At 71.7% G+C, this 107,905-nt stretch carries 111 protein-coding genes, 1 pseudogene and 1 riboswitch (1 of these 113 cut by a window edge); of the genes and pseudogenes, 53 read left to right on the top strand and 59 right to left on the bottom strand.

What is annotated here, in order from left to right; genetic code table 11:
* Positions 1-126 precede the first annotated feature (126 nt).
* Positions 127-993, top strand: a complete 867-nt coding sequence (locus EIM48_RS08725) for a GIY-YIG nuclease family protein (RefSeq protein ID WP_232210979.1) — start codon at positions 127-129, stop codon at positions 991-993.
* 73 nt (positions 994-1,066) lie between these two features.
* On the top strand, positions 1,067-1,624 hold the full coding sequence (locus EIM48_RS08730; protein ID WP_125109003.1) for a DUF2058 domain-containing protein: 558 nt from the start codon (positions 1,067-1,069) through the stop codon (positions 1,622-1,624).
* A gap of 230 nt (positions 1,625-1,854) precedes the next feature.
* On the opposite strand, the gene EIM48_RS08735 is transcribed toward EIM48_RS08730, so the two are convergent.
* Positions 1,855-2,811: a cation transporter gene (locus tag EIM48_RS08735; protein ID WP_125111475.1), complete on the bottom strand. Its 957-nt coding sequence runs from the start codon at positions 2,809-2,811 to the stop codon at positions 1,855-1,857.
* A complete protein-coding gene (locus tag EIM48_RS08740; RefSeq protein ID WP_233581661.1) occupies positions 2,808-3,281 on the bottom strand; it encodes an ABC transporter substrate-binding protein in 474 nt (157 codons plus the stop codon). The genes EIM48_RS08735 and EIM48_RS08740 overlap by 4 nt, the downstream gene beginning before the upstream one ends.
* A gap of 346 nt (positions 3,282-3,627) precedes the next feature.
* Between EIM48_RS08740 and EIM48_RS08745 the strand changes: the two genes are divergently transcribed.
* The 3 genes from EIM48_RS08745 (at position 3,628) to EIM48_RS08755 (ending at position 4,984) form a co-directional block, all read left to right on the top strand.
* Positions 3,628-3,936 (top strand): hypothetical protein, encoded by a 309-nt coding sequence (locus tag EIM48_RS08745; protein ID WP_019397196.1) that lies wholly within the window; start codon positions 3,628-3,630, stop codon positions 3,934-3,936.
* Between the two features lie 125 nt (positions 3,937-4,061).
* Complete coding sequence (locus EIM48_RS08750) at positions 4,062-4,391, top strand: thioredoxin family protein (RefSeq protein WP_026010205.1); 330 nt, start codon at positions 4,062-4,064, stop codon at positions 4,389-4,391.
* 8 nt (positions 4,392-4,399) lie between these two features.
* Positions 4,400-4,984: a sulfur transferase domain-containing protein gene (locus tag EIM48_RS08755; protein ID WP_125109005.1), complete on the top strand. Its 585-nt coding sequence runs from the start codon at positions 4,400-4,402 to the stop codon at positions 4,982-4,984.
* 6 nt (positions 4,985-4,990) lie between these two features.
* On the opposite strand, the gene EIM48_RS08760 is transcribed toward EIM48_RS08755, so the two are convergent.
* Positions 4,991-5,752 (bottom strand): spermine synthase, encoded by a 762-nt coding sequence (locus EIM48_RS08760; RefSeq protein WP_028914894.1) that lies wholly within the window; start codon positions 5,750-5,752, stop codon positions 4,991-4,993.
* A gap of 391 nt (positions 5,753-6,143) precedes the next feature.
* Here EIM48_RS08760 and mgtE point away from each other — a divergent pair, with 391 nt between their 5' ends.
* The 4 genes from mgtE (at position 6,144) to EIM48_RS08780 (ending at position 11,375) form a co-directional block, all read left to right on the top strand.
* Positions 6,144-7,517 (top strand): magnesium transporter, encoded by a 1,374-nt coding sequence (gene mgtE / locus EIM48_RS08765; protein ID WP_125111476.1) that lies wholly within the window; start codon positions 6,144-6,146, stop codon positions 7,515-7,517.
* A 205-nt stretch (positions 7,518-7,722) separates the two neighbouring features.
* Positions 7,723-9,069: an MATE family efflux transporter gene (locus EIM48_RS08770; RefSeq protein ID WP_125111477.1), complete on the top strand. Its 1,347-nt coding sequence runs from the start codon at positions 7,723-7,725 to the stop codon at positions 9,067-9,069.
* Between the two features lie 558 nt (positions 9,070-9,627).
* On the top strand, positions 9,628-9,861 hold the full coding sequence (locus tag EIM48_RS08775; protein ID WP_028914891.1) for a hypothetical protein: 234 nt from the start codon (positions 9,628-9,630) through the stop codon (positions 9,859-9,861).
* Positions 9,861-11,375: an MFS transporter gene (locus tag EIM48_RS08780; protein ID WP_255416933.1), complete on the top strand. Its 1,515-nt coding sequence runs from the start codon at positions 9,861-9,863 to the stop codon at positions 11,373-11,375. The genes EIM48_RS08775 and EIM48_RS08780 overlap by 1 nt, the downstream gene beginning before the upstream one ends.
* A 67-nt stretch (positions 11,376-11,442) precedes the next feature.
* Here EIM48_RS08780 and EIM48_RS15570 read toward each other — a convergent pair whose 3' ends face one another.
* Together EIM48_RS15570 and EIM48_RS15575 are read right to left on the bottom strand one after the other, a co-directional pair.
* The gene (locus tag EIM48_RS15570) at positions 11,443-11,832 is read right to left on the bottom strand and encodes a hypothetical protein (RefSeq protein WP_233581662.1); all 390 of its coding nucleotides are present in this window, start codon (positions 11,830-11,832) and stop codon (positions 11,443-11,445) included.
* Positions 11,781-12,326: an MBL fold metallo-hydrolase gene (locus EIM48_RS15575; RefSeq protein WP_233581663.1), complete on the bottom strand. Its 546-nt coding sequence runs from the start codon at positions 12,324-12,326 to the stop codon at positions 11,781-11,783. Before EIM48_RS15575 ends, EIM48_RS15570 begins: the two co-directional genes overlap by 52 nt.
* Positions 12,327-12,504: 178 nt before the next feature.
* Between EIM48_RS15575 and EIM48_RS15425 the strand changes: the two genes are divergently transcribed.
* A complete protein-coding gene (locus tag EIM48_RS15425) occupies positions 12,505-12,813 on the top strand; it encodes a hypothetical protein (protein WP_199728406.1) in 309 nt (102 codons plus the stop codon).
* Between the two features lie 396 nt (positions 12,814-13,209).
* Here EIM48_RS15425 and EIM48_RS08795 read toward each other — a convergent pair whose 3' ends face one another.
* The gene (locus tag EIM48_RS08795; protein WP_125111478.1) at positions 13,210-13,836 is read right to left on the bottom strand and encodes a DUF4142 domain-containing protein; all 627 of its coding nucleotides are present in this window, start codon (positions 13,834-13,836) and stop codon (positions 13,210-13,212) included.
* Positions 13,837-13,943: 107 nt separating this feature from the next.
* Positions 13,944-14,447: a ferritin-like domain-containing protein gene (locus EIM48_RS08800; RefSeq protein WP_019398622.1), complete on the bottom strand. Its 504-nt coding sequence runs from the start codon at positions 14,445-14,447 to the stop codon at positions 13,944-13,946.
* A 251-nt stretch (positions 14,448-14,698) separates the two neighbouring features.
* Between EIM48_RS08800 and EIM48_RS08805 the strand changes: the two genes are divergently transcribed.
* Entirely contained in the window at positions 14,699-15,217 is a 519-nt protein-coding gene (locus EIM48_RS08805) for a hypothetical protein (RefSeq protein ID WP_232207909.1), read from the top strand.
* Between the two features lie 88 nt (positions 15,218-15,305).
* On the opposite strand, the gene EIM48_RS15310 is transcribed toward EIM48_RS08805, so the two are convergent.
* Positions 15,306-15,464 (bottom strand): hypothetical protein, encoded by a 159-nt coding sequence (locus tag EIM48_RS15310; protein WP_156810452.1) that lies wholly within the window; start codon positions 15,462-15,464, stop codon positions 15,306-15,308.
* Positions 15,465-15,738: 274 nt separating this feature from the next.
* On the opposite strand from EIM48_RS15310, the gene lexA reads away from it, so the two are divergent.
* The 7 genes from lexA (at position 15,739) to EIM48_RS15315 (ending at position 23,851) form a co-directional block, all read left to right on the top strand.
* The gene (lexA, locus tag EIM48_RS08810; RefSeq protein WP_037034608.1) at positions 15,739-16,377 is read left to right on the top strand and encodes a transcriptional repressor LexA; all 639 of its coding nucleotides are present in this window, start codon (positions 15,739-15,741) and stop codon (positions 16,375-16,377) included.
* A gap of 1 nt (position 16,378) precedes the next feature.
* Positions 16,379-16,987, top strand: a complete 609-nt coding sequence (gene imuA / locus EIM48_RS08815) for a translesion DNA synthesis-associated protein ImuA (protein WP_019398626.1) — start codon at positions 16,379-16,381, stop codon at positions 16,985-16,987.
* Positions 16,988-17,068: 81 nt separating this feature from the next.
* Complete coding sequence (locus EIM48_RS08820) at positions 17,069-18,490, top strand: DNA polymerase Y family protein (protein ID WP_125111479.1); 1,422 nt, start codon at positions 17,069-17,071, stop codon at positions 18,488-18,490.
* Positions 18,487-21,768, top strand: a complete 3,282-nt coding sequence (locus EIM48_RS08825) for an error-prone DNA polymerase (protein WP_199728407.1) — start codon at positions 18,487-18,489, stop codon at positions 21,766-21,768. The genes EIM48_RS08820 and EIM48_RS08825 overlap by 4 nt, the downstream gene beginning before the upstream one ends.
* A gap of 28 nt (positions 21,769-21,796) precedes the next feature.
* Positions 21,797-22,441 (top strand): alpha-ketoglutarate-dependent dioxygenase AlkB, encoded by a 645-nt coding sequence (locus EIM48_RS08830; RefSeq protein WP_125111480.1) that lies wholly within the window; start codon positions 21,797-21,799, stop codon positions 22,439-22,441.
* A gap of 86 nt (positions 22,442-22,527) precedes the next feature.
* A complete protein-coding gene (locus tag EIM48_RS08835) occupies positions 22,528-23,064 on the top strand; it encodes a GIY-YIG nuclease family protein (RefSeq protein WP_233581673.1) in 537 nt (178 codons plus the stop codon).
* A 151-nt stretch (positions 23,065-23,215) separates the two neighbouring features.
* Positions 23,216-23,851 carry a hypothetical protein gene (locus EIM48_RS15315; protein ID WP_158675200.1) on the top strand — a complete coding sequence of 212 codons (636 nt, stop codon included), beginning with the start codon at positions 23,216-23,218 and terminating at the stop codon, positions 23,849-23,851.
* A gap of 236 nt (positions 23,852-24,087) precedes the next feature.
* Here the strand turns inward: EIM48_RS15315 and EIM48_RS08845 are convergent, their stop codons facing one another.
* The 3 genes from EIM48_RS08845 to gcvP form a co-directional block, all read right to left on the bottom strand.
* A complete protein-coding gene (locus EIM48_RS08845) occupies positions 24,088-24,642 on the bottom strand; it encodes an outer membrane beta-barrel protein (RefSeq protein WP_125111483.1) in 555 nt (184 codons plus the stop codon).
* 245 nt (positions 24,643-24,887) lie between these two features.
* The gene (locus tag EIM48_RS15320; protein WP_158675201.1) at positions 24,888-25,103 is read right to left on the bottom strand and encodes a hypothetical protein; all 216 of its coding nucleotides are present in this window, start codon (positions 25,101-25,103) and stop codon (positions 24,888-24,890) included.
* Between the two features lie 95 nt (positions 25,104-25,198).
* Positions 25,199-28,063, bottom strand: a complete 2,865-nt coding sequence (gene gcvP / locus EIM48_RS08855; protein ID WP_125111484.1) for an aminomethyl-transferring glycine dehydrogenase — start codon at positions 28,061-28,063, stop codon at positions 25,199-25,201.
* A gap of 50 nt (positions 28,064-28,113) precedes the next feature.
* Positions 28,114-28,235: riboswitch (glycine riboswitch) on the bottom strand.
* A 252-nt stretch (positions 28,236-28,487) separates the two neighbouring features.
* Here gcvP and EIM48_RS08860 point away from each other — a divergent pair.
* Genes EIM48_RS08860 through EIM48_RS08870 form a run of 3 tightly spaced genes read left to right on the top strand, consistent with a single transcriptional unit; the run spans position 28,488 to position 31,100 of the window.
* A complete protein-coding gene (locus EIM48_RS08860) occupies positions 28,488-29,375 on the top strand; it encodes a hypothetical protein (protein ID WP_125111485.1) in 888 nt (295 codons plus the stop codon).
* Positions 29,372-30,622, top strand: coding sequence for a multidrug effflux MFS transporter (locus EIM48_RS08865; RefSeq protein ID WP_019399441.1), 1,251 nt, complete (start codon positions 29,372-29,374; stop codon positions 30,620-30,622). The genes EIM48_RS08860 and EIM48_RS08865 overlap by 4 nt, the downstream gene beginning before the upstream one ends.
* Before the next feature lie 28 nt (positions 30,623-30,650).
* Positions 30,651-31,100, top strand: coding sequence for a hypothetical protein (locus EIM48_RS08870; RefSeq protein ID WP_125077228.1), 450 nt, complete (start codon positions 30,651-30,653; stop codon positions 31,098-31,100).
* Positions 31,101-31,171: 71 nt separating this feature from the next.
* On the opposite strand, the gene EIM48_RS08875 is transcribed toward EIM48_RS08870, so the two are convergent.
* From EIM48_RS08875 to EIM48_RS08890, 4 genes are all read right to left on the bottom strand, one after another.
* Entirely contained in the window at positions 31,172-33,172 is a 2,001-nt protein-coding gene (locus EIM48_RS08875) for a M2 family metallopeptidase (RefSeq protein ID WP_125111486.1), read from the bottom strand.
* Between the two features lie 183 nt (positions 33,173-33,355).
* The gene (locus EIM48_RS08880) at positions 33,356-35,017 is read right to left on the bottom strand and encodes a phosphoethanolamine--lipid A transferase (RefSeq protein WP_125077227.1); all 1,662 of its coding nucleotides are present in this window, start codon (positions 35,015-35,017) and stop codon (positions 33,356-33,358) included.
* Positions 35,014-35,772 carry a phosphatase PAP2 family protein gene (locus tag EIM48_RS08885; RefSeq protein ID WP_125077226.1) on the bottom strand — a complete coding sequence of 253 codons (759 nt, stop codon included), beginning with the start codon at positions 35,770-35,772 and terminating at the stop codon, positions 35,014-35,016. Before EIM48_RS08885 ends, EIM48_RS08880 begins: the two co-directional genes overlap by 4 nt.
* Positions 35,773-35,892: 120 nt before the next feature.
* The gene (locus tag EIM48_RS08890; RefSeq protein ID WP_125111487.1) at positions 35,893-37,614 is read right to left on the bottom strand and encodes a glycosyltransferase family 39 protein; all 1,722 of its coding nucleotides are present in this window, start codon (positions 37,612-37,614) and stop codon (positions 35,893-35,895) included.
* 133 nt (positions 37,615-37,747) lie between these two features.
* Here EIM48_RS08890 and EIM48_RS08895 point away from each other — a divergent pair, with 133 nt between their 5' ends.
* Both EIM48_RS08895 and EIM48_RS08900 read left to right on the top strand, forming a co-directional pair.
* Entirely contained in the window at positions 37,748-38,449 is a 702-nt protein-coding gene (locus tag EIM48_RS08895) for a response regulator transcription factor (RefSeq protein ID WP_125111488.1), read from the top strand.
* A 90-nt stretch (positions 38,450-38,539) separates the two neighbouring features.
* The gene (locus EIM48_RS08900; protein ID WP_125077223.1) at positions 38,540-39,850 is read left to right on the top strand and encodes a HAMP domain-containing sensor histidine kinase; all 1,311 of its coding nucleotides are present in this window, start codon (positions 38,540-38,542) and stop codon (positions 39,848-39,850) included.
* Positions 39,851-39,935: 85 nt separating this feature from the next.
* Here EIM48_RS08900 and EIM48_RS08905 read toward each other — a convergent pair whose 3' ends face one another.
* The 5 genes from EIM48_RS08905 to EIM48_RS08925 form a co-directional block, all read right to left on the bottom strand.
* Positions 39,936-40,409, bottom strand: a complete 474-nt coding sequence (locus tag EIM48_RS08905; protein ID WP_125111489.1) for a hypothetical protein — start codon at positions 40,407-40,409, stop codon at positions 39,936-39,938.
* Between the two features lie 47 nt (positions 40,410-40,456).
* Positions 40,457-40,714, bottom strand: coding sequence for a cell division topological specificity factor MinE (minE, locus tag EIM48_RS08910; RefSeq protein ID WP_019399450.1), 258 nt, complete (start codon positions 40,712-40,714; stop codon positions 40,457-40,459).
* Positions 40,715-40,716: 2 nt separating this feature from the next.
* Positions 40,717-41,526, bottom strand: a complete 810-nt coding sequence (minD, locus tag EIM48_RS08915) for a septum site-determining protein MinD (RefSeq protein WP_028914878.1) — start codon at positions 41,524-41,526, stop codon at positions 40,717-40,719.
* 71 nt (positions 41,527-41,597) lie between these two features.
* Positions 41,598-42,362, bottom strand: a complete 765-nt coding sequence (gene minC / locus EIM48_RS08920) for a septum site-determining protein MinC (RefSeq protein WP_199728408.1) — start codon at positions 42,360-42,362, stop codon at positions 41,598-41,600.
* A gap of 7 nt (positions 42,363-42,369) precedes the next feature.
* Positions 42,370-42,963: a GNAT family N-acetyltransferase gene (locus EIM48_RS08925; RefSeq protein WP_019399453.1), complete on the bottom strand. Its 594-nt coding sequence runs from the start codon at positions 42,961-42,963 to the stop codon at positions 42,370-42,372.
* Between the two features lie 136 nt (positions 42,964-43,099).
* On the opposite strand from EIM48_RS08925, the gene EIM48_RS08930 reads away from it, so the two are divergent.
* From EIM48_RS08930 to EIM48_RS08950, 5 genes are all read left to right on the top strand, one after another.
* Positions 43,100-44,299, top strand: a complete 1,200-nt coding sequence (locus EIM48_RS08930) for a sensor histidine kinase (RefSeq protein WP_125111491.1) — start codon at positions 43,100-43,102, stop codon at positions 44,297-44,299.
* On the top strand, positions 44,296-44,937 hold the full coding sequence (locus tag EIM48_RS08935; RefSeq protein ID WP_125111492.1) for a response regulator transcription factor: 642 nt from the start codon (positions 44,296-44,298) through the stop codon (positions 44,935-44,937). The genes EIM48_RS08930 and EIM48_RS08935 overlap by 4 nt, the downstream gene beginning before the upstream one ends.
* Before the next feature lie 334 nt (positions 44,938-45,271).
* Entirely contained in the window at positions 45,272-46,441 is a 1,170-nt protein-coding gene (locus EIM48_RS08940; RefSeq protein ID WP_125111493.1) for a polyketide cyclase, read from the top strand.
* Positions 46,442-46,521: 80 nt separating this feature from the next.
* Complete coding sequence (locus EIM48_RS08945) at positions 46,522-46,893, top strand: DUF423 domain-containing protein (protein ID WP_051403659.1); 372 nt, start codon at positions 46,522-46,524, stop codon at positions 46,891-46,893.
* Positions 46,894-46,897: 4 nt separating this feature from the next.
* A complete protein-coding gene (locus tag EIM48_RS08950; RefSeq protein WP_125111494.1) occupies positions 46,898-47,578 on the top strand; it encodes a DNA-3-methyladenine glycosylase in 681 nt (226 codons plus the stop codon).
* Positions 47,579-47,582: 4 nt separating this feature from the next.
* On the opposite strand, the gene EIM48_RS08955 is transcribed toward EIM48_RS08950, so the two are convergent.
* From EIM48_RS08955 to EIM48_RS08985, 7 genes are all read right to left on the bottom strand, one after another.
* Positions 47,583-48,122 carry a cytochrome b/b6 domain-containing protein gene (locus tag EIM48_RS08955; RefSeq protein ID WP_125111495.1) on the bottom strand — a complete coding sequence of 180 codons (540 nt, stop codon included), beginning with the start codon at positions 48,120-48,122 and terminating at the stop codon, positions 47,583-47,585.
* 85 nt (positions 48,123-48,207) lie between these two features.
* Positions 48,208-49,029, bottom strand: a complete 822-nt coding sequence (locus EIM48_RS08960) for a M15 family metallopeptidase (protein WP_125111496.1) — start codon at positions 49,027-49,029, stop codon at positions 48,208-48,210.
* A 49-nt stretch (positions 49,030-49,078) separates the two neighbouring features.
* Positions 49,079-49,651 carry a hypothetical protein gene (locus EIM48_RS08965; RefSeq protein WP_125111497.1) on the bottom strand — a complete coding sequence of 191 codons (573 nt, stop codon included), beginning with the start codon at positions 49,649-49,651 and terminating at the stop codon, positions 49,079-49,081.
* A gap of 240 nt (positions 49,652-49,891) precedes the next feature.
* Positions 49,892-50,077 (bottom strand): DUF4177 domain-containing protein, encoded by a 186-nt coding sequence (locus EIM48_RS08970; RefSeq protein WP_019399463.1) that lies wholly within the window; start codon positions 50,075-50,077, stop codon positions 49,892-49,894.
* Positions 50,074-50,262 (bottom strand): Arc family DNA-binding protein, encoded by a 189-nt coding sequence (locus EIM48_RS08975; protein ID WP_125077217.1) that lies wholly within the window; start codon positions 50,260-50,262, stop codon positions 50,074-50,076. The genes EIM48_RS08970 and EIM48_RS08975 overlap by 4 nt, the downstream gene beginning before the upstream one ends.
* On the bottom strand, positions 50,259-50,534 hold the full coding sequence (locus EIM48_RS08980; protein ID WP_019399465.1) for a hypothetical protein: 276 nt from the start codon (positions 50,532-50,534) through the stop codon (positions 50,259-50,261). The genes EIM48_RS08975 and EIM48_RS08980 overlap by 4 nt, the downstream gene beginning before the upstream one ends.
* A gap of 10 nt (positions 50,535-50,544) precedes the next feature.
* Positions 50,545-51,420 carry an SPFH domain-containing protein gene (locus tag EIM48_RS08985; protein WP_019399466.1) on the bottom strand — a complete coding sequence of 292 codons (876 nt, stop codon included), beginning with the start codon at positions 51,418-51,420 and terminating at the stop codon, positions 50,545-50,547.
* A gap of 128 nt (positions 51,421-51,548) precedes the next feature.
* Between EIM48_RS08985 and purT the strand changes: the two genes are divergently transcribed.
* On the top strand, positions 51,549-52,733 hold the full coding sequence (purT, locus tag EIM48_RS08990; RefSeq protein ID WP_125111498.1) for a formate-dependent phosphoribosylglycinamide formyltransferase: 1,185 nt from the start codon (positions 51,549-51,551) through the stop codon (positions 52,731-52,733).
* A gap of 15 nt (positions 52,734-52,748) precedes the next feature.
* Here purT and EIM48_RS08995 read toward each other — a convergent pair whose 3' ends face one another.
* From EIM48_RS08995 to EIM48_RS09025, 7 genes are read right to left on the bottom strand one after another with little or no spacing between them, the layout of a single operon-like run.
* Positions 52,749-53,399, bottom strand: a complete 651-nt coding sequence (locus tag EIM48_RS08995) for a hypothetical protein (protein WP_125111499.1) — start codon at positions 53,397-53,399, stop codon at positions 52,749-52,751.
* Entirely contained in the window at positions 53,396-54,019 is a 624-nt protein-coding gene (locus EIM48_RS09000; protein WP_125111500.1) for a hypothetical protein, read from the bottom strand. Before EIM48_RS09000 ends, EIM48_RS08995 begins: the two co-directional genes overlap by 4 nt.
* Positions 54,020-54,021: 2 nt before the next feature.
* Entirely contained in the window at positions 54,022-54,774 is a 753-nt protein-coding gene (locus tag EIM48_RS09005) for a PhnD/SsuA/transferrin family substrate-binding protein (RefSeq protein ID WP_019399470.1), read from the bottom strand.
* Complete coding sequence (locus EIM48_RS09010) at positions 54,771-55,274, bottom strand: PAS domain-containing protein (protein ID WP_028914874.1); 504 nt, start codon at positions 55,272-55,274, stop codon at positions 54,771-54,773. The genes EIM48_RS09005 and EIM48_RS09010 overlap by 4 nt, the downstream gene beginning before the upstream one ends.
* Before the next feature lie 11 nt (positions 55,275-55,285).
* Positions 55,286-55,675 carry a roadblock/LC7 domain-containing protein gene (locus EIM48_RS09015; RefSeq protein ID WP_125111501.1) on the bottom strand — a complete coding sequence of 130 codons (390 nt, stop codon included), beginning with the start codon at positions 55,673-55,675 and terminating at the stop codon, positions 55,286-55,288.
* 46 nt (positions 55,676-55,721) lie between these two features.
* Positions 55,722-56,936 carry an endonuclease/exonuclease/phosphatase family protein gene (locus EIM48_RS09020; protein WP_019399473.1) on the bottom strand — a complete coding sequence of 405 codons (1,215 nt, stop codon included), beginning with the start codon at positions 56,934-56,936 and terminating at the stop codon, positions 55,722-55,724.
* 28 nt (positions 56,937-56,964) lie between these two features.
* Entirely contained in the window at positions 56,965-57,741 is a 777-nt protein-coding gene (locus EIM48_RS09025; RefSeq protein WP_019399474.1) for an arginyltransferase, read from the bottom strand.
* A 137-nt stretch (positions 57,742-57,878) separates the two neighbouring features.
* Here EIM48_RS09025 and EIM48_RS09030 point away from each other — a divergent pair, with 137 nt between their 5' ends.
* On the top strand, positions 57,879-58,451 hold the full coding sequence (locus tag EIM48_RS09030; RefSeq protein WP_019399475.1) for an EF-hand domain-containing protein: 573 nt from the start codon (positions 57,879-57,881) through the stop codon (positions 58,449-58,451).
* Between the two features lie 14 nt (positions 58,452-58,465).
* Here the strand turns inward: EIM48_RS09030 and EIM48_RS09035 are convergent, their stop codons facing one another.
* The 3 genes from EIM48_RS09035 to EIM48_RS09045 all read right to left on the bottom strand — a co-directional run bounded on the left by EIM48_RS09035 (position 58,466) and on the right by EIM48_RS09045 (position 60,584).
* Entirely contained in the window at positions 58,466-59,008 is a 543-nt protein-coding gene (locus EIM48_RS09035) for a hypothetical protein (RefSeq protein WP_125076108.1), read from the bottom strand.
* Between the two features lie 4 nt (positions 59,009-59,012).
* Positions 59,013-59,924: an acyl-CoA thioesterase II gene (tesB, locus tag EIM48_RS09040; protein ID WP_037034513.1), complete on the bottom strand. Its 912-nt coding sequence runs from the start codon at positions 59,922-59,924 to the stop codon at positions 59,013-59,015.
* Positions 59,925-59,999: 75 nt separating this feature from the next.
* Positions 60,000-60,584, bottom strand: a complete 585-nt coding sequence (locus EIM48_RS09045; protein ID WP_125076109.1) for an N-acetylmuramoyl-L-alanine amidase — start codon at positions 60,582-60,584, stop codon at positions 60,000-60,002.
* Positions 60,585-60,608: 24 nt separating this feature from the next.
* Between EIM48_RS09045 and EIM48_RS09050 the strand changes: the two genes are divergently transcribed.
* From EIM48_RS09050 to rlmKL, 4 genes are all read left to right on the top strand, one after another.
* On the top strand, positions 60,609-61,127 hold the full coding sequence (locus EIM48_RS09050; protein ID WP_125109019.1) for an MOSC domain-containing protein: 519 nt from the start codon (positions 60,609-60,611) through the stop codon (positions 61,125-61,127).
* Positions 61,124-61,654, top strand: a complete 531-nt coding sequence (locus EIM48_RS09055) for an alpha/beta hydrolase (protein ID WP_019399480.1) — start codon at positions 61,124-61,126, stop codon at positions 61,652-61,654. The genes EIM48_RS09050 and EIM48_RS09055 overlap by 4 nt, the downstream gene beginning before the upstream one ends.
* A gap of 194 nt (positions 61,655-61,848) precedes the next feature.
* Positions 61,849-63,459 (top strand): ATP-binding cassette domain-containing protein, encoded by a 1,611-nt coding sequence (locus tag EIM48_RS09060; RefSeq protein ID WP_125111502.1) that lies wholly within the window; start codon positions 61,849-61,851, stop codon positions 63,457-63,459.
* Between the two features lie 118 nt (positions 63,460-63,577).
* The gene (gene rlmKL, locus EIM48_RS09065; RefSeq protein WP_125111503.1) at positions 63,578-65,803 is read left to right on the top strand and encodes a bifunctional 23S rRNA (guanine(2069)-N(7))-methyltransferase RlmK/23S rRNA (guanine(2445)-N(2))-methyltransferase RlmL; all 2,226 of its coding nucleotides are present in this window, start codon (positions 63,578-63,580) and stop codon (positions 65,801-65,803) included.
* A gap of 57 nt (positions 65,804-65,860) precedes the next feature.
* On the opposite strand, the gene EIM48_RS15710 is transcribed toward rlmKL, so the two are convergent.
* From EIM48_RS15710 to EIM48_RS09095, 6 genes are all read right to left on the bottom strand, one after another.
* Positions 65,861-66,706 carry a chemotaxis protein CheX gene (locus tag EIM48_RS15710; RefSeq protein ID WP_125076113.1) on the bottom strand — a complete coding sequence of 282 codons (846 nt, stop codon included), beginning with the start codon at positions 66,704-66,706 and terminating at the stop codon, positions 65,861-65,863.
* A gap of 29 nt (positions 66,707-66,735) precedes the next feature.
* Positions 66,736-67,107: a response regulator gene (locus EIM48_RS09075; RefSeq protein WP_019397859.1), complete on the bottom strand. Its 372-nt coding sequence runs from the start codon at positions 67,105-67,107 to the stop codon at positions 66,736-66,738.
* 192 nt (positions 67,108-67,299) lie between these two features.
* Positions 67,300-68,544, bottom strand: coding sequence for a DUF445 family protein (locus tag EIM48_RS09080; protein WP_125111504.1), 1,245 nt, complete (start codon positions 68,542-68,544; stop codon positions 67,300-67,302).
* A 184-nt stretch (positions 68,545-68,728) separates the two neighbouring features.
* Positions 68,729-70,219 (bottom strand): CoA-acylating methylmalonate-semialdehyde dehydrogenase, encoded by a 1,491-nt coding sequence (locus EIM48_RS09085; RefSeq protein WP_125111505.1) that lies wholly within the window; start codon positions 70,217-70,219, stop codon positions 68,729-68,731.
* A gap of 31 nt (positions 70,220-70,250) precedes the next feature.
* Positions 70,251-71,369, bottom strand: a complete 1,119-nt coding sequence (ald, locus tag EIM48_RS09090; protein ID WP_125111506.1) for an alanine dehydrogenase — start codon at positions 71,367-71,369, stop codon at positions 70,251-70,253.
* Between the two features lie 33 nt (positions 71,370-71,402).
* Entirely contained in the window at positions 71,403-72,698 is a 1,296-nt protein-coding gene (locus EIM48_RS09095) for an aspartate aminotransferase family protein (RefSeq protein ID WP_125111571.1), read from the bottom strand.
* A 233-nt stretch (positions 72,699-72,931) separates the two neighbouring features.
* On the opposite strand from EIM48_RS09095, the gene EIM48_RS09100 reads away from it, so the two are divergent.
* From EIM48_RS09100 to EIM48_RS09120, 5 genes are all read left to right on the top strand, one after another.
* Positions 72,932-73,480, top strand: coding sequence for a cupin domain-containing protein (locus EIM48_RS09100; protein ID WP_019397864.1), 549 nt, complete (start codon positions 72,932-72,934; stop codon positions 73,478-73,480).
* Between the two features lie 350 nt (positions 73,481-73,830).
* Entirely contained in the window at positions 73,831-75,333 is a 1,503-nt protein-coding gene (locus EIM48_RS09105) for an aldehyde dehydrogenase (RefSeq protein WP_028914862.1), read from the top strand.
* A 456-nt stretch (positions 75,334-75,789) separates the two neighbouring features.
* Positions 75,790-77,046, top strand: coding sequence for a GGDEF and EAL domain-containing protein (locus tag EIM48_RS09110; RefSeq protein WP_158675202.1), 1,257 nt, complete (start codon positions 75,790-75,792; stop codon positions 77,044-77,046).
* Positions 77,047-77,076: 30 nt separating this feature from the next.
* A complete protein-coding gene (locus tag EIM48_RS09115; RefSeq protein ID WP_255416934.1) occupies positions 77,077-77,985 on the top strand; it encodes a GGDEF domain-containing protein in 909 nt (302 codons plus the stop codon).
* 97 nt (positions 77,986-78,082) lie between these two features.
* Positions 78,083-78,652: a dihydrofolate reductase family protein gene (locus EIM48_RS09120; RefSeq protein WP_019397868.1), complete on the top strand. Its 570-nt coding sequence runs from the start codon at positions 78,083-78,085 to the stop codon at positions 78,650-78,652.
* 218 nt (positions 78,653-78,870) lie between these two features.
* Here EIM48_RS09120 and EIM48_RS09125 read toward each other — a convergent pair whose 3' ends face one another.
* Positions 78,871-79,299, bottom strand: a complete 429-nt coding sequence (locus tag EIM48_RS09125) for an organic hydroperoxide resistance protein (protein ID WP_125111509.1) — start codon at positions 79,297-79,299, stop codon at positions 78,871-78,873.
* A gap of 299 nt (positions 79,300-79,598) precedes the next feature.
* Between EIM48_RS09125 and EIM48_RS09130 the strand changes: the two genes are divergently transcribed.
* On the top strand, positions 79,599-79,811 hold the full coding sequence (locus EIM48_RS09130; protein WP_019397870.1) for a hypothetical protein: 213 nt from the start codon (positions 79,599-79,601) through the stop codon (positions 79,809-79,811).
* A 108-nt stretch (positions 79,812-79,919) separates the two neighbouring features.
* Here EIM48_RS09130 and EIM48_RS09135 read toward each other — a convergent pair whose 3' ends face one another.
* Positions 79,920-80,714, bottom strand: a complete 795-nt coding sequence (locus tag EIM48_RS09135; protein ID WP_233581665.1) for an OBAP family protein — start codon at positions 80,712-80,714, stop codon at positions 79,920-79,922.
* 221 nt (positions 80,715-80,935) lie between these two features.
* Here EIM48_RS09135 and EIM48_RS09140 point away from each other — a divergent pair, with 221 nt between their 5' ends.
* From EIM48_RS09140 to EIM48_RS15755, 5 genes and pseudogenes are all read left to right on the top strand, one after another.
* Positions 80,936-81,205, top strand: a complete 270-nt coding sequence (locus EIM48_RS09140) for a hypothetical protein (RefSeq protein ID WP_125111510.1) — start codon at positions 80,936-80,938, stop codon at positions 81,203-81,205.
* A 78-nt stretch (positions 81,206-81,283) separates the two neighbouring features.
* A complete protein-coding gene (locus EIM48_RS09145) occupies positions 81,284-81,784 on the top strand; it encodes a lipocalin family protein (protein WP_019397873.1) in 501 nt (166 codons plus the stop codon).
* A gap of 272 nt (positions 81,785-82,056) precedes the next feature.
* Complete coding sequence (gene dapA, locus EIM48_RS09150; protein ID WP_125111511.1) at positions 82,057-82,959, top strand: 4-hydroxy-tetrahydrodipicolinate synthase; 903 nt, start codon at positions 82,057-82,059, stop codon at positions 82,957-82,959.
* 61 nt (positions 82,960-83,020) lie between these two features.
* A pseudogene (locus EIM48_RS15750) lies at positions 83,021-83,263 on the top strand (DUF72 domain-containing protein); the annotation flags it as partial.
* Between the two features lie 52 nt (positions 83,264-83,315).
* On the top strand, positions 83,316-83,783 hold the full coding sequence (locus tag EIM48_RS15755; protein WP_343202907.1) for a DUF72 domain-containing protein: 468 nt from the start codon (positions 83,316-83,318) through the stop codon (positions 83,781-83,783).
* A gap of 264 nt (positions 83,784-84,047) precedes the next feature.
* Here EIM48_RS15755 and EIM48_RS09160 read toward each other — a convergent pair whose 3' ends face one another.
* Positions 84,048-84,662: a M23 family metallopeptidase gene (locus EIM48_RS09160; protein ID WP_125111512.1), complete on the bottom strand. Its 615-nt coding sequence runs from the start codon at positions 84,660-84,662 to the stop codon at positions 84,048-84,050.
* A 152-nt stretch (positions 84,663-84,814) separates the two neighbouring features.
* Here EIM48_RS09160 and xth point away from each other — a divergent pair, with 152 nt between their 5' ends.
* Both xth and EIM48_RS09170 read left to right on the top strand, forming a co-directional pair.
* Positions 84,815-85,618 carry an exodeoxyribonuclease III gene (gene xth, locus EIM48_RS09165; protein ID WP_125109029.1) on the top strand — a complete coding sequence of 268 codons (804 nt, stop codon included), beginning with the start codon at positions 84,815-84,817 and terminating at the stop codon, positions 85,616-85,618.
* A gap of 102 nt (positions 85,619-85,720) precedes the next feature.
* A complete protein-coding gene (locus EIM48_RS09170; protein ID WP_125111513.1) occupies positions 85,721-87,907 on the top strand; it encodes a hypothetical protein in 2,187 nt (728 codons plus the stop codon).
* A 1-nt stretch (position 87,908) separates the two neighbouring features.
* Here EIM48_RS09170 and EIM48_RS09175 read toward each other — a convergent pair whose 3' ends face one another.
* The 3 genes from EIM48_RS09175 to EIM48_RS09185 form a co-directional block, all read right to left on the bottom strand.
* The gene (locus tag EIM48_RS09175; RefSeq protein WP_019397879.1) at positions 87,909-88,574 is read right to left on the bottom strand and encodes an HAD hydrolase-like protein; all 666 of its coding nucleotides are present in this window, start codon (positions 88,572-88,574) and stop codon (positions 87,909-87,911) included.
* A 66-nt stretch (positions 88,575-88,640) separates the two neighbouring features.
* Positions 88,641-88,907 (bottom strand): hypothetical protein, encoded by a 267-nt coding sequence (locus EIM48_RS09180; protein ID WP_026010367.1) that lies wholly within the window; start codon positions 88,905-88,907, stop codon positions 88,641-88,643.
* 96 nt (positions 88,908-89,003) lie between these two features.
* The gene (locus EIM48_RS09185; protein WP_019397881.1) at positions 89,004-89,234 is read right to left on the bottom strand and encodes a DUF6522 family protein; all 231 of its coding nucleotides are present in this window, start codon (positions 89,232-89,234) and stop codon (positions 89,004-89,006) included.
* Positions 89,235-89,427: 193 nt separating this feature from the next.
* On the opposite strand from EIM48_RS09185, the gene EIM48_RS09190 reads away from it, so the two are divergent.
* The gene (locus EIM48_RS09190) at positions 89,428-90,504 is read left to right on the top strand and encodes an MFS transporter (protein ID WP_050992137.1); all 1,077 of its coding nucleotides are present in this window, start codon (positions 89,428-89,430) and stop codon (positions 90,502-90,504) included.
* Here the strand turns inward: EIM48_RS09190 and EIM48_RS09195 are convergent.
* From EIM48_RS09195 to EIM48_RS09205, 3 genes are all read right to left on the bottom strand, one after another.
* Positions 90,501-90,782, bottom strand: coding sequence for a hypothetical protein (locus EIM48_RS09195; protein WP_019397883.1), 282 nt, complete (start codon positions 90,780-90,782; stop codon positions 90,501-90,503). The two genes, EIM48_RS09190 and EIM48_RS09195, sit on opposite strands and share 4 nt — an antisense overlap.
* Positions 90,783-90,908: 126 nt before the next feature.
* Entirely contained in the window at positions 90,909-91,412 is a 504-nt protein-coding gene (locus EIM48_RS09200; protein WP_019397884.1) for a hypothetical protein, read from the bottom strand.
* A 191-nt stretch (positions 91,413-91,603) separates the two neighbouring features.
* Entirely contained in the window at positions 91,604-91,891 is a 288-nt protein-coding gene (locus EIM48_RS09205; RefSeq protein WP_125111514.1) for a DUF3247 family protein, read from the bottom strand.
* A 128-nt stretch (positions 91,892-92,019) separates the two neighbouring features.
* Between EIM48_RS09205 and EIM48_RS09210 the strand changes: the two genes are divergently transcribed.
* Positions 92,020-93,114: an aldo/keto reductase gene (locus EIM48_RS09210; protein ID WP_125076124.1), complete on the top strand. Its 1,095-nt coding sequence runs from the start codon at positions 92,020-92,022 to the stop codon at positions 93,112-93,114.
* A 48-nt stretch (positions 93,115-93,162) separates the two neighbouring features.
* Here EIM48_RS09210 and EIM48_RS09215 read toward each other — a convergent pair whose 3' ends face one another.
* Together EIM48_RS09215 and EIM48_RS09220 are read right to left on the bottom strand one after the other, a co-directional pair.
* Positions 93,163-96,327: an efflux RND transporter permease subunit gene (locus EIM48_RS09215; protein WP_125076125.1), complete on the bottom strand. Its 3,165-nt coding sequence runs from the start codon at positions 96,325-96,327 to the stop codon at positions 93,163-93,165.
* A gap of 79 nt (positions 96,328-96,406) precedes the next feature.
* Positions 96,407-97,603: an efflux RND transporter periplasmic adaptor subunit gene (locus EIM48_RS09220; protein ID WP_125111515.1), complete on the bottom strand. Its 1,197-nt coding sequence runs from the start codon at positions 97,601-97,603 to the stop codon at positions 96,407-96,409.
* Between the two features lie 232 nt (positions 97,604-97,835).
* On the opposite strand from EIM48_RS09220, the gene EIM48_RS09225 reads away from it, so the two are divergent.
* Positions 97,836-99,098, top strand: coding sequence for an MFS transporter (locus EIM48_RS09225; protein ID WP_125076127.1), 1,263 nt, complete (start codon positions 97,836-97,838; stop codon positions 99,096-99,098).
* 36 nt (positions 99,099-99,134) lie between these two features.
* On the opposite strand, the gene EIM48_RS09230 is transcribed toward EIM48_RS09225, so the two are convergent.
* The 5 genes from EIM48_RS09230 to EIM48_RS09250 form a co-directional block, all read right to left on the bottom strand.
* Entirely contained in the window at positions 99,135-99,626 is a 492-nt protein-coding gene (locus tag EIM48_RS09230; protein ID WP_019399667.1) for a bacteriohemerythrin, read from the bottom strand.
* Between the two features lie 70 nt (positions 99,627-99,696).
* A complete protein-coding gene (locus EIM48_RS09235; protein WP_125076128.1) occupies positions 99,697-100,158 on the bottom strand; it encodes a bacteriohemerythrin in 462 nt (153 codons plus the stop codon).
* 94 nt (positions 100,159-100,252) lie between these two features.
* On the bottom strand, positions 100,253-101,542 hold the full coding sequence (locus EIM48_RS09240) for a diguanylate cyclase (protein ID WP_125076129.1): 1,290 nt from the start codon (positions 101,540-101,542) through the stop codon (positions 100,253-100,255).
* A 90-nt stretch (positions 101,543-101,632) separates the two neighbouring features.
* Positions 101,633-102,910: an FAD-binding oxidoreductase gene (locus tag EIM48_RS09245; protein WP_125076130.1), complete on the bottom strand. Its 1,278-nt coding sequence runs from the start codon at positions 102,908-102,910 to the stop codon at positions 101,633-101,635.
* A 24-nt stretch (positions 102,911-102,934) separates the two neighbouring features.
* On the bottom strand, positions 102,935-104,317 hold the full coding sequence (locus EIM48_RS09250) for a glutamine synthetase family protein (RefSeq protein ID WP_125111516.1): 1,383 nt from the start codon (positions 104,315-104,317) through the stop codon (positions 102,935-102,937).
* Between the two features lie 168 nt (positions 104,318-104,485).
* Here EIM48_RS09250 and EIM48_RS09255 point away from each other — a divergent pair, with 168 nt between their 5' ends.
* The 3 genes in view from EIM48_RS09255 to EIM48_RS09265 are tightly spaced (at most 55 nt apart) and all read left to right on the top strand, a layout consistent with a single transcriptional unit that may run on beyond the window.
* Entirely contained in the window at positions 104,486-105,274 is a 789-nt protein-coding gene (locus EIM48_RS09255) for a gamma-glutamyl-gamma-aminobutyrate hydrolase family protein (RefSeq protein WP_028914844.1), read from the top strand.
* A complete protein-coding gene (locus tag EIM48_RS09260; RefSeq protein ID WP_125076132.1) occupies positions 105,271-106,662 on the top strand; it encodes a glutamine synthetase family protein in 1,392 nt (463 codons plus the stop codon). Before EIM48_RS09255 ends, EIM48_RS09260 begins: the two co-directional genes overlap by 4 nt.
* Before the next feature lie 55 nt (positions 106,663-106,717).
* Positions 106,718-107,905, top strand: partial view of an aspartate aminotransferase family protein gene (locus EIM48_RS09265; RefSeq protein WP_125111517.1) — the 5' portion only. It continues 177 nt past the right edge of the window; the window shows 1,188 of its 1,365 coding nt (coding positions 1-1,188); its start codon is at positions 106,718-106,720; its stop codon lies beyond the right edge, outside the window.

Raw genomic sequence — 107,905 nt, forward strand, 5'->3', positions numbered from 1 at the left:
TTCGGGTGGCCTTCTTTGGCTGCTCCGGATACCTGTTGACGACTTGCTGGCTCCCGAAGAATGCTGCCGGCCAATCGCAGCACACGGGGGCAGGGGATGAGCATGGAATTGACGGGGACGGGTGGCTTGATCGATCTCAACGATCTGCTCGGGAAGGCAGGCATCGATCCGGAAGCCACCCTGGTGATGCGGCACCGGCCCGCGGAGAAGACGCTCCGCGAAGTGCTCCCATGGTTGGCCGCCGATCGCCACGACCTCTACAACGCCTACCAGAGCCAGCACGGCCCGCGGGTGGAGGCCGCCTTGCAGCGGGCCACTTACCTGGTTTCCCTGATAGGGCATGAGGCCGGTGCTGCGCTTTTTGTGGGGATCTATCGCGTGGCTGGGGCGCAGGTCGTCAGCCGGGAGGCCCTGGAGGCCACGCCGCACATGCAGGAGCTTTTTGCGCTCGGATGCGCTGTGCCGGGGCGGGAATCGTTGGTGCGCTTCGACTTGCAGCTGGAGCCGGTGCTTGCGGCGTGGAAGGGCCGGCTGGTGCTGACCTGGCCTGGTATCGAGCGTTCCTGGTGGCGCTGGGCGGATCGCAACGTCATCCCGGTTCGGGCGATCCACGAGGAAAGCATGCTGGTCCGCAAGGTGCCGGACTGGCAGCAGCTGGTGCTGCGCTGGGAGGAGCTGGCGGTACTGCCGACGAGCTGGAAGGCGGCGCTGTGCCAGTGGCGCGGCATCTACTACATCTTCGACCGTCAATCCGGAAAGGGTTACGTCGGATCGGCCTACGGCGCGGACAATATCCTCGGCCGCTGGCAGGGATACGCGAAGGACGGACACGGCGGCAACAAGCTCCTGCGCGGATGCCGCAAGGAGAACCTGGAGTTCTCGATCCTGCAGCGCGTCGGACCGGATATGCCTGCGGCCGAGGTGATCGAGATCGAAGGCCACTGGAAGCAGCGCCTGCATACCCGCGCGCCCTACGGTTTGAACGACAACTGATCCTTGCTGCCTGCGGCAGCGCGGCCTCGGGGCGGGTATCCTGATCCGCCTTTCAGAACACGCGGTGCCCGCCATGGCCAAGGCCATCAACCCCCTCCAGGAACAGCTGCTCAAGGCCGGGCTGGTCAAGAAGTCCAAGGTGGCGCAGGTGGCGCGCGAGCAGGCCAAGGCGCGCAATGCCAAGGGCGGCGGGGCCGGCCCCAGCGAGATCGAGCTGGAGGCGCAGCGTGCGCGGGCCGAGAAGGCCGAGCGCGACCGCGCGCTGGAGGCCGAGCGCAAGCTGCAGGCGCAGCAGAAGGAAATGCTGGCGCAGGCGCGGCAGATCATCCGCGAGCGCAAGGTGCCGCGCAGCGGCGAGTCGGAGTACCGCTTCACCGCCGACGGCGCGATCCGCACCCTGCTGATCGACGCCGACCAGCGCCGCAAGCTCGCCGCCGGCGCGCTGGTGATCGTGGCCTCCGGCGACAGCTACGACCTGCTGCCGCGGGTGGCCGCCGACCAGGTGCTGGCGCGCGCGCCACAGCTGGTGGTGCTTGACCACGGCCAGGCCGAGGCCGACGCCGAGACGCCGACCAGCGAGGACGACGCCTATTACGCCCAGTTCAAGGTGCCGGACGACCTGATCTGGTAAGCCCAAAACCGGGGTCAGAGTGCGATTTCACGCTGTGCCTTTCGGGATGGCGGTTGAGCTGTCAGCCCGGCGGTGAAAACCGGGGTCAGAGTGCATTTTCTCATCTGGTAGTCCGGGATGAGACGGCCAGGTCTGAGTGAGCCGCTTTCGCCACGGCAGGGGGATTAGAGAGAGGACCGGTATAGAGGCTTGGCTGGCCTCGCTGCGAAATTGCACTCTGACCCCGGTTTTCAGCTGTGGCTCCGGGTGCCACGCAGGGCCACGTCCACCGCGTCGACCCGCCAGTTCATCGACCGTGCGAGCTGCCTGATCTCTTCGGCCTGCGCAGCGCTGAGGCTGGCGTTGTCCAGCAACACGATGCCGGAAAGATGGAAACCTTCCTCGTGCAGGCGCACGGCGCAGCCATGCACCCAGGGCAGGTCGGCGACGGCACGGGCCAGCTGGCCGGGCAGGGGATCGGGATCGCTGCGGTCGAGCTTCTGCGGGCGGGCGTCGTGCAGGTCGCGCACCGCGGCCCGCAGGTTGCTGGCACCGTCGTGCAGCACGCTGCCGGCGATGAACAGCGCCGCGGCCGCGTCGGCCCACCACCAGCCCATGCCGATCCCGGCCACGCCGGCGATGCCGGCCAGGCCGGTCATCCAGTCGGCCTTGCCCACGTCGGCGTCGGTGTGCAGCGGCTTTAGGCTCAGCTGTTCGGCCAGCTCCATCTTCTTGCGGCCCAGGATCACCGGCGGCACCACCGAGACCACCATGGCGCCCATCATGATCCAGCCCTGCCACACCACGTGGCCGCCAAACACCATCGTGCCCACCAACGGGCGGGTGGCGGTGAGCAGGGTATGCAGGCCGTCGTAGACCAGGGCCAGGCCCACGCCGGTCAGCGCCACGGACGAGATCAGGAAGTTGATGTCGAACGCGCGCTCGCGGCCGGTGATGTATTCGGCGTCCACGCCCTTGCGGCGGAAGCGGCTGGCCACGAGGAAGGCCACCGGCGGCACCAGGCTGAGGATGTCCTCGACCAGCGCGGTCTTCATCGCCTGCGAGCCGCCCATCACGAAGTACATCATGGTCGCGACCAGGCCCATTACCAGCAGCGTCCACCAGCACAGGTGCTCGGCGCGGCGCAGGGCCCGGCGCTGTTCGCCGGGGAGCTCGCGCGCCGGCGGGCGCGGGGCGATGGGGTTCATTGCGCGCCCTCCTGGTCCACCAGGTACTGGTCGAAGGACAGGTGCCAGGCCGGCTGCCCGGGCGGCAGGGCGACGCGGCGCTCGGGCATGGGACCGTCGACCCCGGCGCGCAGGCCCAGCGGGCGCGACCAGCCGACCTTGGGCTGCCACGGCGAGTCGGGGTGGTAGCCGCCGATCACCGCATGCAGGCGCGCGTGTTCCAGCTCGCCCAGCAGCGCGTCGTGGCCGCCGGGCTTCCATTCCACGCGGTAGCCATGCGCGGCGGCGAAGCGCTGCACCAGTTCCGCTTCCGGGCCGGAAACGCTGCCGTCGGGCGCGATCCGTACCCACGGCGGATCGTCGCTGGCGCCTACGCGCATGGCGTCCTGCGCGGCCTGCCGGCTGAGATCGTCGGCATCGCGCGGGTACGGGCCGCAGCCGGCCAGAGCGGCCAGCGCCACCACGCATGCCAGGGCAGGGATGCGATGCATGGACGCTCTTATGGGCGCTGCGGGGTGAACGCGATGTCAGGTCGGCGGAGTCTGGGGCTTGCCGGTGTTGGCGTCCCGGATGCGGCCTTCGGCCGCGCGCACCCGCGTCCTCCAGGCGCACGACGCCCGTGCCGTCGGCACGGCCCCGCCACCTTGAAGGCGACGCTCTTGCAGGGCCCGGAAGCGAAGCGCACCCGGCTTCCCCCCTCCCCGTGGTCCTGGAACGCCACCGGGCCCCGGCTCACCCCGGGGCGACATTGAGGGATGGTGCGCGGGCCGACGGGCACTGGATCACATGCCGGCAACACCCGCGGTGGGAGCCTGCGGCCAAAGCCAGGCCCCATCCATGCACCTGATCCAGCTGTTCCTGCCGCTGCGCGACAACGATGGCCAGGCGTTCCCGCGGGCCCTGTATGACGAGGTCCGCGCAGCGCTGGCCGAGCGCTTCGGCGGGGTGACCGCGTTCGTGCGTTCGCCGGCGGTCGGGCTGTGGGAGGACGACGAGGGCGACGTGCAGCGTGACGACGTGGTGCTGCTGGAGGTGATGGCCGACCACGTGGACCACGGCTGGTGGGTGTCCTACCGCAAGGGCCTGGAGCGCCGCTTCCGCCAGGACGAGGTGCTGGTGCGGGCGACGCGGGTGGAGCGGCTGTAGGCGTCATCGGAGTGCAGCCGGGACGCGCCTGGCAATGCCGCGACCAGGGAGGCTGTATCGGAGCACGGGTGTGCTACGCCTATCCGGGCTACGCTTTGCAACCTGCGCACGAGCTGGAGCTGTTGATGGCCTATACCAACCACTACCTGGAAGCCGAGCCTTCCCGCGCCGAGGTGGACGCGCGCGAGGGCCCGCTGTTGCTCGAGTTCGGTGCGCCGTGGTGCCCGCACTGCCAGGGGGCGCAGCCGGCGATCGAGGCGCTGGCCTCCGAGCATCCGCAGCTGCAGCACCTGAAGATCGAGGACGGCCGCGGCAAGCCGCTGGGACGCTCGTTCAAGGTGAAGCTGTGGCCGACCCTGGTGCTGCTGCTCGATGGCCAGGAACTGGCGCGGGTGGTACGGCCCGTGGCCGGCGAGGACCTGCAGCCGCTGCGCGCGGCGCTGGTGGGCGGCTGAGCGGGGGCATGGCGATGGACGCGATGAAGTACGCGCGGGTGGCGCTGCTGGCGCTTGCGCAGGCGGGCGCGGCGCTGGCCGGCGACGGGAAGGACGCCGCGCCAGCGCAAGCGGCCGCGGTGCTGGAGCGGTTCCGCACGCCCGCCGAGGGGATCCGTTCCGGCGGCCGCATCCAGGCCGCCGACCTGCCGGCCTTGCAGGCAGCCGGCATCGTGCGGGTGATCGACCTCACGCCCGATGCCGAGACACCCGATTTCGACGAGGCCGCCGCGGTGCGCGCGGCCGGACTGCACTACGCCAACCTGCCGATCGCCGGGCCGCAGGACATCGACCGCGAGGCGGTGCTGGCCTTCGACGCGCTGCTGGCCGGAAGCGGGGGGCCGACCCTGGTGCATTGCGCCAGCGGCAACCGCGTGGGGGCCCTGGCGGCCCTGCGCGCGGCCTGGCTGCACGGTGCCGACGAGGAGGCCGCGATCGACGAGGGCCGGCGCTGGGGCCTCACCGGGCTGGAACCGGTGGTACGCCAACGCCTGCGCCAGGCGCGCTGCATTGCCGATGCCGCCGATGTGGCGGCCTGCGCGGACGGCGGCTGAGCCGGCTCAGCGCCTGCGCGCGCTGAGGAAGGTCCACAGGTCCTGGTAGGACGGGACCAGCACGTCCTGCTCGCAGCGCCCGGCGAAGTGCGCGTCCACCGCCTGGCGGATCAGCGGCAGCACCTCGCGGCGCAGGGCGCGGTCGGCGGCATCGTCGCGGCCATGGCCGCAGCACTGCATGCTCAGCACGCCGCCGGGGCGCAGGGCGCGCGCGATGTGGCCGATGATGCCGGTGATGAATTCGGCGCGGGACTGGCCCTCGCGCACCGGGTCCATGGTCAGGTCGTAGACCACGGCATCCAGGTCGCGTGCCTGCGCGATCCAGGCGAAGGCATCGCCGGTGACGATGCGCGCGTGCGGGCTGTCGAAGGCGTCGCCGCACAGCGCCGGCAGGTGCTGGCGGCAGAGCTCCATGACCCGCGGGTCGATCTCGACCATGGTCAGCTCGGACGGCAGCGCGTCCAGCGGTTCGAGGGTGCGGATCAGCTCGGCAAGCACGCCACCGTCGCCGCCGCCGAGGATGGCGACGCGTTCCAGGCGCGGATGGGCCAGCAGCGGGCTGGTCATGGCGACGCCGTAGGCGACGTCGGATTCGGAGATCTGGAGGTCGCCGTCGAGGAAGAGCTGGCCCCCGAAGCGCGGGTGGCGGGTGACGACGACGTGCTGCAGACCGGTGTGCTCGTCGGCGAGCAGGTGGTTGGAAGCGGCCGGTGCAACCGGCGGGAGATGCAGGCGGAGACCGGCGCGGTGGCCGTTGGATGGAATCAATCCGGGTTCCTCCTGTTGCGGTGGATGGACCCCCATGCTGGTCAATCCGGGCGGAGGGTTCAAGTTCCGCTCCATCGCGGCCGCATCGCGCGGGGCGGGGCGGTAACCACGATGGCGGGACGATCCGTCGCATCCGTGGCCCGTTGACCACATCCGATGCACGGGAGCAGACTGCGCGCCGCCGGTGGCGGCACGCCGCCGGTGCGTCGTTCCGCGACGCTTTCGCGCAGGCGCCGCACGTGGCATGCAGGCGCCTTTCGGAGTCCAGATACCAATGTCCAGCGACAGTCATCCCGGCCCCGGGCCGCTGACGGTGCTGGCGACCGCCTGAGCGATCGGGACTGGTTCGCCGCCGCTGCCGCCGGCCCGTGGCCGAAACGAGGCGAACCCGATGAAGAACCCGATCCTGCTGCGGCAGCCCGGCGCGGCGGCCGTCACCCTCGCTGCACCCCTGGCCGCGCTCGACACCGCCGATGCGGTGGAGCATCTCAACAGCATGGACCGCGACGATGCGGCGGCGGTGCTCGCGGCGCTGCCGGTGCCACGCGCGGTGGAACTCCTGGAGCAGCCCGAGCTGCGCGACGCCAGCGTGCTGGTGGCGCGGCAGGACTTGGCGCTGGCGGCCGGCTGGCTCGGGCAGATGGCCCATGATCGCGCCACCGACATCTTCCAGGGCCTGGACGCGAAGCACCGCGACCAGCTGCTGTGGCGGCTGGATCCGGACACCCGCGATGCGATCCGCAAGCTGCTGCGCTACCCGCCCAACACCGCCGGTGCGCTGATGACCACCGAGTTCGCGGCAGTGCCGGCGGACTGGACCGTCGGCCGCACCCTGCAATACGTGCGCGAGGTCGAGCGCAGCCGCGAGACCGTCTACGCCATCTACCTGCTCGATCCGCGGGAACAGACCCTGGTGCAGGTGGTGACCATGCGCCGCCTGATCACCGGCGAGCCGGACGCGCCGATCCTGCAGGTGGCCCAGGCCACGCCGCCGGTCGCGGTGGACGCGCAGATGGACCAGGAGGAGGTGGCGCGCCTGATCCGGCGCCACGACCTGCTGGCGATCCCGGTGGTGGACGCGCGCGGGCACGTGCTGGGCATCGTCACCGTGGACGACGTGCTCGATGCGCTGATCGCCGAGTCCACCGAGGACGTGCACAAGTTCGGCGGCATGGAGGCGCTGGACAAGCCGTACATGCGCATTGGCTTCGGCGAGATGATCCGCAAGCGCGCCGGCTGGCTGGGCGTGCTGTTCCTGGGCGAGATGCTGACCGCCAGCGCGATGCAGCACTTCGAGGACCAGCTGGCGCGGGCGGTGGTGCTGACCCTGTTCATCCCGCTGATCATGAGCTCCGGCGGCAACTCCGGCTCGCAGGCCACCTCGCTGCTGATCCGCGCGCTGGCGTTGCGCGAATTGCGCCTGGGCGACTGGTGGAAGGTGGCCCTGCGCGAGATCCCCACCGGCGCGGTACTGGGCGCCATCCTCGGCCTGCTGGCGATCGTGCGCATTGCCGTGTGGCAGTACGCCGGGCTGTACGACTACGGCCCGCACTGGGGGATGGTGGCGCTGACCATCGCCGCGGCGCTGGTCGGGATCGTGGGCTTCGGCTCGCTGTCCGGCTCGATGCTGCCGTTCGTGCTGCAGCGCCTGGGCTTCGACCCGGCCAGCGCCTCTGCGCCGTTCGTGGCCACGCTGGTCGACGTCACCGGGCTGGTGATCTATTTCAGCATCGCCGCGCTGATCCTGGGCGGCACGCTGCTGTAGCCGGCTGTCCGGAGCCCGTGCCCCGCGTAGCCCCGGCAAGGCCGCATCCACGCCCCCGCGCGCTGGAAGCCGCGCCATTGCAGCCGTCGATGGCCCGGCTTCCTGCCGCCTTGCTTGCCACCCGGAGCCACCGGATCCCGACCCAAGGACGGGACGACGCTGGGGACGCGTCCGGGCTGCGCCCGCCATCCGGCATCATTCGCGCATGTCCGCATCCGAAGCTTCCGGCTCCACGCCGCTGACCCGCGCCGCCATCGCCCGCAAGGCCTGGCCGATCATCCTGGCCAATGCCTCGGTGCCCCTGCTGGGGCTGGTCGATACCGCGGTGATCGGCCGCTACGGCAGCACCGCCGACCTTGGCGCCCTGGCGCTGGGCGCGCTGCTTTTCAACTTCGTCTACTGGAGCTTCGGCTTCCTGCGCATGGCCACCACCGGCTTCGTGGCCCAGGCCGCCGGCGCCGGCGACGAGGCCGAGGTGCGCGCGGCGCTGGCGCGGCCGCTGCTGCTGGGCGCGGGCCTGGGCGTGGCCATCTGGTTGCTGCAGTGGCCGCTGGTGGCGGGCTACTTCGCGTTGATGGATGCGAGCGCGGCGGTCGCGGGTACCGGCGCGGACTACTTCGCCGCGCGGGTATGGGGCGCGCCGGCGGCGCTGGCGCTGTATGCGTTGTGCGGCGCGCTGGTGGGGCTCGGACGCAGCCGCACGCTGCTGGCGGTGCAGCTGCTGCTCAATGGGCTAAACGCCGCATTGGACGTCTACCTGGCCGGCGTGCTCGACCTCGGCGCACGCGGCATCGGTTACGGCACGGCCATCGCCGAGTGGACCACCTGCCTGGTCGCCGCGGTGGTGGTGTGGCGGATGCTGCGGGCCCGCCATCGCGACGGCGAGCCGTTCCTGCCCTGGGCACGCATCGGCGACCGCGCACGGCTGCGGCGGACGCTGGCGGCCAACGGCGACATCATGGTCCGCACCCTGTGCCTGCTGGCCGGCTTCGGCTGGTTCGCGCGCCAGGGCGCGGCGCTGGGCGATGCGACCCTGGCGGCCAACCACCTGCTGTTGCAGCTGGTGTCGTTCAGCGCGTTCTTCCTCGATGGCTTCGCCTACGTGGCCGAAGCGCAGGTGGGGCATGCGGTGGGCGCGCGCGATCGGGCCCGCTTCCGGCGGGCGGTGCGGTTGAGCAGCGAGCTGGCGGTGGCGACGGCGGCAATGCTGGCCGCGATCCTGTGGCTCGGGGGTGGGGCGATGGTGCGGCTGCTGACCACGCTGCCGGACGTGGCGGCGGTGGCGCTGGCACATCTGCCGTGGGTGGCGCTGTACGTACTGCTATCGGTGGCGGCGTTCCAGCTGGATGGGGTGTTCATCGGCGCCACGCGTACCCGGCAGATGCGCAATGCCGCGCTGCTGTCGGTGGCGGTGTTCCTGCTGGCGGCGTGGCCGGCGGCAGCATGGTGGGGTAACCACGGGCTGTGGGCGGCGTTCGTGGTGTTCGTCGTCGCGCGGGCGCTGGCGTTGGTTCCGTATTACCGGGGGCTCGATTCGGAATTGGGCGCGTAGCCCGGATAAGGCCGCAGGCCGCATCCGGGTTTCCGCCACGGCGCGCGATCTTCGGCGATGGCGATCCCGGGTGCGCTTCGCTTACCCGGGCTACAAGTGCGCTGCCACCGTCGCTCGGCGAAGCCTGTAGCCCGGATAAGGCCGCAGGCCGCATCCGGGGCCGTCGCATTGGTATAGCTGCGGTAGCGGATGGCAATCCCCGGGTGCGCTTCGCTTACCCGGGCTACAAGCGTGCGTCGTTCTCGTGAGTGCGACCGGGTACGCCATCTTCGCGATGGATACAGCCTTGGTAACCGGCCCTCTCCCCCGTCCCCCTTCCCCAGTGGGAGAAGGGACGGGGCTGGGTTTGATCCGCGCCCATGGGCGCGGGTGTTTGAGGGGACTGCCAGACCGGCTCGCCGACGCCATCAGCGGCGTTCTTCGCGCCGGTGCCGGGCCAACATGCCCTCTCACCCGGTGGGGAGAGGGCGCCAGGCAGCGGCATCATCGAATGGTGATTGCACTGCGCGCCGCTCACGCGCCTGGCCGTAGCCTCGTTGCCACACACGAGGACAGACCATGAGCACGAACAACCACCAGGATCCGGCGAAGGATCCGAACGAATCCAACGACGGCGCGCAGTCCAACCGCACCACGCCGCCGGATGCGGGGCAGGGCGAGTCGCTGCCGGAGGCCCCGGCCAGCGATCCGCAGGCAGGCATCGACCGCGAGGTCGGCGACCTGGAGGACCCGGACGCGGAGGACGACGGCGCGCTGCCGGGCCGCGCCGGTGGAGGACTGGCCGGCGGCTGATCAAGCCCCTCCCCGCAGGGCCGGCCGCGTGCCATTCACGTGGCGCCGGCCACAATGACGGGCCGCTCCGATCCCGCAGGCCCGTGAGTCCGCAGCGCCGCCTACCGCTTATCGTCGCCACCGCCCTGTTCATCGAGAACATGGATTCGACGGCGATCTCCACTTCGCTGCCGCAGATCGCGGCCGACGTGGGCACCGAGCCGGTGGCGCTGAAGCTGGCCCTGACCACCTACATGCTGGCGCTGGCCGTGTTCATCCCGGTCAGCGGCTGGGTCGCCGACCGCTTCGGCGCGCGCCGCATCTTCGTCGGTGCGATCGCCGTGTTCCTGGTCGGCTCGCTGTGCTGCGCCGCCAGCGACGGGCTCGGCAGCCTGGTGGCGGGCCGCTTCGTGCAGGGCGTGGGCGGGGCGATGATGGTGCCGGTGGGCCGCCTGGTCCTGCTGCGCAGCATCGAGAAGGCCGAGCTGGTGCGCGCGCTGAGCTGGCTGACGGTGCCGGCGATGCTGGGCCCGATCCTCGGCCCGGTGCTGGGCGGCGCGATCACCACCTATGCGCACTGGCGCTTCATCTTCCTCATCAACCTGCCGATGGGCCTGCTGGGCATGTGGCTGGCGTGGCGCTTCGTGCCGGACCTGCGCCAGCCGGTGGCGAAGATGGACTGGCGCGGCTTCGTGCTGTCGGCCAGTGGCCTGGGCCTGGCGATGTTCGGCCTGTCGGCGATCGGCCGCGGGTTGATGCCGGGCGCGGCGACGTCGCTGGTGATCGTGGTCGGCTTCGCCCTGGTGTTCGCCTACGTGCGGCATGCGCGCACCCACCCGCATCCGCTGCTGTGCCTGGACCTGCTGCGCTATCCGACCTACCGCGCCGGCGTGCTGGGCGGCTCGCTGTTCCGCATCGGCATCGGCGCCACGCCGTTCCTGCTGCCGCTGATGCTGCAGCTGGGCTTTGGCCTGGATCCGCTGCAGTCGGGCATGATCACCTTCACTTCCACCGCCGGGGCGATGTTCATGAAGGTGGTGGCGCCGCGCATCCTGCACCAGTTCGGATTCCGCCCGGTGCTGGTGTGGAACGGCCTGCTGGCCTCGGCGCTGCTGGCCGGCTTCGGCCTGTTCCGCGCCGATACGCCGTACTGGCTGATGGTCTCGGTGCTGCTGGCCAGTGGCTGCTTCCGCTCGCTGCAGTTCACCAGCATCAATGCCATCGCCTATGCCGAGATCGGCCAGGAGCGCATGAGCCAGGCCAGCAGCCTGGCCGCGGTGGCGCAGCAGGTATCGTTGGCGCTGGGCGTGACCATCGGCGGCTATGCGCTAAGCGTGGCCGGACGGGCCACCGGCGGCGGCGATGGCGATCCGCTGGCCTTCCTGTTCGCCTTCCTCACCGTGGGCGTGATCTCGGCGATCTCGGTGTTCGAGATGCGCAAGCTGGCGCCCGATGCGGGCGCCGAAATGGCGGGCCGCGCCGAGGCCGGCCACGAGGTTACCGAGCCGAAGGTAGAGGCGCGGCCGCAGGCCTAGTCCATCCACGCAAGGCCACGTGCGCGCCGTGCCCGGCCGCGGCTCCAGGCCTGCCCGGGGACATGCATCAGCCTGCCACCTCGACCGGGCCGGTACCGGCGCCGACCCGCGGATCGCCCAGGCGGCGGCCGGCCAGCGCCTCGAACTGGATCGGGTCGTGCGAGCAGAACAGGGTGAGCTGCGGCTCGCGCAGCGCCAGTTCGCGCAGGCGTTCGCGGCTGTGCAGGCGTGCCCGCCGGTCCTTCTCCATCATCCACTGGTAGAAGCGCAGGCCCGGCGTGCAGCGGGGCTCGGCGTGCATCTCGCGGGCGTCGAAGTAGGCGTCGCCGGCCAGCAGCAGCCAGTCGTGGTCGCCGCGGATGGCCACGCCCGCATGGCCGTGGGTATGGCCGGGCAGGTGCACCATCAGGATCTCCGGTGGCAGGCCGCGCAGCGCGGACACGGCCTCCAGTCCCATCCACGCCTCGGTGCGCGCATCGTCATAGGCGAGCCAGCGCCCGCGCGAGCCCCACACTGCTGCGGGCGGAAGCGCTGCCGGTCCAGCCAGGTGCGCTGGCGCGCGGCGGCTTCCTCCTCGATCGCGCGCAGGTGCACGGTGGCGTTGGGGAAGTCGTCCAGGCCGCCGGCATGGTCGAAGTCCAGGTGGGTAAGCACGATGTCGGTGACGTCCGCGGGGGCGTAGCCGAGCGCCTGGAGCTGGCGTGCCGCGGTCATTTCCGCGCGCAGGTCGGGGGCGAGCAGGCCCAGGAAGAACGCGCTGAGGCGGTCGCGGGGATGCGCTACGTCGCGCAGGCCCAGCCCGGTGTCCACCAGGACCAGGCGGTTGCCGGCTTCCACCAGCAGGCAATGGCAGGCCAGGGAAGCGCGGGTGAACACGCCGCGGGTGCGGCCGTCCATCAGGTGTCCGCCCAGCGGACAGGTGGAGATGCAATTGAGGTGGTGGACCTTCATGGCGACTCCGCTTGGCGTTGCAGGCTGGAAGCGTGCAACGCCGACGTGGTGGCCGTTGCGATCCGCGCCGGGGAGATGGCTGCACCAACTGCATTTGCGCATGGCCTGGCGTGATCCCGGGATCACGCGCGGGTGGTTGCCACCCGCGCAAAAGGAAAGGGCCCCGCTTGGGGGCCCCTTGGCACTGGAGAGCCGGCCGGGATCAGCGCTGCTGGCCGCGGTGCTGCTGGTCCTGCTGGTTCTGGCGACCCTGCTGGTCGTGCTGCTGCTGTTGCTGCTGGTTCTGCCGACCCCGCTGCTGGTCGTCCTGCTGCTGCTGGTTCTGGCGCTCCTGCTGGTCCTGCTGCTGTTGCTGGCCCTGCTGGTCCTGGCGGCGCTGCTGGTCCTGCTGGTTCTGGTTCTGCTGGTTGGCCATTTTTGCGCTTCCTTCTTCGAGGCCATGGCGGAGTGCCACGGTCCGACGACAGTGTCCGCATGCATGCGTTAGCAAGGCGCCCAGTGCGCGGTGAACGCTGCTTTACGAAATCCCCGATCGATCGCGCCGGAAGCTTGCAAAACAGCAGGTTGCGCGCACTGGCGCGGAGTTGCGCGTTATTGCCGTGCGTTATCGGCTTATGCGTTGGAATGTGGCTGGTGTATCCGCGTGCAGGGGGATGAACCGGACAGCGTTGCCGGTGCGTGCGCGGGTGGTTCGGGGATTCCCGGCCGACCACGCACCGGCGGTGTTGCTTGTCGCGCGCTTGGGGCGGGAGGGCCACGGGCGCTGGGGTGTCGACGGTGGTGTCGACGGACCCGGAAGCGGCCATCAGCCTGGTCCGACCACGCAAAAAAAAAGCCGCGGCGCCAGGCGCCGCGGCGTGGTTTGCGAAACGGCGGGTGCTTCTTACTGGCCTGCCGTGCCCGATTGAAGGGCGCGGGCCTGCTCCAGGTGCTGGGCCACGTGGTCGCGGGTAAGGCTCAGGTGCTGGCGCACCTCCTCGCGCTCGGCGGCCGGGATCAGCTTCTGGTCCAGGGCCTCCAGCGCTTCGGTGTGGCCCTTCACCATCGCGTCGACGTAGGCCTTGCGGTAAGCCTCGCCGTCGAGGTCGTCGAGCGTGTCGCGTTCCTGTTCGCCCTTCTGGCGCTGGGCCTGGGCATCCTGCGACTGCTCGTCCGGGCCCAGGGCGCTGGTCTGGGTGCGGTTCTGGGTGTGCTGGTCGATCATCAGCCGCGCATAGTCGGCGGTGGCGCCGGTCACGCCCTTGGCCAGGGCCTGTTCGCCGGCGGCGATCTCGTGCTCGTTGATGGCGTTGAGCACCCCCAGCGCGCTGGCCTCGGCGGGGCTGGTGGCCTGGTCGTCGCCCATGGCCGGGTCGACGGTCGCGCCCGGCGGCTGCGCCGCCGGATCGGCGGCCGAGGTGTCCGGCACGCCCGGGTCCATCTCACCGTCGCGGTTGCGGTCGCCGCAGGCGGCGAGGCCGGCGATGGCGAGTGCGAGCAGGGCGGGGGTGGCGATGCGTTTGATGTTCATGCGGTCTCCGTTGCGGGGGAGGAGGGGCCGGACGCCGGCCGGGAGAGTGGCCGGCGTCCGGCTGACCACGGCGAAAGGAGCATCGCAGGCGCCGTGGCCGGGGACGGTCAGGCGGCGCGCTGCTGCGCCGCGGCCTGGTTGCCGCCCTGCTCGGCCAGCAGGGTCAGCTTCTCGTCGGTGGCCTTTTCTTCCTCGAGGGTCTCGAGGATCAGCGGCAGGGCTTCCTTGTAGCCGAGCTGCTTGGCCAGCGCGGCAAGGGTGCCGTAGGCGGCGATCTCGTAGTGCTCGACCTTTTGCGCGCCGCCGATCAGGGCTGCGTCGCGCAGCGGGCCGGCCTCGATCGAATCGATGACTTCCTTGCCTTCCTCGACCAGGCCTTCCATCGCCGCGCACTTGATGCGCTTGAGGCGGATGTCCAGCAGTTCGACGATCTGGTCGATGCGCTCGATCTGGCCCTGGGTTTCCTCCAGGTGCAGGCGGAAGCCTTCGGCCAGTTCCGGGTTGTCGGCGGCGCGCGCCAGGCGCGGCAGGGCCTTGGTCAGCTGCTTCTCGGCGCTGTAGATGTCCGACAGCTCGTGGATGAAAAGCTCTTCGATGTTTTTCACCGCCATGACGGATGCTCCTTCGTCTGCGGCCGGATGGGATGGGTGGAATGGGTGCACGCCGGCGATGCGCAACGTGGACCATGGTGGACGGGTGGGCATTGGCTGCAGGTCCAATGCCGGTGAAATCGATGTTCAGCAGGCGTGGCGTGCGTTTCATCGCGCTTGCACGCCTCCTTCATCGCGCCATGCGCGGCGCCGCGGTTCCATGGGACATGCGGCATCGGCCGCGTCGCCCAACGAGGAGGATCCACATGCGCATGCCTGTTTCCCCAGGGCCGTGGGCCATCGGCCTGCTGGCCGCGATCTCGCTGGCGGCCTGCGGCTACCAGGCCGCGGCACCGGAGGAGAACGGTGCCAACACCACCGGCGAACGCGGCGCCGGCGCGGCGCTCGAGCGCGATCCGGCGCCGGACGCTTCGCCCTCGCCGGAGGGCAGCGGCCGGGTGGTGCAGCTGGCGATCGAACAGGAGCCGGCGCCGCACCTGGTCGATGCCAGCGGTGCCTCGCTGTACTACCTGGAAGGCAACGTCGACGGCACCAAGTGCGACCAGGCCTGCGAGGGCGTGTGGCCGCCGGTGCTCGGCCAGGGCCAGCTGCAGGCGACCGACGGCGCCGGGGCCGGCACCACGGTGGGCAGCCTGCAGCGGGCCGACGGGGTTCAGGTCACCTGGCGCGGCCAGCCGCTGTACCGCTATGCCGGCGACCAGGGTGCGCAGCGCTCGGCCGGCGATGGCGTGGTCGACGAATGGGGCCACTGGCAGCTGGCCCGGCCCTGACCACGGCGGCCGGCGGGCGGGGCCTGCCGGCCGCGAGCGGGCAAGAAAAAAGCCGGCACAGGGCCGGCTTCGTGGAAAGCGCGCTGGGCTAGCCGAGGGGGAGGTGGGCCGGCTCGCCATCGCGGCGGGGGAGTGCCGGCAGCGGCGAGGGGTCGGGTACGTACTGCTGCAGCAGTTCCGGCAGATGGCGTTCGAGCCGGTCCAGGTCGAGTGCGTCAGCGTGTTCCGAAGCAAGCATCTGGGACATCTCCTTTCCGGCGGCCTTGCGGCACGCCGCTCCTGCCGTGTCGCGTCGGGGGAAGGTCCGGACATCGCCGGGAGCGCCCGCTAGCGTCCTTGCCGGCGGGCGGTGTCCGGCGAGTGGACACGCGTCCGAATCTGCCTGCCCAAATGTTCAGATCGTGTGGAAAAACAGGGGGTTGGACATGACAAATGCGTAAATTGTGCTGCGCTGCACAAAAGTTCCGGGCCTCTTGGCGGCTCTCACCCCCTGAGACGCGGAAGGTGTACAAATGTACACCATGAGCCAGAACGACTTTCCCTCCCTGCCACCCCAGCGCGCCGCCGTGCTGGACTTCCTGCGTCGCGAACTGGCCGCGGGGCGGGCGCCCAGCCTGGCGGAGATCGCCGATGAGTTCGGCTTTTCCTCGCGCAATGCCGCGCAGAAGCATGTCCAGGCGCTGGTCGCCGATGGCCTGCTGGAGCAGGTACCGGGCCGCAAGCGCGGGCTGCGGCTGCCCGGCGGCGGGGCGGACCTGCTGCCGCTGCCGGTGCTGGGCCGGGTGGCGGCCGGCCTGCCGATCAGCGCCGAGGGCGTGGCCCGGCTGGGCCCGGTGGGCGAGGGCGGGGAGGCGCTGTGGCTGGACCGGCGCCTGTTCTCGCCGCGGCCGGACTACCTGCTGCGGGTGCAGGGCGATTCGATGATCGAGGACGGGATCCTCGACGGTGACCTGGTCGGCGTGCACCGCACCCCCGAGGCCCGCGACGGCCAGACCGTGGTGGCACGGGTGGATGGCGAGCTGACCATCAAGCGCCTGCAGCGCGGGGCGGACCGGATCCGCCTGCTGCCGCGCAATCCGGCCCATGCCCCGATCGAGGTGCATCCGGGCCAGGACTTCGCCATCGAAGGTGTGTACTGCGGCCTGGTGCGAAGGGGTTGAGATGGCCCAGGTCGTTGCCATCGACAGCCTGCTGGCCGCGCGCACGCTGTGGCATGCCGGGCGCAGCGCCCGGCTTCCGGCCGACGGCGAGCCGAGTGGGCACGCGGCGCTGGACGCGCGCCTGCCGCATGGCGGCTGGCCGCGGCGCGCGCTGACCGAGCTGCTGCTGCCGGCCAACGGCGTGGGCGAACTGGCGCTGCTGCTGCCGACCATCGCGCGCATGACTGCCGCCGGCGGCACCGTTGTGCTGGTCGCGCCACCGTTCATTCCCTATGCCCCGGCCTGGCAGGCCGCCGGCGTGGACCTGGCCGGGCTGCACGTGGTCGATGCCTCCCCGCGTGATGCGCTGTGGGCGCAGGAGCAGTGCCTGCGCAGCGGCGCCTGCGCAGCGGTACTGGGCTGGCCGCCGGGTGGCGACGACCGTGCCCTGCGCCGGTTGCAGGTGGCTGCCGACAGTGGTGACTGCTGCGGCTTCGTCCTGCGCGACCGCCGCCATGCCGCCAATGCCTCGCCCGCGGCGCTGCGGCTGCTGCTGGAGGATGGCGGCTGGCGGGTACTCAAGTGCCGGGGCGGGCAGCCGCCCTCGGGGCTGGTGCAGCTGGCGCACTGACATGTCCTTGCATGTCGTCCAACTGCCGTGGAATCCGGCCGGCCTTCCCGTCCCCGGGTGCCGGCACGGGGAGGGCGGCTGATGCTCTGGGCCTGCATCCTGCTGCCGCAGCTGGCGCTGGACGCGGTGCTGCGCCGCCATCCCGAACCGGAGGCGCCGCTGGCCCTGGTCGGCGGTCCGGCGCAGCTGCGCAGCCTGCATGCGGTCAACGCCGCCGCGGCGGCAGCGGGGCTGGTGCCGGGCATGCGCCTGGCCGCCGCGCACGCGCTGCTGCCGCAGTTCGCGATGGTCGATTACGACCCCGCGGCCGAGGCGCGCGTGCACCGCTTCCTCGCCGCCTGGGCCTACCGCCACAGCTCGCTGGTCAGCGCCCAGTGGAACTCGGCCATCGTGCTGGAGGCGCGCGCCAGCTTCCGCCTGTTCGGACCCTGGCCGCGGTTCGAGCGGCGCCTGCGTGGCGAACTGGAACAGCTGGGCTTCCGCCATCGCATCGCCCTGGCCCCGACCCCGCGCGCGGCGCGGGTGCTGGCGGGCCTGCGCGATGGCATGGCGGTGATGGATGCAGCGGCCTTGCCGGCATTGCTCGACCGTGTCCCGGTGCGACGCGCGGTGCTGCCCGGTGACGCCGGCACGCGGCTGCAGCGCATGGGCATCCGCACCCTGGGCCAGCTGCGCGCGCTGCCATCGGATGCGCTGCGCCGCCGCTTCGGCCAGGCGCTGCTGGAACACCTGCAGAAGCTCTATGGCGAAGCCGACGATCCGCTGGAGTGCTACCAGCCGCCGGAGCATTTCGACGAACGCGTCGAGCTGGGCTACGAGGTCGAGACCCATACCGCGCTGCTGTTCCCGCTGCGGCGCCTGGTCGGCGACCTGTGCACCTACCTGTCGATCCGCGACGGCGGCGTGCAGCGTTTCGTGCTGCGGCTGGAACACGAGCAGGGCCATACCGACGTGGAGGTGGGCCTGCTGGCACCGGAGCGCAGCGCATCCATGCTGTTCGAGCTGGCGCGCGGGCGCCTGGATCGGGTGGAGATCGAGCGCCCGGTGGTGGGCATGCGCCTGCTGGCGCGGCACCTGCCGCCGTTCGTGCCGGCGATGCAGGACCTGTTCGCGCAACGCGCGCAGCAGGCGCTGGACTGGCCGCAGCTGCGCGAGCGCCTGCGTGCGCGCCTGGGCGACGAGTCGGTGTACCGGGTGGCGCCGCAGGGCGATCCGCGTCCCGAGCGCGCCTGGTGCCGGGTGACCGGCGACGAGGCGAAGGTGCCTGCCGCGCCGCCGCGCCCGCCACGGCCCACCTGGCTGCTGCCCGAACCGGTGCCGCTGCACGATCCGCGCCTGCAGGTGCTGTCCGGCCCGGAGCGGCTGGAAAGCGGCTGGTGGGACGGGGGCGACGTGCGCCGCGACTACTACGTGGTGCGCACCGGGCGCGGCCAGCGTGCCTGGGCGTTCCGTGCCGCCGGCGCGCGCGAGGGCGGCTGGATGCTGCACGGGTGGTTCGCATGAGCTGGGACGACGCCATCGACGGCGTGGACCGGGAAAGCCCTGGTGCCCGCGTGCCGCGCTTCCGCCAGGTCGCCTGGCGCCTGGCCCGGCGCGAGGCCGGCGCGCTGGATGCGGCCAACGACGACGCGCCGGTCGCCGAAGACGGCCTGCCGGCCTATGCCGAGCTGCACTGCCTGTCCGAGTTCTCGTTCCTGCGCGGCGCCTCCAGTGCCGAGGACCTGTTCGCGCGCGCGGCGCAGTGCGGCTACGAGGCGCTGGCGATCACCGACGAATGCTCGCTGGCCGGCATCGTCCGTGCCTGGGAGGCAGCGCGCGCCACCGGGGTGAAGCTCATCGTGGGCAGCGAGTTCGCGCTGGACTGCGGCCTGCGCTGCGTGCTGCTGGTGCAGTCGCGCGCCGGCTATACGCGCCTGTGCGAGCTGATCACCACCGGTCGGCGCAATTCGGCCAAGGGCAGCTACCGGCTCGCGCGCGCCGACGTGGAGCGGGTGGTGCGCATGCCGCCGCCGGGCGTGGAAGCTGGGGAGGTGGCAGGCGAGGGCTGCGGCCTGTTCGCGCTGTGGTTGCCGGGCGCCGAACCCGATCCGGCGCAGGGGCGCTGGCTGCGCCTGCTGTTTGGCGAGCGCGCGTACCTGGCGGTGGAGCTGCACCGCGAGCAGGACGATGCCGCGCGCCTGGCCCGGCTGCAGGAACTGGCGGCACGGCTGCAGATGACGGCGGTGGCGGCGGGCGACGTGCACATGGACGTGCGCCGGCGCCGGGTGCTGCAGGACACGCTGACCGCGATCCGCCACAACCTCACCCTGGCCGAATGCGCCGACCGGCTGTTCCGCAACGGCGAGCGCCACCTGCGCACGCGCCGCGCGCTGGCGGCGATCTATCCGGCGCCGCTGCTGCAGGCTTCGGTGGAACTGGCGCGGCGCTGCCACTTCGACCTCAAGGAAGCCGGCTACGTCTATCCGAAGGAACTGGTGCCGCCGGGGCATACCCCGACCAGCTGGCTGCGCCAGCTCACGGAAGAGGGCATGCGCCGGCGCTGGCCGGAGGGCGTGCCGCCGAAGGTGGCCGCGCAGATCGAGGAGGAACTGGCGCTGATCGCCGAGCTCAAGTACGAGGCGTTCTTCCTCACCGTGGAGGACATCGTCCGTTACGCCCGCGGCAAGGGCATCCTCTGCCAGGGCCGCGGCTCCTCGGCCAACTCGGCGGTGTGCTTTGCCCTGGGCATCACCGCGGTGGATCCGGCGCAGACCCGCCTGCTGGTCTCGCGCTTCCTGTCCAAGGCACGCGACGAGCCGCCGGACATCGACGTGGACTTCGAGCACGAGCGCCGCGAGGAAGTGCTGCAGTACGTGTATGGCAAGTACGGGCGGCGGCGCGCGGCGCTGGCGGCCACGGTGATCCGCTACCGCGGCAAGAGCGCGGTGCGCGACGTGGCCAAGGCCTTCGGCCTGCCCCCGGACCAGATCGGCCTGCTGGCCGAATGCTTCGGCTGGGGCAATGGTGCCGCGCCGATGCGCCAGCGCCTGTCCGAGGCCGGGTTCGATCCGGACAACCCGCTCATCAACAAGGTGCTGGCGCTGGCGGCGATGCTGGAAGGCATGCCGCGCCACCTGTCCCAGCACGTGGGCGGTTTCGTGATCTCCGACGCGCCGCTGTCGACCGTGGTGCCGGTGGAGAACGCGGCCATGGCCGACCGCACCATCATCCAGTGGGACAAGGATGACCTGGAGACGATGGGCATGCTCAAGGTCGACTGCCTGGCGCTGGGCATGCTCACCTGCATCCGCAAGGCCTTCGACCTGGTGGAGTGGTACCGCGGCGTGCGCCTGGACATGGCCACCCTGCCGCGCGAGGACCCGGCCACCTACGAAATGCTGCAGGCCGCCGACAGCGTGGGCGTGTTCCAGGTCGAATCGCGCGCGCAGATGGCGATGCTGCCGCGGCTGCGGCCGAAGACGTTCTACGACCTGGTGGTGCAGGTGGCGATCGTGCGCCCCGGGCCGATCCAGGGCGGCATGGTCCATCCCTACCTGCGCCGGCGCATGGGCAAGGAGCTGGTTAGCTATCCCTCCGAGGGGGTAAAGCAGATCCTCGGCAACACCCTGGGCATCCCGCTGTTCCAGGAGCAGGTGATGGAGCTGGTGATCCATGCCGGCTACACGCCGGAGGAGGCCGACCACCTGCGCCGCTCGATGGCGGCCTGGGGGCGGGGCGGCGACATGGAGCCGCACCGCCTGAAGATCCGCCGGCTGATGGAAGGCAAGGGTTACGGCAGCGGGTTCATCGACCAGCTGTTCGAGCAGATCAAGGGCTTCGGTTCCTACGGCTTCCCGCAGAGCCATGCGGCCTCGTTCGCCAAGCTGGTCTATGTCAGCGCCTGGCTCAAGCGCCACGAGCCGGCGGCCTTCGCCTGCGCCCTGCTCAACTCGCAGCCGATGGGCTTCTACTCGCCCAGCCAGATCGTGCAGGACGCGCGGCGCGGCCGCGGTGGACGCGAGGGGGTGGAGGTGCGGCCGGTGGACGTGGTCTGCAGCAGCTGGGATTCGACCCTGGAGCCGCTGGGCGAGGGCAGGCAGCCGGCGATCCGGCTGGGCCTGCGGCTGGTGGCGGGCCTGTCGGAAAGCGCGGCGCAGGCGATCGTCGATGCGCGGCGCTGGCGTCCCTTCAGCGACGTGGCCGACCTGTGCCGGCGTGCGGGACTGGATGCGAGGGCGCGCCAGGCCCTGGCCGAAGCGGGCGCGCTCGATGGCCTGGCCGGCCACCGCAATGCCGCGCGCTGGGCGGTGGCCGGGATCGAGCCGAAACGGCCGCTGCTGGATACCAGCCCGGATGAAACCCGCATCGAACTGCCGGCGCCGCGCCTGGGCGAGGAGCTGCTGGCCGATTACCGCAGCACCGGCCTGAGCCTGCGCGCGCATCCGATGGCGCTGCTGCGCGCGCAGATGGTGCAGCGGCGGATCCTGGGCGTGCGCGAGCTGCGGCAGCGCCGCCATGGCAGCGGTGTGCACGTGGCCGGCCTGGTCACCCAGCGGCAGCGGCCGGCCACGGCCAAGGGCACGATCTTCGTCACCCTCGAGGACGAGCACGGCATGGTCAACGTGATCGTGTGGCCGGACCTGGCCGTGCGCCAGCGCAAGCCGCTGCTGCAGTCGCGGCTGATGGCCGTGCGCGGACGCTGGGAACGGGTGGACGGCGTGGAGCACCTGATCGCCGCCCACCTGGAGGACCTGAGCCACCTGCTGGGCGGGATGCAGGTCGAATCCCGCGATTTCCACTGATCAACCGCGCATTGCGCAGGAGGGCGGCATGGACCTGTTCGACAACGGACCGCAGACCCTGGTGGAGGACGCCGAGGGCGGTATCCGCTACTGGGCGGAGTTCCTGCCGCCTGCGCTGGCCCGGGAATGGTTCGAGGCGCTGCGCGATGGCTGCCGCTGGCAGTCCGCGCGCAGGCCGATGTACGACCGCGTGGTCGACGTGCCGCGGTTGATGGCCTGGTACGGCCTGCACGAGGTGCCCGAGGGCCTGCCGCTGGCGGCGATGCTGGAACGCGTGCAGGCGGTGGCGCCGGGTGCCTACAACAGCGCGGGCCTGAACTTCTACCGCGACGGCAACGACAGCGTGGCCATGCACAACGACAAGCTGCACCAGCTGGTGCCGGGACAACCGCTGGCGCTGGTCTCGCTCGGCAGCGCCCGGCGCATGAACATCCGTGCCAAGGCCGGTGGCCGCGCGCTGGGCATCGACCTGGAGCCGGGCAGCCTGCTGGTCATGAGCCATGCCAGTCAGCTCACCCACGAACACGGCATACCCAAGACCGCGCGCCCGGTCGCACCACGCATGGGCGTGGTGTTCCGCGCGCGTCCGCAGGCGGCGCGGACGCGGTATTCCTGGCAGGCAGGCGTGGGAGCGTCCGGATCCGTGCCTGGTCCGGGGGAGCGGGCGGCGTGAGCCCGCCCGGCGTCCGCGGGCTGGCTGCCGGCTCCCCGTTGCCCACCGGGCAGGCGCTGGCGATCGACGGCCGCTGCTTCGCCTACATGTTCCCCTGCGCCTGGGAGGACCACTGCAAGATCGGCTTCTCCGCCGATCCGCTGGGGCGGATCGCGGCGCTGCACCCGCGCTGGTTCGGGTTCTTCGACCTGGAAGGCGGGATGCTGGTGGAGGCCGAGTCCATCCGTGACGCGCGCGACCTTGAGCTGGAGCTGCGCGCAGGACTGGGCGGGTACAACGCGCCGGCGCCACTGGCGATCCGGGTTCCGGCTGGCGGGCATACCGAGTGGTTCCGCGGCGTGTCGGCGCTGCTGGCCGAGCGCGTGGCGACCCTGGGCGCGCGTGGCTATCGCACGTATCGACTGGGCGACTGGCTACAGGCGGCGCTGCAACAACGCGCGGACCGACTGCACGAGTGGACCCTGGTGCAGCTATCGGTGGACGAGCTGGAAGGCCTGGCCGGTCCCACGCCTGCGCAGCAGCACGTGCGCGACGTGCTGGATGCGTGCGTTGCCCTGGGTATCGGACTGGAACCGCGGCTGGCGCCGGCGGTCCTGGACTGGTATCGCGGGCCAGCGTCGTGACTCGCAGGCGGTGGCCAGCAGCAAGGCTGCTGGGCGCGAGGAGCCCGGCCCGCTTTCCAACCCCTCCCCCCCCCCCCGGGGGGGAGGGGTTGGCCTGGCCCGCAGCGAAGGGGCCTGTGGTCAGCGGCTCGATTTCTTCGTGGCGCGGCGCGTGGATTTCTTCGCCGCCGACTTGCGGGCGGGTGATTTGCGGGTGCTGGTCCTGGCCGTGGCCTTCCTGGCGCTGGACTTCTTCGTGGCCTTCTTCGTGGCGTGGCCGGTGCTCTTGCGGGTGGCCTTCTTCGCCGTCGCCTTCTTCGCGGGGCTGCGGCTGGTCCTGCGCGTGGCGGTCTTCTTCGCCGCCTTCTTCGCCGCGCTCTTGCGCGGAGCCGACTTCCGGGCCGTGGTCTTGCGCGCGGCCTTCTTCGTGGCGGTCTGGCGGGTCGCCTTCCTGGCGGTGCTCTTGCGGGCGGTGGTCTTGCGCGCGCCGGTCGTCTTCTTCGCTGCCTTCTTGGTGGCCTTGCGCGCCGTCGACTTCCGTGCGCCGCTCCCGCTTGCGGTCTTCTTCGTGGCCTTCTTCGCGGCCTTGCTGGCGCCGCCGGCGGACTTCTTCGCCGCGGATTTCTTCGTCGATTTCTTCGTTGCCTTGCGCGCGCCGGACTTCCTGCCCGACCCGGACTGCTTGCCGCCGCCGTCCTGCTTGTTGACGGTGGCCCAGGCGATGCGCTCGGCGGTGTCCTCGCTGCGGCCGCGCTCCTTCTCGCTGTCCTCGATGTGCTCGGCCTGGCGCTTCTGCTTGTCGGTATAGCTGGACTTGTCACCACGTGGCATTGGCTTGCTCCTGCGATGCACCGGTGCGTGCGGCCACAGGAAAACGCCATCGGGGTAAGGCATCCGTGAAATGCACGGGCTTCGTTGCAACGCATCGCCGGGCGATCGGCGGCGATGCGCCCGCCGGTCACCGCCATCCGCGCAAAGGAAAGCCCCGCATCGCGGGGCTTCCCGTGGCTGCTCCCGGCGCGCCGCGCGGCGCGCGATCCTTGCTCAGCGGAAGCGGATCTCGCCGGCGAAGGTGATGGTGTCCACGTCCACGTTGACGCCGTTGGATTCGGCGCGGCGGCGGTCGTAGTTCAGGCCCAGGTCCCAGCGGCGGCTGAAGTCGTAGCCGGCACTGATGCCGTAGTACGGCTTGGTCGAGCTCTCGTCGTCGACGATGTCGAAGCGGTCCTCGCGCAGCTGCAGGGTGACGCGGGCCACGCCGGCGCGGGCGCCGACGAAGAAGCCGGTTTCCTGCGGGCCGAAGTGCTTCTTGGCGACGATGCCGGCGCCGACGGTGACCAGGTCCAGGTCGTAGTCGCAGCCCAGGTACTCGGTGTACAGCGAGCCGACGTGGCCCTCGACGGCGAGGTTCGGGGTGAACCAGTAGCCGCCGCCGACCAGCAGCGCGGTGTCGTTGTCGCTGCCGCGGAAGTAGCGGCCGTAGCTGACTTCGATGTCGCTGTTGCCGGCTTCGGCGCGGACGAAGGGCTGGCCGGCGAGGGCCTCGGTCGACAGGGTGCAAAGGGCCAGGGCCGCAGCCAGGGCCAGGATGTTCTTCATGTATGACCTTCCAGTGGTTTTCTCGGTATGCCCGTCCGGGCAGCGCGCACTTTGGCCGGCAGGTCCAGCAGTGTCAGGAATTTGTCAAAGGTTCGGGCGCAGGGGCGCCCAAGCTGCGAAAATGAGGTGCCCCAGACCAGCGTCGTGGCGGCAGCGGCCGCCAGCGGCTGGCACGTTCCGGAAAGGAGGTCCGGGCGGTCCTGCCAGGCGCGGGCTTCCCCCACCCGTGTTCGAGATTTGTCGTGTCAAACCCCCCGAAAGAGCGCCGCCGGTCCAACGCCCCCGTGGACCCGCAGCAGCTGGTCGCCGGCCTCACCCCCGGACAGCAGGCGACCGTGGAAACCATGCGCCATTTCCACTGGGAACTGCGCTTCGTGCGCCGCCCGCTGTTCCAGCCGCCGATCCCGTTCCTGTTCGACCGCGACGGCAAGCGCTACGTGGTCCTGCGAGGACGGCAGCATCGACGAGCATCCGGACCTGCCGCTGCGCGACTGAGCCGCGCAAAAAGAAGGCCCCGCCGTAGCGGGGCCTTCTGGCGGCAACGCGGGCGCCCGGATCAGGCGCCGGCTTCTTCCTTGTACGCGTCCACCGGGATGCAGGCGCAGAACACGTTCTTGTCGCCGTAGACGTTGTCCACGCGCGAGACCGGCGGCCAGTACTTCTGCTTCTTCAGCGACGGCAGCGGGAACGCGGCCAGCTCGCGCGGGTAGGCGTGCTTCCACTCGCTGGCCGACACCTGCTGCGCGGTGTGCGGGGCGTGCTTGAGCGGGTTGTCCTCGCGGTCCAGGCGGCCGTCCTCGATCGCGCGGATCTCCTCGCGGATCTGGATCATGGCGTCGATGAAGCGGTCCAGCTCCTGCTTGGACTCGCTCTCGGTCGGTTCGACCATCAGCGTGCCGGCGACCGGGAAGCTCAGGGTCGGGGCGTGGAAGCCGAAGTCGACCAGGCGCTTGGCGATGTCCTCGGCGCCGATGCCGGTGGCCTTCTCCAGCGGGCGGATGTCGAGGATGCACTCGTGCGCGACCAGGCCGTTGCGGCCGGTGTAGAGCGTCCTGTAGTGCGGGGCCAGCCTCTTCGAGATGTAGTTGGCGTTGAGCAGGGCCACCTGGGTGGCCTTGCGCAGGCCGGCGGCGCCCATCATCGCGATGTACATCCAGCTGATCGGCAGGATCGAGGCGCTGCCGAAGCTGGCCGCGCTGACCATGCCGACCTTGCCGTCGCCGCCGAGCGTGCGCGGCAGGAACGGCGCCAGGTGCGCCTTCACCGCGCACGGGCCCACGCCCGGGCCGCCGCCGCCGTGCGGGATGCAGAAGGTCTTGTGCAGGTTCAGGTGGGAGACGTCCGAACCCCACTTGCCCGGCTTGGCCAGGCCGACCAGGGCGTTCATGTTGGCGCCGTCGGTGTACACCTGGCCGCCGTGGGCGTGGATGATCTGGCAGATCTCGACCACGTCCTCCTCGAACACGCCGTGGGTGGACGGGTAGGTGATCATGATCGCGGCCAGGTTGGCCGAGTGCTGTTCGGCGCGGGCGCGCAGGTCCTCCAGGTCGATGTTGCCGTTGGCGTCGCACTTGACCACCACGACCTTCATGCCGGCCATCTGCGCCGAGGCCGGGTTGGTGCCGTGCGCCGACTCGGGGATCAGGCAGATGTTGCGGTGGCCCTCGCCGCGGCTGGCGTGGTAGGCGCGGATCGCCAGCAGGCCGCTGTACTCGCCCTGGGCGCCGGAGTTGGGCTGGAAGCTCACCGCGTCGTAGCCGGTGCACTCGGCCAGCATCGCCTCCAGCTCGGACACCAGCTGGGCGTAGCCCTCGGCCTGGTCGGCCGGGGCCAGCGGGTGGACCTGGCTGAACTCCGGCCAGGTGATCGGGATCATCTCCGAGGTGGCGTTGAGCTTCATGGTGCACGAACCCAGCGGGATCATCGTGCGGTCCATGGCCAGGTCCTTGTCCGACAGCGAGCGCATGTAGCGCAGCAGCTCATGCTCGCTGTGGTAGGTGTTGAACACCGGGTGCTGCAGGAACGGGCTGGTGCGCAGCAGCTCGGCCGGCAGCGCGTTTGGGGTGGCGGCGTCCAGCGCGTCGATGTCGATGCTGGCGCCGAACAGGCCGGCCAGGGCGGCCAGGTCGGCGCGGGTGGTGGTCTCGTCCAGGCTGATGCCCACCGCCTCGCTGTCGATCTGGCGCAGGTTGATGCCGGCCTCGCGGGCGCGGGCCAGGATCGCGCCGGCGTCCACGCCCTTCACGTGCAGGGTGTCGAAGAAGCGCCCGCCGACCTCGATGCCGGCATTGCGCAGGGCCGCGGCCAGGATCGCGGCCATGCGATGGGTGCGGCGGGCGATCCGGGCCAGGCCCTCGGGGCCGTGGTACACGGCGTACATCGAGGCCATCACCGCCAGCAGCACCTGCGCGGTGCAGATGTTGGAAGTGGCCTTCTCGCGGCGGATGTGCTGCTCGCGGGTCTGCAGGGTCAGGCGGTAGGCCGGGTTGCCCTCGGTGTCCACCGACACGCCGATCAGGCGGCCGGGCATGGAGCGCTTGAACGCGTCGCGGCAGGCCATGAACGCCGCGTGCGGGCCGCCGAAGCCGAACGGCACGCCGAAGCGCTGCGAGTTGCCGACCACGATGTCCGCGCCCCATTCGCCCGGGGCGGCGATCAGGGTCAGGGCCAGCAGGTCGGTGGCCACCGCGACCAGGCCGCCGCGCGCGTGCACGGCCTCGGCCAGGGCACGATGGTCGCCGATGTGGCCGAAGGTGTCCGGATACTGCAGCAGCACGCCGAAGCACTCGGCTTCCATCGCCTCCTCCGGGGTGCCCACGCGCAGGGTGATGCCCAGCGGCTCGGCGCGGGTGCGCAGCACTTCCAGGGTCTGCGGATGCACGGCGTCGTGCACGAAGAAGGTGTCCGACTTCGACTTGCCGGCGCGCTTGGCCAGGGTCATGGCCTCGGCGGCGGCGGTGGCCTCGTCCAGCAGGGAGGCGTTGGCGATCTCCATGCCGGTCAGGTCGGCGCACATCTGCTGGAAGTTCACCAGCGCTTCCATGCGGCCCTGCGAGATCTCGGCCTGGTAGGGCGTGTAGGCGGTGTACCAGGCGGGGTTCTCGAGGATGTTGCGCAGGATCACCGCCGGGGTGTGGGTGCCGTAATAGCCTTGGCCGATGAAGCTGCGGAAGACCTTGTTCTTCCTGGCGATGGCGCGGATCCGGGCCAGCGCCTCCTCCTCGGTCAGGCTGCCGCCCAGGGCCAGCGGCTCGGCGGACTTGATCCCGGCCGGGACGATGGCGTCGGTCAGGGCCTCCAGCGAGTCGTGGCCGACGGCCTGGAGCATGGTGGCGATTTCGGCGTCGTTGGGGCCGATGTGGCGGCCGACGAAGGCGTCGTGCTGCTCGAGTTCGCGCAGGGAGGAAGCGTGCTGGGACATGGAGAGCGGTCCGGACAGGGCAGGAATGGAGGCCGCGCACGGGCGCGGCGGGGTGCCCCTCTGTCCTTTTGCCTGAGAGTTTGGAAGCCGCGCGGACGAGGTCGCGTGCTTCGTGCCCCTTCGGCGCCGGCGCTGGCGCTCTCGCGTGGCCGGTCTCTCCAGAGTGTTTGCAGCGGCGGTGGTATCGGGCCTGAGCGATTACGGGCGTTTGCGCCTTCGGCAGCCGGCCGGGGCCGGCTTCTCCCACCAGGTACAGCGTGGCGATTATACCGTGGCCGCGGCGGCGGGCAGGCCGGTGGCGGCGGGCGCGGCCCGGGGCGGCGGCACCCGGGGGCAGCCGGACAGGGCAAGCCCGCCAGCGCCGCCGGGTGCAGCGGGGATGGGCGCTTGGCTTACCATGGCCATCCTTTCGGGACCGCGGCCCATGACCTCCGATCCGGACCACGCCACTGCAGCAGCGACCATCGCCATTCCGGAGCCGGCCGCGGTAGCCGCGGCGGCGGAAACCGCGCCCGCGGGCGGTGCCATGGGGCCAGCCGCACCCAGCGCGATCGACCGCCTGGTGCGCCTGCTCAAGCGCGAGCCGGTGCTGGTGGTGTCGCTGGTCTATGCGCTGGTGTCGGCCATGGGCATGTGGTCGCACTACTGGTTCTACCGCCGCCTCGACTTCCCGATCCTGGAATACCTGCAGGGCGCCGACCTGTTCGTGATCGGCCTGCGCCGGCCGGACTACTTCCTGGTGGTGCTGGCGGTGCTGGCCTTCGTGCGGGTCAGCCTGGTCCCGGTGCGCTGGGCCGCGCGCAATCCGGAGCGCGCACGCGCGCTGGCGGCGCGCCACCCGTGGATCCGCTGGGTGTTCCTGTTCCCGGACGACAGGAAGCGCTGGCTGGTGTCCGGGCTGTCGTTCGAGACCCAGCTGGTGCTGTTCGGCCTGGTGCTATCGCTGCAGTACCTGCTGGTGTGGAGCGTGCTCAATGCCAACCGGGTGGTGGAGGGCCGCTCGGACCTGCCGCAGGTGCGCCTGACCCTGGCCGGGGCCGACGCTCCGGTCCCCGGGCAGGCGCGGCTGCTGGGCACCACCAGCGCCTACGTGCTGGTGTGGTGGCCCGGGCCGAAGCAGGTGGAAGTGTTCCCGGTGGCCAACCTGGCCCGGATCGAGCAGGTGCGCGCGCCGGAAGGCGGGCAGCCGGCGCATGATGCCGAGCTGCCCGCGGACGCGGCGCCCGGCGCCGAAGCCGCGGATGCCGGGGCGGTTGCGCCCGCGGCCGCCGATGCGATCCAGCCGGCCCGGGAAGGTGGCCCGTCCCGATGAGCGCACGCAGTACCCGGACCCTGACCCTGCTGCTGGCCGGCCTGGCGATGTTCGGGCCTTTCTCGATCGACACCATCTTCCCGGCCTTCCCGCAGATGGCCGCGCAGTTCGGCGCGGACAAGGTGGCGATCCAGCAGACCATCAGCGTCTACCTGATCTCCTACGCGCTGATGAGCGTGGTGCATGGTCCGCTGTCGGACGCACTGGGACGGCGGCGGGTGATCCTGGCCGGCCTGGTGGTGTTCACCCTGGCCTCGGCCGGCTGCGCGCTGTCGCGCGACCTGCCCACGCTGCTGGCGTTCCGCGCGCTGCAGGGGCTGTCGGCCGGAGTCGGCCTGATCGTCGGCCGCGCGGTGATCCGCGACGTGCTGCAGGGCGACGACGCGCAGCGGCTGATGAGCCAGGTCTCGGTGATCTTCGGCATCGCCCCGGCGATCGCGCCGATCATCGGCGGCTGGATGCTGGGTGCCGGGCGCTGGCCGCTGATCTTCTGGTTCCTGGCCGCGTTCGGCCTGATGCTGCTGGCGAGCGTGGGCCGCTGGCTGCCGGAGACCCATCCGCCGGAACTGCGCCTGCCGCTGCAGCCGCGGCGGCTGCTGCGCGACTACGCGGCGATCGGCGCCAACCCGCGTTTCCAGCGCCTGGCCGCGGCCGGTGCGCTGAACTTCGCCGGCATGTTCCTGTACATCGCCTCGGCGCCGGCATTCCTGATGGACCTGCTGGGCCTGGGCGAGCGCGAGTTCGCCTGGCTGTTCATCCCCACCATCGGCGGCATGACCCTGGGCGCGTTCCTGTCCGGGCGCCTGGCCGGGCGCTGGCCGCCGGGCCGGCAGGTGGGCGCGGGCTTCGCCTGCTCGGCCACCGCCGCCGCGCTCAACGTGGCCTACAACGTGCTGGCGCCGGCGATCGCGGTGCCGTGGGCGGTGCTGCCGATGAGCCTGTTCGCCTTCGGCGTGGCCCTGGTGTTCCCGGTGCTGACCCTGGCGATCCTGGACATGTACCCGCGCCAGCGCGGCGCCGCCTCCTCGCTGCAGGCGTTCTTCCAGCTGGTGCTCAACTCGCTGGTCGCCGGCCTGCTGTCGCCGCTGCTGAGCCACCACGGCCTGCACCTGGCGCTGGGCATGGCCGCGTTCGTGGCCGGCGGCTGGGCGATCTGGCGCTGGGAGTCCAGCGTCGCCCGACGCGCGCGGCCGCCTGCCTCCCCGCCGCCCTCCGGCCCGATGATCGAGCCGGGCGAGCAGCTCTGACCTTCCTTCCTTCCCCCCGGAGATCCCGATGTCCATCCAGTCCAAGGCCCGCCGTGACGCGCGCAAGCGCAAGGCCGAACGCGAGCGCAACCGCGCCCGGGCCGGGCGCCCGCCGATCGAACCGCATGCCGAGCTGCGCGACCGCGACGGCAACCTGCTGGCCGGCGTGGTGCGGCAGGGCGGGGTCTGGGTGCTGGGCATGGACGGGCGCATCGCCGGCAGCAGCGACAGCGCCGCGCAGATGCTGATGCTCATGCGCCGCGCCCAGCGCCTGCACGAGGAGCAGGGCGTGCCGGTGAAGCTGGTGTACTCGGACGTGCTGCGCGACGAGGCGGCGCTGGAGGCGGCGGCCAACGGCAAATCGCCGGAGGAGTACGAGCAGCAGCTGGAGGCGGAGATGGCCTCGGCGCGCCCGGTCGATGGCGAGGACGAGGGCGAGCGGCAGGAACCGGATACCTCCGGCCCGGCGCTGCACTGAGTCCCGCCCGCCGCAAAGGCAAGGGCCGGCTTGCGCCGGCCCTTGCTGTTTGCAGCTTCCGTCGGCCCGCCTCAGGCGTCCTTGGCCGGGGTCGTGGCCGCCTGCGCCGCCGGCGCCTGCCAGCCGCAGGACTTGCCTTGGTTCTGCTGCTGCAGCCATTCCTGCAGCGGGGCGAAGTACTCCAGTACCGCGCCGCCGTCGATCCGCTCGCTGCCGGTCAGCTCCTTGAGCGTGGCCTGCCACGGCTGGCTGGCGCCGCGCGCCAGCATGGCGCGGAACTTCTCGCCGGCGGCCTCGCTGCCGTGGAAGCTGCATTCGTACAGCGGGCCGGTGTGGCCGGCGGCCTCGCACAGCGACTTGTAGAACTGGAACTGCAGCAGGTGCGCCAGGAAATAGCGGGTGTACGGGGTATTGCCCGGCACGTGGTACTTGGCACCCGGGTCGAAGAACTCCTCGCCGCGCGGCTGCACCGGGGCCACGCCCTGGTAGCGCGCCTTCAGCTCCCACCAGGCCTGGTTGTAGCGGTCCGGGGTGATCGAGCCGTCGAACACGCCCCAGCGCCAGCGGTCGATCATCAGCCCGAACGGCAGGAACGAGACCTTGGCCAGGGCCATGCGCATCTGGGTGTTGATCAGCGCCTCGTGGCTCTGCGCCTGGCCCTGGACCAGGCCGATCGACTCCAGGTACTTCGGCGTCATCGCCAGCACGATGGTGTCGCCGATGGCCTCGTGGAAGCCGTCGTTGGCGCCGTTCTGGAACAGCGGCGGCTGCGGGTTGTAGGCCAGGTCGTAATAGATGTGGCCCAGCTCGTGGTAGATGGTGGTGAAGTCTTCCTCGTTGGGCTTGATGCACATCTTGGTGCGCACGTCCGGCGACTTGCCGTCAGCGCCGCCCATGTTCATGTCCCAGGCGCTGGCGTGGCAGACCACGTCGCGGTCCAGCGGCTTGATGAACTGGCTCTTCTCCCAGTAGCTCTCCGGCAGCCGGGGCATGCCCAGGGAGACGTAGAAGTCCTGGGCGCGCTCGGTCATCGCCTTGGCCATGGCCAGCTGTGCCTCGCGCTCGGCCTCGAAGCGCTCGCGCGGGCCGGGGCTGGGGCCGCGGCGGTGCAGGGCGGCGCTGAGCAGCTGCTGGTACTGGCGCTCCAGGGCGGCGGTGATGTCCAGGTCGCCCACGCCCTTGTACGGCTGCAGCATGTCCCAGAGGTTGCCCCAGTCCTGCTGCCACATGTTGCCCATCAGGTGCGCCGGCAGCAGGCCCTCGCCGACCACGCCGCGTTCCACGCCGTAGGTCTGCTGCAGCTTGTCGCGGGTGTAGCAGTGCAGCTGCTCGTACAGCGGGCGCACCTGCTCCCACAGGCGGTCGGTCTCGGCGGAGAAGGCGTCCGGCTCCATGTCGTAGCCGCTGCGCCACATCGCGCCGGTGTCGGCGTAGCCCAGTTCGCGCGCGCCCTCGTTGACCAGCTCGACGAAGCGGACGTAGTCCTCGCGCATCGGTTGGGCGATCGAGTGCCAGCCGGCCCAGGCGTCGAGCTGGGCGTCGTAGTCGCGGCTGGATCTCAGCACGTCCTCCAGCTCGCCCAGCTGGCGGCACTTCCTGGCCGCGCCTTCGCCGCTGCAGTAGGTGCCGGCGCCGTAGGCGCCTTCCATCTTCGCCGCGATCCGGGTCAGCTCGGCCAGCTTCTCCGGGTCGCGCGGGGCGGGCATGGCGGTGGCCTGCTTGAGCAGGTTGAGGGCGCGCCGGCTGTCGTCGGACATCGGCTGGCCCTCGAACTTCTTCGCTTCCTCGATCCAGGCATTGAGCTGGGCCAGGGCGCGCTCGTTGGCCTTGGCCGCCACCAGCTGGCTGTCGTCGTTGATGTAGGTCGAGGACAGCCACTGCGCGGAAGTGAGCTCCGGATAGGCGGCCTTGAACTCGGCGTTGATGCGGGCGACGAACTGGTCGGCGGTCTCGCCGTTCTCGGCCCGGGCGGCAGGCTTTTCCTGTTCCGGGCTGGGCGTCTTGCGGCAGGCCGACAGCGACAGCAGGCCGGCGGCCACGGCGATGGCTAGCAGCAGGGGGCGATGGTTCACGAGGGGTCCCTTTGCGTGAGTGCGACCGGCGAAGGCTAGAGGCCCGGGATGGCACTGGCAAGGCGCGGCGCGGGGACCCGTCTTCTCCCCTCGGGGGAAGCGGCCCCGAAGGGACGGACGAGGGGCGGACGGGGCCCCCGGGACATCGCCGCCCTCAACCCCACTCCATGGGGCGAGGCGAGCTTACTGGCCGCTGGCGCAGCCGGCGAACAGGTCGCGCGAGCGATCGTAGACGGAGGTCCTCACCTGCATGAGGCCCAGCACCGAGTGGAACAAGTTGTCCTGGTCGGCGCGCCCGTTCGCACGCTGGCGCAGGCACTTCAGGTCGAGCCCGCGGTCCTGCGCGAATTCCGGCGAAAACCACATCACCATGGGCACGCGGGTCTGCTCGGCCGGCGCGATCGCGTAGGGCACGCCATGCAGGTAGAGGCCTTTCTCGCCGAGCGACTCGCCGTGGTCGGAGAGATAGATCATGGCGGTGTCGTAGTCGGGCAGGGCGCGCAGCGTGCCGATCGCGCGGTCCAGAAAATGGTCGGTGTACAGGACCGTGTTGTCGTAGGTGTTGACGATCTGCTCGCGGCTGCAGTTGCCCAGCTCGGCGGTGTCGCAGGTCGGCGCGAAGCGCCGGAACTGCGCCGGGTAGCGCTGGAAGTAGGCCGGGCCGTGGCTGCCGAGCTGGTGCAGCACCACCACGCGGTCGCCCGGCCTGGCGCGCACCTGCGCGGCGAGGTCGTCGAGCAGGATCTCGTCCATGCAGCGCCCGTCCTTGCACAGCCCGGGCTTCTTCGCGTCGTCGAGCTGCTGGATCTGCAGGCCTTCGCACACGCCCTTGCAGCCGGACTGGTTGTCGCGCCACAGCGTGGCGATGCCGGCGTGTTCGAGCACGTGCAGGAGCGACTGGTGGGCGCGGATCTTCGCTTCGTCGTAATCGTGGCGGCCGAACGGCGAGAACATGCACGGCACCGAGACCTCCGTGCTGGTGCCGCACGAGTGCATGTCGGGGAAGTTGATCACCCCGGTCTGCGCCAACTTGGGCGTGGTCTGGCGCGCATAGCCGTTGAGGCCCCAGTTCTGCGCGCGCATGGTCTCGCCCAGCACGATCAGCAGCAGGCGCGGGCGGCTGCCCGGCGCGCGCGGGGTCGCCATCGCATCGTGCTCGATCGGCAGCTTCGGCTTGTGCTTGATCGGCGAGTCGGTCTTGAGGACCTGCATGAGCGCGACCAGGTAGTTGACCGGCGTGGCCAGGTAGCGCACCTCGCGATGGTTGCGCATCAACGCCGACAGGCCCTGGAACGACAGCATCGAACCGGCGGCGCCGACCGCCGCGATGGCCGCCAGGAACAGCAGGCGCACGCCGAGCGCGCGGCTCCAGCTGCGGCGGCGCAGCCGCACCCGCCACAGCACGGCGATCGGGAGCGCCGCGTAGAACAGCAATGGCCACAGCAGCGCGGGCGTGAGCAGCTCGCGCGATTCCTTGTGGTCGGTGTTGAGCACGTTGCGCAGCATGTCCGCGTCCAGGTAGACGCTGTAGCTGTTCATGTAGTGCGTGGCGAACGCGGTGGTGACGAACAGCAGCGTCAGCAGCGGCTTGGCGTTCCAGCGCCACACCAGCAGGCCGAACAGCAGCGCGTGCACGGAGACCAGCAGGAAGAACAGCGACGCGGCGAAGCCGATGTCGCCGGGATGCGTCGCGAGCGACGCATGCCAGAACATGCGGTTGCAGGCGAGCGCGAAGAACACGCTGCTGCCCAGCACCAGCGTTTCCACCGACACTTCGGGTCGGTGCGTCCAGTCGAGCGCGCGCAGGCGCGAGAGCACGCCGCTGCGGGGCAACGAGAGGCTCATGCGGTTTCTCCCGCCGCGCCGGCCGCGGCGCTGCGCGCCCGCGGGCGCAACAGCCACAGGTACAAGCCGAGCGACACGCCCCAGCAGACCGCCAGGGCCCACAGGTCGTGGGAGAGGAAGTGCGCGCCGCGCAGTTGCTGGGAAACGCCGAACAGCAACCCGGCGCCGAGACCGATCGCCAGCCCGGCCTTGCGCCAGCGCGGGCGGACCGCCAGCGCGGCGAAGTACAGCGCGACCCAGGCATAGCCGCCGCTGGCATGCCCGGCCGGGAAGCAGCCCGACGCCGGAACGCCCTGGCGCGATTCGAACAGCCCGTAGAAGGCGTGGGTGCCGCCGTAGCTGGCCAGGTCCCACGGGCAGTCCATGTGCGTGGCTCCCTTCAGCAACGATACCGCCGCGGTCGAAAGCCCCACCGCCAGCACCACGTACAACGCCGGGCGCGACCAGGCGTTCCAGCGCGGCGAGCGCCGCGCATACAGGCCGAAGACCAACAGCGCCAGCGCCGCGGCGGTGCTGGCCTGCTTGCCGCCGCGATGCACGAGCTTGGCGGTGAACCAATGGTCCTTGAGCAGCCAGTGCCCGCCTTCGGCGTGATAGATCTGCGTGGCCAGCCATTGGTCGACGCCGCCGGCCGTCAGCAGCGCGCTCAGCGCCAGCACCGCCGCCAGCGGAATCCACAGGTGGGTGGCGACGAAGCGGCTGTACGGACGGAGAACGGGGAAGGCATCCGTGGCGGATGCAGGCATCAGGTTCATCGGGCGCCAACGGGCAAAAGGCCGTTTCCGGCAATGGCGGGCATGATCCGGGCCGGTTTGTCGGAAAGCGGTCGGACAACCGTTGCCCAGCGCTTAACCTCAGACAACGTCCCCGGCGGTTCAGTTGCCGTTGTCGTCGCCCGCGCCGGCCTGGTCTTTCGCGGGCGTCACGCAGCCCGGCTTCAGTGCACTGCCCGGCACCAGTTGCCAGGCATTGCGGTTGGACTCGCCGATGTCGATCGCCTGCGCGCGGTCCACGCAGGGGCTCATCGCGTCGCGCAGCACGAACAGCCAGCGCCGCTGCGGCGCCTGCGCCACCCAGTCCGCGGCGCGTGCCCATTGCACGTCCCAGGGCTGCTTGAAGCCGAAGTCCACCGCCGGCCGGTCCGCCTGCAGCAGGTTCTGCTCGCGCCAGGCGATCATCCCCAGTTCCGCGCCGGGGCCGATGCGCTCGCCCACGCGCTGCATCAGGCCGGCCGCCGAGCTGTAGGGATCGAGCGCCACCATCAGGCCCAGGCCATGGATCGTCCACAGCAGCGCCGTGGTGGCGACCACCAGCGCGCCGGCGCGTCGCAGCCGCGCCCAGGCCGCGAGCAGCAGGACAGGGATGGCGAAGGCGAGCAGCCAGGCGCCGAACACCTGCATCGCCGCCGGGTCGATAGCGCGCTTGAGCGCGCCCCGCATCGCCCATCCGGCCTGCATGCACAGGCCGGCGCCGACCGCCAGCGCGGCCAGCGCCAGCAGCCAGACATAACCGGCCAGGACCCAGCGGGTCGCGCGCCTGCGCAGCAATCCGGGCAGCAGCGGCGCGGCAGCCACGGCCAGCGCCGGCAGCATCGGGAAGATGTAGACCTCGCGCTTGCCGGGGCTCGCGCTGAAGAACGCCAGCACCAGCACGCTCCAGCCGAGCAGCAGCCAATGGCGCGGATCGCCGCGCCGCAGGCGCCGCCGCCAGGCCGGCAGCAGTTGCGGCAGCAGCAGGCAGCCCGGCAGCCACAACGTGGCGATCACCTGCAGGTAGTACCAGGCCGGCTGCACGTGGTGCCAGGCCGCGGTGTAGCGCGTGCCGGTCTGCTTGAACAGCAATTCGTGCGCATAGGCGCGCAGGCTGGGGTCGGGAGCCTGCCATAGGGCGATCGCCAATGGCAGCAGCCACACCGCCGTGCCGGCGACGAAGGCCGGGACCGCGCCCAGCCATGCCGGCCATGCGCCACGCACCGCGTCCGCGCGATGCCGGTGGCGCCAGGCCGCCCACGGCAGCAGCACCAGCAGCGGCAGGAAACCCACGCCCTTGGTCACCGTGCCCAGCCCGGCGGCGAACGCGCCCAGCGCCCAGGCCGGCCAGTCGGGGCCGCGCAGCAGGTGCCGCAACAGTCCCCACAGCGACAGCGTGGTCATCGCCACCAGCACCATGTCGATCTGCGCGCGCTTGGCCAGCACCCCGAACTGCAAGGTGGCGAACAGCGCCAGCACCGCGTAGTGCGCCACGCGCCGGTTCCACAGCCGGCGCGCCAGGTCCCAGGTCAGCCACAGGGTCGCCAGCGCCGCGAGCAGCGAAGGCAGCAGGAAGGCGACGCGCCAGTCGCGCACCAGTTCGAACGCGCCGGCCTGCATCCACATGAACACCGGCGGCTTTTCCGCGTACAACTCGCTGCCCCGGTGCGGCAACAGCCACTGCCCGCTCTGCACCATCGCGCGCGCGGCGAGCACGAAGCGGGGTTCGTCCGGCGGGTTGGGCTGGCGCAGCCCCAGCCCGGCCAGCAGGGCGAGCACGATCGCCAGCAGCGCGGCGCGGTAGGCCCAACGCCGCCGCCGCTCCAGGGGTGTGATGGAAGTCTGCACGTTGGAATGCGGGCAAAACGGGCGCAGACTATGCCGCGGCGAGCGTGGGAAGTTTGTCGGAACCTGCCGTTTCGACGCGCTTCCGACATCGCCCGGCTACGATGCACGACCACATCTTTCCCGGAGACCGACGATGCGGCTGCTCGTCATCGAGGACAACCGCAATCTGGTGGCCAACCTGTTCGACTATTTCGAGGCGCGCGGCCATACCCTGGATGCCGCGCCGGACGGCATCACCGGCCTGCACCTGGCCACCACGCAGCCCTACGACGCCATCGTGCTGGACTGGATGATGCCGCGCATGGACGGCCCGGAAGTGCTGCGCCGGCTGCGCGAGGAACACCTGTCCGAACTGCCGGTGATCATGCTGACCGCGCGCGACGAGCTGCCCGACAAGATCGCCGGCTTCCGCGCCGGCGCCGACGACTATCTCACCAAGCCGTTCGCGCTGCCCGAGCTGGAAGTCCGGCTGGAAGCGCTGCTGGTGCGCGCGCAGGGACGCGGCCGCAGCAAGCTGCTGACGGTCGGCGACCTGAAGCTGGACCTGGCGACGCTGGAGGCCAGCCGCGCCGGCAAGCCGCTGCACCTGTATCCCGCCTGCCGCAAGCTGCTGCAGGTGCTGATGCAGGCCAGTCCGGCCGTGGTCACCCGCGAGAAGCTCGAACAGGCCCTTTGGGGCGACGAGCCGCCGGACGGCGACATGCTGCGCTCCCACATCTACGACCTGCGGCGCAGCGTGGATGGCCCGTTCGAGGAGAAGCTGATCCACACCCTGCCGCGCGTCGGCTACCGGCTCGGCCCCGCCGGGCACCAGGAACGCCTGCATGCCGAATAGCCCGCGTCGCGCCCTGGACCGCAAGCGCGGGGCCCCGCCGGCGCGGGGCCTGGCGTCGCGGCGCCGCATCCCGGACGGCGCGCGCCTTCCATGAAGCCGGGCGGGATACGTTCCAGGCTGGGCGGGCTGCGCGCGCGCGTCACGCTGTGGCTGGTGATCTACGCCGCGCTGATCTCGCTCGCGGTGTTCATCCATGGCTTCATCGTCAACGAGCAGGCCGAGCAGCTGACCTGGCGCTCGCTGCTCAAGTCGGAGTTGGCCCACTTCGTCCAGCGCAGCGCCGAGGATCCGCACTACCACTGGACCGACACCGAGACCGTGCAGCTGTACGGCGACGACGACGACTCGCCGGCGCCGCCGGAGTTCGCCCGCTTCGGCCCGGGCATCCACGACGGCATCGGGTACCAGGGGCGCGACAAGGTGCTGATGGTGCAGGACGTCAACGGCCGGCGGCTGGTGCTGGCGCTGGACATCACCCAGTTGCAGGCGCACGAGAACAACCTGGGGTTGTGGATGCTGGTCTCCAACATCATCGCGATCGTGCTGCTCGGCATCCTCGTGGCCTGGGGCCTGGGGCGGGTGGTGCAGCCCCTGGCCGACATGGCCAAGCGCATCCACGCGCTGCGCCCGGACCGGCCCGGCCAGCACATCGACGTGGTGAAGGGCGCCAGCCACGAGCAGGTGGTGATCGCCGAGGCGCTCAACGACTACCTGCAACGCAACGACACCTTCGTCGAGCGCGAGCGCGCCTTCATCGACAGCACCAGCCACGAGCTGCGCACGCCGATCGCGGTGATCCGCGGCGCCAGCGAGCTGGCCCTGGACCAGCCGGACACGCCGCCGGCGGTGCGCCACCAGTTGCTGCGCATCCGCCAGACCGCCGAGTCGGTCGAGCAGCTGGTCACGCTGCTGCTGGTGCTGGCGAAGGACCCCAGGCGACTGGAGAAGAGCAGCGACTACGTGAACCTGGACGAGCTGCTGCCGGACATCCTCGACGACCATCGCCACCTGTGCGCGGACAAGGACCTCGGCCTGCAACTGGTCGAGCTGGCGCGCTGCGAGCTGTTCGCGCCGGTGGCGATCATGCAGGTCGCGATCGGCAACCTGCTGCGCAACGCCATCGAGAACAGCGACCGCGGCGTGATCCGCGTGTCCCTGCTGGCGCCGGCGACGGTGCGGATCGAGGATCCCGGGCACGGCATGAGCCCGGAAGAGATCGCCGCGATCTACCGCCGGATCGCGCGCGGCGACCCGCGGCAGGGCAGCGGCATCGGCCTGGACCTGCTGGGCCGCCTGTGCGAGCACCTGGGCTGGAAGCTGCAACTGGACTCGGAGACCGGGCAGGGCACCGTGGCCACGCTGGACATGAGCGGCTCGCTGGCCAAGAGCCGGGATTCGTGATTGGGGATTCGGGATTGGCAAGAGCGTAGGCTCACGCCGCTCCTACAAATCCCCAATCCCGAATCCCGAATCCCGAATCCCGGCCTTAAAGCAACAGCCCGCGCGCGGTCAGCCAGGCGCGTGCATCCTCGGCATCTTGCTCGAACCACGCCCTCGTCGACCCAAGCCGGTACGTATAACCCCACGCATCCATGTCGGCCATCAGGCGGTCGCTGCCCACGCCGGACAGGCGTCCGGCCAGGACGATCTGCAGGTAGCAGGTGGCGTCTTCTTCCTCGACCGAGTCGGTCGCGTCGGTATGCACCGCCGCGCGCCTGTCGGGCGGCAGCACGATCAGGTGGCAGGCCTCGTGCAGCATCGAGTGCACGGGGGTATCGCCGCGCACGTACACGGTCGGGCCGATGATGCCGGCCTCCGGTTCGCCCCAGTAGCTGCCGGGGATCGGTTCGCCGTCGGGCACGGCGACCAGCTCCAGCCCGTGGCGGGCCAGCAGGGCGGCGGCATCGGCGAAGGCGACGTCGCGCAGGCGCAGGACGTCGCGGTCGGGGGAGGGTTGCATGGAATGGGGAACGGCGGCCGCCGGAGCGGCCGTCTGCCTGGGTCGGATCAGCCCTGCTGGCCTTCCGGCAGGGCCACGGAGATGTCGAGCACGTCGTGGTCGCCGTCCTTGATCAGGTCGACCTTGACGGCGTCCACGTCCACGTTGACGTACTTCTTGATGACGTCCAGCAGTTCCCGCCGCAGCAGCGGCAGGTAGTCCGGGGCGCCCCGGCTGCTGCGCTCCTGGGCAATGATGATCTGCAGGCGGTTCTTGGCCGTCTCCGCAGTGTTCTTCTTGGCCCGCAGGAAGTCGAACAGCGCCATGGTCAGCCTCCGAACAGCTTGCTGAAGAAGCCCTTCTTCTCCAGGGTGGTGAAGCGCATCGGGCGGTCTTCGCCCAGCAGGCGCGCGACGGCGTCCTCGTAGGCCTGGCCGGCCTCGGACTCGGTCTCCAGGATCACCGGCTCGCCCTTGTTGGAGGCGTTGAGCACGTCGGTGGACTCGGGGATCACGCCGATGGCCTTCAGCCCCAGCACCTCCTCCACGTCGGCGATGCTGAGCATCTCGCCGGCGCCCACGCGGGCCGGGCTGTAGCGGGTCAGCAGCAGGTGCGCCGGCAGGCCCTCGCCGGATTCGGCGCGGCGGGTCTTGGAGTCGAGCAGGCCGATGATGCGGTCGGAGTCGCGCACCGAGGACACTTCCGGGTTCACCACGACCACCGCCTTGTCGGCGAAGTACATGGCCAGGAACGCGCCCTTCTCGATGCCGGCCGGCGAGTCGCAGATGATGTATTCGAAGCCGTCGGCGGCCAGGTCCTTGAGCACCTTCTCGACGCCTTCCTTGGTCAGCGCGTCCTTGTCGCGGGTCTGCGAGGCGGCCAGCACGTAGAGGTTGTCGAAGCGCTTGTCCTTGATCAGGGCCTGCTTGAGCGTGGCCTCGCCATGGACGACGTTGACGAAGTCGTAGACCACGCGCCGCTCGCAACCCATGATCAGGTCCAGGTTGCGCAGGCCGACGTCGAAGTCGACCACGGCGGTTTTGTGCCCGCGCCGGGCCAGGCCGATGGCGATGCTGGCGCTGGAGGTGGTCTTGCCGACGCCGCCCTTGCCGGAAGTGACTACGATGATTTCAGCCAATGGAAGATCTCCTTGGAGACGCGTGCAGGGGAGGCGCTGGCGGCGGCATGGCGGCCGCCGGCCGGCGCGGATCAGTCGAGGGCGGCCAGCTTCAGCTGTCCGTCTTCAAGCCAGACCTGCACGGCCTTGCCGCGCAGGTTCTCGGGGATATCGTCCAGCACCTTGTAGTGGCCGGCAATGGCCACCAGCTCGGCCTGGAAGTCGCGGCAGAAGATGCGCGCGTCGGTGTTGCCCTTGGCGCCGGCCAGGGCGCGGCCGCGCAGGCTGCCGTAGACATGGATCGAGCCGTCGGCGAGGACCTCGGCGCCGGCGCCGACCGTGGTCAGCACGGTCAGGTCGCAGTCCTCGGCGTACAGCTGCTGGCCCGAGCGCACCGCGCTCTTCTGCATGCGGCCCGGCAGGCGCGGGCGTGCCGGGGCGGCGGCGCGCGGCGGCGGGGCCGGTTCGCGTGGCGGAGGGGGCGGCGGGGGCGGGGCCGCGGCGGCGGGCGCCGAGGGCTCGTACTGGGCACGGAACTTGGCCAGCACCGGCAGGCCCAGGGCCTCGGCCAGGGCGTCGTTCTCGCGGGTGCCGTAGGCCAGCGCCACCGGCAGCACGCCGGCCTGGCGCAGGCCCTCGATCAGGGCCCGGGCGGTGTCCACGTCCGGGGTATGCACCAGCCCGCCGAAGTCGACGATCACCGCCGCGCGGCCGAACAGCTTGGGCGCGCGCTGCACGCGCTGGCGCATCTCGCCGACCAGGCGTTCCACGTCCAGGGTGCGGACCCGCAGGTTGGCGATGCCCACCTGGCCGATCTTCAGCTCGCCGGCCTGCTCGTAACTCGTCGTCGCGCTCACCGCCACCTCAGGTCCCCGTCGCACGGTTGTCGCCGGCGGGGCGGCGCGGGCGACCCACCCAGGGCAGGTCCGGCAGGTCGTCGCCATAGGTCTCGCGGACCCAGGCGTAGCTGCACAGTTCCTTGATCATCATGCTGGCGCGCACGTCCACGTCGGGCATCACGTTCTGCCCGGCCTCGTGGAAGCCGAAGCTGCCGTGGAACAGCAGGGCCGGGTCGGCACCGTGGTCCAGGAACACCTCGCAGCACAGCAGGGGGTAGCGCAGCTCGGCGTAGCTCTGCACGTCGGCGTAGAAGGCGCGGCCGACGCCACCGCCGCGGCGGCGGCTGGCCACCACGATGCGGTCGATGTAGAAGAAGTGCGGGTAGCGCTGCTTGAACCAGGCGAAGTTGCAGCTGTCGTGCTGGCTGCCGCTGCCGAACCCGACCAGGAAGCCGGCCAGGTTGCCGTCGCGCTCGGCCACCCGGAAGTACTCGGCGGTGTCGTAGAAGCTGCGTACCCGGGCCGCGTCCAGCGGCAGGATGGCCGACCCGGCGTTGTTGTTCAGGGCCAGGATCGAGTCCAGCTCGTGTTCGCGCACGTCGCGGATGACGATGGACATCAGGAATGGAACCTTGCAGATAGGCGGACCGGCCATGCCGGCAATGCGCCCGGATTATCGCATGGGGTCGCCGGGCCCGGCGAGGGCATGACTTCCGGGGCAGCGGACCGGGGGCCCCGGCCCGTAAGATGCGGCCATGTTCGGACCGATCAGCCACACCCGCCTGCTGCGCTACGCCGGCCTGTTCACCTGGGGCATGGTGGGCGTGCCGCTGGTCTATTCCCAGTACGTGCCGGCCTACGGCGCGGAGGACCAGACCATGGGCCGGGTGGGGGCCGGCTTGCTGTTCGCCTCCTACCTGGGCTTCGGCGCCTGCTACTGGTGGCTGACCCGCGGCCTGGGCCGGGCGCGGCCGGCCTGGCACGACCGCGGCCTGCTGCTGGTGCTGACCCTGTTCGCGCTGGCGGTGAGCTACTTCAACGGCTCGGGCCTGGGCAGCATCCTGCTGATGGTCGCCGCGGGGGTGATCCCGTGGCTGCTGCCGGCCGGCTCGGGCGTGCTGTTGCTGCTGCTGAGCCAGCTGGCGGTGCTGCCGATCTACTACGGCGTGTTCCGGATGCCGCTGTTCGAGGCGCTGATGCAGTCGCTGCTGTACGGCGGCTTCTCCATGTTCATCTACGTGACCAGCCTGGTGGCGCGGCAGCAGGCCGAGGCCCGGGAGGAGCAGCGCCGGCTCAACGCCGAACTGCGCGCCACCCGCGCCCTGCTGGCCGAGAGTGCCCGGGTCAACGAACGCACCCGGATCTCGCGCGAGCTGCACGACCTGCTGGGGCACCACCTGACCGCGCTGAGCCTGAACCTGGAAGTGGCCAGCCACATGACCGAGGGCCGCGCCCAGGAGCACGTCAGGCAGGCCAATACCCTGGCCCGGCTGCTGCTGACCGACGTGCGCGAGGCGGTCAGCCAGCTGCGCGACGCCAGCGGCGGCATCGACCTGTCCGCGGCGCTGCGGCCGCTGGCCGACCACGTGCCCTCGCTGGACGTGGAGCTGGACATCCAGGCCCCGCTGCCGATCGACGATCCCGAGCGCGCCCACGTGGTCCTGCGCTGCACCCAGGAAATCATCACCAACGCGGTGCGGCACGCCGCCGGGGCGGACCGGCTGGCGATCCGGGTATGGCGCGAGGACGCCACCATCCGCCTGGAGGCGCGCGACAATGGCGAGGGCGCCGAGGGCCTGGTCCCCGGCAACGGCCTGCGCGGCATGCACGAGCGGGTGCAGCAGTGCGGCGGGACCCTCGACATCCAGACCCGGAAGGGCGCCGGCTTCGTCCTGCGCCTGTCCATCCCTGCATCAGCCCCGGCGCGGCCGGCGATCGAAGGAGCGTTGCCATGATCAGAGTGTGCCTGGTCGACGACCAGACCCTGGTGCGCCAAGGCATCAAGTCCCTGCTGGCCCTGGACGGCGGCATCGAGGTGGTCGCCGAGGCCGCCGACGGGCGCCAGGCGGTGGAGATGATCCCGAAGGTCGCCCCGGACGTGGTGCTGATGGACATGCGCATGCCGGTGATGTCCGGGCTGGAGGCGCTGCAGACCCTGTCCCAGGTCGGGCAGCTGCCACCGACCATCATCCTGACCACCTTCGACGACGACCAGCTGGTGCTGGCCGGGCTCAAGGCCGGCGCCCGCGGCTACCTGCTCAAGGACGTGTCGCTGGAGCAGCTGGTGGGGGCGATCCAGACCGTGGCCAGCGGCGGCTCGCTGGTGCAGCCGGCGGTGACCCAGCGCCTGCTCTCGGGCCTGGAGCACATGCGCAACGACTTCGTCAGCCTGGACCGCCCGGACCCGCTGACCGACCGCGAGACCGAGATCCTGCGGCTGATGGCCTCCGGCTTCTCCAACAAGGAGATCGCCAATTCGCTGGGCGTGGCCGAGGGCACGATCAAGAACCACGTGTCCAACATCCTCAGCAAGCTCGGCGTGCGCGACCGCACCCGGGCGGTGCTCAAGGCCTTCGAGCTGCAGCTGGTCTGAGCGCGCTGCCCGGCGCGTGCGTGCCTGGCCGCGCCGCGTGCGCAACCGGGTGCTGGCGCCGGTCGTCGGTGGCGCGGCCCGGCCGCCACGGTCCTGTCATCCTTCCCCACGCTGGCGTATGGGTTTTTCCGGAGGTCCTGGAATGCCCTGCCGGCATCGCGGCCGGGAGGGCCGGAATCCTTGTGCCGTGGGCGTTTGCGCCGGGCGCTGATGTAAGAATTCCGTTCAATCGCGCTCCGGTGCATGCATTCGGCTGCGCGCACGCCAAGAACCCTGTTACGATTCGCGGCTCGCATCGCAAATACGCCGTGGAATCGGCCCCGGAGACTCCTGAATGACCCGTCTTATCGAGTTCCTGATCGCATTGGGGATCGTGGCCGGCCTGGCCCTGCTGGTCGGTGTCGTACTTCCCGACCACCGCCACATCACCGAAAGCGTGGAGACCAACCGCAAGATGACCATCGTGTACGACACGGTGAACAATCTGCGCCGCTTCAGGGACTGGAATACGCTGGTTCTGCGTGATCCGAAGATCCAGCTGAAGACCTCCGGCCCCGAGTCCGGCGTCGGCGCCCGCCTGGACTTCGTCTCCAGCGACGACCGCATCGGCACCGGCAGCTGGGAGATCGTCGAGAGCATCCCGAACCAGAAGGTCGTCATCAAGGTCGAGGACGCCACCGCCGGCCACGACAAGACCGTGCAGTTCCTGCTGGAGCCGACCGGCAAGAACAACCGCAACGTCAAGATCACCCAGACCTACGACGTCGAGTACGGCTGGAACCTGGTCGCCCGCTACGCCGGCCTGTACGTCAACCGCCACGTCGGCGACGACATGAAGATGGGCCTGGCGCGCATGTCCAACATGCTGGCCTCGGTGCCGAACTTCGACTACCGCGCCGACGGCGTCACCCTGCGCGACCTGTCCGTGGTCGAGGTCCCGGCCGAGGACCTGCTGGTGGTCAACGCCGGCAACGTCGACCGCAGCAACGACGCGATCAAGCAGTCGATCAAGAACAACCAGGAGTGGATCAAGCGCACCATGGAGGCCAACAACCTGGAGGCCGCCGGTCCCGTGCGCATCGTGACCACCGACTTCGGCCAGGAGAAGTACGCGTTCGACGTGGCCATCCCGGTCCGCCGCAAGGGTTCGGCCCCGGCCGAGGCCCCGGCCGCCGCCGAGGGCGAGGAGGTCGACGAGGCCGCCGCCAAGGCCGCCCAGGACGCCGCCTTCGCCAAGCCGGTCGCCGCCTCCGGCGAGCCGCTGCAGGTCGAGATTCCGGACGGCGCCCCGGTCGAGTACGTGCGCACCAAGGGCGGCCGCGCCGCGTTCGGCCAGTTCACTGGTTCGATGGCCGAGCTGGACGCGATCCGCAACTCGGTCCGTGCCTGGGCGACCACCCACGGCTACGAGGTCACCGACCGTCCGTACGAGGTCTGGGAGGGCGGGGTCGACAAGGCCTTCACCCTCGAGGGCGAGTACGACGTTTACTGGCACGTCAAGTAATACCGCCGCGGCCGGCCCGGCCGGCCCAGGCACCCCGGAAAGCGCCGCGAAAGCGGCGCTTTTCGTTTAGGCTGCCGCGCATGGAGGAAACCGCCATGAACCCGACTTCGCGCGCGCCGGCCGCCGCCGGCGCGCTGCTGGCGGCGCTGGCGATCGGCCTGTCGGCCTACGCCGCCCATGGCCTGGACGACGGCCACGCCCGTTCCAATCTGCAGACCGCCTGCCTGTACGCCTTCGGCCACGGCATCGCCCTGGCCGCGCTGTGGCCGCGTGCCGCCGGCCGCCTCGCCCGGGGCGCGTTGCTGGCGCTGCTGCTGGGTACGCTGCTGTTCTGCGGCAGCCTCGCCGGCGGCGCCCTGGCCGGCTGGCCGACGCGACTGGCGCCGGCCGGCGGCACGCTGATGATGCTGGGCTGGCTGGGCTGGGCGGTATCCGCCCTGCGCGGGCGCTGAGGCCATGCCGCGCCACGCCCGCGGGTTCGACGTGCAGGCCGCCTGGGACCACCTGGTCCGGCGCGACCGCAGGCTGGGCGCGTGGATGCACCGGATCGGGCCGCTGCCGCCGGAGGCCGGCTGGCGCCGCCGCTTCGACCCGGTCGATGCGCTGGCGCGGGCGATCCTCTACCAGCAGCTGTCCGGCAAGGCCGCCGCGACCATCGTCGGCCGGGTGGAGGCGGCGATCGGCAGCAAGCGCCTGCACCACGACACCCTGGGCCGGGTCGACGACGCCACCCTGCGCGCCTGCGGCGTGTCCGGCAACAAGACCCTGGCCCTGCGCGACCTGGCCGCGCGCGAGGCCCGCGGCGAGATCCCCGACCTGCGGCGCATGGCCTGGATGGACGAGGACCAGATCGTCCAGGCCCTGGTGCCGGTGCGCGGCATCGGCCGCTGGACGGTGGAGATGATGCTGATGTTCCGCCTCGGCCGGCCGGACGTGCTGCCGGTGGACGACCTGGGCGTGCGCAAGGGCGCGCAGATCGTCGATGGCCTGGAGCTGCCGCCGACGCCGCGGCAGCTGGCCGAGCGCGGCCAGGCCTGGGGCCCGTACCGCACCTACGCCAGCCTGTACCTGTGGCGGATCGCCGACGGCGCCGGCACCGACCCCGCCGCGCCGCGCACCAACCGCTCCCAGGACTGAGGCCTCAGCCGCGCAGCGACATCCGCACCAGGGTGTCGTCGTGGCGCACGTGGTGGTGGTAGATCGCCGCGGCCGCGTGCAGGCCGACCAGCCAGTAGCCGGCGGTGGCGATGCCTTCGTGCCAGGCCTCCAGCTGCCCGCCCAGTTCCGGGCCCGGCTCGAACAGCACCGGCAGCGACCAGCCGCCGAGCGACGGCGCCACGCCGTGGGCGTTGAGCACCAGGTAGCCCAGCACCGGCATGGCCAGCATCAGCGCGTACAGCGCCAGCGCGACCAGCCTGGCCAGCAGCAGCTGCCACCGCGGCGGCTCGGGCAGGATCGGCGGGGTGGTGCCGGTGGCGCGCAGGCCCAGCCGCACCCAGGTCAGGCAGAACACCGCCAGGCCGAGGAAGTAGTGCGAGGTCTTCATCAGGTCGCGCGGCACGCTGCCCCTTGGGAAGAGGCCGCGCAGCTCCATGCTCGCGTAGACCGCGGCCAGCAGCACCAGGGTCAGCCAGTGCAGGGCGATGAGCGAGGGACGGTAACGGGAGCTCTGGATGGCCATGGGGTGCCTGCTGGACCGGGACAGGCGTGCAGTGTCGGCAGCTTCGCCCGCGCCGGCCTTGATCAGGCGCAAGCGCGCCGTTGCCTTAGCGGTGCGGGTGGAAGCGCCAGTGCCAGGGCTCGTAGACGATGCCGTGCGGGTTGTCGCGCGGATAGCTCATGCGGAACCCGAAGCCGCCCGCATGCGCCTGCAGCCAGGCGAAGGCGGCGGTGGCCTCGAACGACTCCTCCGCCGGCGGCTCGCCGGGCGTGCCGATGTCCAGCGCGCTGCCGGCGTGGTGCTCGCTGTAACCGGGCGCGGCGTTGACCGTGAGGACCTGCGCCACGGTCTGCCCGCGCGCCAGCTTGCGCTCGAAGATGCCCAGCTGGTAGTCGTGGCTGCGGTAGCCGGAGATGGATTCCAGCACCACGCCGTCGGCCGCGGCGGCGCGGCGCATCGCCAGCCAGGCGCGGGCCGCGTCCGGCAGCAGCCACAGCGGCCGCTGCCAGCGGTCGCGGCCGGCGAAGGCCAGCCATTCCGGTTCGGCCAGCGGTGCCAGCCCGGTGCGCGCCTCGTAGGCGGCGGCGTCGATCCCCAGCGCGGCCAGGCGTTGCTGCAGCCGCTCCAGTGGCAGCGGTTGCGGCGCCGGCAGCGGGCCGCGAGCCGGGTGCGCCTCGGCCGCGGCCAGCGCGTCCAGCGCCTCGTCGATGCCCGGCTCGCGTGCCAGCCGCGGCACCAGTGCCAGCACGCCGTCGGCGCGCACGGTGGCCAGGTAGCAGCCGTCGCGCTTGCGCCGCAGCACGGTATGGGCCTGGGCCAGGGCGCGGGCGTCGGCATTGCCGCGCGCGCGCAGCAGGCCGGCCGGCCACAGTTCGATCTGCCCGGTGTTGACCAGGCGTGTGCGCAGGGGCTGGGGAGGCAGGTGCATGGGGTGCAAGCCTAGGCCGGCAGGCGCGGTGCCGCCAGCCCGCGCGCCGCTAGCGCGGCGCCGGAATCCCGGCGGCGGCCGCCAGCTGCTCCAGCAGGTCGCGCGGCCGCTCCGGGGTCAGCAGCAGGTAGCGGCCATCGTGGCGCGGCAGCAGCAGCACCTTCTCGCGCCGGGTCAGCAGGCAGAAGGCGCGGGCGCGGTTGCGCAGCAGGTAGTGGCCGGCGCGGAAGCCGGGCAGGCCCAGGCCCCACAGGCGCACGCGCGGGCTGAAGTCCGGGTGTGCGTCCAGGTCCACGAGCCGGGCGCGCGCCAGGTCCAGCTGCGCCACCGCGACCTTGTGCGGGAACAGGCCGGCGGCGTTCACCGACAGCACGCCATCGGCCAGGCGGATGCGGCGCACGTGCAGCAGGATGAAGGGCCCGGCGAAGGCCAGGGCCATGGCGGACATCATCACCAGCCAGGCTGGCACCGGGTTGCCGGGGGGCGGGCGCAGCAGGGTCTCGTGGCGCAGGGCGAACACCAGCGCCACCATCCCCGCCCACAGCACGGGCAGCAGCCACAGCGCGGGGGCGGGCGGCGCGGGGACTTCGAATTCGCGGGCGGAAATGCCGGGACGGGCCATGCTCAGGCGTGCCTCCGAAGGCCATGCGGGACCGCGCGCCGGGGCGTGTGCGCGCGGCGTTCCAGGGGATGCAGGGTGGTGGCGGACAGCGTGGGTGCGTGCATGCGTGGCTCCTTCAGGACCGCGGCAGCGCCGGCCCGGCGCCCAGGGCCAGGCCAGGCGCGCGGCGTGGCGGCATGGCGGTGGCTGTGGCGTCCGGGCAGGCGGGCCAGGTGGGCCAGGTGGGCATGGGGCTCGTCCTCAGGCCGGGCGCTTGAACACCAGGGTGGGCGAGGGCAGGCTCGGGGTGGAGTGGACCACGTTCACCAGCTCCCAGCCCAGGCGGCCGTGGCGGTCCAGTTCCTCCTGCAGTTGCTCGACCTTGTAGCTGCCCAGCAGCGAGGTCTTGACCTCGACGACCAGGTACCGCCATTGCGTGGTGCTCATTGCTCTTCCTCCTCCGCCTCCGGGCGGGTATCCGGTCTGGGCAGGCGCCCGGCCTTGCGCAGCGCCTCGCGCAGCACGTATTCGATCTGTGCGTTGAGGCTGCGCAGCTCGTCGTCGGCCCAGCGCTGGGTCGCGGCGAGCACTTCCGCGCTGATCCGCAGCTGGAAGGCCTTGCGCTCGGTCATCGGCGGGGGCGTCCGCGGCGCGCGTGCAGGATGGTGGAGATCGCCAGCGCGTTGACCGCCAGGGCCATGGCCACGGCCACCGCGGTGACCGCGCCGCGGCTGCCGCCGGCGAAGTACAGGCCGACGGCGCCGCACAGGATGGCCAGGGCGATCAGCGCCCAGCGCAGGGCCAGGCCGCGCGCGTGTTCGTCGTCGTAGCGTGCGTACCAGGTGGCCACGCCCAGCGCGGGCAGGCCGGTGATGGCGACGACCAGGGCGGCGAGCGCGTCCATTCCGTCCACCTCAGTACAGGGAGCCGGCGTTGACGATCGGCTGGGTGCCGCGGTCGCCGCACAGCACCACCAGCAGGTTGCTGACCATCTGCGCCTTGCGTTCCTCGTCCAGCTGGACGACGTCGTTCTTCTGCAGCTCGGCCAGGGCCATCTCGACCATGCCCACCGCGCCGGCCACGATCCGGGTGCGGGCGGCGATCACCGCGTTGGCCTGCTGCCGCTGCAGCATGGCCTGGGCGATCTCCGGGGCGTAGGCCAGGTGGCTGATGCGTGCCTCGATCACCTCCACGCCGGCCCGGCCCAGGCGCTCGGCGATCTGCGCCTGCAGGTGCTCGGAGATCTCCTGCGGGTGGCTGCGCAGGGCGATCTGGCCGTCGTCGTGCTGGTCGTAGGGGTAGCTGGAGGCCATCGCCCGCAGCGCCGCCTCGGACTGGATGTGGACGAAGCTCTCGTAGTCGTCGACGTTGAACACCGCCTCGGAGGCGTCGACCACCTGCCACACGATCACCGCGGCGATCTCGATCGGGCTGCCGTCCAGGTCGTTGACCTTGAGCTTGCCGCTCTCGAAGTTGCGCACGCGCTGGCTGACCTTGCGCTTGGAATAGAAGGGGTTGTTCCAGCGCAGGCCGGCTTCCTTGACCGTGCCCACGTACTTGCCGAACAGGCTCAGCACCGCGGCCTGGTTGGGCTGGATCGAATAGAGCCCGATGAACGCCAGCAGGGCCAACAGCAGGGTGGCGGCCGCGCCGGCCAGGCGCGCCACGTCCGGGGCGCCGTCGCCGGCGCCGATGCCGGTGAAGAACAGCCAGGCCGTGGCCGCGGAAAGGGCGAGGGCCGCCAGCAGGACGGGGATGCCGGGCAGGGAATGGATCGGACGCTCTTTCATGGGTGCTCTCCAGGTGACGCCTCAATCTGATATCAAAACGATATCAGTCGTCAAGAGGGCTTCCGGGAGGGGGCGGCCGCCGCGGCGGCGGCTACACTGGCCGCCCTTTCACCACCTGCCGCACCGCCATGGTCCGTATCGGAACCCCGCTGACCCCCCATGCCACCCGCGTCCTGCTGCTCGGCTCGGGCGAACTGGGCAAGGAGGTGGCGATCGAGCTGCAGCGCCTGGGTGCGGAGGTGGTGGCCGCCGACCGCTACGCCGATGCGCCGGCCATGCAGGTCGCCCACCGCAGCCACGTGCTGGACATGCTCGACACCTTCGCCCTGCGCGAGCTGATCGCGAAGGAGGAGCCGGACCTGGTGGTGCCGGAGATCGAGGCGATCCACACCGAGACCCTGGTCCAGCTGGAGGCCGAGGGGCTCAAGGTGATCCCGACCGCGCGCGCGGCGCGCCTGACCATGGACCGCGAGGGCATCCGCCGCCTGGCGGCCGAGACCCTGGGCCTGCCGACCTCGCCGTACCGCTTCGTCGACACCCTGGAGGAGTACCGCGCGGCGGTGGAGGCAATCGGCCTGCCGTGCGTGGTCAAGCCGGTGATGTCGTCCTCGGGCAAGGGCCAGAGCATCGTGCGCGAGGCCGCGCAGGTGGAGGCGGCCTGGGAGTACGCGCAGACCGGTGGCCGCGCCGGCGCCGGCCGCTGCATCGTCGAGGGCTTCGTCGACTTCGACTACGAGATCACCCTGCTGACCGTGCGCCATGCCGGCGGCACCAGCTTCTGCGAGCCGATCGGCCACCTGCAGAAGGACGGCGACTACCGCGAGAGCTGGCAGCCACAGCCGATGTCGCCGCGCGCGCTGGAGCGCGCCCAGGCCATCGCCCGCGCCATCACCGACGACCTCGGCGGCTGGGGCGTGTTCGGCGTGGAGCTGTTCGTCAAGGGCGACGAGGTGTGGTTCTCGGAGGTGTCGCCGCGCCCGCACGACACCGGCCTGGTGACCCTGGTCTCGCAGGAACTGAGCGAGTTCGCGCTGCACGCGCGGGCGATCCTCGGCCTGCCGGTGCCGGTGGTCCGCCAGAACGGCCCCAGCGCCTCGTGCGCGCTGCTGGCCAGCGGCCACGGCGTGCCGGTGTTTTCCGGGATCGACGCGGCGCTGGAGGCGCCGGACACCGCGCTGCGCTTGTTCGGCAAGCCGCGGGTGGAAGGCCAGCGCCGGGTCGGCGTCACCCTGGCGCGTGGCGCCGACATCGAACAGGCGCGCGCGACGGCGCGCGACGCGGCCGCGGCGATCGGGATCGAGCTGCTGCCCTGAGCGGGCAGCAGGCGGCTACAGCGGCGCGGCGAAGCGGGCGCCGGCCAGGCGGATGCTCCACACCAGCTCGACCATCGCCAGGTTGTTGAGCAGCGGCTCGCCGGCCAGTACCAGCCAGTAGCCGGTGCCGTCGATCCACAGCGGAATGAACGACCACTCCGGCAGCAGCATGTCCGGATCGTCGTGGAACGCCACCCGCTGCGCGCCGGCCCAGCCGCGCCGGGCTTGGCGCGCGGCGAACGAGGAATAGTCGGCCGCCGCCGCGCTGAGGGTCTCGGCCAGCTCCTGGTCCAGGCCGGAGTGGCCCAGGCAGAAGCCGCTGTCGGAGGCCAGCACCGCGCGGCGCTCGCCGGACAGCGGCGCGATCACGTGCTGGGCGAAGTCGCCCAGGCGCACGTCCGGCGCCGGCACCTGCCGGCGCAGCAGCTGCACCCACTGCTTCTCCTGCAGCTGTTGCAGCATGCGCCCGTTGCGGTCGTGCTCCTGGCGCCAGCGCGCCAGTTCCATCGCCTGCGGGGCGGACAGCAATGCCTGCACCGCGTGCTGCGCCGGGCCCGGTTCGGGCGTGGAGAAGCCGTGCAGTGCGCCGCGCGGGGTCGGCAGCAGCCACTTGGCGGCGTCGGCAGGGATGTCTTGGGACGCGGGTTCGACCAGTTCCAGGCTCATGGGCTTCCCTTGCGTGAGGTGGGCGCCTCGGCGCGGTCGCCGATGGCCGCGTGCTGTTCCAGCCAGTCGGCGACCCGCTCCCAGCGGTCGCCCACGGCGATCTCGTGCCGCCGCAGGTCGCGGCTGGCGAGCATGAAGGCGTACTTGTCCTGGCAGGAGACGCAGTGGTCCAGGAACTCGTGCTCGACGCGCGCCGCGTGCAGCGGCTCGCCGTCCAGCAGCGCCTCGACCACCTGCGCCGCCAGCCGCCGCGAATGGTCCGGGCTGGCGCGGCGCACCCGCGCCGGGACGTCGGCCGAGGGGTGGGCGAACACGCTCCAGCGGGTGGCCAGCGCGGTGATGGCCGGCAGCACGTGGCCGTGCGCGTGGCGGCCGAAGGCCTCGGCCACGTACGGCGCCAGGCGGCCGGAGGCCAGGTGCAGCGCGGCCTGGCGCAGGGCGGTGTCGGCCCGCGGCAGGGCCACGAACATGTCAGCCAGCGCGCCCTGCACCGGTTCGGTGTCGCCCAGCTGCAGCGCCGCCTGCAGCCGCGCCAGGTGGGCGGCGGTGTCCTGCGGCGCGCGGGCGACGGCGCGGGTGCGTTCGCGGAACTCGCGGCGTGCGTCGAGGGTGGCGGCCATGCTCAGTCCAGCAGGGTGTCCATCAGGTCGATCATGAACTCGGCGTCCTCGCGCTCCATGGCCTCGAACCCGGCCGGCAGGCCCAGCGCCTGCAGCACCTCGGCGTCGCCGGGGCGGGACGGGTCGACCGCCAGCAGCGCCGCGGCCAGCGGCTGCAGGTCGTCGCCCACGCGCGGATGCGCCAGCAGCACGTGGCTGATGTCGCGCAGCTTGCTTTCCACCAGCACCTTCAGCTGCCCGCGGGTGATGCGGGCTAGGGCGTGGTAGGCCGAGGCCAGGAAGAAGCCGGCGTCGACCTGCCCGGACAGGGTCATGCGCGCGGCCGCCTGGTGGCTGTTGGCCGGCACCCACTGGATGTCGCGTTCGGTGAGGTCGGCCGGCTCCAGCAGGCGCAGGCCGATCAGGCGCACGTCGCGGTTGTCGGTCACCGCGATCCGGCAGCCCGGGCGCAGTTCCTCCACCACCGACACCGGCGAGCCGGCCGCGGTGGCGATCACCATTTCGTTGGAATGCGCGGCCGGGCGGGCGAAGGCCTGGTAGCCCTGGCCGCGGATCATCGCGGTGGCGTCGAACGGGTTGGCGTAGACCAGGTCGGCCAGGCCGTCGCCCAGCATCTGCGCCTGCTCGCGCGCGTCGGCCGGCATCAGCAGGTGCAGGCGGGTGCCGGAGCGGTGCTGCAGCAGGGTGGCGAGCATGTACCAGCCGGGGAAGTTCTCCGGCGCGAAATCGGGGGCGACCAGCAGGTTGAGGGTCATGCGGTGGCCTCCGCGGCTTCCTGCTCCAGCCACTGCCGGTACAGCGGCAGCACCTCGGCGATGGCGCGGCGCGAGGGCTTGCGCCGCACCGAGGTGTAGCCGACCACCTGGCCGTGGCGCACGTTGGGCAGTGCGGTGGCGTAGACCCAGTAGTGCTTGCCGTCTTTGCGCAGGTTCTTGACGTAGCCGTGCCACTTGCGCCCGGCCTTGAGCGTGTCCCACAGGTCGGCGAACGCGGCGCGCGGCATGTCCGGGTGGCGCAGGATGCTGTGCGGGGCGCCGATCAGCTCCTCGCGGCTGTAGCCGCTGAGTTCGACGAAGGCCTCGTTGGCGTGGGTGATCACCCCGTCCAGGTCGGTGCGCGAGACGATCAGGCGCCCGTCCGGGTAGGGCACTTCCTCGTCCGTCCAGTACACGGTGCGGCGGGTGCCGTCGTGGCAGGTGTGCACGGCCTGCAGGTGCGGGCCGGCGGGCGGGGTCATGTCCGGCAGGCGGCTCATCGCGGCCCCCCTCAGACCATGCGGCCGAGGGCCTGGGCGGCCCGCTTGATGTCCAGGAACGCCAGGCCGAGCTTGACCTCGGCGCGGGTGAGCACGGTCAGCACCGCCTCCTCGCCGGCGGCGGTCATGATCACGTAGCCGTCCTCGCCCTGGACCAGGACCCGCTCCAGGCGGCCGCGGCCGAGTTCGCGCGCGGTGCGCTCGCCCAGCGACAGCAGGGCCGCGGACATGGCGCCGATGCGGTCCTCGTCCATGCTCTGCGGCATGGCCGCGTCGATCAGCAGGCCGTCGATGGAAATGAGCGCGGAGGCCTCGATGTCGGCACTGGAGCTGGTGAGGTCTTCCAGGGTCTGCCGGATCTGCGCGGCGCGCGGGTTGTGCTGGAGAGGGATGGCGTTCATGGCGCGGATTCCAGCACGCGCCCCCGACCTCCCGTTTTGATCAGGATCAATCGCCGGCGGTTGTCCGACCAACGGTCAGGTCGACCCAGACCAGGTGGTGGTCGCTGCCGTCGGCAATGGCCGCCGCCGGCTCGTGCGAGGCCGGCCAGAACACCCCGCTGCCGCGCACCTGGAAGCCGGTGGACGGGATCACGTAGTCCAGCCGCATCGCGCCCGAGCGCGGGCCGAAGTCGCCGGTCACGTGCTCCGGCGCGCCGCGCCGGAGCAGCCCGGCCGCGGCATAGGCGCGCGCCTTCTCCGCGCCGCCGGCCGAGGCGGGCGGGTCCATGCGCAGCACGCGCGGGTGCCCGAGCAGGCCGAGGATGGCGTCGTGGTGGCCGTCGCCGTCGACCGGGTCGTTGTTGAGGTCGCCGGCGATGACGAAGCGCTCGCCCGCGGGCAGGCCGCCGCAGCGGCCGGCGTCGTCGCACAGCCAGGACAGGTCGCCGCCGGAGATGTAGTGCTGCCACAGCCGGATCTCGTCGGCATTGCGCGCGCCGTTGCGGTCCTCCGGGCCGTCGAACACCGGCGGGGTCGGGTGCGAGACCAGGAAGTGCACGGTGCCCTGCGGGGTGTGCACCGGCAGGTCCCAGTGCGACTTGGACGACAGCCGCAGCTGCGTCCACACCGCGTCTTCGTGCCACGGCTGGCCGCTGGCCGGGTCGATCGGGCGACGGGCATCGGGCATCGCGCTCCAGCGCAGCAGCTGGAAGGTGCGCGCGTTGCCGGCGTCGATCGGATGGCGCGACAGCACCAGCATGCCGTACTGCCCCGGGTGCAGGCCGAAGCCCCAGGCGTCGTTGCCGCGCTGCCGTCCCTCGCCGCCGATCGTGCCGTCGCGGTCCAGGTCCAGGCCGCTGGGCACGCCGGTGTTGACCGGCGCCAGGTAGCGGTAGGGGTAATGCAGCGGCTCGCCGCCGCCGGGCTGGGCCTGCTCCAGGTAGGCGCGCTGGAACAGGTCCGCGGCGCGGCCGTCGGCGTCGTAGTCGAACTCGTTGATCAGCACCAGGTCCGGGCGCACCTGCTGCAGCACCGCGGCGACCTTGCGCGCGCCGGCGTCGCCCGCCTGCAGCCGCGCGATCACGCCGCCGGCTTCGTCGTCATAGAGGGAGACGTTGTAGGTGGCCACGCGCAGCGTGGCGTCGTTGCCGGGGGCGGGCGTGGACGAGGCGCAGGCGCTCAGCATCGCCAGCAGCGGAAGGATCGGGAACAGGGTGCGCATGCGCGGATTCTCGCACGGCGCATGCGCATCAGTACGGGAATTCCCGCCAGCCGCGCCCGTCGAACGCCTCCAGCGGGCGGAAGCGGCGCTTGTAGTCCATCTTGGCGTGGCCGTCGATCCAGTAGCCCAGGTACAGGTGGGCCAGGCCCTCGCGCCGCGCCCATTCCAGCTGGCGCAGGATCGCCAGCGTGCCCAGGCCGCGCGCGGCCTCCTCCGGCTCGTAGAAGGTGTAGACCGCCGACAGCCCGTGCGGGGCGCGGTCGGTCACCGCCACCGCCAGCAGCCGGCCGGGTCCGCTGCTGCCCGGCGCCGGCGGTTCGCGCAGCTCCAGGAAGCGGGTGTCCGACCAGGCGCCGACCAGGAACTGGTCGAACTCGGCGGTGCCGTGGTCGTCCATGCCGCCGTCGCGGTGCCGCGCCAGCAGGTAGCGGTGGTAGAGGTCGAAGTGCTCGTCGGTGCGGCGCGCCGGCACGATCCGCGCGCTGATGTCGGCATTGCGGCGCAGGCAGCGGCGCTGGCTGCGGTCCGGCTGGAACCGCTGCACCGGGATGCGCACCGCCACGCAGGCGCGGCAGGCGGCGCAGGAGGGGCGGTAGACGATGTCGCCCGAGCGGCGGAAGCCCCATTCCAGCGCCTGCGGATAGACCAGCCCCAGGCGCGGGTCGCGCGGGTCCAGCACCAGGTCGCGGGCCTCGCGCTCGGGCCAGTAGCCACAGGGATGGCTGCCGGTCTGGTACAGGCGCAGGTCATCGGCGGGGGAGGTGTCGTGGCCCATGGCGATGCGGTCGGCGGATGCGCCCAGCATAGCGCCGCCATCCGCGCCGGGCCGGCGCTCCAGCCCGGCTGGTGGCTGAACGGGTCCGCCCGCGGGGTCAACGGGGGCCGGGCAGCGGCGTTTTCCCCGTCGTGGCCATCACGTCACGCACGACTGGAGACAAACACGTGAACAAGACCCCTTACCTGATCGCAGCCACGCTGCTGGCCATCACCGCCGGTGCCGCCCTGGCCCAGGAAACCGCGGCGCCTGCCGCCACGGGCAAGCCGCGCGCGGCGCTGGACGCCAACAAGGACGGCGTGATCGATCGCAGCGAGGCCGCGGCGCATCCGCGCCTGGCCGGGCGCTTCGACCAGCTGGACCGCAACAAGGACGGCAAGCTGCAGCGCGACGAGCTGCCGCGCATGAAGCACGGCCGCCACGGGGGCCGCGGCGGCCACGGCGGCTTTGGCTTCGGTTTCGCCGGCCCGGACGTGGATGCCGACAAGGACGGCCGCATCAGCAAGGCCGAGGCCCTGGCCGCGGCGACCGCGCGGTTCGAGCGCATGGACGCCAACAAGGACGGCTTCATCGACCAGGCCGACCGCGAGGCCTGGGCCAAGCAGCGCCGCGAGGCCTGGTTCAAGGCCGTGGATACCGACGGCGACGGCAAGCTGAGCCAGGCCGAGCTGGACGCGGCCAAGGCCAGGCGCGGTGCGCGCGCGGCCGGTGCCCCGGCACCGCAGCCTGCGGCGAAGTAAGAAGTAACAGGCGCCTAGCGCGGCGCCTGCGGCGACGGCTCCGCGGAGCCGTCGGTGGCCGGCGGGGCGGGGGAGATGCGGATGCGGATCTCCTCTTCCCCGCCGTCCTGCGTCTGCGCGGCTGCTTCCACCGGCGCGGGCGCGGCCGGCACGGGCGCCGGCGCCGGGCGGCGCAGCCAGATGAACACCGCCGCCGCGGCGATCACCGCCAGCAGGCCGATGCGCAGGCGCCAGGCCCAGCGGTTGCCCGCCGGCTTGTCGCCGGCCAGTTCCAGCGGCGCGAACGCGCTCGGTGGCAGGTCCGCGTAGGTGCGGGTGGTGGCCAGCAGGCCGTGCTGGCGCAGCAGTTCGCGCGCGCGCGGCTGGTCCTCGGGGATGCGCACCCACACCGCCGGCTGCTTGTTCGGCGCCACCGGTTCGGCGTAGCTGAACTGGCCGCTGCGGCGGCTGTGGTAGGAGCGCGGCTGGCTGATGTGCACCGGGATGCCGGCTTCCTCCAGCAGCCTGGCCACGCCTTCGACGGTTTCCAGCCGCTGGCTGGTGAAGATCTGGCGCATGGGTCTACTCCGGCGCCGGCACGGCGCGTGCGGCCTTGCCGTCGGACACCACCCGGATCAGGCCTTCCTGGGCGGTGCTGGCCACCAGGCGGCCCTGGCGGTCGAAGATCTGCCCGCGTGCCAGGCCACGCGAGGACTGCGAACTGGGGCTGTCCAGCGAATACAGCAGCCATTCGTCGGCGCGGAACGGGCGGTGGAACCACAGCGCGTGGTCCAGCGAGGCCATCTGCACGTTGGGCGTGTAGTAGCTGATCCCGTGCGGGAAGGTGGCCGTGCCCAGCAGGTGGAAATCGGAGGCGTAGGCCAGCAGCGCCTGGTGCAGCTCGGCCGGGATGTCGCCGACGTTCTCGCGCAGGCGGAACCAGACCTGCTGGTAGGGCGGGCGCTTGGGCGGGTTGAGCTCGTCGCGCGGGTACACGTGGCGGAACTCGAACGGCCCGCCGCGCGACAGCCAGCGCTGGACCTTGGTCGGCAGGGTGGCCATCACGTCGGCCGGCACCGGCTCGGCCGGGGCGATGTCCTCCGGCTGCGGCACCTCCGGCATCTTCAGCTGGTGCTCGGCGCCGCTCTCGCCGTCCTGGAACGACGCGGCGCAGAAGAAGATCACCTTGCCGTGCTGGATCGCGGTGACCCGGCGCACGGAGAAGCTGCCGCCGTCGCGGGTGCGGTCCACGTCGTACACGATCGGGTGGTCGATGTCGCCGGCGCGCAGGAAGTAGGCGTGCAGCGAGTGCACCTGGCGGCCGTTGTCGATCGTGGCCTGGGCAGCGGCCAGGGCCTGGCCCAGGACCTGCCCGCCGAACACGTAGCGGGTGCCGATGTCGCGGCTCTGCCCGCGGAAGAGGTTGTCCTCCAGCCGTTCCAGGGCAAGCAGGTCGATCAGTTCGGATACCACGGGACCAAGGACGGCGGACACGGGGCGGGCCAGCTCGGGAAGGAACGGGCGATTATACCGGCCAGGCGCGCACGCCCCGGTGGGCGCGGCCCGCGCTCAGGCCGGCGGCAGCGGATCGGGCAGGCGCTGCAGCGGCACCGCGGCCAGTACCCGCTCCCAGGGAAAGCGCGGGCCCGGGTCGCGCTTGCGCGGCACCTGCAGCGAGGGATCGTCGCTGGCCGGCACCCGCTCGCGGTCCAGGTCCTCGTGCCCGGCGATGTAGCGCAGCGCCGGCAGGGTTTGCGCCAGCCGCCGCAGCAGCGCGACCAGCGCCTCCAGCTGCGGTTCGGTGTAGGGCTCGTCCATGGCCTGGTGGCGCGAGTCCAGCCAGTGCGGCCAGCGGCCGCGGTTGACCAGCTCGATCCCGACCGCGCGCTCGTTCCAGCCGCGCACGTGGTGGGCGACGCGTTCCTCGGGCACGTAGCGCAGCACGGTGCCGTCGCGGTCGACGTAGTAGTGCCCGCTGTTGCCGGTGCCGCTGGCATGCAGAACGCGCTCGCCGTACTCGCGCGCGGTGGCCAGGTCCGGCAGTTCGGTGCAGTGGATCACCACCAGGTCGACCTGCCCCGGCGCCCGGCGCGCCAGCCGTTCCACGTAGGGCAGCGGCTGGTCGATGACGGTCGGTGCGGGCAGGGGCGGCATGGGGCGGGATGCTAGCATCCGCGCATGCCTGCACTTTCCCGACCTCCCGCGGACAGCCCGCTGGGACAACTGATGTCGACCCTGCCGCGCGCCGGCCGGGTCGAGTGGATCGGCCTGCGCCCGGCGCGCGGCGTGCCCATGCGCGAGGTGGACAGCGCCGAGGCCGTGGTCGGTGCCGGCCTGGCCGGCGATCGCTACAAGGGCGGCAGCGGCAAGCGCGACGTGACCCTGCTCCAGGCCGAGCACCTGCCGGTGATCGCGGCCCTTGCCGGGCACGACGCGGTCGCCCCGGCGACCCTGCGCCGCAACCTGGTGGTTTCCGGGATCCCGCTGGTGGCGCTCAAGGGCCGCCGCTTCCGCATCGGCGAGGTGGTGCTGGAAGGCACCGTGCCCTGCGATCCGTGCTCGCGCATGGAGGACGCGCTGGGCCCGGGCGGATTCAATGCCATGCGCGGCCATGGCGGCCTGTGCGCGCGGATCGTCTCCGGCGGCACCCTGCGCGTGGGCGACGCGGTCGTGCCGCTGGCGGAGGAGGGTGCATGAGCCGCGGCCACTGCATCCTCTCGCACGGCTTCGAAAGCGGTCCGGACGCGACCAAGGTCACCGCCCTGGCCGCCGCGGCCGAGACCCTGGGCTTCACCACCGAGCGCCCTGACTACACCGACCTGGACGCACGCAGCGACATCAGCCGTGTCGGCGACGTACCCGCGCGCCTGCAACGCCTGGTGGAACTGGCGACCCGCGCGGTCGAGCGCGGCGGGCCGGTGGTGCTGGGCGGTTCCAGCCTGGGCGCCTACATCTCCGCGCTCGCCTCGCTGCAGGTGCCGACCCGCGCGCTGTTCCTGATGGTGCCGCCGCTGGAGATGGGGCCGATGCCGCGGCTCGATGCCGCGCCGGTGCCGCTGTCGGTGGTGCATGCCTGGCACGACGAGATCATCCCGGCGATGGGTGTCGTCGAGTGGGCGCGCGCGCGTTCGGCGCGGCTGCTGCTGCTGGACGACAGCCACCGCCTTTCGGCGCACGTGGAAACCACCGCGCGCGCCTTCGCCGAACTGCTGGAAACCCTCTAGGCCCGCTGGTCCCGCACGGATCGCGGGTCGTGTCCGGTTCAGCCCGGCGCGCCCGCGCCGCGCTAGCATGCGCGGCCTGCAGACCCTGCTGGAGGATGCGTCCGATGCGCCACTGATGCCGCCGTCACCGACGGCCCGAGTCTCCGCCGCCCGCGTGGCCGGCCGGAGGTCCATGGCATCAATCCGGAGCGCATATGTCGCATCCATTCCTGGCGCTGGAAGGCGTCAGCCATCAGCTGGCCGACGGCCGGATCCTGTTCGAAGACCTGCATGAGCGGTTCGATGCGCGCCCCACCGCGCTGGTCGGACGCAACGGCGTGGGCAAGAGCGTGCTGGCCGGAATCCTCGCCGGCACCATCGCGCCGACCCGCGGACGTTGCCTGCGCAGCGGGCGCGTGCACTTCCTGCCGCAGCAGGCCAGCCCGGCGCCGGGCGCCACCGTTGCCGGCCTGGCCGGCGTGCATGAACCGCTGGCGGCATTGCGCCGGATCGAGGCCGGCAGCAGTGATCCGGAGGATTTCGCGCTGGTCGGCGAGCGCTGGGACCTGCGCGCCAGGCTCGAGGCGGCGCTGCATGCCCAGGGGCTGCAAGGCCTCGACCCGGACACCCCCGCCACGCGGCTGAGCGGGGGCGAGGCGATGCGCGTGGCCCTGGCCGGCGCATGGCTGTCCGACGCCGATTTCCTGGTCCTCGACGAGCCCGGCAACCACCTCGACCGTGGCGCGCGCCTGCGCCTGCTGCAACAGCTGCGGCAATGGCCGCGCGGCCTGCTGGTGGTCAGCCACGACCGCGCCCTGCTGCGGGAGATGGCGCGGGTGGTCGAACTGGTCCCCACTGGCCTGCGCAGCCATGGCGGTGGCTTCGCCGAGTACCTGGAGCAGCGGAAGCTCGCGGACGATGCCGCCCGGCGCGAGCTGGAGCACGCGCGGGCCGCACGCGCGCGCCAGCGGCGCGAGGCCGCGCTGCAGCTGGAGCGCGAGCAGCGGCGGCAGGCGCGCGGCGAACGCCGGCGCAGCGAGGCCAACCAGGCGGCGATCCTGCTCGACCGCCAGCAGCAGCGCAGCCAGCGCTCGGCCGCGCGCCGCGCGCTGGTGCGCGGGCAGCTGGCGGCGCAGGCCGACCAGCGCGTGCGCGAGGCCGCGGCCAGGATCACGGACGCGGCGCCAGTGGCGATGTCCGCCCCGCTGCCGGCGGCCGCGGCGCAGCGGCGGGTCGCGGTGCTGGACGCGGTGCTGCCGCCATACCCGCCCGGCATGGCGCCGCTGTCCCTGGTGATCCTGGGCACGCAGCGGATCGGCGTCGTCGGCGACAACGGCAGCGGCAAGTCGACCCTGTTGCGGATCCTGGCCGGCAAGGTGGCGCCGGCGCAGGGCCAGTGCCGCGTGCACGGCAGCGTCGCCCTGCTGGACCAGGACCTGGCCGCATTGCCGGCCCGTGCCACCGCGCTGCAGGCACTGCGCCAGGCGGCGCCGGGCGTGGGCGAGGGCGTCCTGCGCACGCGCCTGGCGCTGCTCGGCCTGGATGCCGCGCGCATCGCCACGCCGGCGGCGGCACTCAGCGGCGGCGAGCGCCTCAAGGCGGCGCTGGCCTGCGTGCTTTACGCCGCCCACCCGCCGCAGCTGCTCCTGCTCGACGAGCCGGACAACCACCTCGACCTGGCATCGAAGGAGGCGCTGGAGCAGGTGCTGCGCGAGTATCCGGGCGCGCTGGCGGTGGTCTCCCACGACGAGGATTTCCTCGGCCGCCTGGGCCTGGACACGCGGCTGGAAGCCGGTGCCGGCGCCTGGGAGGCCAGGCCATGGTGAGCCGCGCGGGGCCGTCGGGCTGGCGCCGCCGCGCCCGATGCCCGACCATTCGCATCCCATGCCGATGCCCGTCGCCGCCCCCGCGGCCGGGCGGCCCTGACCGCGAGTCCGCTTCCCGATGAAGTTCTTCGTTTCCTGCGCCAAGGGCCTGGAATACCTGCTTGCCGACGAACTGGTCGCGCTGGGCGCCAGCCGCGCCACCGCCGCGGTCGCCGGTGCCAATGCCGAGGGCAGCCTGGCCGATGCGCAGCGCGCCGTGCTGTGGTCGCGCCTGGCCAGCCGCGTGCTGTGGCCGCTGGCCACGTTCGACTGCCCGGACGAGCAGGCGCTGTACGCCGGCGCGGCCGCGCTGCCGTGGACCGAGCACCTGGCCGAGGGCCAGACCCTGGCGGTCGATGCCCACGTGTCGGGCGAAGCCATCACCCATGCGCGCTTTGCCGCGCAGCGGGTCAAGGACGCGGTGGTCGACGTGTTCCGCGCCCGGGGGCAGGAGCGCCCGTCGGTGGACGTGGACGCGCCGGACCTGCGCCTGAACCTGTCGCTGCGCAAGGGCAAGGCCACCCTGTCGGTGGACCTGGGCGGCGGCGCCCTGCACCGGCGTGGCTGGCGCAGCGCGCAGCACGAGGCGCCGCTGAAGGAGAACCTGGCCGCGGCGGTGTTGCTGCGCGGCGGCTGGCCGCGGCTGTACGCCGAGGGCGGTGCACTGCTGGATCCGATGTGCGGCAGCGGCACGCTGCTCATCGAGGGCGCGTTGATGGCCGCCGACGTCGCCCCTGGCCTGGGCCGCGTGCAGGCCGTGCCGGAGGTGGATGAGGCGGGGGTGGCCGATGATCGCTGGGCCGCCGCGCGCGGAAAGGCCGCCATGCCGGATGGTGCCGGCGACGCAGTGCCGCCACCCTCGCGCTGGCGCGGCTTCGACCTTGCGCAATGGAACGCGCTGGTGGCCGAGGCGCGCGAGCGCGCGCAAGCCGGCCTGGCGGCGCTGCGCCCGGTGTTCCATGGCAGCGACCTGGACCCGCGCGCGATCGAGGCCGCGCGCGCCAATGCCGCCCGCGCCGGCGTGGCGGCGGCGATCGACTTGCAGGTGGGCGACATCGATGCGCTGCCGCCGCAGGCCGCCGAACGCGGCCTGGTCGCATGCAATCCGCCCTACGACCGCCGCCTGGCCGCCGACGGCGCGCTGTACCGGCGCCTGGGCCAGGCCCTGCAGCGGGCGGTGCCGCAATGGCGCGCCAGCCTGCTGTGCGGCGATGCCGAGCTGGCGCATGCCACCGGCCTGCGCGCGGCGAAGAAGTACCAGCTGTTCAACGGCGCGCTGGAATGCGCGCTGGTCGTGTGCGACCCGGTGCAGGTGGCGCCGCGCGATGCCGCGCCGCGCGAGCTGTCCGAGGGCGCACGGATGGTCGCCAACCGCATCCAGCGCAACCTGCGCAAGCTCAAGGGCTGGCGCAACGGCGAGGGCGTGACCTGCTTCCGCGCCTACGACGCCGACATCCCCGAGTACGCCGCCGCGATCGACGTCTACGCCGAGGACGGCGGCGACGAACGCACCTTCCTGCACGTGCAGGAATACGCACCGCCGAAGGAGATCCCCGAGGCCGACGTGCGCCGCCGCCGCGGCGAGCTGCTGGCCGCCGCGCGCGCCAGCTTCGATGTGCCCCCGGAGCGGGTGGCGCTGAAGACCCGCGAGCGCGGCAAGGGCGGTTCCAAGTATGGCCGCTTCCAGCAGCACGGTGAGCGCTTCGTGGTGCGCGAGAACGGCGCGCGGCTGTGGGTGAACCTGTTCGAATACCTGGACACCGGCCTGTTCCTCGACCACCGCCCGCTGCGCCGGCGCATGGCCAAGGAGGCCAAGGGCAGGCGCTTCCTCAACCTGTTCTGCTACACCGGCGTGGCCAGCGTGCAGGCCGCGGTGGCCGGCGCGGCGCAGACGACCAGCGTGGACCTGTCGGCCACCTACCTGCAGTGGTGCGCGGACAACCTGGCGCTCAATGGCCTCGGCGGCACCGCGCACCGCCTGGTGCAGGGCGACGCGCTGTCCTGGCTGGAGGCCGACCGCGGCTGGTACGACGTGATCTTCTGCGACCCGCCGACCTTCTCCAATTCCGCGCGCGCCGAGGACTTCGACGTGCAGCGCGAGCACGTGCGCCTGCTGCGAGCGGCGACGGCGCGGCTGGCGCAGGGCGGGGTGCTGTACTTCTCCAACAACTTCCGCCGCTTCCGCCTGGACGCGGAGGCGGTGGCGCAGTTCGCCGAATGCGAGGAGATCAGCGCCTCGACCATCCCGGCGGACTTCGAGCGCAACCGGCGCATCCACCGCGCCTGGCGCCTGACCCACGCCTGATGCGGAAGCGGCCCGGGATCGCTCCCGGGCCGCCATTGGCGCCAGCGTGCGCGCGGCTCAGTCGCCGACCAGCAGCAGCAACTGCCCCAGCGGGCTGTTGAGCTGCAGCGCAAGCGCGCCCTCGTCCACCAGCGAGGCGGCGGTGCGGCTGAAGTCCGGCGGCGTGGCGCGGTAGTCGGCGTCGTCGGGCAGGGTGTTGCGCACCACGTAGCCCATCAGCACGTTGACGATCTCGCCCAGCGCGTCCACCGCCAGCTCGCTGTCGCACTGTTCGCTGGGCATGCGCAGGAAGGCGCAGGCCAGTGCCTGCAGGGTGGCGCGGTCGCAGGACAGGCCCACGCGCAGGCTGCGCTCGCCGCTGATGCGCACGTGCGCGGTGTACGGCCAGGTCGCGGTGGGCAGGGCGTCGTCGACCAGGCCGGCCGGCTGGCACTGGGTGCCGAGCATGCGCGGGAACAGGCGCACGCACAGTTCGGTCGCCTCCTGGGCCAGCGCGCCCAGGCGGTGGCCGGCCAGGGCGCCGGCCAGCTCCTCGTTGCCGGCCTGCTGCTCGGCGCGGTGTTCGGCCAGCGCCTGCTCCAGGGTCTCGGCGTCGAGCACGCCCTGTTCGACCAGGACCTGGCCGAACAGCTTGCACCCGGCCTTCTGCGCCGACAGCAGCGCCTCGACCTCCTGCGCGTCGAGCAGGCCCAGCTCGATGGCGATGTCGCCGAAGCGCCGGTCCTCGGCGCGCTGGCGCTCGTTGATGCGGCGCGCCTGCGCCTCGGTCAGCAGGCCCTGGCGCACGGCCAGTTCGCCCAGCAGGGGATTGGAGGCGCGCTGCGCCTCGGTGGCCGCCAGCAGCTGCTGCGGCGTGATCAGGCCGCGTTCCAGCAGGAACTGGCCCAGGAACTTGACTGCCATGTGGTGCTCCGGTGGTGTGGGCCGGCCGCTCAGGCCAGGACTTCACGGAGCACGCGCTCCATGACTTCCGGGTCGATCGGCTTCTGCAGGTAGGAGCGGGCGCCGTTGCGCAGGCACTGCTCGATGTCGGCCTGGGCTCCCAGCGAGCTGAGGATCACCACCCTGGCCTGCGGGTCCTCGGCGAGGATGGCGGCCAGCGCCTGGCGGCCGTCGCATTCGGGCATCACCAGGTCCAGCAGCACCAGGTCCGGCTTCAGGGTGCGGTACTGCGCCAGCGCTTCGTTGCCATTGCCGGCCTCGCCCACGACCTGGAACCCGGCCTCCTCCAGCTGGCTGGCGGCCAGCATGCGCAGGGCGCGCGAGTCGTCGCAAAGCAGCACGGTCGGTCGTGCGGTCGTCATCAGATTTTTTCCCCCGTTGATGGGCCGCATGGGGCCCCGATCGGCTTATCGGCCGGCGTGCCGGATACTTGAGGGGTCGGTTCGTGACCGCGGTGGGAGGGCTGCCGTGACCTGCGCGGCGTTGCCGCCGGAACTCGCCGAGGATGCGGACGGGGAAGGGGACGGCCGGGCGGCCGGGCATCGCTCCGGCGCTCAGCCCTCCAGCAGGACGATGGCCGCGTGCAGCAGCAGGCCGATCAGCCCGCCGACCAGGGTGCCGTTGTAGCGGATGTACTGCAGGTCGCGGCCCACGCCCAGTTCCAGCTCGCGCACCAGGTGGCGCTCGTCCCAGCCCTTGACCGTCTGGGCGATGTAGTCGGTGACGCCGCCGCGCAGGCGCAGCGCCAGCTTCTCGGCCCCGCCCATCACATGCTGGTTGATCGCCTCGCGCAGTTCCGGATCGCGGCCCAGCGCGGCGCCCAGCCCGGCCAGCGAACTGTCCAGGTGCGAGGCCAGCACCCCGTCCTCCTGCTCCAGGTCCTGGCGCAGCGCGGCGTGGACCTGGTCCCACAGCCCGCTGACGTATTCCTGCACGCTGGGATGGGCGATCAGCTGCTGCTTGATCTGCTCCACCCGCTGCGCCAGCGCCGGGTCCCCGCGCAGGCGTTGCACGTAGCCCTGCAGCCACTGTTCGTAGTCGCGGCGCAGCGGATGCTCCGGCTGCACCAGGATCTCGTTGAGCTCGTCCAGCAGGGCGCGGGCGATGCGCTCGGCCATGCGGTCGGCGATGCCTTCCACCGGCTTGACCCAGTCCACCGTGCCCACCAGCCGCGGCCACTCGCGGCGGGCGTGCCTGACCAGCATGGCGGAGGCGCGCTGCTTGATGTCCTCGCTGTCCAGGTAGCGGCCAAGCCGGCGCAGGGCCTCATCCAGCACCTCCTGGTGGCGGCCGTCGGCGGTCAGCAGGCCGAGCACGTCGCCGGCGGTGGCCGAGGCGTCCCAGGCGTGCAGGCGCGCGATCACGAACTCGCGGATGCGCTCGCGCACCGCGCGCTCGTCCAGCAGGTCCAGCGCCTGCAGCGTCCAGCCGCGGGCCATGCCGGCCAGCTTGCGCGACTGCTCCGGGCGCGACAGCCACTGGCCCAGGCGCTCGGCAGGATCGAACACCTCCAGCCGCGCCAGCAGGGTCTGCGGCTCGAGGAAGTGGTCGCGCACGAACGCGGCCAGGCTGTCGGCAATGCGCGCCTTGCTGCGCGGGACGATGGCGGTATGCGGGATCGGCAGGCCCAGCGGGCGGCGGAACAGGGCCACCACCGCGAACCAGTCGGCCAGCGCGCCGACCGTGGCCGCCTCGCAGAACGCCGAAACCCAGGCCCACGCGCCCTGGTTGCCCATCACGTGGCTGGTGGCGAAGCCGGCGACCATCGCCAGCAGCATCGCCAGAGCGATGGCCTTCATGCGGCGCAGCTGCGCGGGGCGTGGATCCTGTGTGCTCATGCGGTTCCCGTGGGCATGCCTCCCGCCGCGCCCGGCGCGGTGGCACATGGCAAGGCAGTGTAGCGGCACCGGGGTGTAGCCCGGACAAGGCCGGAGGCTGCATCCGTGGCGCACGCAAGCCGCCCGCCGTGAGGCGGAAGACGTGCTAGCGCATCGTCGGCATCACGAACTCGGCGCCGGATGCACCTTCGGGCCAGCGCGCGGTGATGGTGCGCAGGCGGGTGAAGAAGCGCACGCCATCGGGGCCGTGCATGTGCAGCGGGCCGAACAGCGAGCGCTTCCAGCCGCCGAAGCAGTGGAACGCCATCGGTACCGGGATCGGCACGTTGATCCCGACCATGCCCGCCTGCACCCGCCGCGCATACTCGCGCGCGGCGCCGCCGCTGCGGGTGAACACCGCGGTGCCGTTGCCATACTCGTGGCTGTCGACCAGTGTCAGCGCGGCCTCGAAGTCGGGCACGCGCACCACGCACAGCACCGGGCCGAAGATTTCCTCGCGCCACAGGCGCATGCCTGGCTGCACATGGTCGAACAGACTGCCGCCCAGGAAGAACCCGGGACCGGAAGCGCAGGGATGGCGGCGACCATCGACCACCAGGGTGGCGCCGTCGGCCACGCCGGCGTCGATCGCAGCGCGCACCCGCGCGCGGTGCGCGGCGTCGACCAGCGGGCCCATGTCCGGATCCTCGATGCCCGGGCCGATGCGCAGGTTGCGCACGCGTTCGGCCAGCGCCGCGACCAGGGCATCGGCGACCTGGTCGCCCACGCACACCGCCACCGAGATCGCCATGCAGCGCTCGCCGGCCGAGCCGTAGGCCGCGCCCAGCAGGGCGTCGGCCGCCAGCGCCACGTCCGCGTCCGGCAGCACCACGGCGTGGTTCTTGGCCCCGCCCAGGGCCTGCACGCGCTTGCCGCGCTCGCTGCCGCGCGCGTACAGCGCCGCGGCCACCGGGGTGGAGCCGACGAAGGACAGGGCCTGCACCCGCGGCTCGTCCAGCAGCGCCTCGACCGCGCCGCGGTCGCCGTTGACCACGTTGAACACGCCCTCCGGCAGCCCCGCCTCGGCGAACAGGCCGGCCAGGTGCAGGGCCGCCGAGGGCACCTTCTCCGAAGGCTTGAGCACGAAGCTGTTGCCGCAGGCCAGCGCCACCGGCGCCATCCACAGCGGGACCATGGCCGGGAAGTTGAACGGGGTGATGCCGGCGACCACGCCCAGCGGCATGCGCTCGCTCCAGCTGTCCACGTCGCGGCCCACCGCGGCCGAGTACTCGCCCTTGAGCAGGTGCGGGATGCCGGAGGAAAACTCCACCACCTCCATGCCGCGGGTGACCTCGCCGCGTGCATCGGACAGGGTCTTGCCGTGCTCGGCGGTGATCAGCCGCGCCAGCACGTCGGCATCGCGCTCGAGCAGCGCCCGCAGCCGGAACATCACCCGCGCCCGTTGCAGCGGCGGCGTGGCCGCCCACGCCGGGAACGCGGCCTGGGCCGCATCCACCGCCGCGCGCACCTCGGCGCCGGAGGCCAGCGGCACCTGCGCGGCCACCTGGCCGGTGGCCGGGTCGAACACGTCGCCGTGGCGGCCGCCGGTGCCGGGCCGGGCCTGGCCGCCGATGTAGTGGTGCAGCTGTCGGGTCATGGCAGCTCCTTCGGATGTGGCCGGCGCGGCCTCAGGGGGCCAGTGCCTCGGTGGCCTGGGTATGGGGAAGCGAAAGCGCGTCGGCCACCGCGCGGTGGGTGATGCGCCCGGCATGCACGTTCAGCCCGTTGCGCAGGTGCACGTCGTCGGCCAGCGCCTGCACCAGGCCCTTGTCGGCCAGCTCCAGCACCCGCGGCAGGGTGGCGTTGGTGAGCGCGAAGGTCGAGGTTCGCGCCACCGCGCCGGGCATGTTGGCCACGCAGTAGTGGATGATCCCGTCGACCTCGTAGGTCGGTGCGTCGTGGGTGGTCGGGCGGCTGGTCTCGAAACAGCCGCCCTGGTCGATGGCCACGTCCACCAGCACCGAGCCCGGGCGCATCAGCGCCAGCTGTGCGCGGGTGACCAGCCGCGGCGCGGCGGCGCCGGGCACCAGCACCGCGCCGACCACCAGGTCGCTGCGCGGCAGGCGGTCGTCGATCGAATCGCGGGTGGAATAAAGCGTGGCGATGCGGTCGCCGTACAGTTCGTCGATCTGGCGCAGCCGCTCCAGCGAACGGTCCACGACGGTCACCCGCGCGCCCAGGCCCATGGCCATGCGCGCGGCGTTGAGCCCGACCGTGCCGCCGCCGAGCACCAACACCTCGGCTGGGGCCACGCCGGGCACGCCGCCCAGCAGCACGCCGGAGCCGCCCTGCGCCTTTTCCAGCGCATGCGCGCCGGCCTGGATGGCCATGCGCCCGGCGACCTCGCTCATCGGCGCCAGCAGCGGAAGCCCGCCGCCGGCGTCGGTCACGGTCTCGTAGGCGATGGCGGTCGCGCCGGAGGCCAGCAATGCCTCGGCCTGGGCACGGTCGGGGGCCAGGTGCAGGTAGGCGAACAGCACCTGGCCGGGGCGCAGCATCGCGCACTCGTCCGGCTGCGGCTCCTTGACCTTCACCACCAGCTCGGCGCGGGCGTAGACCTCGGCGGCGCCGTCCACCAGCTGCGCGCCGGCGGCCTCGTAGGCCTCGTCGGCCAGGCCTGCGCCCAGCCCGGCGCCACGCTGCACCAGCACCTGGTGGCCGCGGGCGGACAGTTCGCGCGCGCCGGCCGGGGTGAGGCCGACGCGGTATTCATGGACCTTGGTTTCGGTGGGGACGCCGACGAGCATGGGCGGTTCTCCGTTGCGGAAGCCTTGCCGGCGTCACAGCGTCGCCAGCACCTCGCCCAGCATCGAGAACATGTCGTCGATGTGCCGTCGTTCCACGATCAGCGGTGGCGACAAGGCGATGGTGTCGCCGGTGGTGCGCACCAGCAGGCCCTTGCGGAAGGCCTGTTCCAGCACCTGGTAGCCGCGCGCGCCGGGTGCACCGTCCTGCGGCGCCAGCTCGATCGCGCCGATCAGGCCGTAGTTGCGGATGTCGATGATGTGCGGGCTGCTGCCGCGCAGCGCATGCAGGCCGTCGGCCCAGTAGTCCTCCAGTTCCAGCGCGCGGGTGAGCAGGCCTTCCTCGGCATAGGTATCGAGCGTGGCCAGGGCCGCGGCGCAGGCCAGCGGATGGCCGCTGTAGGTGTAGCCATGGAACAGGTCGATCGCCCCTTCCGGGCCCTGCATGAAGGCCTCATGCACGCGATCGGACACGAACACCGCGCCCATCGGCACGCAGCCGGAGGTCAGGCCCTTGGCCACGGTCATCATGTCCGGGGTGACCCCGAAGCGCTGCGCCGCGAACGGCGCGCCGACGCGGCCGAAGCCGGTGATCACCTCGTCGAAGACCAGCAGGATGCCGTAGTTGTCGCAGATCTCGCGCAGGCGCTGCAGGTAGCCCGGCGGCGGCAGGATCACCCCGGCCGAGCCGGAGATCGGCTCCACGATCACCGCGGCGATGGTGGACGGGTCGTGCAGCTGCACCAGCCGCTCCAGGTCCTCGGCCAGCTCCACGCCGTGCGGCGGCAGGCCACGCGAGAACGCATTGCGGGCGATGTCCAGGGTGTGGCGCATATGGTCCACCCCTGGCAGGCCGGGGCCGAACCACTTGCGGTTGTTGGGCAGGCCGCCGACCGAGATGCCGCCGAAGCCGACGCCGTGGTAGGCCTTCTCGCGGCCGATCAGCTTCGTGCGCTGGCCCTCGCCGCGGGCGCGGTGCCAGGCGATGGCGATCTTCAGCGCGGTATCCACCGACTCGGAGCCGGAGTTGGTGAAGAACACATGGTCCAGCGGCCGCGGCGCCAGTTCCTTCAGCCGCCCGGCCAGCTCGAACGGCAGCGGCGAGCCCATCTGGAAGTGCGGGGCGAAGTCCATGGTCGCGGCCTGGCGCGCGATCGCCTGGACGATGCGTGGGCGCGCATGGCCGGCGTTGCAGCACCACAGCCCGGCGGTGCCGTCCAGGATCGGGCGGCCCTCGACGTCGCGGTAGTACATGCCCTCGGCCGCGGCCAGCAGGCGCGGGCTGCGCCTGAACTGGCGGTTGGCGGTGAACGGCATCCAGAAGGCGTCCATCGACGCCGGGGCGGTCAGTCCCGGTGCGGTCGCTCCGGGAGCGGGGAAGGCGTCGTCACGACTCATGCGCAGGCTCCGTTCGGGAGGGCGGGGCCGGCACCCGCCTGGGCGGGGGCCGTTCGATAAATTCAACGCTGGGGTGAGTCTAAGCCAAAAAATTGACCTTGGCGGGGTGCCATGTAAAGTATCCGGCAACACGCCGGCGCGTCCGGCAGCGGAGCAGACCTACGCGGATGGACATCGGCGCACGCCTGCAGCGGGTACGCACGGCCCGCGGCCTCAGCCAGCGCGAGCTGGCCCGTCGCGTGGGCGTCACCAACAGCACGATCTCGCTGATCGAGCAGAACAAGGTCAGTCCCTCGGTCAGCTCGCTGAAGAAGGTGCTGGACGGCATCCCGATCTCGCTGGCCGACTTCTTCACCCAGGACCTGGATCCCGGCGAGCCGGAGCAGCCGTTCTACGCGGCGGCCGAACTGCCGGACGTGGGCAACAACGACATCCACTATTTCCTGGTGGGCCAGCGCCGGCCGCAGCGGCAGATGTGCATCCTGCGCGAGGTGATGCCGCCGGGCAGCGACACCGGCGAGGCCATGCTGGTGCACGAGGGCGAGGAGGGCGGCGTCATCGTCTCCGGCCAGGTCGAGGTGACCGTCGGCAGCCAGGTGCGCGTGCTCGGGCCCGGCGACGCGTACTACTTCGAGAGCCGGATCCCGCACCGTTTCCGCAACGTGGGCGAGGGCGAGGCGGTGATCGTCAGCGCCAACACGCCGGCGACGTTCTGAGGCGCAGCATGGACCGCGAGCAGGCCGAACGCACCGCCGGCACCCCGCTGGAGCCGGCGCGCGCCTGCCGCGCGCGTGGAGCGGCGCGCAGCCCCGCCACCGCAAGCCGCGGTCCGTGCTGCTGGCGGCGTCCGCCATCCCGGGCCGCGCTGCGCCGGCCCGCGCCAGCGGCGTGCCTTCCACCGGGGCACTGGCGGCGCCCGCGATCCGCAAGCGCCTGCCGGCCTGGGTCGGCCTGCCTGCGTGGCTGGTCGGGCTGTGGTGGTTCCGGCCGCCGCCCAGGCCGGCACATATCGAAGCACTCTGACCGGCCCGCCGGTCATTCCCTTTAGAGAATCCGGAGGCGATCCATGTCCACCCCACGTACCCGCGCCGACTGGCAGGCCATGGCCGACGGGCTGCAACTGCGCACCCGCGCCTTCATCGACGGCCAGTACGTCGATGCGGCCGACGGCCGTACCTTCGCCTGCACCAGTCCGATCGACGGCCGCGTGCTGGGCCAGGTGGCGCGCTGCGGCCAGGCCGACGTCGAGCGCGCGGTGCGCGCGGCGCGGCGCAGCTTCGAGGCCGGGCACTGGTCGCGGGCCAAGCCGGTCAAGCGCAAGAAGGTACTGCAGAGGCTGACCGCGCTGATCGAGCAGCACGCCGACGAGCTGGCCCTGCTGGAAACCCTGGACATGGGCAAGCCGATCGACGACGCGCGCAACGTCGACCTGGCCGCCACCATCCGCTGCTTCGGCTGGACCGCCGAGGCGCTGGACAAGGTCTACGGCGAGGTCGCGCCCACCGGCGAGGACGAACTGGGCCTGGTCACCCGCGAACCGCTGGGCGTGGTCGCCGCGATCGTGCCGTGGAACTTCCCGCTGCTGATGGCGGCCTGGAAGCTGGCCCCGGCGCTGGCCATGGGCAACTCGGTGGTGCTCAAGCCCTCGGAGAAGTCGCCGTTGAGCGCGCTGCGCCTGGCCGAGCTGGTGGCCGAGGCCGGCATCCCCGAAGGCGTGTTCAACGTCCTGCCCGGCTACGGCCAGGAAGCGGGCGAGGCCCTGGCCCTGCACATGGACGTGGACGGGCTGGTGTTCACCGGTTCCACCGCGGTGGGCAAGCGCCTGCTGCAGTGCGCCGGCCTGTCCAACATGAAGCGCGCGTACATGGAGTGCGGCGGCAAGAGCCCGAACATCGTGTTTGCCGATGCCCCCGACCTGGACAAGGCGGCCGAGGCCGCGGCGGTGGGCATCTTCTACAACCAGGGCGAGGTCTGCACCGCGGCCTCGCGCCTGCTGGTGGAGCGCAGCATCAAGGACGAGTTCGTCGCCCGCGTGGTCGAGGCCGGCCGCAAGATGCAGCCGCGCCACCCGCTGGAGCCGGGCGCGCCGATGGGCGCCCTGGTCGACGAGACCCAGACCAGGCGCGTGCTGGACTACATCGCCAGGGGCCAGGCCGAGGGCGCGAAGCTGGCCCTGGGCGGCAAGCGCATCGCCCCAGTGGAAGGTGGCTGCTATGTCGAGCCGACCGTGTTCGACGAGGTGCGCCCGGAGCACACCATCTCCCGCGAGGAGATCTTCGGCCCGGTGCTGGCGGTGATCCCGTTCGACGACGAGGCCCAGGCACTGGAGATCGCCAACGACACCGAGTACGGCCTGGCCGCCGGCGTGTGGACCGCCAACCTCGCCCGCGCCCACCGCGTCGCCCGCGGTCTGCGCGCCGGCAGCGTCTGGGTCAACTACTGGGACGGCGGTGACATGACCGCGCCCTTCGGCGGCTACAAGCAGTCCGGCAATGGCCGCGACAAGTCGCTGCACGCCTTCGACAAGTACACCGAGATCAAGGCCACCTGGATCAACCTGGCGGATTGAGCCGCGGTGCCACCGCCCGCGGAGGCAGCGCGCGGCACGCCTGCGTGCCATTGCTGCGTGCCGGCCGCGTTCGCCATGGCCATCGTGCTGCTGGTGGCGACGGTCCTGACGATGCACCGGGTACGCAAGGCGCAGCGCGCGCAACGGATGGAGGCAGGCCCAGGGCGCGCGGGCCCATGCCATCCGGGCGATTGCGTGCTCGCCGCGCAGGTGGTCTTCGGCTACGTCTGCCCGCGCCATGCCGTGGTGGCCGTCGCCGCGGTCCAGCGTTTCCGCCGCCGGCCCCGCGGGGGACGGCGCCACCGGCGGTTCACGCCGCCTCCTGTGCCGCAGGCGTATGTAGGGGACGGGGCGACTTAGGGCTTATATCCAGGTTCCCTTCCACGATGCATGCTGGACCGCCCCAGGCCCGTCGCCACCGATTCCTCCGCTTGCCGCCTGTTTGGAGTCCCCTGCATGCAGTCACCCGCCGCCAGCCAATCCAAAGCTGCCGCACAGCTGGAAGACCGGTGGGAAGCGCTTGACAAGGCCATGGCGCTGGCGGAGTTCTCGCTCGACGGCCGGCTCATCTCCGCCAATCCCAGGTTCCTGGCCCTGCTGCGGCTGGCGCCGGAGCACGTGGGCACGTTGCACCATGCCCAGCTGTGCCCGGCGGGCCAGGCGCAAAGCCAGGCCTACGAGGCGATGTGGCAGTCCCTGTGTGCCGGCCACGAGTTCTCGGGCGTGGTCGAGCGGCTGTGCAGCGACGGCAGTTCCTGCTGGCTGGAAGCGCTCTATGCCCCGGTGCGCGACAGGCAGGGCGTGGTCAACCACATCATGATGGTCGCCACCGATGTCACCCAGAGCAAGCGCACGGAGCTGGCAAGGCGGGACCACCTGTGGCGCCTGTCGCTGGTGGCCGACACCACCGATGCGGCGATCGTGATCACCGACGCGAATTCGCGGGTGGTCTACAGCAGCGACGGCTTCCACCGCATGTTCGGCTGGACCCTGCGCGAGCTGCAGGACCAGAAGATGCTGGAACTGCTGGCGCGGCAATCGCCGGTCGAGTTGTTCGAGCGCATCCGCGGCGACCTGCGCCAGGGGCGTGCGGCGGAAATGGAAGAGGTGGTGACCGGCAAGGGCGGGCGGCGCTACTGGGGCAAGATCATCTGCAACCCCGTCATGGATGCCCAGGGCCAGTGGGCCTACACCGTTTCGGTGCTGCTGGACATCACCAAGACCAAGATCCACGAGGTGCTGCACCACCGCGCCCTGCAGGCCATGTCCAGCGACCTGCCGCTGATGCAGGTGCTGGAGGTGGTGTGCGAGGAGGTCGAGCGCCTGGCCCCGGAGGTGTGCGCGTCGATCCTGCAGGTGGACGAGCAGGGCCTGCTGCATCCGCTGGCCAGTCCCAGCCTCCCGTTCAGCTATTCCTCGCAGCTGGACGGCGTGCCGATCGGGCCGCAGGTGGGTTCCTGCGGTGCCGCCGCCTGGCGCAAGAGCCCGGTGCTGGTCACCGACATCGCCACCGATCCGCTATGGGCGGATTTCCGCCACCTGGTCCTGCCGCTGGGCTTCAATGTCTGCTGGTCCACGCCCATCCTGCGCAAGGATGGCAGGGTGCTGGGGACGTTCGCTTTCTATTACCGCCAGAACAGTCCGGTGGTGGCGTCCAGTTTCCACCAGCAGCTGGTGGAAGCCTGTACGGACCTTTGCGTCCTGGCCATGTAACGGGAGACGGCGCGCCAGCGGATCCGGCAGCTGGCGTTCCATGACGCGCTCACTGGCCTGCCCAACCGCAGCCTGCTGGAAACCCAGGTGGCGCTGCTGCTGGACGCGGCCCAGGAGAGCGTCCAGCGCGTGGCCGTCCTGCACGTGGACCTGGACCGCTTCAAGAGCATCAACGACTCCCTCGGGCATGCCAGCGGCGATGCACTGCTGCGGGAAGTGGCCGTGCGCGCCAGGGAACTGGTGCACCAGGGCGGCGTGGCGGGGCGCCTGCCGGGCGATGAGTTCGTCCTGGCCCTGCCCCTGCGTGCCGGGGAGGAGGTCAATGCCCTGGTCGAGCGCTGGCAGGCGCACCTGGTGCGCATGCTGCAGCTGCCCGATGCCCGGGTGGACCTGAGCGTCAGCGTGGGCGTGGCCATGTATCCGCAGGACGGTACGGCCGGCTGGCGCAGGGCTACCGCTTCGCCAGGCAGATGGCGCCGCAGGACCTGCCGGGCTGGATCGCGGGGCAGGGCATCGCTGCTCCGGGCGCCTGATACCGCCTGCGCTGGCCAGCCAGGCCTGGTGGAGCAGCGCCCGGCCGAACGCGCGCGGCGCAGCGGCAGGATGGAGGGGCGGCCAGTGCGGCCAATCCCGGCGCAGGCAATCGTGCGAACCGTTGGCGGATGTCGATCGCCAGGGGAATGGGTTCCCGCATGGCTCCACCTGCCGCGGCAATCTCCGGGAGGCCACCTGCACGCAACGGGAGCACGCTGGCGTTCGATCTCCCCAAAGCTGGAGCCTGCCTGGGCATTGCCGTCCCGTGGCGTTCGCGGGCACCGTTTCGAGGAGCTTGCGGGCCGGGTGTCCGGGCGAGGGGTTTTCGCGCAAGCGGGCCATGAACGGGTGAGCGTCATGGCCCCGGGCGTTCCTGCCGTGGCGGGCAGGCCTGCCTGCACGTGAACCCGCCCCTGTCCGCGGGTTGTCCGGCGTGGCAGCAGCCGGTTACGGTTCGTCGGTTGCCTGAAACCGGGAACCACCCACGGAGGACGCTCGCTCGATGAAGACCCAGTATTACGTGGCTTCCACCCTCGATGGATTCATTGCTACGGAGGGCGACTCGCTGGATTGGCTGTTCCCCTTGGGCAGCCTGGAGGAGTCCAGCTATCCAGAGTTCATCCGTGATGTCGGTGCGTTGGCCATGGGGGCGGCGACGTACGAGTGGATGCTGCGCAACGCGGAAACGGTCGCCAGGGAAACGGGGTCTCCCTGGCCGTACACGCAGCCCGCCTGGGTATTCACCCGGCGCAACCTGCCAACTGTTCCAAATGCGGACATCAGGTTTGTGCAGGGCGACGTCGTCGCCGTCCACCGCGAGATGAGCAGGGTGGCGGATGGCAAGAACATCTGGGTCGTTGGCGGGGGAGACCTCGCCGGGCAGTTCCACGATGCCGGGCTGCTCGACGAGCTGATCGTCCAGATCGGTTCGGCGACCCTTGGCGCCGGCAAGCCATTGTTCCCGCGCCAGGTCCTGAGTCCGGCGCTGCACCTGGCATCCGTGCGGAAGCTGGGGGGCGAGATGGTCGAGCTGCGTTACCAGATCCGCAGGGACGCCGCAGCTGCAGGTTAGTTCCGTTTCCGGATGTCCGGCGAAGGGAATGCCGGCACCGGTTGCGCGGTGCCGGCATCGGCAGATGGCCTACTTCCTTGCCTTTCCGGCCTCGCGCGCGGCTGCGGTGATGGCGGTGGCCAGTAGGGCGCGAAGCAGGGTGTTCATGGCGATGTCCTTGGGTGGGCGCCGGCCGCTGCGGGGGCAGCGGCGAGGGGCGCGATGTATCGGGGCTTCAGTCAGCTGGCGAGGCGCAGCTCCACCTCGATGTTGCCGCGGGTGGCGTTGGAGTACGGGCAGACCTGGTGGGCCTGCCCGACCAGCGACTGCAGGGTGTCGCGATCGATCTCCGGAGCGGAGATGGTGAGCGTGGCCTGCAGGCCGAAGCCACCACCCAGCGGGCCGATGCCGATACCGGCGGTCACCGAGGTCGAGGCCGGCAGGGCGATCTTCTGCTTGCCGGCGACGAACTTCAGCGCACTGAGGAAACAGGCCGAATAGCCTGCGGCGAACAGCTGCTCCGGGTTGGTGCCGTCGCCACCCGTGCCGCCCAGTTCGCGCGGGGTGGACAGGGCCAGGTCGAGCCTGCCGTCGGAAGTGGAAGCACGGCCTTCGCGGCCGCCGGTGGAGGTGGCGGTGCCGGTGTAGAGGATCTTCTCGGGGGGCATGGTGGGCTCCTTGGATGGGGCCGGAGCGGCGCATCCGGCGAGGCCTACTGTGCCGCCGTCCCGCGGGCGCGGGCGGCCGTGGCGTCCGGAAAACTTGGCCGGGCGTCCGGGCAGGGCTGCGCGCCGGTTTGCGTGCGAGGTTGCGTCCACCGCACGGGCATGGCGCCTGTGATTAGGGCTGGACGGTGGTTTCCGTGCTCGTGACGCCGGTGTTCAGGCGCTCGTGCGCCCCGGGGATGCGCCGCGTTCACCTGCCGGCGTCGACCATCGCCTGGCCATCCAGGAAAGAGGACGCATCGATGAGGACACTGCTACTGCCGGCGCTGGTCGCCGCGCTTTGCCTGCCGGCATGCCGCCAGGAACACCCGGCCGACCCGGCGCGGGACAATCCCGCGCCCACCGCCGAAGCGCACCAGCCGGAGGCCGATGCACGCTACGCCACCGGCGCGCAGGAAACCCGGGTAGGCGAGGACCCGGAAGCCGACGAGCAGCGCCCCCGCGCCCAGCGTTGAGTCCGCGTACGGCCTTTGCAGCGACGTGCTGCGCTTCGCCTGCGGTCGCCCCACTTCCGTGGCCCTGCCACGCCACCCCCACCAATCACCAATCCCCGGATCCCGGCCTCAATAGAACATCGCCACCGGAGCCGGCGTAGCGGCCTCGGCCTTGTCGACCACGCCCGGGATTGGCTGGGACTGTGGGAACTGGCGGCGCAAGGTGTTCACGCCGTCCTGCGGCCGCGCCAGCTCGACCAGGTCGGCGCGGTCGCGGCGGCGTTCGTCGGTGGAGATGTCCATGCGCTTGTCGCGCTCGTCGACCAGTTCCGGCCGCACTTCGCCATCGCGGCTGAACGACCAGGCCAGCATCGCCGGGCCCAGCGGCATCCTGTCGCCGGGCTGCACGCCGTCTCGCGTGTGCCAGGTATGCCAGGTCTTGCCATAGCTGTTCATCTTGGAGCGCATCAGCTCCTTCTCCGCTGCCTCGGGCAGGTTGGGCGCGACCAGCTGGCCGGACAGGATCTCGCCGTTGTGCGGATGCCAGTAGCCGCGTTCGTCCTCCGGCAGCGACTCGTAAAGCGTCTCGGAGATGATGTACTCGATGCCGGTGAGGTTGGCCTCGGCCCCGTTGCCGTCGAACAGCGTGCACTGGGCGAAGTCCTCGTTGACCTGGCGGCAGAAGTGGTGCGCCTCCATCTGCTGCAACGGATGGTCCTTCATCGGATGGAAGCCGACCACGTACATGTCCATCTTTCCCAGCGGCCCATTGCCCTGCAGCAGGGCGGCGCCGGCCTCCAGGGCACTGGTACGGGCGGATTCGTCCGCGCCGGGCGGCGTTACCGCCGGATCGACGCGGTCGCCGCCGGTGCAGGCGGCAAGGGCGAGGGCCAGCAGGGGCAATGCGGCGCGGGTCCGGTGCATGGCGGGGGGCCTCCATCGGGGAGGCCGGGATAGCACGCAGGTGATCGTCATGCGGTGAAGCGCCGGCCTGGCACGCCGCGCAGGCACCGGATCGCGGGAAGCACGCACTCCCGCCGTGCGGTCGGGAAGCAACGTCGACGTCAACGGACAGGCGCGAGGCATTGACGCCATGCTTCCCCGCGCGGGGCTACGGTCGGGCTTCCCCATCGCAGGAGGCCGCCATGGCCAGGTCCAATCCCACCACCCCCGACGCGCCCGAGGACGAGGTCCGCCTGGGCGAGGACGGCGTGCCGCTGCAACAGCAGGGGCCTGAACTGAAGGACCCGCGTTCGGTCGCGGCGATCGACAACATCGGCGTGGACGACCAGGCCGACCTGCTCGACGTGGCGCTGGACGAGGAGCCCGGCGACCGCGATGCCTATGGCCGCTCGTTCGCCGACGACGTGCGCAGCGACGCGCCGCATGGCATCCGCGACAGTGGCGAAGACTGAACCGCAGGCGGGCGCGGACGACGGCGGATTCACGCTGCTGCGTCTGCAATGCGGGCTCCTTCCCAAGCGGACATGCCCATGAACGATGCTTCCACGCCCGTGACCGTCGCCGCCGTCGACCTGCAGCGTTACCTCGGCACCTGGTACGAGATCGCGCGCCTGCCGATGCGCCACGAGCCGGCGGACTACACCGACATCACCGCGACCTATTCGCTCAACCCGGGCGGCAGCGTGCGGGTGCTCAACCGCGCGCGCGACGGCGAGGGCGAGCCGCAGGAGTCCGAGGGCGAGGCCACCGTGGTCGAGGGCAGCGGCAACGCAAAGCTGGAAGTGAGCTTCATGCCCGACGGGCTGAAGTGGATTCCGTTCACCAAGGGCGACTACTGGATCCTGCGCCTGGACCCGGACTACCGCACCGCCCTGGTCGGTTCGCCGGACCACAAGTACCTGTGGCTGCTGGCGCGCGAGCCAGTGTTGCCGGCGCCGGTGCAGCAGGATTTCCTGGACACGGCGCGGGCGCAGGGCTACGAACTGCAGGACCTGATCCTCACCCCGCACACGGGCAATCCGGTGCGTTGAGCAGTCCGGCCGGCCACCCTGTCCTGGGCGAGGGCAGGGGGCCGGCCCGTCCCGGGCCTGGAAGGCGCATGCCGTCGTCCCGGTGTGCGCCTCGTGCAAAGGAAGCACCCTGCTCCCGCCGGGAACCTGGATGGCCTGTCGCCGCCTCCCCGGTGCGCTTGGCTTACCCGGCCACGGTGGCGGTGGCGGGTTTTGTTGCAGCGGTGACTACCCGTGCATGCCGCGCCGGGGCCGATAGAATCGGCGCTTCCACGCCAACAACACCCCACGCCATGACCGGTCCGGATGTCTTCCTGCGCGGCAGCATCGTCGCGCTCGTCACGCCCATGCACGACGACGGCAGCGTCGACTACGACGCGCTGCGCAAACTCGTGGACTGGCACGTGGCCGAAGGCACCGACTGCATCGGCGTGGTCGGCACCACCGGCGAGTCGCCCACGGTCAGCGTCGAGGAGCATTGCGAGATCATCCGCGTCGCGGTCGAGCAGGCGGCCGGGCGGGTGCCGGTAATGGCCGGCTGCGGCGGCAATTCCACCGCCGAAGCGATCGCCCTCGCCGAATACGCGCGCAAGGTCGGGGCGCACAGCCAGTTGCAGGTGGTGCCGTACTACAACAAGCCCGGCCAGGAAGGGCAGTACCGCCACTTCCGCGCCATTGCCGAGGCCACCGGCGACCTCCCGGTGGTGCTGTACAACGTGCCCGGCCGCACCGGCGCCGACCTGCAGCACGACACCGTACTGCGCCTGGCCCAGGTACCGGGGATCGCCGGCATCAAGGAAGCCACCGGCAACATCGAGCGCGCCCAGTGGCTGGTGCGCGAGGCGCCCCACGGGTTCGCAGTGTTCTCCGGCGACGACGCCACCGCGGTGGCACTGATGCTGTGCGGCGGCCATGGCAATGTCAGCGTGACCGCCAACGTCGCCCCGCGGCTGATGCGCGAACTGTGCGCCGCGGCGCTGGCGAAGGACGTGGAGGCAGCCATGCGCATCCAGCTGCGCCTGCTGGCGCTGCACCGCCAGCTGTTCTGCGAGGCCAATCCGATCCCGGTGAAGTGGGCGCTCAAGCGCCTGGGCCGCATCGGTGGCCACTTGCGCCTGCCGCTGACCGAGCTGGAGCCCGCCAACCAGGCAAAGGTCGAGGCCGCGTTGCGCGAGGCCGGCCTGCTCGAAGGCTGACGGGCTTCGCCGCACACTCACGCCGCGTGCCGGACACTCCCCCGGTCTGGCGGGAGGGACCATGGGCGCGGGAACCGGCGGGGTACGCATCGGCTCCGCCGGCTGGTCCATCCCGGGCCGCCACGCAGCGCTGTTCGGCGCGGGCGACAGCGCACTGGCGCGTTATGCCACGCGCTTCGACGTGGTCGAGGTCAATTCCTCGTTCTACCGCCCGCACCAGCACGCCACCTGGCGGCGCTGGGCCGCCGCGGTGCCGCGCGGCTTCCGCTTCTCGGTGAAACTGCCGCAGGAGATCTCGCACGAACTGGGGCTGCGCGGCGCCGGCCCGGCGCTGGACCGCTTCCTGGAGCAGGTCGATGGCCTGGGCCGGAAGCTTGGCGGCTTCCTGTTGCAGTTGCCGCCCGGACTGGAACTGGACGCGCGTAGCGCATCGGCGTTTCTTCGCCATGTTCCGCCGCCGCAGCGACGTGCCGCTGGCGTGCGAGCCCCGCCATCCCGGCTGGTTCACGCCACGCGCGGAGGACCTGCTGCGGCGGTACGACGTGGCCCGGGTGGCGGCCGATCCGCCGCGGGTGCCCGGCGGCGACGCGCCTGCGGCCGCGCCGCGCTGGCGCTATTGGCGCAGGCATGGCTCGCCCCGGATCTACTACAGCGACTACGCAGAGCCGGCCTTGCGCGAACTGGCCACACAGGTGCGCGCGGCGACGGGCAGGGGGCAGCGCTGGGTGGTGTTCGACAACACCGGGCACGGCTTCGCGATCCCCGACGCGGCGCGGCTGCAGGAGTTGCTGCATGGGGATGTGCCGAAGCAGGCCCGCGGTTGACCTGCACAGGGAGGCCACCCCGGACTCGACGGCGGCATCGCTTCCGGTCCTGCGCATCGGCCATCCCAATCCCTGGTTCGCCTTGCTGGCCGAAGTGCGACGGGGCTCCATGGCGGACGCGCCATGCCGGTGGGTTCGCAGGCGGTCATCATCGGCAGCTCGGACGCTGGCCCGGAGCGTGGGCAGGGTGCAGGGCCAGGCGCCTGCCTGCCCGGGACCTGCAGGCGCTGTCCGGGCAAGGGCGGGCTGGCAGTGCGGGTGGCGTCAGGGGCTCGCGATCCGGCGCTGGTCCCAGCGGATCTGCAGCGGCTGTTCGTCGCGCCAGGCACCGATATGGATGTGCGGGTTGCGCGAATAGCCATTGTTGCCGACCCGGGCCAACTGTTGCCCGGCGCGCACGGCTTCGCCCTCGCGCACCACCGGGTCCTGGATATGGCCCAGCACCACCTGGGTGCCGTCCGCGGCTTCCAGCAGGATCATCGAAGCCGGCGGCTTGCCGGCGATGCCCGGCTCGTTGGTGACCGGGTTGAGCGAGATCCTGCGCACCGTGCAATCGCAGGGCGAGAGCACCGGCTGGTTCCAGCCGTACCAGTCGGCGTTGCTGTAGCCGTCGTTGCGGTACAGGCGGGTGAAGGCGCGGCCATCGCTCTCGACGAACTCCTGGACCAGGCAGTCCTGGCCAAGGTCGTCGCCCAGGTAGCCGAGGTCGCCCGCGGCGTGCTCGGTGCAGGTGTAGCGCGTGGCGTACAGGGGGTGGGCGAGGAACTGCGGCGGCGGCTCGGGATCGGTCCGCGAGGACCGGGCCGACGCGGCCGGCACGACCACCAGGCCCAGCAGGGCCAGCGCCCACTTCGACTGCAGGATGTTCCGGAACTCCATGCACCCTCCCCGTGCGCGTCGATGCCGGGCGAGCTTAGCAAGCCGCAAGGCGCGCCGAACGTGGCCGGGTTCGCATGGGCGTTCACTGCCTGCCGACCCCACTGGCCCTAGCTTCGCGCGGAGGAGGATCCCGCCACGACCACGGAGCGATGATGCCCCGCCGCAAGCCACGCGTGCTCAAGCTGGCCACCTACAACGTCAACGGCATCGGCCCGCGCCTGCCGCACCTGCTGGCCTGGCTGGAGCGCGAGCAGCCGGACGTGGTGGCGTTGCAGGAGTTGAAGGCGCGCGGCGAGGCGTTCCCGGCGGCGGAGCTGGAAGCGGCTGGCTACTGCGCCATCTGGCATGGCGAGCACCGCTGGAACGGCGTGGCGCTGCTCGGGCGCGGGGCCAGGCCGGTGGAAAGCCGCCGCGGGCTGCCGGGCGACCGCGACGACCACCAGAGCCGCTACATCGAGGCGGCGGTGCATGGCATGGTGGTGGGCGCGCTGTACCTGCCCAACGGCAACCCGCAGCCGGGCCCGAAGTTCGACTACAAGCTCAAGTGGATGGCACGCCTGGCGCGGCACGCCGCGACCCTGGTCGAACTGCCGCATCCGGTGGCGCTGCTCGGCGACTTCAACGTGATCCCCAGCGACGAGGACGTGTACGACCCGAAGTCGTGGAAGCGCGACGCGCTGATCCAGCCGGAGGTACGCCAGGCCTACGCGAAGCTGCTGGCCCAGGGCTGGACCGACGCCCTGCGCCAGGTGCACGGCCAGGCGCGGATCTACACGTTCTGGGACTACTTCCGCCAGCACTTCGAACGCGACCGCGGCCTGCGCATCGACCACCTGCTGCTCAATCCGGTGCTGGCGGCCGGGCTGGAGGATGCCGGGGTGGACCGCTGGGTGCGGGCGCTGGAGAAGCCCAGCGACCATGCCCCGACCTGGGTAACGGTGAAGCTGCCGCGGTAGGGGCAGGCGAAGCGCCACGCGCCGCTGCATCGCCAAGCTCCGGGCAACGGGACCCCGGGCGCGTGGAGGCCGCCATCACCCGCCGCCGGCGATGCTGTGCGCATGCCAATTCCTTCCCCCCGCGCCTGGCTGCAGGCCCATCGCACCGGCCTGCGCCGGGCCGGCTGGACCTTGCTGGGCCTGTACCTGCTGTACCTGTTCGCCGCCAACCTGTTCCTCAACAGCGCCATTGGCGAGCGCGTGGCCAACCGCAAGCCCGACCGCTACCACGCGCGCTGGGACTGGGCGCTGAGCGCCTACCCGGGGCATATCCACGCCAGCGGGGTGGTGATGGGCGGGCATGCGCGCACCAACCGCTGGGCGGTCGCCGCGACCCGCGCCGACGGCCGCATCCGGGTGCTGCCGCTGCTGTGGCGCACGGTGTCCTTCGGCACCATCCGCGCGCACGACGTTTCCGTGCATGTGTCCAGGGTCGCCGAGGACAAGCTGCCATCGAAGCGCGAGGGCCGTGGCTGGACCCTGGATTTCCCGGCCATCACCACGCCCAGCCTGCTGCGCCTGGATTTCTACCAGGCGCGGGTCAGCGGCCGCGGTGACGCCCGCTTCGTGTTCACCAAGCAGCTGCAGGGCGGACCGATGGCGGTGGGCGCATCCACCCTGCGCATGCCCGAAGCCACCCTGTCGGTGGCCGGGGTGGAACTGCTGCGCGGGGGCAGGCTGGAGTTCGGCCTGGCGATCCCGGCGCATATCAGGGAACGGGCGCAGGGCCGGGAGAAGTTCGGGATCCTGGACGCGTACCTGCGCGCCGAGGGTGCCGCGCCGGCGATCGACCTGTCCGCGCGCCATGGCGAGGCGCTGCCGCTGGACGCGCCCGGGCAGGCCGGTCACCTGCGCGCGGACCTGGCGCTCAGCCGCGGCGTGTTGCGACCCGGCAGCCGCCTGGACTGGTCGGCGCCGGTGCACGCGCTGGATGCGGAAGGGCGGCCGGTGCGGTACCCGCTGGGTGCGGCGCTGCGCACGCGCCGCGAGGCGATCGAGCTGGCGCTCCGCATGCCGCGCACCAGGCCCGGTGCACCCTGGCTGCAGGCCGACCTGCGGGTGGACGACCGCCGCCTGGGGCCCGACGACTGGCTGCGCCCGGTGCGTGCGCTCAACGGCCGCCTGCGCACGCACTGGCCGCAGCTGCCGCTGCGCTGGATCGACACCCTGCTGGACGACCTGGCCTGGCTGGAAGTGGACGGGCGCGGCGACCTGGACGCCGATATCGTGCTGGCCGACGGCCAGCCACGGCCCGGCAGCCGCATGGACCTGGACCGCCTGGGGCTGGCCGCGCGCGTCCTGGACAACCGCTTCGCGGGACAGGCGCAGGCGCGTGTCCGCGTGCTGGAGCAGGCCGGCGCCCCGCGCACCGAAGCCGACATCCGGCTGCGGCACTTCGCGCTTGGACCCGAGGCACGTCCGGGCCAGGTGGACCTGCGCGGGCGCGACCTGCGCCTGGAGCTGGTGTCGGCCGGCCCGTTGGCGGAATTCCAGCAGCACCTACGGGCGCGGCTGCGCTTCGAGGACGCGGAGGTGCCGGACCTGCGCAGCTACAACCGCTACCTGCCCGGTGCCAGTGCGCGCTTGCTGGGCGGCAGCGGCCTGGCCAGCGGCGACCTGCACCTGGACCGCGAGGGCGGCATGGTCGACGGCCACATGCGCCTGCGCGGGCGCGACGTGCGTTTGGCGCTCGGGCCTTCGCGGCTGTCGGGCAACGTGGAGCTGGACAGCCGCCTGCGCCGCTTGCAGGTGGGCGAACGCCGCTACGCGGTCGAAGCGCTGAGCGTGGGCCTGGACGGCGTGCGCCTGGAGCGGGAGCGTGGCGGCCAGGCGCCCTGGTGGGCGCGCATGCGCCTGGAACAGGGCGAACTGCACTGGCGCGAGCCGTTCGAGGTCAACGGCCGCGGCACGGTGGAAATGCGCGACGCCAGCGTGCTGGTGGGCCTGTTCGCCGAGCGCAAGGCGTTCCCGCGCTGGATCGGCAACCTGGTCGATTCCGGACGGGCCCAGGCCAGCGGGCGGTTGCGCATCCGCGACCAGGAACTGGTGTTCGACCATGTCCACGCCAGCAACGACCGCATCGGCCTGCAGGCGCGGCTGCGCATCGCCGGCGGCCAGCCCGACGGCGACCTCTACGCGCGCTGGGGCGTGCTGGGCATGGGCGTGGAACTGCAGCCGGGGCAGCGCAGGCTGCACCTGGCCGGGGCGCGCGAGTGGTACGAATCCAGGCCGGCGCTGCTGCCGGAGTAGCTCAGGCGCCGCCGAGCGCCTGCAGCTCGGACACCTGCTGCAGCCATACCTCCGGGTTGCAGGCCTGCAGCGCCTCGGCCGTGGCATAGCCCCAGGCCACCGCGCCGAAGGCCAGCCCGGCCTGGCGCGCGGCCTCGGCATCGGAGGCCTGGTCGCCGATGTAGATGGCACGCGCGGCGGGCACGCCGGTGCGGGCCAGCACCCGCCGCAGGCGCCGCGCCTTGCCGAACAGCGAGGCGCCGCATTCGACGTGGGCCAGCAGGTCCCAGCAGTCCTCGCCCAGGATGCGGCGGCTGTTCTGCGCCGAGTTGCTGGTGACCAGGGCCAGGCGCATGCCACGCGCATGCAGGGCGTGCAGGGCCTCGCGTGCGCCGTCGAAGCAGGCGATGGCATGGCCCTCGGCCTGCATCAGCCGGCGGAAATCCCGCGCCACCAGCGGCAGCCGCCATGCCGGCAGGCGGGTGTGGCGCATGACCTGGCGCGGGCTCATGCCGCGCAGGTGCTCGACCTCGTGCGCGGCGATCGGGGCGAAGCGGTGCCGCTGCGCCAGCCGGTTGTGGTTGGCCACGAAGAAACCGAAGGAGTCGGCCAGGGTGCCGTCGAGGTCGAACACCGCCAGGTCGTAGCGGCGGCAGGTACCGGTGGTTGCGGCGGTGATGGAAGGCATGCGGCGGGCGCGGGTGGCGGGAAGGACGCGATTCTGCCCGGTCCCGCCCGGCCCGTGCCCGTGCCGTCATTCACCCTCGATTTCCTGCAGCGCCACCTCGAAGCGGCGCGCGTAGCCCCGTTCCCCGCTGACCCGCGCCACCTCCGCGTAGGGCGTGTCGGGGGCGCCGTAGACCGCGCAGGCGACCTCGCCGTCCTGCCCGGTGCCCACCTGGCGCAGGCGGTAGCGGGACTGGCCACCGCCGCCGTCGGGCGGGTAGTGCATGGGCGGCTTGCCCGGGTCCAGGTCGATCTCGGTGTTGTCGACCACGCCGCCGACGAACAGGCCCCGGATCATGGTGCACCTCGCTGCTGTGGGGATGGCTGCAGGTTCCTCCCGGGCGCGTGCCCGGGCGGTCAACGCGCCTGCACGATCTTCCGGGCGAGCGCTTCAGTCCACGTCCACCACCCGGCCGCAGCGGTCGATCAGGAACCGCGCGCGCCGGCGGCCGTGGTAGAAGGTGGCGCGCCAGGTGCCGGCGTCCTCGCCGGTGCCGCGCTCGCACAGCACGGCGATCCTGCCCTGGTCCATCAGCCGGCGGAACTCGGGCACTTCCAGGCCGACCCGCGCCGCCACGCGGGCACCGTCGATCTCGAGGGCGGGAAGGTTGCCGCTGGCCATCGCATGCCTCCTGTGCCCTCCCAGCATCACAGGGCGGCGGGATGGCGTCCTTGATCCAGGTCATGCCGCCACGCGCGGACAAGCGGTGGCCCCCACTGGCGGCGGGGATAATGGCCGCCCGGCCCACCCAGGAGTTCCCCGAGTGCCAACCACGCCCCGCCTCGAGCAGCACGCCACCCGCGCGGCCTTCTTCATGCCCGGCTTCGCCATCGCCGCCTGGGCGCCGCTGGTGCCGTTCGCCAAGGCGCGCGCGGGGCTGGACGAGGCGATGCTGGGCATCGTCCTGCTGTGCCTGGGCGCGGGCTCGCTGGTGGCGATGCCGCTGGCCGGCGCCCTGGCCGCGCGCCAGGGGTGCCGCCGGGTGATGGTCGCGGCGATGCTGGCCGCCAGCCTGGCGCTGCCGGCCCTGGCGGTGGCCCCGGGCGCGGTCGGTCTCGGCCTGGCGCTGTTCGTGTTCGGCGCGGCCATCGGCGCGATGGACTGCACCATGAACCTGCAGGCGGTGGCGGTGGAGCGCGAGAGCGGGCGCGCGCTGATGTCGGGTTTCCACGCGTTCTACAGCATTGGCGGGTTCGCCGGCGCGGCCGCCATGACCGCGTTGCTGAGTGCCGGCGCCGCGCCCTTGCCGGCGTGCGTGGCGGCGGTGGCGGTGGTGCTGGTGCTGGTGGCCGCCGCCTGCCGCCACTGGCGCGCTGAACGGGTGGATTCGGACGTGCCGGCCTTCGCCTGGCCGCGCGGCAGCGTGCTGCTGATCGGCACGGTGTGCTTCGTGATGTTCCTGGCCGAGGGCGCGATGCTCGACTGGGGTGCGGTGTTCCTCGACCAGGCCAAGGACATGGATCCGGCGCGCGCGGGCGTGGGCTACGTGGCCTTCTCGCTGGCGATGACCGTGGCGCGCCTGAGCGGCGACCGCGTGGTCCAGGCGATCGGTCCGCTGCGCGCGGTGGTGGCCGGCGCACTGGTGGCGTTCGCGGGTTTCGCGCTGATCGTGCTGGCGCCGGGGGCGTGGCCGGCGCTGGGCGGGTTCGTGCTGGTGGGGATCGGCTGCGCCAACATCGTGCCGGTGATGTTCTCCGCCGCCGGGCGCCAGGCCGCGATGCCGGAAAGCCTGGCGGTGCCGGCGATCAGTACCCTCGGCTATGCCGGCGTGCTGGCCGGGCCGGCGCTGGTCGGCTTCGTCGCCCACGGCACCTCGCTGCAGTTCGCGTTCTGGTGCCTGGGTGCGGCGGTGCTGGGAGTGGCGGTGGCCACGCGCTGGTTGCGCGCCTAGCCGGCGGCGGCGTTGGCATCGCCGCCGCGCCGCTTCGTGCGCCAGGCCATGACCTGGCCGACGATGGCGGTGGCCAGCAGGCAACTGTTGGTGACGATGAACACGGTGTTGTCCAGCAGCACCGAGTAGACGATGAACAGGGCCGAGGCGGTGGCCTGGCCGACGAACAGCCAGGTCGACACGCCTTCGCCGCCGCTACGGGCCTGCTTGAGGATCTGCCGCGCGAGGGTGGCCAGCAGCACCGCCGATGCGGCCCAGCCGATCAGGTCCGGGTTCATGGCCGGCTCCGGCGGCGTCGGTGGCTGGACTGGCTGCAAGATGGGCGCGTCATCGTCTGCACGGGAATGGCCGGAGGCGGCCCAGCTTCGCGCGCGGAGGGTCAAACCGGGGTGAGGCTCCCGCCTTCAGGCATCATCGGCGGCGCGCGGACCCGGCAAGGCCGGGGAGATGCGGCCGGTTTCCACCCATTCGCGCAGCCGGCGCAGGGCCTGGCCGGCCAGCAGCAGGGGTGCCGGGTCGGCCTGGCGGCCCAGCAGTCCGGTGGGGAAGCCTTCGGCGTGGAACGCGACTTCCAGTGCCACTTCGATGCCCGGGCGACCGCGGGCGGGCAGGGCGGTGAGTTCGCTGGACAGCAGGAATCCGCCTTCGCCTTCGGCGTGGTGGCAGGCACGCGCCGCGTCGCGCGCATCCAGGCGCAGGTGCACCCGCGGCGACGGTCCCAGCGGCGTCCTGACCCGCCACAATCCGGCATCCCCGCCGGCCACGGGCTCGGCCGCGCCGTCGAGGATCCGTGCCTGCACGGCCGGATCGCACCAGGCATCGAGGATGCGCGTGGCGCCGGCCTGGAAGGTCAGGCTGCGGCGGATGCGGAGGCGGGGCTTGCCCGCGTGGGGCGCGGGTCCATTCACGGCCTGCCCCCGGCGATGGTGCATGCCGGGGGCAGGCAACGTGGTCGACAGGCGTGGCGATGGCTTTGCATTGATCCGTCGTTGGGGTGGGGCGCGCGGCCACGCTGTCCGGTCGCGGGGGGCCTGCGCGTGAATCGCCGCGGTGGCCGCGATGCAAAGCGTGCAATGGCGACCGCGGTCGCGGATCGGGTTCAGGAGGAGCCGACCCGCACCACGCGTTCCGCCTCGTCCAGCCAGTACAGGTGCATGCCGCCGTCGCCGTCGTCGACCCGGAACAGGCCGTTGGTGCCCTCGTTGCCGTCCGGATCGAGGAACTGCTGGATCGCCGGGCGCTCGGGCAGGGTGCCGCGCAGGATGCTGCCGTCGCGCATGTGCACCTCCACCTCCAGCTCGCCGTCCAGCTCCAGCTGCAGGGCCTTGAGGCGTTCGATCGCCTGCGGGTCGGAATGCACGCGCGGTGCGATGGCTATGCTGTTCATGGCCGTCCTCCATCGGGGACTGCACACGCTAGCCGGAGGCAAGTGACCGCCGGATCATGGCCGCGCCTGCACGTGGCGTGGACCGCGCCGGCCGCAGTCTGGAGCGCCATCCTGCGGAGCACGCGGCCATGACCGATCCGACCCGGACCGCGCCCCCGCTGCCGGAGCCCGGCAGCGTCCTGCCCACACGCGGCCATGTTTCCACCCGTTCCCTGCCGCGCAACCCGCCCTCGCAGCGTTATCGCCCGCCGGCCAAGCTGGGCCTGGGCGGGGTGGCGTTCGGCAATGGCTTCGCCGCAGCCAGCGACGCGCAGTGCGAGGCGACCCTGGCCGCGGCCTGGGAGGCCGGCGTGCGCTACTTCGACACCTCGCCCTGGTATGGCCTGGGCCTGTCGGAACGGCGCTTCGGCCATGTCCTGCACCGGCATCCGGCGGAGGAATACGTGCTGTCCTCCAAGGTGGGCCGGCTGCTGACCGGCACCAGCGGCCCGCTGCAGGAGACCATGTGGGTGGAGCCGGCGCCGTTCCGCTACCGCTACGACTATTCGGCCGCCGGGACAAGGCGCTCGGTGGAGGACAGCCTCAACCGGATGGGCGTATCGCAGCTGGACGTGGTGTTCATCCACGACCTGTCGCCGGACAACGAGCAGGACCTGGGCATGCCCTGGGAGCGGCGCTTCACCGAGGCGGCCAAGGGTGCCATGCCCGAACTGACCCGGATGCGGGCGGAAGGCCTGATCAAGGCCTGGGGTTTCGGGGTCAACCGCCCCGAGCCGGCGCTGGCTGCGCTGGAGGAAGCCGATCCGGACATCTTCCTGCTGGCCTGCCAGTACTCGCTGCTGGACCACGCCCGGGCGCTGCACGAGACCTTCCCGAGGATCGCCGCGCGCGGCGCTTCGGTGGTGGTGGGTGCACCCCTGCTGGCCGGCTACCTGGCCGGGCGCGACCGCTATCTCTACGAAGGCGAGGTGCCGGACTGGGCACCCGGCAAGCGCGCGCGGGTGCAGGCGGCCTGCGATCGCCACGGGGTGGACCTGCGCACCGTGGCCCTGCAGTTCGCCGCGGCGCCGGACGTGGTGGCGGCGGTGATCCCGGGCGCGCGCACGCCGGAGCAGGTGCGGGCGAACGTGGCTTCGATGGCGGTGGACGTGCCGCCGACGCTGTGGGCGGAACTGAAGGACGAGGGCCTGGTCGAACGCGAGGCCCCGGTGCCGGCGGCCTGAGCCGCCGGGAGGCCGCGACGCCAGCGGGGGCGCCGCGGCCCTGCCGGCTCAGCCGGCCTGCGGCTCCGGCTCGCCGGTGGCGCCGGCCTCGCGCGCGGCCACGCGGTCATGGCTGTGGTCGCGCGCCAGGTACAGGTAGAACGCCGGCAGCACGAACAGGGTGAACGCGGTGCCGATGGTCATGCCCGAGGCGATCACCATGCCCAGCGAGAAACGCGCGGCGGCGCCGGGACCCTTGGCGAGCAGCAGCGGGATCATCGCGAACACCAGCGCCGCGGTGGTCATCAGCACCGGGCGCAGGCGGATGCCGGCGGCCTGCTCGATCGCCTCGCGCCTGGACAGGCCTTGCAGCTGCAGCTTGTTGGCGAACTCCACGATCAGGATGCCGTGCTTGGAGATCACGCCGACGAGGGTGACCAGGCCAACCTGGGTGTAGATGTTGATGCTCATGCCCGGGAATGCCTCGATCCCGGCGATCTGCAGCGCGCCGGCCACCAGGGCCAGGAAGTTGAGCACCAGCAGCGCGCCGGAGATCGCCATCGGCACGGTCACCAGCATGATCAGCGCGTCGCGGAAGCTCTCGAACTGCGCGGCCAGCACCAGGAAGATCGCCACCAGGGCGAAGCCGAGGGTGACCAGCATGGTCGCGCCCTCCTGCTTGTACTGGCGCGACTCGCCGGCGTAGTCGACGCTGTAGCCCTGCGGCAGCACCTCGGCCGCCGCCTCCTCCAGCACCCGCAGCGCCTCGCCCTTGGACACGCCCGGGCGCGGGGCGAAGGTGATCGCCACCGCGTTGAGCTGCTGGAAGCGCTTGAGCGTCTGCGGCTGCGCGGTCTCCTTCAGCGTGACCAGGGTCGACAGCGGCACCAGCTCGCCGTCGCGGGTGCGGGTGTAGTAGTTGCGCAGCTGGTCGGCGTTGAGGCGGTCGCTGCGGCGCACCTGCGGGATGACGCGGTACGAGCGGTTCTCCATGGCGAAGCGGTTGGTGTAGCCACCGGACAGCATGGCGGCCATGTCCGCGGCCAGGGTGCGCATGTCGATGCCCAGCGAGGCCGCCTTCTCGCGGTCGATCTGCACCTCGACCCGTGGCTTGTCGATCTTCAGGTCCTTGTCCAGGAAGATGAAGCGGCGGCTTTCCATCGCCTTCTGCAGGATCGCGTCCGACAGCTCGTTGAGCTGCTGCAGCGAGCCGATGCCCAGCACCAGGAACTCGCCGCCGCCGTCGCCGCCGGCGGTGGGCAGCGAGGGCGGGACCAGGGCGAAGGTGTTCAGGCCGGTGACCTGGGCCAGCTTCGGCTGCAGCTCCTGCTGCAGCACCTGGTTGGTCGAGCGCTCGCGCTCGCTCCATGGCTTGAGCACGAAGCCGGCCATGGCGCTGTTGCTGGCGCCGCCGCCCCCGCCGAAGCCGCCGTTGAACAGGAAGAAGTCGTTGACCTCGGGGATCTCCGCGGCCATCGCGTTGATCTGCGCGGTGTAGCGCTCGACGTAGTCCAGGGTGGTGTAGGCGTCGGCGCTGCCGATGGCGAAGATGAAGCCCTCGTCCTCCAGCGGCGCCGGCTCCTTGGGCGCGGTCCAGTACAGCAGCCCGCAGGACACCAGCACCAGCAGGCCGAACACCGCGATCACGCTGCGCGTCTCCAGCGCGCCGTGCAGGCGCCGCTGGTAGCCGCTGCGCAGCTTCTCGAAGCGCGCGTCCAGCCAGCCCTCCAGGCGGCCCTTGCCGGCGCCGTTCGCGTGCGGCTTGAGGATGCGCGCGCACATCATCGGCGACAGGGTCAGGGCGATCACGCCCGAAAGCAGGACCGAGCCGGCCAGGGTGAAGGCGAACTCGGTGAACAGCACGCCGGTCAGGCCACCCTGGAAGCCGATCGGCAGGTACACCGCCACCAGGGTGGTGGTCATCGCCACCACCGGCCAGGCCAGCTCGCGCGCGCCCTTGATCGCCGCGTCGTGCGGGCTCATGCCCTCCTCGATGTGGCGGTGGATGTTCTCCAGCACGATGATCGCGTCGTCCACCACGATGCCGATCGCCAGCACCATCGCCAGCAGGGTCAGCAGGTTGATGGTGTAGCCGAGCAGCAGCATCAGGAACATCACGCCGACCAGCGACAGCGGCACGGTCACCGCCGGCACCAGCACGCTGCGCAGCGAGCCGAGGAACAGGAAGATCACCACGATCACGATGACCACGGCCTCGATGATCGTGCGCACCACCTCGTTGATCGCGTCCTCGATCGCCTCGGTGCTGTCGTACGGGATGGACGCCTCGATGCCCTCCGGCAGCTGCGGCACGATCTCCTCGTCCCACACACGGCGCACCTCCTCGATCACGTCCAGGGAGTTGGCGTCCGGGGAGACGAAGATGCCCATGAAGGTGGCGGCGTCGCCGTTGATCTGCACCGAGGTGCCGTAGCTCTCCGAGCCCAGTTCCACGTCGGCCACGTCGCCCAGGCGCACGATCGCGCCGTTCTCCTCCCGCACGATCAGCCGGCGGAACTCCTCCGGGCTGCGCAGGTCGGTGCGCGCGGTCAGGTCCACGGCGACCATCTGGCCCTTGGTCGAGCCCAGCGCCGAGAGCACGTTATTGGCCTGCAGCGCCTGGTGCACGTCGCTGGCGGTGACCCGCAGCGCGGTCATGCGGTCGGGCTTGAGCCACACGCGCATGGCGAAGGTGCCCGCGCCGAGGATCTCGGCGCGCTGCACGCCGGGGATGGTGGCGATGCGCGGCTCCACCGCCCGCACCAGGTAGTCGGTGATCTGGTTGTTGTCGAGCCGGTCGCTGGCGAAGGAGACGTACATCGCCGCGATCTGCTGGCCCTGTTGCAGGTCGATCACCGGATCCTCGGACTCGGCCGGCAGCTGGCTGCGCAGCTTGTTGACCTTGGCCGCGATCTGGGTGAGCGCCTCGTTGGCGTCGTGGTCCAGGCGGATGTAGGCCTGGATGGTGGAGATGCCGGCGGCGCTGGTCGAGGTCAGGTAGTCGATGCCCTCGGCCGAGGCCACCTCGCGTTCCAGCGGGGTGGTGATGAAGCCCTGCATCAGGTCCGCGTCGGCGCCGTAGTAGGCGGTGCTGACGGTGACCACCGCGTTCTGCAGCTCCGGGTACTGGCGCACGTTGAGCTCGGAGAACGAGCGCAGGCCCAGCAGCAGGATGAACAGGCTGACGACCAGGGCCAGGACCGGCTTGTTGATGAAGATGTCGGTGAATTTCATCGTGTCCTCCTCCGGCCGCGGGGGCGGCCGGGGTGGTGGGCGCCGCGCGGGCGGCCGGGAGCGGCGGCGTTGCCGCCGGTCAGCGGTTCTCGGGACGCGGGTCGGGGTCGGCCTGCGGGGTCACCGTGTTGTTGATGAGCACCGGGGCGTCGTTGCGCAGGCGCAGCAGGCCGCTGCTGACCACCACCTCGCCGGGCTCGAGGCCGTCGGTGATGCCGACCAGGTCGCCGCGGGTCGGGCCGGTGGTCACGAAGCGCTGCCTGACCACGTGCTGCGGTGCCTGCTGGCCTTCCTGGACCTCGGCGTTCTTCACCTCGTCCGGGGCATCGACCAGCACGTAGACCGAGTTGCCGTACGGGTTGAAGCTGACCGCGGTCTGCGGCACCACCACGACCTGGCGCGGCTGGCCGAGGTCGAAGCGCACCCGGGCGAAGGTGCCCGGGCGCAGCACCCCGTCCGGGTTGGCCAGGGTGGCGCGCACGCCGAAGTTGCGGGTGTTGGTCTCCACAGCCGGCTCCACCGCGGTGATCTCGGCCTCGAACGCCTGCTCGGGCAGGGCATCCACGCTCACCTGCACCTTGCTGCCGACCACCACCTGGTTCAGGCGCTGCTCGGGCAGGGTGAAGTCGACGTGGATCGGGTCCAGCGCCTGCAGGGCCACGATCGGGTCGCCCGGGTTCAGGTACTGGCCCAGGTTGATCCGGCGGATGCCCAGCACCCCGTCGAACGGCGCGCGGATGGTCTTCTGCGCGATCAGGGCGCGCTGCGCCTCGGCCTGGGCGTGGGTCTGGGCGGCGTCGGAGACGCGCTCGTCGACCTCGGCCTGCGACACCAGCTTCTGCGCCCCCAGCTCGCGCCAGCGGTCGCGCTGGGTGGCGGCCAGCTCGGCGGCCGCCTCCAGCGCGTTGAGCTGGGCCAGCTCGTTGGCGGTGTTCAGCTGCACCAGCAGGTCGCCCTTGCGCACCCGCTGGCCGGACTCGAAGGCGATGCGCTGGACCACGCCGCCGGCCTCGGTGGTGACCTGGGTGCCGTTGTCGGCGACCAGGGTGCCCACCGCCTCGGCGGTGTCGCTCCAGGTCTCGGCGCGCGCCTCGAAGGTGCTGACCTCCACCGGCGGCTGCGGCATGTTGTCGAAGAAGCTGTTGAGCGCGCGCTGCGACGCGAACCACAGCCCGAACACGCCGCCGAACACGACGACGAACAGGATCAGCATCAGGGGCATGCGGCGGCCGGTGGATGGCGGGCGCCCGGCGCGTTGCGGCTTGCTGGCACTCATGTGGGGTTCCATTGCTTCAGGTCGTACGGGGGACGGGTCGCGACGGGGCGGCCGCGCGGGCGGCCCCGGTCCTTGCGATGAGATGCGGCATTGCCGGCGCCACGGCGGGGGACGACGGCGGCAGGGAAAGCGCGATTCTGGCCGCAGGCCGGTTGCCGGCGCAACGGCTGCCGGGCCCGGCCGGATCCTGGGCCATAATCGGCCGCCCGTTCCAATGCCTTGCAGACTGCCGATGAGTGCACCCGCCTCGCCACGCCGCATCCTGTTCGCAAGCCTCATCGGTACGACGATCGAGTTCTTCGATTTCTACATCTACGCCACCGCCGCGGTGCTGGTGTTCCCGAAGCTGTTCTTCCCGGCCTCGGAGCCGACCGCGGCCACCCTGCAGTCGCTGGCGACCTTCGCCCTGGCCTTCCTGGCGCGGCCGCTGGGCTCGGCGGTGTTCGGCCACTACGGCGACCGCATCGGGCGCAAGGCGACCCTGGTGGCGGCGCTGCTGACCATGGGCATCTCCACCGTGGTGATCGGCCTGCTGCCGACCTATGCCCAGGTCGGGGTGCTGGCGCCGGCGTTGCTGGCGCTGTGCCGCTTCGGCCAGGGCCTGGGCCTGGGCGGCGAATGGGGCGGGGCGGTGCTGCTGGCCACCGAGAACGCGCCACCGGGCAAGCGTGCCTGGTACGGCATGTTCCCGCAGCTGGGCGCGCCGCTGGGCTTCCTGTGCTCGACCGGGGTGTTCCTGGGGCTGGCGCACTTCCTGGACGAGGGCCAGTTCATGGCCTGGGGCTGGCGCGTGCCGTTCCTGGCCAGCGCCGCGCTGGTGCTGGTGGGCCTGTGGGTACGGCTGCGCATCACCGAAACCCCGGCGTTCCGGAAGACCCTGGAGCGCGAGGAGCGCGAGCGCCTGCCGATGGCCACGGTGCTGCTGCGCCACCCCGGCACCCTGGTGGTGGGCACCCTGGCCCTGATGGCGACCTTCGTCCTGTTCTACCTGATGACGGTGTTCGCGCTGAGCTGGGGCACCTCCGGCCTGGGCTACGGGCGCGAGCAGTTCCTGCTGCTGCAGATGGCCGGCGTGCTGTGCTTCGCCGCGACCATCCCGCTGTCGGCGGTGTACGCCGACCGCTTCGGCCGGCGCCGGGCGATGATCCTGGCCACCGTCGGCATCATCCTGTTCGGCCTGCTGTTCAAGCCGCTGTTCGAGGCCGGCAGCGCCTGGCAGGTGTTGCTGTTCCTGTGCGTGGGCCTGGGGCTGATGGGACTGACCTACGGTCCCTGCGGCACCATCCTGGCCGAGATGTTCCCGACCCCGGTGCGCTACACCGGCGCTTCGCTGGCGTTCAACCTGGCCGGGATCCTGGGTGCGTCGCCGGCCCCGTACATCGCCACGCGGCTGGCTGCCAGCCACGGCATCGGCGCGGTCGGCGCCTACCTGGCCGGCATGGCCGCGCTGACCCTGCTGGCGCTGCTGCTGGTGCCGCGCCAGCCGGTGGACTGAGCGCGCCGGCGCTGCCCGCGCGCCGGCGCGCCCGGCTCAGTGGCGGGCGTGGCTGCTGTGGCCGTGGCGGTGGAACAGCCGGCCCATGGTCCGCGCCAGCCAGCCGCCTTCCTGGTGCTCGCGGGCGAAGCGGTTCAGGTGCCGGCGCACCTGCTCGGAGTAGGCCTTGTCGTCGTTGCGGATGTGGTTGAACAGCCAGCGCGAGAGCATCCCCTTCAGCTCGTCGACCACGTCCTCGCCGGCCTGGAAGCGCATGCGGTACTCGGCCACCCGCTTGGTGAACACCTCGTGCACCCGCTTGTGCGCGGCGCAGAACGGGTAGCCGGCTTCCTCCATCAGCTCCTCCTCGAAGGCGAAGTGGGAGAGGGTGTAGTCCACCAGTTCGTCCAGCACCTCGCCCACGGCCAGGGACGAGGCCCCGGTCTGCGCCTGGTGCAGCTGGTTGATCATCGACACGATGCGGCGATGCTGATCGTCGATCACCTCGATGCCGGTATCGAGGTCGTCCTGCCAGATCATCAGGGACATGCGGTCATGCACTCTCTGTGGATGGTGGGCGCAGGCTATGGGCGCGGCCGGCGGCCGGCCTTGATCGCGATCAAGCGCCCCCGCCGAACAGGCGCTTGAGCGCCGCGGCGATCCAGCCGCCACCGGCCTGGCTGCGCGCGAACTCGTCCAGGTAGCGCCGCACCTGCCCGGCGTAGGCCTTGTCGTCGTTGCGGATGTGGTTGAACAGCCACACCGAGAGCATGTCGCGCAGCTCGGCGATCACGTCCTCGCCGGCCTGGTGGCGCTCCTGGTAGCGCGCCACCCTGCGCGCGAACAGCTCGTGCACCCGGCGGTGGGCGTCGGCGAGCGGGTAGCCGGCCGCCTCCATCAGTTCTTCCTCGAAGGCGAAGTGCGATTGCGCGTAGTCGACCAGGTCGGCGAGCACCTCGCCGGCGCGCTGCGGCGTGCGTTCGGACAGCTGGTTGATCATCGCCAGGATGCGCCGGTGCTGCTGGTCGATGACATCGATGCCGGTGTCGAGTTCGTCCTGCCAGGTAATGGTCCGGGCCATGCTGCCTCCCCCCTGAGGCGACCGAATGGACCGGCGAAGGCTAGGGGCAGGGGCGCGCGGCGGACCTTGATCCTGATCAACCGCCGCGGATGGCTCAGCCGGCGTCGACCACCCGGTTGCGGCCGCCGGCCTTGGCCAGGTACAGGCGGCGGTCGGCCTCGGCCAGCAGGCTGTGCAGGGTGTCGCCGATGCGCGCGTTGCAGGCGCCGATGCTCACCGACAGGCGCAGCTCGCCGTGCTCCACCGGCAGGCGCAGGTCCTCCACCCGCAGCCGCAGGTCCTCGAGGTGGTCGTGCAGGGCCTGGCCTTCCAGGCCCGGCAGCAGCATGCAGAACTCCTCGCCGCCGAAGCGGGCGATGTGGTCCTGCGGCCGGGCATGGGCGGAGATCGCCGAGGCCACCGCGCGCAGGGCGCGGTCTCCGGTCTCGTGGCCCCAGGTGTCGTTGACGTGCTTGAAGTGGTCCAGGTCGAGCATGACCATCGCCAGCGGCTGGCGCACGTCGCGCATGCGCGGCACCAGGCGCTCGGCCTGGTCGAGGAAGTGGCGGCGGTTGGGCAGGCCGGTGAGGAAGTCGCGGGCGGCCAGGTCCTGCAGGCTGCCGATCAGCTCCAGCTGGTCCACGTTCTGCGAGACCCGGCAGAAGAACTCCTCGCGCGAGTACGGCTTGCGCAGGAAGTCGTTGGCGCCGTTCTTGAGGAAGCGCGCGACCAGGCCGGGGTCGTCGCGCCCGGACACGCCGATCACCGCCATGCGGTCGCGCGCGCGCAGGGCGCGCAGGCGGCGGGTCAGCTCGATGCCCTGCATGCCCGGCATCTCCTGGTCGACGATCGCCAGGCGGATGGTCGGGTCGGCCTCCACCGCGGCCAGGGCGCGGTCGCCGTCCGGCGCCTGCACCACGCGGTAGCCAAACAGTTCCAGCAGCAGGCCGGCATGGGCGCGGGCGCTGGGCGAGTCGTCCACCACCAGGGCCGAGATGCGGCGGTTGCGCTCCAGCCGCTGCACCAGCCAGACGATGTAGTCCAGGCTGCCGGGGGTGTTCTTGAGCACGAAGTCGATGATCTGCCGGCGCAGCAGGCGCTCGCGCAGCTCCTCGTCGTACACGCCGCTGACCACGACGGTGGGCAGCTCGCGGCCGAGGAAGCAGTCGACCACGGCCTCGTGGTCGCCATCGGCCAGGACCAGGCCGGTCAGCACCAGGAACCAGTCGTCGTGGGCGGCCAGCGCGGCGCGGGCCTCGGCCAGGGTCGAGGCCACCGTCACCGGCAGTTCCAGCTGCTGTTCGATCGCCTGGGCCACGGCCTGCACGAACGCACGCGAGTTCTCCACCAGCAGGACACGCTGTGGAAGCGAAGGCGAAGGCGGATTGGGCGCTATCGCGGGCATGCCCCGGCCATTGCACGGTTCGTCCCAGTGCTTAGCGGCCAGGCCGGGGCGGACTTTAGAGGTGCGTCACGTTTTTCCCGGGCCCGGGTCTCACCACAGCGCGTCGCGCAGCCGGTACCAGGCCATGGCCGCCACCAGCAGCGGCATGCGCAGCAGGCGGCCGCCGGGGAAGGGCGCGTGCGGGATCTTCGCGAATGCGTCCAGCCGCCGCGACTGCCCGGCGATGGCCTCGGCGATCAGCCGCCCGGCCAGGCCGGTGGTGGCCACGCCGTGGCCGGAGAAGCCCTGGGCGAAGTACACGTTGCTGCCCAGCCGGCCCCAGTGCGGGGCGCGGTTGAGCGAGATGTCCACGTAGCCGCCCCACAGGTACTCGATCGGCACCCCGGCCAGCTGCGGGAACACCTTGCGGATGCGCCGCCGCATCACCCCGCGCAGGTTCGGCGGCGGATAGCTGGAATAGCTGGCGCGCCCGCCGAACAGCAGGCGGTGGTCGCGGGACAGGCGGAAGTAGTCCAGCGCCCAGTTCACGTCGGCCACCGCCATGTCGTTGCGGATCAGGGCGCGCGCGCCGTCCTCGCCCAGCGGTGCGGTGGCGGCGATGTAGGTGCCCACCGGCATCACCCGGGATTCCAGCTGCGGGGCGATGCCCCGCAGCCAGGCGTTGCCGCACAGCACGGCGAAGTCGCCGCGGGCCTCGCCGCGGGCGGTGCGCAGCACCGGCTTCGGGCCCTGCACCAGCTGCACCACCGGCGAGCGCTCGTAGATGCGCACGCCGGCGGCCAGCGCGGCGCGGGCCAGGCCCAGGCAGTACTCCAGCGGGTGCAGGTGCCCGGAGGCGCGGTCGTACACCGCGCCGAGGTAACGGTCGCTGGCCAGCTCCTGGCGCAGGCGGGCGCGGTCCCACCACTCCAGCGGGTAGTCGTAGCGCTCGGCCATCTCCACCAGGCCGGCGCGCAGGTCGCGTTCCTGGCGCGGCTTGATCGGCACGTGGGCGTGGCCGTCGCGCCAGTCGCAGGCGATGCGGTGGCGGGCGATGCGCCCGCGCAGGCGCTCCATGGCCTCGCGCGACAGGTCGAACAGCAGCCGCGCCTCCTCCGGGCCCAGCAACCGCTCCAGGGTGGACTGCTCGCAGCCGTAGCCAACGATGGCCTGGCCGCCGTTGCGCCCGGAGGCGCCCCAGCCGACCCGCTGCGCTTCGACCACCACCACCTTGTAACCGGCCTCGGCCAGCTCCAGCGCCGCGGTCAGGCCGGTGTAGCCGGCGCCAAGGATGCACACGTCGGCCTCGACCACGCCTTCCAGCGCCGGCTGTTCCGGCAGGGGTGCGGCGCTGGCGGCGTACCAGCTGGGCGGGTAGGGCGCGTTCACCGGCGGCTCCGGGCGCGCATGGGCTCAGACCGTGCGCAGGTACCAGGCATAGTCGACGTCGCTGACCAGGGTGTTGAAATCCAGCATCTCGCGCCGCTTCTGCTGGCCGTAGACGTGCCGGAAGGATTCGCCGTACCAGTCGGCGGCGAAGCCGCTGGCGAGGAAGTCCTCGATCGCCTGGCGCCAGTGCGGCTGACCGGCCTCGAACTGCTCGTAGGCGTTGCCGACCACCGGCGGGCCCGGATCCTGGCGGGTTTCCAGCCCGTGCAGGATCCCGGCCAGCACCGCCGCGGCGACCAGGTAGGGATTGGCGTCGGCGCCGGCGATGCGGTGCTCGATGCGGGTGTTGGCCGGGTCGCTGTGCGGGATGCGCAGGGCCACGGTGCGGTTGTTGAAGCCCCAGCTGTCGTTGAGCGGGACGAAGGCGTTGGCGACGAAGCGGCGGTAGCTGTTGGCGTGCGGCGCGAACAGCAGCAGGTTGTCGCGCGCGCTGGCCTGCAGTCCGGCCACGGCGTGGCGCAGCGCATCGGCCGGCGCATCCGGGGTGCAGGCGAACACGTTGCGGCCCTCGCGATCCAGCAGGCTCACGTGCAGGTGCATGCCGCTGCCGGCCTGCCCGGCCAGCGGCTTGGCCATGAAGCTGGCCAGCGCGCCGTGCTGCTGGGCGATGGCCTTGATCACGCGCTTGAGCAGCACCGCGTCGTCGCAGGCGGCCAGGGCGTCGGCGCGGTGGCCGAGGTTGATCTCGAACTGGCCCGGCGCGTACTCGGCCACCGCGGTGTCGGCGGGGATGCCCTGGGCGCGGCAGGCGCTGGCCACGGCGTGGATGAAGTCGGCGTTCTCGTCCAGGTCGTCGATCGAGTAGACCTGGGTGCTGTCGTTGCGGCGCCCGCTGGCGGGGTTGGACGTGGGCTGCGGGCGGCCGTTGGCATCGGGCAGGCGGTCGAACAGGTAGAACTCCAGTTCCACCGCCAGCACCGGGGTCAGTCCGGCCGCGGCAAAGCGCTCCAGCACCCGCTGCAGGACCCGCCGCGGATGCGCCTCGAACCAGCCGCCGTTGCCGTCCTCCATCTGCAGCAGCAGCTGCAGCGCCGGCCGTGGCGACCACGGCACCGGGCGCAGGCTGCCGGGGATCGGGCGGCAGATCCGGTCCTCGTCGCCGATGTCGTAGCCCAGCCCGGTTTCCTCCACGGTGTTGCCGCGGATGTCGGCGGCCACCAGCGACATCGGCAGGCACACGCCATTGGCGTACACCTTGCCAAGCGCCGAGGCCGGGACCCGCTTGCCGCGCAGCACGCCGTTGGCGTCCGGCAGCAGCAGGTCGACATGGGCGTCGGCCGCGCCCTCCATGGCCTGCAGGGTGGCCAGGTCGGCGGCGGGGAGGGCAGGGGCGGACGGAGGGGGCATGACGGGACCTCGGCGGGACGGGACGAGGGTAACAGCGGTCCGGTCGTCAAGAATACTCAACGCCGCACCGGGTCCATGCACCGCCGTGGTGCGGGATGCGGGCCGGGCCGTGTTGTAAAAATAAAACGCCCGGGGTAAGTTGCCGGAACGCCATCGGACGCTGCTCGCATGGCCCTGACGCCGCTGGTCGGACTGCCCACCGACCGCAAACTGATCGGAGCGCACCCGTTCCTCGCCGCCGGCGAGAAGTACGTGCGCGCGGTGGTCGAAGGCGCCGGCGCGACCCCGGTCCTGATGCCCTCGCTGGATCCGCCGCTGGATCCGGATGCCTGGCTGTCGCGCCTGGACGGCCTGCTGCTGACCGGCGCGGTCAGCAACATCGAGCCGCACCACTACAGCGACGAGCCCAGCTGGGAAGGCAACCTGCACGACCCGGCCCGCGACGCCAGCACCCTGGCCCTGGCCCCGCGCGCGATTGCCATGGGCCTGCCGGTGCTGGCGATCTGCCGCGGCCTGCAGGAGGTCAACGTGGCCCTGGGCGGCCGCCTGCACCAGAAGGTGCACGAGGTGCCCGGCATGATGGACCACCGCGAGAACCTGGAGGACCCGCTGGACGTCCAGTACGGCCCCGCGCACGAGATCAGCCTCGCCCCGGGCGGGCTGCTGGCCTCGCTGGCCGGCGCCGGGCGGGTGCGGGTGAACTCGCTGCATGGGCAGGGCATCGCCCGGCTCGCCGACGGCCTGGTGGTGGAAGCCACCGCCCCGGACGGCCTGGTCGAGGCCTTCCGCGGCACCGGTCCCGGCTTCCTGCTGGGCGTGCAGTGGCATCCCGAGTGGCAGGTCGCGTCCAATCCCTTCTACCTGGCGATCTTCCGCGCGTTCGGCGATGCCTGCCGGGCCTGGGCCGGACGCCGCGCCGCCCCGCCGGCTCCCGAACGCATCCGGACAACCGCATGAGTACACGCAGACGCACCCGAAAACCCGAGGCCACCGCCGAGCAGCAGCAGGAGAACTCGCTGCGGCGCTGGCTCAAGGAGCGGCACATCACCGAGGTGGAGTGCCTGGTGCCGGACATCACCGGCAACGCGCGCGGCAAGATCATCCCGGCCGACAAGTTCAGCCACGACTACGGCACCCGCCTGCCGGAAGGCATCTTCGCCACCACCGTCACCGGCGACTACCCGGACGACTACTACGAACTGACCTCGCCCTCGGATTCGGACATGCTGCTGCGGCCGGATCCGGACACGGTGCGGATGGTGCCCTGGGCCACCGACCCGACCGCCCAGATCATCCACGACTGCTACACCAAGGACGGCCATCCGCACGAGCTGGCCCCGCGCAACGTGTTGCGCCGGGTGCTGGCCGAGTACGAGAAGGAAGGGCTGCAGCCGGTGGTCGCGCCGGAGCTGGAGTTCTTCCTGGTGCAGAAGAACACCGACCCGGACTTCCCGCTGCTGCCGCCGGCCGGCCGTTCCGGCCGCCCGGAGACGGCGCGGCAGTCGTACTCGATCGACGCGGTCAACGAGTTCGACCCGATCCTGGACCTGATGTACGACTACTGCGACGCGATGGAGCTGGACGTGGACACCCTGATCCACGAGTCCGGCGCGGCGCAGCTGGAGGTCAACTTCACCCACGCCGGCGCGCTGTCGCTGGCCGACCAGGTGTTCCTGTTCAAGCGCACCATGCGCGAGGCGGCGATGCGCCACGGCGTGTACGCCACCTTCCTGGCCAAGCCGATGGAGACCGAGCCGGGCAGCGCCATGCACATCCACCAGAGCCTGGTGGACCGCAGGGGCCGCAACGTGTTCACCGGGAAGAAACCCGGCGAGTTCAGCGAGGTGTTCGGCCACTACCTGGCCGGCCTGCAGAAGTACGTGCCGATGGCGATGGCGTTCTTCGCCCCGAACGTGAACTCCTACCGCCGGCTGATGTTCGGCGAGGTCTCGCCCAGCAACGTGCGCTGGGGCTACGACAACCGCACCTGCGGCCTGCGCGTGCCGATGGACACCCCGGAAAACCAGCGGGTGGAGAGCCGCTTCGCCGGCTCCGACGCCAATCCGTACCTGGCCATGGCCGCGACCCTGGCCTGCGGCCTGCTGGGCATCCGCGAAAAGCTCACCCCGACCGGGCCGACCGAGGTCAGCGCCAAGGAGCTGGGCTACGACCTGCCGCGCTCGCTGGGCGAGGCGCTGGACGAGCTGGAGACCTGTACCCCGCTGGCGACCCTGCTGGGGCCGCGCTTCGTGCGCGCCTACGTCTCGGTCAAGCGCAAGGAATACGAGACCTTCTTCCGCGTGATCAGCTCCTGGGAACGCGAGTTCCTGCTGCTGAACGTCTGACCCGCCGCGCGCCGCCGGCTGGCGCGTGGCCCGACAACCCGAGGAACCCCGCCGCATGGCCCCGATCGACCTGCCCGAACTGCAGCGCCTGGACGCCGCCCACCACCTGCACCCGTTCAACGACAACGCTGCCCTGGCCAAGCGCGGAACCCGGGTGCTGGTGCGCGGCGAGGGCTGCTACGTCTGGGACGCGGAGGGCAACAGGCTGCTGGACGCCTTCGCCGGCCTGTGGTGCGTGAACATCGGCTACGGCCGCAAGGAGCTGGGCCAGGCCGCGGCCCGGCAGATGGAGCAGCTGGCCTACTACAACAGCTTCTTCCAGTGCACCACCGAGCCGACCATCCGCCTGGCCGCGCAGCTGGCCGAGCTGGCCCCCGGGGACGTCAACCACGCCTTCTTCGTCAACTCCGGCTCGGAGGCCAACGACACCATCCTGCGCCTGGTGCGCCACTTCTGGGCGGTGCAGGACCAGCCGCAGAAGAACATCTTCATCGGCCGCCACAACGGCTACCACGGCACCACCGTGGCCGGCGCCAGCCTGGGCGGGATGAAGGGCATGCACGAGCAGGGCGGGCTGCCGATCCCGGACATCCACCACATCGACCCGCCGTTCTGGTTCGCCGATGGCGGCGACCTGTCGGAGGAGGAGTACGGCATCGCCGCCGCCCGCCGCCTGGAACAGAAGATCCTGGAGCTGGGGCCGGAGCGGGTGGCCGCCTTCATCGGCGAGCCGGTCATGGGCGCCATCGGCGTCTACATCCCGCCGATGAGCTACTGGAAGGAGGTCGAGCGGATCTGCCGCCAGTACGACGTGCTGCTGGTGGCCGACGAGGTGATCTGCGGCTTCGGCCGCACCGGGCAGTGGTTCGGCTGCCAGCATTTCGGCTTCCAGCCGGACGTGATGACCATCGCCAAGGGCATCACCTCCGGCTACATCCCGCTGGGCGCGGCCCTGTTCAACGACCGGGTGGCGGGGGTGCTCAAGGAGGCCGGCGGCGAGCTGGCCCATGGCGCGACCTATTCCGGCCACCCGGTGTGCGCCGCGGTGGCCCTGGAGAACCTGCGGATCATGCGCGACGAGCAAATCGTCGAGCGCGCCCGCGAGGAGGTCGCCCCCTACCTGGCCCAGCGCTGGGCCGAGCTGGGCCAGCACCGGCTGGTGGGCGAGGCCCGGATCGTGGGCTTCATGGGCGCCCTGGAGCTGGTCCCGGACAAGCGCCGGCGGGCGTTCTTCCCGGAGCGC

The organism is Pseudoxanthomonas sp. SGNA-20 (assembly GCF_003931635.1).
In the GTDB taxonomy this organism is placed as follows: domain Bacteria; phylum Pseudomonadota; class Gammaproteobacteria; order Xanthomonadales; family Xanthomonadaceae; genus Pseudoxanthomonas.

What these genes read in the sequence shown, in the direction of transcription:
- EIM48_RS08750 (WP_026010205.1), top strand. Translation starts at nt 4,062, where the DNA reads ATGGCCTATACCAACCACTACCTGGAAGCCGAGCCTTCCCGCGCCGAG.
- EIM48_RS09080 (WP_125111504.1), bottom strand. Translation starts at nt 68,544, where the DNA reads ATGAAGGCCATCGCTCTGGCGATGCTGCTGGCGATGGTCGCCGGCTTC.
- EIM48_RS08775 (WP_028914891.1), top strand. Translation starts at nt 9,628, where the DNA reads ATGAGCACGAACAACCACCAGGATCCGGCGAAGGATCCGAACGAATCC.
- gcvP (WP_125111484.1), bottom strand. Translation starts at nt 28,063, where the DNA reads ATGTCCCAGCACGCTTCCTCCCTGCGCGAACTCGAGCAGCACGACGCC.
- EIM48_RS08970 (WP_019399463.1), bottom strand. Translation starts at nt 50,077, where the DNA reads ATGAGCACCACGCAATGGCGGTACCTGGTCGTCGAGGTCAAGACCTCG.
- EIM48_RS09005 (WP_019399470.1), bottom strand. Translation starts at nt 54,774, where the DNA reads ATGACCCTCAACCTGCTGGTCGCCCCCGATTTCGCGCCGGAGAACTTC.
- EIM48_RS08995 (WP_125111499.1), bottom strand. Translation starts at nt 53,399, where the DNA reads ATGAGCCTGGAACTGGTCGAACCCGCGTCCCAAGACATCCCTGCCGAC.
- EIM48_RS08960 (WP_125111496.1), bottom strand. Translation starts at nt 49,029, where the DNA reads ATGCACCTGCCTCCCCAGCCCCTGCGCACACGCCTGGTCAACACCGGG.
- xth (WP_125109029.1), top strand. Translation starts at nt 84,815, where the DNA reads ATGCCCCGCCGCAAGCCACGCGTGCTCAAGCTGGCCACCTACAACGTC.
- EIM48_RS08755 (WP_125109005.1), top strand. Translation starts at nt 4,400, where the DNA reads ATGGCGATGGACGCGATGAAGTACGCGCGGGTGGCGCTGCTGGCGCTT.
- dapA (WP_125111511.1), top strand. Translation starts at nt 82,057, where the DNA reads ATGACCGGTCCGGATGTCTTCCTGCGCGGCAGCATCGTCGCGCTCGTC.
- EIM48_RS09195 (WP_019397883.1), bottom strand. Translation starts at nt 90,782, where the DNA reads ATGAACCCGGACCTGATCGGCTGGGCCGCATCGGCGGTGCTGCTGGCC.
- EIM48_RS09255 (WP_028914844.1), top strand. Translation starts at nt 104,486, where the DNA reads ATGGCCCTGACGCCGCTGGTCGGACTGCCCACCGACCGCAAACTGATC.
- EIM48_RS08950 (WP_125111494.1), top strand. Translation starts at nt 46,898, where the DNA reads ATGCCGCGCCACGCCCGCGGGTTCGACGTGCAGGCCGCCTGGGACCAC.
- EIM48_RS09235 (WP_125076128.1), bottom strand. Translation starts at nt 100,158, where the DNA reads ATGGCCCGGACCATTACCTGGCAGGACGAACTCGACACCGGCATCGAT.
- EIM48_RS09085 (WP_125111505.1), bottom strand. Translation starts at nt 70,219, where the DNA reads ATGACCCGACAGCTGCACCACTACATCGGCGGCCAGGCCCGGCCCGGC.
- EIM48_RS08845 (WP_125111483.1), bottom strand. Translation starts at nt 24,642, where the DNA reads ATGAAGAACATCCTGGCCCTGGCTGCGGCCCTGGCCCTTTGCACCCTG.
- EIM48_RS08935 (WP_125111492.1), top strand. Translation starts at nt 44,296, where the DNA reads ATGATCAGAGTGTGCCTGGTCGACGACCAGACCCTGGTGCGCCAAGGC.
- EIM48_RS09025 (WP_019399474.1), bottom strand. Translation starts at nt 57,741, where the DNA reads ATGCTGGGCGCATCCGCCGACCGCATCGCCATGGGCCACGACACCTCC.
- EIM48_RS09140 (WP_125111510.1), top strand. Translation starts at nt 80,936, where the DNA reads ATGGCCAGGTCCAATCCCACCACCCCCGACGCGCCCGAGGACGAGGTC.
- EIM48_RS08895 (WP_125111488.1), top strand. Translation starts at nt 37,748, where the DNA reads ATGCGGCTGCTCGTCATCGAGGACAACCGCAATCTGGTGGCCAACCTG.
- EIM48_RS09185 (WP_019397881.1), bottom strand. Translation starts at nt 89,234, where the DNA reads ATGGCCAGCGGCAACCTTCCCGCCCTCGAGATCGACGGTGCCCGCGTG.
- EIM48_RS09095 (WP_125111571.1), bottom strand. Translation starts at nt 72,698, where the DNA reads ATGGACGCCTTCTGGATGCCGTTCACCGCCAACCGCCAGTTCAGGCGC.
- EIM48_RS09260 (WP_125076132.1), top strand. Translation starts at nt 105,271, where the DNA reads ATGAGTACACGCAGACGCACCCGAAAACCCGAGGCCACCGCCGAGCAG.
- minE (WP_019399450.1), bottom strand. Translation starts at nt 40,714, where the DNA reads ATGGCGCTGTTCGACTTCCTGCGGGCCAAGAAGAACACTGCGGAGACG.
- EIM48_RS09135 (WP_233581665.1), bottom strand. Translation starts at nt 80,714, where the DNA reads ATGCACCGGACCCGCGCCGCATTGCCCCTGCTGGCCCTCGCCCTTGCC.
- EIM48_RS08905 (WP_125111489.1), bottom strand. Translation starts at nt 40,409, where the DNA reads ATGCAACCCTCCCCCGACCGCGACGTCCTGCGCCTGCGCGACGTCGCC.
- EIM48_RS15310 (WP_156810452.1), bottom strand. Translation starts at nt 15,464, where the DNA reads ATGTCCCAGATGCTTGCTTCGGAACACGCTGACGCACTCGACCTGGAC.
- EIM48_RS08835 (WP_233581673.1), top strand. Translation starts at nt 22,528, where the DNA reads ATGTTCCCCTGCGCCTGGGAGGACCACTGCAAGATCGGCTTCTCCGCC.
- EIM48_RS08880 (WP_125077227.1), bottom strand. Translation starts at nt 35,017, where the DNA reads ATGAGCCTCTCGTTGCCCCGCAGCGGCGTGCTCTCGCGCCTGCGCGCG.
- ald (WP_125111506.1), bottom strand. Translation starts at nt 71,369, where the DNA reads ATGCTCGTCGGCGTCCCCACCGAAACCAAGGTCCATGAATACCGCGTC.
- EIM48_RS09175 (WP_019397879.1), bottom strand. Translation starts at nt 88,574, where the DNA reads ATGCCTTCCATCACCGCCGCAACCACCGGTACCTGCCGCCGCTACGAC.
- EIM48_RS09145 (WP_019397873.1), top strand. Translation starts at nt 81,284, where the DNA reads ATGAACGATGCTTCCACGCCCGTGACCGTCGCCGCCGTCGACCTGCAG.
- EIM48_RS08925 (WP_019399453.1), bottom strand. Translation starts at nt 42,963, where the DNA reads ATGTCCATCGTCATCCGCGACGTGCGCGAACACGAGCTGGACTCGATC.
- EIM48_RS15710 (WP_125076113.1), bottom strand. Translation starts at nt 66,706, where the DNA reads ATGGCAGTCAAGTTCCTGGGCCAGTTCCTGCTGGAACGCGGCCTGATC.
- EIM48_RS09055 (WP_019399480.1), top strand. Translation starts at nt 61,124, where the DNA reads ATGAGCCGCGGCCACTGCATCCTCTCGCACGGCTTCGAAAGCGGTCCG.
- EIM48_RS08930 (WP_125111491.1), top strand. Translation starts at nt 43,100, where the DNA reads ATGTTCGGACCGATCAGCCACACCCGCCTGCTGCGCTACGCCGGCCTG.
- EIM48_RS09015 (WP_125111501.1), bottom strand. Translation starts at nt 55,675, where the DNA reads ATGAACGCCATCCCTCTCCAGCACAACCCGCGCGCCGCGCAGATCCGG.
- EIM48_RS09045 (WP_125076109.1), bottom strand. Translation starts at nt 60,584, where the DNA reads ATGCCGCCCCTGCCCGCACCGACCGTCATCGACCAGCCGCTGCCCTAC.
- EIM48_RS08900 (WP_125077223.1), top strand. Translation starts at nt 38,540, where the DNA reads ATGAAGCCGGGCGGGATACGTTCCAGGCTGGGCGGGCTGCGCGCGCGC.
- EIM48_RS08770 (WP_125111477.1), top strand. Translation starts at nt 7,723, where the DNA reads ATGTCCGCATCCGAAGCTTCCGGCTCCACGCCGCTGACCCGCGCCGCC.
- EIM48_RS09240 (WP_125076129.1), bottom strand. Translation starts at nt 101,542, where the DNA reads ATGCCCGCGATAGCGCCCAATCCGCCTTCGCCTTCGCTTCCACAGCGT.
- EIM48_RS09110 (WP_158675202.1), top strand. Translation starts at nt 75,790, where the DNA reads ATGCAGTCACCCGCCGCCAGCCAATCCAAAGCTGCCGCACAGCTGGAA.
- EIM48_RS08730 (WP_125109003.1), top strand. Translation starts at nt 1,067, where the DNA reads ATGGCCAAGGCCATCAACCCCCTCCAGGAACAGCTGCTCAAGGCCGGG.
- EIM48_RS15755 (WP_343202907.1), top strand. Translation starts at nt 83,316, where the DNA reads ATGGCCTGGGCCGGAAGCTTGGCGGCTTCCTGTTGCAGTTGCCGCCCG.
- lexA (WP_037034608.1), top strand. Translation starts at nt 15,739, where the DNA reads ATGAGCCAGAACGACTTTCCCTCCCTGCCACCCCAGCGCGCCGCCGTG.
- EIM48_RS08795 (WP_125111478.1), bottom strand. Translation starts at nt 13,836, where the DNA reads ATGAACATCAAACGCATCGCCACCCCCGCCCTGCTCGCACTCGCCATC.
- EIM48_RS08885 (WP_125077226.1), bottom strand. Translation starts at nt 35,772, where the DNA reads ATGAACCTGATGCCTGCATCCGCCACGGATGCCTTCCCCGTTCTCCGT.
- EIM48_RS08975 (WP_125077217.1), bottom strand. Translation starts at nt 50,262, where the DNA reads ATGACCGAGCGCAAGGCCTTCCAGCTGCGGATCAGCGCGGAAGTGCTC.
- EIM48_RS09170 (WP_125111513.1), top strand. Translation starts at nt 85,721, where the DNA reads ATGCCAATTCCTTCCCCCCGCGCCTGGCTGCAGGCCCATCGCACCGGC.
- purT (WP_125111498.1), top strand. Translation starts at nt 51,549, where the DNA reads ATGGTCCGTATCGGAACCCCGCTGACCCCCCATGCCACCCGCGTCCTG.
- EIM48_RS09020 (WP_019399473.1), bottom strand. Translation starts at nt 56,936, where the DNA reads ATGCGCACCCTGTTCCCGATCCTTCCGCTGCTGGCGATGCTGAGCGCC.
- EIM48_RS09220 (WP_125111515.1), bottom strand. Translation starts at nt 97,603, where the DNA reads ATGAGTGCCAGCAAGCCGCAACGCGCCGGGCGCCCGCCATCCACCGGC.
- EIM48_RS08830 (WP_125111480.1), top strand. Translation starts at nt 21,797, where the DNA reads ATGGACCTGTTCGACAACGGACCGCAGACCCTGGTGGAGGACGCCGAG.
- EIM48_RS09225 (WP_125076127.1), top strand. Translation starts at nt 97,836, where the DNA reads ATGAGTGCACCCGCCTCGCCACGCCGCATCCTGTTCGCAAGCCTCATC.
- EIM48_RS08965 (WP_125111497.1), bottom strand. Translation starts at nt 49,651, where the DNA reads ATGGCCCGTCCCGGCATTTCCGCCCGCGAATTCGAAGTCCCCGCGCCG.
- EIM48_RS09010 (WP_028914874.1), bottom strand. Translation starts at nt 55,274, where the DNA reads ATGAGCCGCCTGCCGGACATGACCCCGCCCGCCGGCCCGCACCTGCAG.
- EIM48_RS08735 (WP_125111475.1), bottom strand. Translation starts at nt 2,811, where the DNA reads ATGAACCCCATCGCCCCGCGCCCGCCGGCGCGCGAGCTCCCCGGCGAA.
- rlmKL (WP_125111503.1), top strand. Translation starts at nt 63,578, where the DNA reads ATGAAGTTCTTCGTTTCCTGCGCCAAGGGCCTGGAATACCTGCTTGCC.
- EIM48_RS08985 (WP_019399466.1), bottom strand. Translation starts at nt 51,420, where the DNA reads ATGAAAGAGCGTCCGATCCATTCCCTGCCCGGCATCCCCGTCCTGCTG.
- imuA (WP_019398626.1), top strand. Translation starts at nt 16,379, where the DNA reads ATGGCCCAGGTCGTTGCCATCGACAGCCTGCTGGCCGCGCGCACGCTG.
- EIM48_RS08820 (WP_125111479.1), top strand. Translation starts at nt 17,069, where the DNA reads ATGCTCTGGGCCTGCATCCTGCTGCCGCAGCTGGCGCTGGACGCGGTG.
- EIM48_RS09130 (WP_019397870.1), top strand. Translation starts at nt 79,599, where the DNA reads ATGAGGACACTGCTACTGCCGGCGCTGGTCGCCGCGCTTTGCCTGCCG.
- EIM48_RS08805 (WP_232207909.1), top strand. Translation starts at nt 14,699, where the DNA reads ATGCCTGTTTCCCCAGGGCCGTGGGCCATCGGCCTGCTGGCCGCGATC.
- EIM48_RS09230 (WP_019399667.1), bottom strand. Translation starts at nt 99,626, where the DNA reads ATGTCCCTGATGATCTGGCAGGACGACCTCGATACCGGCATCGAGGTG.
- EIM48_RS09250 (WP_125111516.1), bottom strand. Translation starts at nt 104,317, where the DNA reads ATGCCCCCTCCGTCCGCCCCTGCCCTCCCCGCCGCCGACCTGGCCACC.
- EIM48_RS09050 (WP_125109019.1), top strand. Translation starts at nt 60,609, where the DNA reads ATGCCTGCACTTTCCCGACCTCCCGCGGACAGCCCGCTGGGACAACTG.
- EIM48_RS09190 (WP_050992137.1), top strand. Translation starts at nt 89,428, where the DNA reads ATGCCCGGCTTCGCCATCGCCGCCTGGGCGCCGCTGGTGCCGTTCGCC.
- EIM48_RS09125 (WP_125111509.1), bottom strand. Translation starts at nt 79,299, where the DNA reads ATGCCCCCCGAGAAGATCCTCTACACCGGCACCGCCACCTCCACCGGC.
- EIM48_RS09000 (WP_125111500.1), bottom strand. Translation starts at nt 54,019, where the DNA reads ATGGCCGCCACCCTCGACGCACGCCGCGAGTTCCGCGAACGCACCCGC.
- EIM48_RS08940 (WP_125111493.1), top strand. Translation starts at nt 45,272, where the DNA reads ATGACCCGTCTTATCGAGTTCCTGATCGCATTGGGGATCGTGGCCGGC.
- EIM48_RS09210 (WP_125076124.1), top strand. Translation starts at nt 92,020, where the DNA reads ATGACCGATCCGACCCGGACCGCGCCCCCGCTGCCGGAGCCCGGCAGC.
- mgtE (WP_125111476.1), top strand. Translation starts at nt 6,144, where the DNA reads ATGAAGAACCCGATCCTGCTGCGGCAGCCCGGCGCGGCGGCCGTCACC.
- EIM48_RS08740 (WP_233581661.1), bottom strand. Translation starts at nt 3,281, where the DNA reads ATGCATCGCATCCCTGCCCTGGCATGCGTGGTGGCGCTGGCCGCTCTG.
- EIM48_RS15320 (WP_158675201.1), bottom strand. Translation starts at nt 25,103, where the DNA reads ATGCTGCCGTCCTCGCAGGACCACGTAGCGCTTGCCGTCGCGGTCGAA.
- EIM48_RS09075 (WP_019397859.1), bottom strand. Translation starts at nt 67,107, where the DNA reads ATGACGACCGCACGACCGACCGTGCTGCTTTGCGACGACTCGCGCGCC.
- EIM48_RS15575 (WP_233581663.1), bottom strand. Translation starts at nt 12,326, where the DNA reads ATGAAGGTCCACCACCTCAATTGCATCTCCACCTGTCCGCTGGGCGGA.
- EIM48_RS08955 (WP_125111495.1), bottom strand. Translation starts at nt 48,122, where the DNA reads ATGGCCATCCAGAGCTCCCGTTACCGTCCCTCGCTCATCGCCCTGCAC.
- EIM48_RS08945 (WP_051403659.1), top strand. Translation starts at nt 46,522, where the DNA reads ATGGAGGAAACCGCCATGAACCCGACTTCGCGCGCGCCGGCCGCCGCC.
- EIM48_RS15570 (WP_233581662.1), bottom strand. Translation starts at nt 11,832, where the DNA reads ATGGGACTGGAGGCCGTGTCCGCGCTGCGCGGCCTGCCACCGGAGATC.
- EIM48_RS08980 (WP_019399465.1), bottom strand. Translation starts at nt 50,534, where the DNA reads ATGGACGCGCTCGCCGCCCTGGTCGTCGCCATCACCGGCCTGCCCGCG.
- EIM48_RS09060 (WP_125111502.1), top strand. Translation starts at nt 61,849, where the DNA reads ATGTCGCATCCATTCCTGGCGCTGGAAGGCGTCAGCCATCAGCTGGCC.
- EIM48_RS08800 (WP_019398622.1), bottom strand. Translation starts at nt 14,447, where the DNA reads ATGGCGGTGAAAAACATCGAAGAGCTTTTCATCCACGAGCTGTCGGAC.
- EIM48_RS08745 (WP_019397196.1), top strand. Translation starts at nt 3,628, where the DNA reads ATGCACCTGATCCAGCTGTTCCTGCCGCTGCGCGACAACGATGGCCAG.
- EIM48_RS09215 (WP_125076125.1), bottom strand. Translation starts at nt 96,327, where the DNA reads ATGAAATTCACCGACATCTTCATCAACAAGCCGGTCCTGGCCCTGGTC.
- EIM48_RS08870 (WP_125077228.1), top strand. Translation starts at nt 30,651, where the DNA reads ATGTCCATCCAGTCCAAGGCCCGCCGTGACGCGCGCAAGCGCAAGGCC.
- EIM48_RS09035 (WP_125076108.1), bottom strand. Translation starts at nt 59,008, where the DNA reads ATGCGCCAGATCTTCACCAGCCAGCGGCTGGAAACCGTCGAAGGCGTG.
- EIM48_RS09100 (WP_019397864.1), top strand. Translation starts at nt 72,932, where the DNA reads ATGGACATCGGCGCACGCCTGCAGCGGGTACGCACGGCCCGCGGCCTC.
- EIM48_RS09120 (WP_019397868.1), top strand. Translation starts at nt 78,083, where the DNA reads ATGAAGACCCAGTATTACGTGGCTTCCACCCTCGATGGATTCATTGCT.
- EIM48_RS08825 (WP_199728407.1), top strand. Translation starts at nt 18,487, where the DNA reads ATGAGCTGGGACGACGCCATCGACGGCGTGGACCGGGAAAGCCCTGGT.
- EIM48_RS08860 (WP_125111485.1), top strand. Translation starts at nt 28,488, where the DNA reads ATGACCTCCGATCCGGACCACGCCACTGCAGCAGCGACCATCGCCATT.
- EIM48_RS09205 (WP_125111514.1), bottom strand. Translation starts at nt 91,891, where the DNA reads ATGAACAGCATAGCCATCGCACCGCGCGTGCATTCCGACCCGCAGGCG.
- EIM48_RS09160 (WP_125111512.1), bottom strand. Translation starts at nt 84,662, where the DNA reads ATGGAGTTCCGGAACATCCTGCAGTCGAAGTGGGCGCTGGCCCTGCTG.
- EIM48_RS08865 (WP_019399441.1), top strand. Translation starts at nt 29,372, where the DNA reads ATGAGCGCACGCAGTACCCGGACCCTGACCCTGCTGCTGGCCGGCCTG.
- EIM48_RS09105 (WP_028914862.1), top strand. Translation starts at nt 73,831, where the DNA reads ATGTCCACCCCACGTACCCGCGCCGACTGGCAGGCCATGGCCGACGGG.